This is a genomic window from Scytonema sp. NUACC21, assembly GCF_054684315.1.
In genome coordinates, this window is the sequence record NZ_BAAFZH010000103.1 from 57,672 (window position 1) to 173,014 (window position 115,343).

Annotated in this window: 93 protein-coding genes, 1 rRNA gene, 7 pseudogenes, 1 CRISPR repeat array and 1 other annotated feature (2 of these 103 cut by a window edge); of the genes and pseudogenes, 44 read left to right on the forward strand and 57 right to left on the reverse strand. The window is 40.9% G+C overall.

Features of this window, described 5'->3' with window-relative positions; genetic code table 11:
- A protein-coding gene (locus ACYRY3_RS34665; protein WP_460206210.1) for an AAA family ATPase crosses the window boundary here: on the reverse strand, nt 1-3,411 show its 5' portion. It extends 2,754 nt beyond the left edge of the window; 3,411 of the gene's 6,165 nt are visible here — the first part of the coding sequence; the start codon lies at nt 3,409-3,411; its stop codon lies off the left edge, out of view.
- Nucleotides 3,412-3,562: 151 nt separating this feature from the next.
- Nucleotides 3,563-4,547 (reverse strand): annotated as a pseudogene (locus tag ACYRY3_RS34670) (sigma-70 family RNA polymerase sigma factor).
- A gap of 124 nt (nt 4,548-4,671) precedes the next feature.
- Here ACYRY3_RS34670 and ACYRY3_RS34675 point away from each other — a divergent pair.
- From ACYRY3_RS34675 to ACYRY3_RS34695, 5 genes and pseudogenes are all read left to right on the forward strand, one after another.
- Nucleotides 4,672-5,108 (forward strand): annotated as a pseudogene (locus tag ACYRY3_RS34675) (IS982 family transposase); the annotation flags it as partial.
- 257 nt (nt 5,109-5,365) lie between these two features.
- Nucleotides 5,366-5,611, forward strand: coding sequence for a DUF7219 family protein (locus ACYRY3_RS34680; RefSeq protein WP_460206211.1), 246 nt, complete (start codon nt 5,366-5,368; stop codon nt 5,609-5,611).
- Nucleotides 5,612-5,677: 66 nt separating this feature from the next.
- A complete protein-coding gene (locus tag ACYRY3_RS34685; RefSeq protein WP_460206213.1) occupies nt 5,678-5,944 on the forward strand; it encodes a hypothetical protein in 267 nt (88 codons plus the stop codon).
- Between the two features lie 45 nt (nt 5,945-5,989).
- Nucleotides 5,990-6,196, forward strand: a pseudogene (locus tag ACYRY3_RS34690) (DUF2808 domain-containing protein); the annotation flags it as partial.
- Between the two features lie 57 nt (nt 6,197-6,253).
- The gene (locus ACYRY3_RS34695; protein WP_460206214.1) at nt 6,254-7,798 is read left to right on the forward strand and encodes an ABC transporter permease; all 1,545 of its coding nucleotides are present in this window, start codon (nt 6,254-6,256) and stop codon (nt 7,796-7,798) included.
- A 127-nt stretch (nt 7,799-7,925) separates the two neighbouring features.
- On the opposite strand, the gene ACYRY3_RS34700 is transcribed toward ACYRY3_RS34695, so the two are convergent.
- On the reverse strand, nt 7,926-9,215 hold the full coding sequence (locus ACYRY3_RS34700; RefSeq protein ID WP_460206215.1) for an HhoA/HhoB/HtrA family serine endopeptidase: 1,290 nt from the start codon (nt 9,213-9,215) through the stop codon (nt 7,926-7,928).
- A gap of 107 nt (nt 9,216-9,322) precedes the next feature.
- The gene (locus ACYRY3_RS34705) at nt 9,323-9,580 is read right to left on the reverse strand and encodes a fluoride efflux transporter FluC (RefSeq protein WP_460206216.1); all 258 of its coding nucleotides are present in this window, start codon (nt 9,578-9,580) and stop codon (nt 9,323-9,325) included.
- Nucleotides 9,581-9,628: 48 nt separating this feature from the next.
- Here ACYRY3_RS34705 and ACYRY3_RS34710 point away from each other — a divergent pair, with 48 nt between their 5' ends.
- The 4 genes from ACYRY3_RS34710 to ACYRY3_RS34725 all read left to right on the forward strand — a co-directional run bounded on the left by ACYRY3_RS34710 (nt 9,629) and on the right by ACYRY3_RS34725 (nt 18,056).
- Entirely contained in the window at nt 9,629-9,892 is a 264-nt protein-coding gene (locus tag ACYRY3_RS34710) for a hypothetical protein (protein ID WP_460206217.1), read from the forward strand.
- Between the two features lie 105 nt (nt 9,893-9,997).
- The gene (locus ACYRY3_RS34715; protein WP_460206218.1) at nt 9,998-13,714 is read left to right on the forward strand and encodes a WD40 domain-containing protein; all 3,717 of its coding nucleotides are present in this window, start codon (nt 9,998-10,000) and stop codon (nt 13,712-13,714) included.
- 78 nt (nt 13,715-13,792) lie between these two features.
- Nucleotides 13,793-16,933 carry an ATP-binding protein gene (locus tag ACYRY3_RS34720; RefSeq protein WP_460206219.1) on the forward strand — a complete coding sequence of 1,047 codons (3,141 nt, stop codon included), beginning with the start codon at nt 13,793-13,795 and terminating at the stop codon, nt 16,931-16,933.
- 43 nt (nt 16,934-16,976) lie between these two features.
- Nucleotides 16,977-18,056 carry a hybrid sensor histidine kinase/response regulator gene (locus tag ACYRY3_RS34725; RefSeq protein WP_460206220.1) on the forward strand — a complete coding sequence of 360 codons (1,080 nt, stop codon included), beginning with the start codon at nt 16,977-16,979 and terminating at the stop codon, nt 18,054-18,056.
- A gap of 303 nt (nt 18,057-18,359) precedes the next feature.
- On the opposite strand, the gene ACYRY3_RS34730 is transcribed toward ACYRY3_RS34725, so the two are convergent.
- From ACYRY3_RS34730 to ACYRY3_RS34745, 4 genes are read right to left on the reverse strand one after another with little or no spacing between them, the layout of a single operon-like run.
- Nucleotides 18,360-18,788 carry a hypothetical protein gene (locus ACYRY3_RS34730; protein ID WP_460206221.1) on the reverse strand — a complete coding sequence of 143 codons (429 nt, stop codon included), beginning with the start codon at nt 18,786-18,788 and terminating at the stop codon, nt 18,360-18,362.
- 24 nt (nt 18,789-18,812) lie between these two features.
- Nucleotides 18,813-19,316: a hypothetical protein gene (locus tag ACYRY3_RS34735; RefSeq protein WP_460206222.1), complete on the reverse strand. Its 504-nt coding sequence runs from the start codon at nt 19,314-19,316 to the stop codon at nt 18,813-18,815.
- Nucleotides 19,249-19,689, reverse strand: coding sequence for a hypothetical protein (locus ACYRY3_RS34740; protein WP_460206223.1), 441 nt, complete (start codon nt 19,687-19,689; stop codon nt 19,249-19,251). Before ACYRY3_RS34740 ends, ACYRY3_RS34735 begins: the two co-directional genes overlap by 68 nt.
- A 29-nt stretch (nt 19,690-19,718) precedes the next feature.
- A complete protein-coding gene (locus ACYRY3_RS34745) occupies nt 19,719-20,156 on the reverse strand; it encodes a peptidoglycan-binding domain-containing protein (RefSeq protein WP_460206224.1) in 438 nt (145 codons plus the stop codon).
- Nucleotides 20,157-20,551: 395 nt separating this feature from the next.
- On the opposite strand from ACYRY3_RS34745, the gene ACYRY3_RS34750 reads away from it, so the two are divergent.
- From ACYRY3_RS34750 to ACYRY3_RS34785, 8 genes and pseudogenes are all read left to right on the forward strand, one after another.
- On the forward strand, nt 20,552-20,776 hold the full coding sequence (locus ACYRY3_RS34750; RefSeq protein ID WP_460206225.1) for a hypothetical protein: 225 nt from the start codon (nt 20,552-20,554) through the stop codon (nt 20,774-20,776).
- A gap of 262 nt (nt 20,777-21,038) precedes the next feature.
- On the forward strand, nt 21,039-21,284 hold the full coding sequence (locus ACYRY3_RS34755; RefSeq protein ID WP_460206226.1) for a hypothetical protein: 246 nt from the start codon (nt 21,039-21,041) through the stop codon (nt 21,282-21,284).
- Nucleotides 21,202-21,398 (forward strand): annotated as a pseudogene (locus ACYRY3_RS34760) (IS1 family transposase); the annotation flags it as partial. The gene ACYRY3_RS34755 and the pseudogene ACYRY3_RS34760, both read left to right, overlap by 83 nt.
- A complete protein-coding gene (locus ACYRY3_RS34765; RefSeq protein WP_460206395.1) occupies nt 21,326-21,520 on the forward strand; it encodes a hypothetical protein in 195 nt (64 codons plus the stop codon). The pseudogene ACYRY3_RS34760 and the gene ACYRY3_RS34765, both read left to right, overlap by 73 nt.
- The gene (locus tag ACYRY3_RS34770; protein WP_460206227.1) at nt 21,514-21,642 is read left to right on the forward strand and encodes a hypothetical protein; all 129 of its coding nucleotides are present in this window, start codon (nt 21,514-21,516) and stop codon (nt 21,640-21,642) included. Before ACYRY3_RS34765 ends, ACYRY3_RS34770 begins: the two co-directional genes overlap by 7 nt.
- Before the next feature lie 471 nt (nt 21,643-22,113).
- Nucleotides 22,114-22,290, forward strand: a complete 177-nt coding sequence (locus ACYRY3_RS34775; protein WP_460206228.1) for a hypothetical protein — start codon at nt 22,114-22,116, stop codon at nt 22,288-22,290.
- 123 nt (nt 22,291-22,413) lie between these two features.
- Entirely contained in the window at nt 22,414-22,587 is a 174-nt protein-coding gene (locus ACYRY3_RS34780; protein WP_460206229.1) for a hypothetical protein, read from the forward strand.
- 368 nt (nt 22,588-22,955) lie between these two features.
- Nucleotides 22,956-23,537, forward strand: a complete 582-nt coding sequence (locus tag ACYRY3_RS34785; RefSeq protein ID WP_460206396.1) for a hypothetical protein — start codon at nt 22,956-22,958, stop codon at nt 23,535-23,537.
- Between the two features lie 161 nt (nt 23,538-23,698).
- On the opposite strand, the pseudogene ACYRY3_RS34790 reads toward ACYRY3_RS34785, so the two are convergent.
- Nucleotides 23,699-23,821 (reverse strand): annotated as a pseudogene (locus ACYRY3_RS34790) (lipocalin-like domain-containing protein); the annotation flags it as partial.
- On the opposite strand from ACYRY3_RS34790, the gene ACYRY3_RS34795 reads away from it, so the two are divergent.
- Nucleotides 23,772-24,026 (forward strand): hypothetical protein, encoded by a 255-nt coding sequence (locus ACYRY3_RS34795; protein WP_460206397.1) that lies wholly within the window; start codon nt 23,772-23,774, stop codon nt 24,024-24,026. The pseudogene ACYRY3_RS34790 and the gene ACYRY3_RS34795 sit on opposite strands and share 50 nt — an antisense overlap.
- Before the next feature lie 156 nt (nt 24,027-24,182).
- Nucleotides 24,183-28,865 (forward strand): nSTAND1 domain-containing NTPase, encoded by a 4,683-nt coding sequence (locus ACYRY3_RS34800; RefSeq protein ID WP_460206230.1) that lies wholly within the window; start codon nt 24,183-24,185, stop codon nt 28,863-28,865.
- Between the two features lie 276 nt (nt 28,866-29,141).
- Here the strand turns inward: ACYRY3_RS34800 and ACYRY3_RS34805 are convergent, their stop codons facing one another.
- The 6 genes from ACYRY3_RS34805 to ACYRY3_RS34830 all read right to left on the reverse strand — a co-directional run bounded on the left by ACYRY3_RS34805 (nt 29,142) and on the right by ACYRY3_RS34830 (nt 34,875).
- The gene (locus ACYRY3_RS34805; protein WP_460206231.1) at nt 29,142-29,489 is read right to left on the reverse strand and encodes a hypothetical protein; all 348 of its coding nucleotides are present in this window, start codon (nt 29,487-29,489) and stop codon (nt 29,142-29,144) included.
- 203 nt (nt 29,490-29,692) lie between these two features.
- Entirely contained in the window at nt 29,693-30,772 is a 1,080-nt protein-coding gene (locus tag ACYRY3_RS34810; protein ID WP_460206232.1) for an ABC transporter ATP-binding protein, read from the reverse strand.
- A 53-nt stretch (nt 30,773-30,825) separates the two neighbouring features.
- Entirely contained in the window at nt 30,826-31,710 is an 885-nt protein-coding gene (locus ACYRY3_RS34815; protein WP_460206233.1) for a carbohydrate ABC transporter permease, read from the reverse strand.
- Nucleotides 31,711-31,744: 34 nt separating this feature from the next.
- Entirely contained in the window at nt 31,745-32,650 is a 906-nt protein-coding gene (locus ACYRY3_RS34820; protein WP_460206234.1) for a carbohydrate ABC transporter permease, read from the reverse strand.
- Between the two features lie 40 nt (nt 32,651-32,690).
- The gene (locus tag ACYRY3_RS34825; protein ID WP_460206235.1) at nt 32,691-34,001 is read right to left on the reverse strand and encodes an ABC transporter substrate-binding protein; all 1,311 of its coding nucleotides are present in this window, start codon (nt 33,999-34,001) and stop codon (nt 32,691-32,693) included.
- Between the two features lie 238 nt (nt 34,002-34,239).
- Entirely contained in the window at nt 34,240-34,875 is a 636-nt protein-coding gene (locus ACYRY3_RS34830) for a hypothetical protein (protein WP_460206236.1), read from the reverse strand.
- 103 nt (nt 34,876-34,978) lie between these two features.
- Between ACYRY3_RS34830 and ACYRY3_RS34835 the strand changes: the two genes are divergently transcribed.
- Nucleotides 34,979-35,320, forward strand: coding sequence for a hypothetical protein (locus ACYRY3_RS34835; RefSeq protein WP_460206237.1), 342 nt, complete (start codon nt 34,979-34,981; stop codon nt 35,318-35,320).
- Here ACYRY3_RS34835 and ACYRY3_RS34840 read toward each other — a convergent pair.
- The gene (locus tag ACYRY3_RS34840) at nt 35,299-35,988 is read right to left on the reverse strand and encodes a hypothetical protein (protein ID WP_460206238.1); all 690 of its coding nucleotides are present in this window, start codon (nt 35,986-35,988) and stop codon (nt 35,299-35,301) included. The genes ACYRY3_RS34835 and ACYRY3_RS34840 overlap by 22 nt on opposite strands.
- 639 nt (nt 35,989-36,627) lie before the next feature.
- On the opposite strand from ACYRY3_RS34840, the gene ACYRY3_RS34845 reads away from it, so the two are divergent.
- Nucleotides 36,628-40,308, forward strand: a complete 3,681-nt coding sequence (locus ACYRY3_RS34845) for a WD40 domain-containing protein (RefSeq protein WP_460206239.1) — start codon at nt 36,628-36,630, stop codon at nt 40,306-40,308.
- Between the two features lie 59 nt (nt 40,309-40,367).
- Here the strand turns inward: ACYRY3_RS34845 and ACYRY3_RS34850 are convergent, their stop codons facing one another.
- Together ACYRY3_RS34850 and ACYRY3_RS34855 are read right to left on the reverse strand one after the other, a co-directional pair.
- Nucleotides 40,368-41,468: a 3-oxoacyl-ACP synthase III family protein gene (locus ACYRY3_RS34850; protein ID WP_460206240.1), complete on the reverse strand. Its 1,101-nt coding sequence runs from the start codon at nt 41,466-41,468 to the stop codon at nt 40,368-40,370.
- Between the two features lie 35 nt (nt 41,469-41,503).
- A complete protein-coding gene (locus ACYRY3_RS34855; protein ID WP_460206241.1) occupies nt 41,504-43,369 on the reverse strand; it encodes a ScyA-related TPP-binding enzyme in 1,866 nt (621 codons plus the stop codon).
- A 365-nt stretch (nt 43,370-43,734) separates the two neighbouring features.
- On the opposite strand from ACYRY3_RS34855, the gene ACYRY3_RS34860 reads away from it, so the two are divergent.
- Nucleotides 43,735-43,872, forward strand: a complete 138-nt coding sequence (locus tag ACYRY3_RS34860) for a hypothetical protein (RefSeq protein ID WP_460206242.1) — start codon at nt 43,735-43,737, stop codon at nt 43,870-43,872.
- A gap of 324 nt (nt 43,873-44,196) precedes the next feature.
- Nucleotides 44,197-44,949: a hypothetical protein gene (locus ACYRY3_RS34865; protein WP_460206243.1), complete on the forward strand. Its 753-nt coding sequence runs from the start codon at nt 44,197-44,199 to the stop codon at nt 44,947-44,949.
- A gap of 117 nt (nt 44,950-45,066) precedes the next feature.
- Here ACYRY3_RS34865 and ACYRY3_RS34870 read toward each other — a convergent pair whose 3' ends face one another.
- From ACYRY3_RS34870 to ACYRY3_RS34880, 3 genes are all read right to left on the reverse strand, one after another.
- On the reverse strand, nt 45,067-48,663 hold the full coding sequence (locus ACYRY3_RS34870; protein WP_460206244.1) for an nSTAND1 domain-containing NTPase: 3,597 nt from the start codon (nt 48,661-48,663) through the stop codon (nt 45,067-45,069).
- A gap of 135 nt (nt 48,664-48,798) precedes the next feature.
- Nucleotides 48,799-49,553: a CRISPR direct-repeat array (repeat unit 37 nt; unit sequence GTTACAATTTCACTGAATCCCTATCAGGGATTGAAAC).
- A 172-nt stretch (nt 49,554-49,725) separates the two neighbouring features.
- Nucleotides 49,726-50,082, reverse strand: coding sequence for a helix-turn-helix domain-containing protein (locus tag ACYRY3_RS34875; RefSeq protein WP_460206245.1), 357 nt, complete (start codon nt 50,080-50,082; stop codon nt 49,726-49,728).
- A 192-nt stretch (nt 50,083-50,274) separates the two neighbouring features.
- Entirely contained in the window at nt 50,275-51,582 is a 1,308-nt protein-coding gene (locus ACYRY3_RS34880; protein ID WP_460206388.1) for an RNA-guided endonuclease InsQ/TnpB family protein, read from the reverse strand.
- A gap of 108 nt (nt 51,583-51,690) precedes the next feature.
- Between ACYRY3_RS34880 and ACYRY3_RS34885 the strand changes: the two genes are divergently transcribed.
- Nucleotides 51,691-51,846 carry a hypothetical protein gene (locus ACYRY3_RS34885; protein WP_460206246.1) on the forward strand — a complete coding sequence of 52 codons (156 nt, stop codon included), beginning with the start codon at nt 51,691-51,693 and terminating at the stop codon, nt 51,844-51,846.
- 151 nt (nt 51,847-51,997) lie between these two features.
- On the opposite strand, the gene ACYRY3_RS34890 is transcribed toward ACYRY3_RS34885, so the two are convergent.
- From ACYRY3_RS34890 to ACYRY3_RS34900, 3 genes are all read right to left on the reverse strand, one after another.
- Nucleotides 51,998-55,144 carry an MFS transporter gene (locus tag ACYRY3_RS34890; protein WP_460206247.1) on the reverse strand — a complete coding sequence of 1,049 codons (3,147 nt, stop codon included), beginning with the start codon at nt 55,142-55,144 and terminating at the stop codon, nt 51,998-52,000.
- Between the two features lie 507 nt (nt 55,145-55,651).
- The gene (locus ACYRY3_RS34895; RefSeq protein WP_460206248.1) at nt 55,652-56,179 is read right to left on the reverse strand and encodes a hypothetical protein; all 528 of its coding nucleotides are present in this window, start codon (nt 56,177-56,179) and stop codon (nt 55,652-55,654) included.
- Between the two features lie 367 nt (nt 56,180-56,546).
- A complete protein-coding gene (locus tag ACYRY3_RS34900) occupies nt 56,547-56,804 on the reverse strand; it encodes a GNAT family N-acetyltransferase (protein WP_460206249.1) in 258 nt (85 codons plus the stop codon).
- A gap of 751 nt (nt 56,805-57,555) precedes the next feature.
- On the opposite strand from ACYRY3_RS34900, the gene ACYRY3_RS34905 reads away from it, so the two are divergent.
- The 4 genes from ACYRY3_RS34905 (at nt 57,556) to ACYRY3_RS34920 (ending at nt 63,455) form a co-directional block, all read left to right on the forward strand.
- Nucleotides 57,556-58,851 (forward strand): glycosyltransferase family 61 protein, encoded by a 1,296-nt coding sequence (locus ACYRY3_RS34905; protein WP_460206250.1) that lies wholly within the window; start codon nt 57,556-57,558, stop codon nt 58,849-58,851.
- A 228-nt stretch (nt 58,852-59,079) separates the two neighbouring features.
- Nucleotides 59,080-59,553, forward strand: coding sequence for a GUN4 domain-containing protein (locus ACYRY3_RS34910; protein WP_460206251.1), 474 nt, complete (start codon nt 59,080-59,082; stop codon nt 59,551-59,553).
- Nucleotides 59,554-59,852: 299 nt separating this feature from the next.
- A complete protein-coding gene (locus tag ACYRY3_RS34915) occupies nt 59,853-60,299 on the forward strand; it encodes a hypothetical protein (protein WP_460206252.1) in 447 nt (148 codons plus the stop codon).
- A 654-nt stretch (nt 60,300-60,953) separates the two neighbouring features.
- Entirely contained in the window at nt 60,954-63,455 is a 2,502-nt protein-coding gene (locus ACYRY3_RS34920) for a DOMON domain-containing protein (protein ID WP_460206253.1), read from the forward strand.
- A 32-nt stretch (nt 63,456-63,487) separates the two neighbouring features.
- Here ACYRY3_RS34920 and ACYRY3_RS34925 read toward each other — a convergent pair whose 3' ends face one another.
- Both ACYRY3_RS34925 and ACYRY3_RS34930 read right to left on the reverse strand, forming a co-directional pair.
- Entirely contained in the window at nt 63,488-65,200 is a 1,713-nt protein-coding gene (locus ACYRY3_RS34925; RefSeq protein ID WP_460206254.1) for a diflavin flavoprotein, read from the reverse strand.
- Between the two features lie 127 nt (nt 65,201-65,327).
- Nucleotides 65,328-66,668: pseudogene (locus ACYRY3_RS34930) on the reverse strand (flavin reductase); the annotation flags it as partial.
- Between the two features lie 51 nt (nt 66,669-66,719).
- Between ACYRY3_RS34930 and xisF the strand changes: the two are divergent.
- Nucleotides 66,720-68,309: a fdxN element excision recombinase XisF gene (gene xisF / locus ACYRY3_RS34935; RefSeq protein ID WP_460206255.1), complete on the forward strand. Its 1,590-nt coding sequence runs from the start codon at nt 66,720-66,722 to the stop codon at nt 68,307-68,309.
- A gap of 249 nt (nt 68,310-68,558) precedes the next feature.
- Nucleotides 68,559-68,813: a UPF0175 family protein gene (locus ACYRY3_RS34940; RefSeq protein WP_460206389.1), complete on the forward strand. Its 255-nt coding sequence runs from the start codon at nt 68,559-68,561 to the stop codon at nt 68,811-68,813.
- Between the two features lie 310 nt (nt 68,814-69,123).
- On the opposite strand, the gene ACYRY3_RS34945 is transcribed toward ACYRY3_RS34940, so the two are convergent.
- On the reverse strand, nt 69,124-72,645 hold the full coding sequence (locus ACYRY3_RS34945) for an NB-ARC domain-containing protein (protein ID WP_460206256.1): 3,522 nt from the start codon (nt 72,643-72,645) through the stop codon (nt 69,124-69,126).
- A 184-nt stretch (nt 72,646-72,829) separates the two neighbouring features.
- Between ACYRY3_RS34945 and ACYRY3_RS34950 the strand changes: the two genes are divergently transcribed.
- Complete coding sequence (locus ACYRY3_RS34950; protein WP_460206257.1) at nt 72,830-73,579, forward strand: CHAT domain-containing protein; 750 nt, start codon at nt 72,830-72,832, stop codon at nt 73,577-73,579.
- A gap of 67 nt (nt 73,580-73,646) precedes the next feature.
- On the opposite strand, the gene ACYRY3_RS34955 is transcribed toward ACYRY3_RS34950, so the two are convergent.
- The 4 genes from ACYRY3_RS34955 to ACYRY3_RS34970 form a co-directional block, all read right to left on the reverse strand.
- Complete coding sequence (locus ACYRY3_RS34955) at nt 73,647-73,808, reverse strand: hypothetical protein (protein WP_460206258.1); 162 nt, start codon at nt 73,806-73,808, stop codon at nt 73,647-73,649.
- A gap of 2 nt (nt 73,809-73,810) precedes the next feature.
- Entirely contained in the window at nt 73,811-74,257 is a 447-nt protein-coding gene (locus ACYRY3_RS34960) for a DUF3574 domain-containing protein (RefSeq protein ID WP_460206259.1), read from the reverse strand.
- 267 nt (nt 74,258-74,524) lie between these two features.
- Nucleotides 74,525-74,653, reverse strand: coding sequence for a hypothetical protein (locus ACYRY3_RS34965; RefSeq protein WP_460206260.1), 129 nt, complete (start codon nt 74,651-74,653; stop codon nt 74,525-74,527).
- Between the two features lie 151 nt (nt 74,654-74,804).
- Complete coding sequence (locus ACYRY3_RS34970; protein WP_460206261.1) at nt 74,805-74,975, reverse strand: DUF2813 domain-containing protein; 171 nt, start codon at nt 74,973-74,975, stop codon at nt 74,805-74,807.
- A gap of 240 nt (nt 74,976-75,215) precedes the next feature.
- Here ACYRY3_RS34970 and ACYRY3_RS34975 point away from each other — a divergent pair, with 240 nt between their 5' ends.
- The gene (locus ACYRY3_RS34975) at nt 75,216-75,815 is read left to right on the forward strand and encodes a hypothetical protein (RefSeq protein ID WP_460206262.1); all 600 of its coding nucleotides are present in this window, start codon (nt 75,216-75,218) and stop codon (nt 75,813-75,815) included.
- Nucleotides 75,816-76,009: 194 nt separating this feature from the next.
- Nucleotides 76,010-76,201 (forward strand): hypothetical protein, encoded by a 192-nt coding sequence (locus ACYRY3_RS34980; RefSeq protein ID WP_460206263.1) that lies wholly within the window; start codon nt 76,010-76,012, stop codon nt 76,199-76,201.
- Between the two features lie 99 nt (nt 76,202-76,300).
- On the opposite strand, the gene ACYRY3_RS34985 is transcribed toward ACYRY3_RS34980, so the two are convergent.
- From ACYRY3_RS34985 to ACYRY3_RS35020, 8 genes are all read right to left on the reverse strand, one after another.
- A complete protein-coding gene (locus ACYRY3_RS34985) occupies nt 76,301-76,795 on the reverse strand; it encodes a pentapeptide repeat-containing protein (RefSeq protein ID WP_460206264.1) in 495 nt (164 codons plus the stop codon).
- Between the two features lie 103 nt (nt 76,796-76,898).
- Nucleotides 76,899-77,066, reverse strand: coding sequence for a hypothetical protein (locus tag ACYRY3_RS34990; protein ID WP_460206265.1), 168 nt, complete (start codon nt 77,064-77,066; stop codon nt 76,899-76,901).
- Nucleotides 77,044-80,730, reverse strand: a complete 3,687-nt coding sequence (locus tag ACYRY3_RS34995; protein WP_460206266.1) for an ABC transporter substrate-binding protein — start codon at nt 80,728-80,730, stop codon at nt 77,044-77,046. Before ACYRY3_RS34995 ends, ACYRY3_RS34990 begins: the two co-directional genes overlap by 23 nt.
- A gap of 28 nt (nt 80,731-80,758) precedes the next feature.
- Complete coding sequence (locus tag ACYRY3_RS35000) at nt 80,759-81,907, reverse strand: DUF1822 family protein (RefSeq protein ID WP_460206267.1); 1,149 nt, start codon at nt 81,905-81,907, stop codon at nt 80,759-80,761.
- 12 nt (nt 81,908-81,919) lie between these two features.
- Nucleotides 81,920-82,594 carry a sigma-70 family RNA polymerase sigma factor gene (locus tag ACYRY3_RS35005; RefSeq protein ID WP_460206268.1) on the reverse strand — a complete coding sequence of 225 codons (675 nt, stop codon included), beginning with the start codon at nt 82,592-82,594 and terminating at the stop codon, nt 81,920-81,922.
- A 211-nt stretch (nt 82,595-82,805) separates the two neighbouring features.
- Nucleotides 82,806-84,050: a flotillin family protein gene (locus ACYRY3_RS35010; RefSeq protein ID WP_460206269.1), complete on the reverse strand. Its 1,245-nt coding sequence runs from the start codon at nt 84,048-84,050 to the stop codon at nt 82,806-82,808.
- 1 nt (nt 84,051) lies between these two features.
- On the reverse strand, nt 84,052-85,386 hold the full coding sequence (locus ACYRY3_RS35015; protein ID WP_460206270.1) for a flotillin family protein: 1,335 nt from the start codon (nt 85,384-85,386) through the stop codon (nt 84,052-84,054).
- A 50-nt stretch (nt 85,387-85,436) separates the two neighbouring features.
- Complete coding sequence (locus ACYRY3_RS35020) at nt 85,437-85,757, reverse strand: NfeD family protein (RefSeq protein ID WP_460206271.1); 321 nt, start codon at nt 85,755-85,757, stop codon at nt 85,437-85,439.
- Nucleotides 85,758-86,391: 634 nt separating this feature from the next.
- On the opposite strand from ACYRY3_RS35020, the gene ACYRY3_RS35025 reads away from it, so the two are divergent.
- Both ACYRY3_RS35025 and ACYRY3_RS35030 read left to right on the forward strand, forming a co-directional pair.
- Nucleotides 86,392-88,413, forward strand: coding sequence for a CHAT domain-containing protein (locus tag ACYRY3_RS35025; RefSeq protein WP_460206272.1), 2,022 nt, complete (start codon nt 86,392-86,394; stop codon nt 88,411-88,413).
- Between the two features lie 32 nt (nt 88,414-88,445).
- Nucleotides 88,446-89,531, forward strand: coding sequence for a TRAP transporter substrate-binding protein (locus ACYRY3_RS35030; protein WP_460206273.1), 1,086 nt, complete (start codon nt 88,446-88,448; stop codon nt 89,529-89,531).
- Between the two features lie 218 nt (nt 89,532-89,749).
- On the opposite strand, the gene ACYRY3_RS35035 is transcribed toward ACYRY3_RS35030, so the two are convergent.
- The 11 genes from ACYRY3_RS35035 to ACYRY3_RS35085 form a co-directional block, all read right to left on the reverse strand.
- Entirely contained in the window at nt 89,750-91,363 is a 1,614-nt protein-coding gene (locus ACYRY3_RS35035; RefSeq protein WP_460206274.1) for an AAA family ATPase, read from the reverse strand.
- A 16-nt stretch (nt 91,364-91,379) separates the two neighbouring features.
- Nucleotides 91,380-91,796, reverse strand: coding sequence for a hypothetical protein (locus tag ACYRY3_RS35040; RefSeq protein WP_460206275.1), 417 nt, complete (start codon nt 91,794-91,796; stop codon nt 91,380-91,382).
- Between the two features lie 17 nt (nt 91,797-91,813).
- Nucleotides 91,814-93,151 (reverse strand): vWA domain-containing protein, encoded by a 1,338-nt coding sequence (locus ACYRY3_RS35045; RefSeq protein WP_460206277.1) that lies wholly within the window; start codon nt 93,149-93,151, stop codon nt 91,814-91,816.
- The gene (locus ACYRY3_RS35050) at nt 93,093-94,139 is read right to left on the reverse strand and encodes a hypothetical protein (RefSeq protein WP_460206278.1); all 1,047 of its coding nucleotides are present in this window, start codon (nt 94,137-94,139) and stop codon (nt 93,093-93,095) included. The genes ACYRY3_RS35045 and ACYRY3_RS35050 overlap by 59 nt, the downstream gene beginning before the upstream one ends.
- Before the next feature lie 21 nt (nt 94,140-94,160).
- Nucleotides 94,161-95,909 (reverse strand): hypothetical protein, encoded by a 1,749-nt coding sequence (locus ACYRY3_RS35055; protein WP_460206279.1) that lies wholly within the window; start codon nt 95,907-95,909, stop codon nt 94,161-94,163.
- A 7-nt stretch (nt 95,910-95,916) separates the two neighbouring features.
- Nucleotides 95,917-96,807: a hypothetical protein gene (locus tag ACYRY3_RS35060; protein WP_460206280.1), complete on the reverse strand. Its 891-nt coding sequence runs from the start codon at nt 96,805-96,807 to the stop codon at nt 95,917-95,919.
- Nucleotides 96,791-97,660, reverse strand: coding sequence for a hypothetical protein (locus ACYRY3_RS35065; protein ID WP_460206281.1), 870 nt, complete (start codon nt 97,658-97,660; stop codon nt 96,791-96,793). Before ACYRY3_RS35065 ends, ACYRY3_RS35060 begins: the two co-directional genes overlap by 17 nt.
- Before the next feature lie 208 nt (nt 97,661-97,868).
- Nucleotides 97,869-98,621: a GTPase domain-containing protein gene (locus tag ACYRY3_RS35070; protein ID WP_460206282.1), complete on the reverse strand. Its 753-nt coding sequence runs from the start codon at nt 98,619-98,621 to the stop codon at nt 97,869-97,871.
- Nucleotides 98,618-99,202, reverse strand: a complete 585-nt coding sequence (locus ACYRY3_RS35075; protein ID WP_460206283.1) for a 4Fe-4S single cluster domain-containing protein — start codon at nt 99,200-99,202, stop codon at nt 98,618-98,620. Before ACYRY3_RS35075 ends, ACYRY3_RS35070 begins: the two co-directional genes overlap by 4 nt.
- A 2-nt stretch (nt 99,203-99,204) precedes the next feature.
- The gene (locus ACYRY3_RS35080) at nt 99,205-100,194 is read right to left on the reverse strand and encodes a hypothetical protein (RefSeq protein ID WP_460206284.1); all 990 of its coding nucleotides are present in this window, start codon (nt 100,192-100,194) and stop codon (nt 99,205-99,207) included.
- A 234-nt stretch (nt 100,195-100,428) separates the two neighbouring features.
- The gene (locus tag ACYRY3_RS35085; RefSeq protein ID WP_460206285.1) at nt 100,429-100,641 is read right to left on the reverse strand and encodes a hypothetical protein; all 213 of its coding nucleotides are present in this window, start codon (nt 100,639-100,641) and stop codon (nt 100,429-100,431) included.
- Nucleotides 100,642-100,737: 96 nt separating this feature from the next.
- Between ACYRY3_RS35085 and gcvT the strand changes: the two genes are divergently transcribed.
- The 4 genes and pseudogenes from gcvT to rrf all read left to right on the forward strand — a co-directional run bounded on the left by gcvT (nt 100,738) and on the right by rrf (nt 103,530).
- Nucleotides 100,738-101,883: a glycine cleavage system aminomethyltransferase GcvT gene (gcvT, locus tag ACYRY3_RS35090; RefSeq protein ID WP_460206287.1), complete on the forward strand. Its 1,146-nt coding sequence runs from the start codon at nt 100,738-100,740 to the stop codon at nt 101,881-101,883.
- Between the two features lie 111 nt (nt 101,884-101,994).
- Entirely contained in the window at nt 101,995-102,381 is a 387-nt protein-coding gene (gene gcvH / locus ACYRY3_RS35095; RefSeq protein ID WP_460206289.1) for a glycine cleavage system protein GcvH, read from the forward strand.
- A 212-nt stretch (nt 102,382-102,593) separates the two neighbouring features.
- A pseudogene (locus ACYRY3_RS35100) lies at nt 102,594-103,112 on the forward strand (aminomethyl-transferring glycine dehydrogenase); the annotation flags it as partial.
- A gap of 28 nt (nt 103,113-103,140) precedes the next feature.
- Nucleotides 103,141-103,239 (forward strand) — a sequence feature (23S ribosomal RNA rRNA prediction is too short).
- 173 nt (nt 103,240-103,412) lie between these two features.
- Nucleotides 103,413-103,530 (forward strand): 5S ribosomal RNA (gene rrf / locus ACYRY3_RS35105).
- A gap of 502 nt (nt 103,531-104,032) precedes the next feature.
- Here the strand turns inward: rrf and sfsA are convergent.
- The gene (sfsA, locus tag ACYRY3_RS35110; protein WP_460206291.1) at nt 104,033-104,815 is read right to left on the reverse strand and encodes a DNA/RNA nuclease SfsA; all 783 of its coding nucleotides are present in this window, start codon (nt 104,813-104,815) and stop codon (nt 104,033-104,035) included.
- Nucleotides 104,816-104,933: 118 nt separating this feature from the next.
- Here sfsA and ACYRY3_RS35115 point away from each other — a divergent pair, with 118 nt between their 5' ends.
- Both ACYRY3_RS35115 and ACYRY3_RS35120 read left to right on the forward strand, forming a co-directional pair.
- The gene (locus ACYRY3_RS35115) at nt 104,934-106,205 is read left to right on the forward strand and encodes a tetratricopeptide repeat protein (protein ID WP_460206293.1); all 1,272 of its coding nucleotides are present in this window, start codon (nt 104,934-104,936) and stop codon (nt 106,203-106,205) included.
- Between the two features lie 102 nt (nt 106,206-106,307).
- The gene (locus ACYRY3_RS35120; RefSeq protein WP_460206295.1) at nt 106,308-108,200 is read left to right on the forward strand and encodes a S9 family peptidase; all 1,893 of its coding nucleotides are present in this window, start codon (nt 106,308-106,310) and stop codon (nt 108,198-108,200) included.
- A 163-nt stretch (nt 108,201-108,363) separates the two neighbouring features.
- On the opposite strand, the gene ACYRY3_RS35125 is transcribed toward ACYRY3_RS35120, so the two are convergent.
- Together ACYRY3_RS35125 and ACYRY3_RS35130 are read right to left on the reverse strand one after the other, a co-directional pair.
- Nucleotides 108,364-109,662, reverse strand: a complete 1,299-nt coding sequence (locus ACYRY3_RS35125) for a recombinase family protein (RefSeq protein WP_460206297.1) — start codon at nt 109,660-109,662, stop codon at nt 108,364-108,366.
- A gap of 36 nt (nt 109,663-109,698) precedes the next feature.
- A complete protein-coding gene (locus tag ACYRY3_RS35130) occupies nt 109,699-110,058 on the reverse strand; it encodes a VOC family protein (protein WP_460206299.1) in 360 nt (119 codons plus the stop codon).
- Nucleotides 110,059-110,151: 93 nt separating this feature from the next.
- On the opposite strand from ACYRY3_RS35130, the gene ACYRY3_RS35135 reads away from it, so the two are divergent.
- Both ACYRY3_RS35135 and ACYRY3_RS35140 read left to right on the forward strand, forming a co-directional pair.
- Nucleotides 110,152-111,000, forward strand: a complete 849-nt coding sequence (locus tag ACYRY3_RS35135; RefSeq protein ID WP_460206301.1) for an alpha/beta fold hydrolase — start codon at nt 110,152-110,154, stop codon at nt 110,998-111,000.
- 228 nt (nt 111,001-111,228) lie between these two features.
- The gene (locus ACYRY3_RS35140) at nt 111,229-111,792 is read left to right on the forward strand and encodes a GNAT family N-acetyltransferase (RefSeq protein ID WP_460206303.1); all 564 of its coding nucleotides are present in this window, start codon (nt 111,229-111,231) and stop codon (nt 111,790-111,792) included.
- Nucleotides 111,793-111,823: 31 nt separating this feature from the next.
- On the opposite strand, the gene ACYRY3_RS35145 is transcribed toward ACYRY3_RS35140, so the two are convergent.
- Nucleotides 111,824-112,018, reverse strand: coding sequence for a hypothetical protein (locus tag ACYRY3_RS35145; protein ID WP_460206305.1), 195 nt, complete (start codon nt 112,016-112,018; stop codon nt 111,824-111,826).
- 178 nt (nt 112,019-112,196) lie between these two features.
- Between ACYRY3_RS35145 and ACYRY3_RS35150 the strand changes: the two genes are divergently transcribed.
- Nucleotides 112,197-113,033, forward strand: a complete 837-nt coding sequence (locus ACYRY3_RS35150; protein ID WP_460206307.1) for an Rpn family recombination-promoting nuclease/putative transposase — start codon at nt 112,197-112,199, stop codon at nt 113,031-113,033.
- 141 nt (nt 113,034-113,174) lie between these two features.
- Here ACYRY3_RS35150 and ACYRY3_RS35155 read toward each other — a convergent pair whose 3' ends face one another.
- The 3 genes from ACYRY3_RS35155 to csm5 all read right to left on the reverse strand — a co-directional run.
- On the reverse strand, nt 113,175-113,681 hold the full coding sequence (locus ACYRY3_RS35155; RefSeq protein WP_460206309.1) for a hypothetical protein: 507 nt from the start codon (nt 113,679-113,681) through the stop codon (nt 113,175-113,177).
- A 389-nt stretch (nt 113,682-114,070) separates the two neighbouring features.
- Entirely contained in the window at nt 114,071-114,838 is a 768-nt protein-coding gene (gene cas6 / locus ACYRY3_RS35160) for a CRISPR system precrRNA processing endoribonuclease RAMP protein Cas6 (protein WP_460206311.1), read from the reverse strand.
- Between the two features lie 5 nt (nt 114,839-114,843).
- Nucleotides 114,844-115,343, reverse strand: partial view of a type III-A CRISPR-associated RAMP protein Csm5 gene (csm5, locus tag ACYRY3_RS35165; RefSeq protein WP_460206313.1) — the end only. The gene runs 799 nt beyond the window's last position; the window shows 500 of its 1,299 coding nt (coding positions 800-1,299); its start codon lies off the right edge, out of view; it ends in the stop codon at nt 114,844-114,846.

A 115,343-nucleotide genomic window follows, 5' to 3' on the forward strand; every position in this document is an offset into this window, starting at 1 on the left:
AACGGATTGCCAAAGAATTGCAATCCAATTTAAAGGGCTTTCCCGCCTAACTTGACCGATAACCTGACTGTAAATTGCGATTTCCTGTTCTAGCCCCGCCAGCTCGCAACCGATAAAATAGAGATGTTCTGAAATATGAAAACCACAATAGCCTACATATTCAAAACTTCCTGTTTCCACTGCACTTTGATAACTCTCCAATAAAAGTGGAACTGACTCCTTGAGATGTTCTTTCCAATGCATGACAGAAGCACCAAAGGGAGTGTATATTTTAGCCTTCACTTCCTGAGAATTTAATTGTTTTGTCAAATTTAAAGCTAATTTTCCGAATTTATAACCAGCTTCAATATCCCCAATGATTCCACACAAAACAATACCGTAGACAACATAACCGTGAGGTGACCAAGTTGCATTACCATATTGAATAGATAAATTCACCTCTGATAATGAAACCAACAAAAATAAGTTAGGAGCCGCAATAAATGTTAGGGAAGTTATGCTAGATAAAATTCGCATAGCAGCTAAGGGTTCAGCTTGAGTCATTTTCCTTAAATGAATCAAATCTGTTATTTCCCTGGAAGCTAAAAGTGAAGCAGTTTTTTCCAGTTCTATTTGAATATCCAAAAGACTTGGTTCTTCAGGTAATCTCACCCCCAAGCCTTCAAGCACCATCAGCCCGATTTTAATGGCTTGTTTTAGATTTCCTTGAGATGCAGCTGCTTGAATTTTAATATCATAAACTTTAACTTCATCAAAAACTGTTTTAGCGTTATAGTGAATAATAGAAGACAACTGTTCCATAGCAGTAAAGTTGCCACACAAGTACTCTACCTCTGCTGCAGATTCATATAAAGCTAAAGTTAAGCCATAGTTGGTGTGCCAACCGTCAGCGTCCAAGAGCGCTCGCCCGCTATTAAAATATTTGACAGCAGCATTATAAGCTGTTGCTGTTTTAGCCTTGTGACCTGCCATAAAATTTAATTGGGCAATTGCATCTCGTTCCTTTTGAGATAAATTCTGCGGGAATCCTATCACACCTAAGTTTAAATGGTCTACTATTTTAAAAATTTTATCTAGTAAACTTCCCGGCTGGCTGTTTTGCAATAATAACCGACCAATTTTTAAATGAAAAACTTGTTTTTTAGAATCATCAATTAAACCATATGCCGCTTGTTGCACCCGGTCGTGCAGAAACTTGAAATCTTGAATTAATAGTTCCTCATCGAATTCAGAAGCAGGCAAAATCAATCCCAGATGAACAGCAGCTACCAAATCTTGAAAGATTTCGCTTTTAGGTTTTTCGCCGATAATAGATAAAGTCATCAAGTCAAAATCAGCCCCTACACAAGCCGCCAGACGTAAAACCTGCTGTGTAGGATCGGGCAATTTCTTCAACTTACCAATCATCAACTCGACGACATTATCAGTGATACCCTGAGCTTCAATCTGAGCCAAATCCCAATACCAAAAAGTAGGAATTACAGGCGCAGTCCCTCGAACCCCAGTCAGAGTAGGGAGTGGAGTAGTCGTTAATGCGTTATAATTGAAGATTATCAAATTTTCCAAATACAATGTTTTGAGAAACTCATTCACAAAGAAAGGATTACCACCTGTTTTACGCATAACCAACTCTGCAAAAGGTTTCACCGTACTGATATCACTATGTAAAGTTTCAGCAATCAGTTGAGCAATTGGTTCTAGCGTCAAAGGTGCCAAAGTAATGGAGTTAACCTCCGCTCCTTGTTTTCTCAGTTTCTCTACCGTCATCATCAAAGGATGGAGAGACTCACCATGGCGAGTCTTCACGCCATCACGCGCCTCCGAACCGTATTCCGTCTCTACTTCATTATTCCGATACGCCCCGATGAGAAACAGATGCTGCATTTGTGCATCCGTCATCATCAATTCAATCAAGTTCAAACTTGCCAAGTCCGCCCACTGTAAATCGTCCAAGAAAATCACCAAAGGATGTTCTCTAGAAGCAAAAACTCGAATAAAACTTTGAAAGACGCGATGAAACCGATTTTGCACTTCCGCCGCTCCCACATCCGTAACAGGCGACTGTTTGCCTATAATAAGTTCTACTTCCGGAATGACATCAATAATAACTTGTCCGTTACCACCGAGAGCCGTTAAGAGTTGTTCTCGCCAATGTTGCAGGTGAGACTCGCTTTCTGTCAACAATTGTCGCACCAATCCCACAAAAGCCGCCACCACTGCTGAGTAGGGAATGTTGCGCCTAAATTGGTCAAATTTACCCGAAATAAAATAGCCCCGCTTTTCTGTAATTGGCTTATAAATTTCTTGCACCAGGGCTGACTTACCCATACCAGAGTAACCAGCAACTAACATCATTTCAATTTGGGATTTTGGATTTGGGATTTTGGATTCCCAGTCTTGTAGGGGAGCAATACTTTGCGTCTCTGCTTTCTCCGGATATGCTACGCGCACAAAAGCTGCTAGTAAAGCTTGAATTTCCGCTTCTCGCCCGTAAAGTTTTTGGGGAATTTGAAACTTATCGGAAATATCAAAAACTCCCAATTGAAATTCTTCAATTCGACCTGTGGTTTCCAGTTGCCTTTTACATTCCTCCAAATCTGCTACGATCCCTCTAGAGCTTTGGTAGCGCTCCTCCGCATTCTTTGCCATCAACTTCATAACAATGTCAGAAACAGCTTTTGGACACGCTGCTCTCCCTCGAATCTCATGAGGTGGTAAGGGTTGTTTGGCAATATGACAATGTACCAATTCCAACATATCTGTCGTTGTAAAGGGTAACTGTCCTGTCAGCAATTGATAACAAGTGACTCCCAAGGAGTAGAAGTCAGTGCGGTAATCCAACAAGCGGTTCATCCGTCCCGTTTGTTCTGGCGATATATAAGGAATAGTACCTTCTATGACATTGGGATTCTTAAATGTTGGATTGGAGTAGCTGAAGCCCGTTGCGATGCCAAAGTCTATAATTTTAACAATTCCAGTTTTTGGGTTCAGAACGATGTTGCTTGGGTTAATATCTTTATGAATGATATGAGCCGCATGAATTTCCCCAAGAATCTCCGTTATTTGTATGGCAAGGCGGAGAAATTCCAGTAAAGGCATTGCACAGTACGCACTTGGCAATTCTTTCATCCATTTGTGTAAAGACTCGCCGCCGAAATCTTCAAAAAGAATGACCAAAGTTCTTTGATAGGTTTGTTGGCTGTAAGCTGCGATCGCTCCGGGGATATTTAACGAGCGAGCAATCTCATATTCCTGCTTGTAGCGAGCGATCGCGGAGCGGGTTGGATAGTCTTGCTTGAGAACTTTGAGGATAACTGGTATATTCTCGGGTTGTACAACACCTCGATACACGAGGGAATCGGCGCTTTCGTAAATCTTGGCTTTAACGGTAATGTCATTTAACAACATCATATTTGTACCGCTTTTGAAATAACTGTTCGTAGTAGCACTGAGAGCACGTGCATTGTGACTACAAACTAATAACGATTATTGGCACCGACCTACTGATGATAACGCAAAACCTCACTCAACCAATAGCGACCAACACCAATTGTTAAAAAAATCAACTTGCTGCCCAAAAACCTTGAATATCTGCCTTATATCTGCGGAGGTTCCTAATGGCTGTTTCTTCCAAGCGAGACACGCGATCGCGACTCATATGAGTCGCGATCGCTCACTGCTTTTGGGCTGAGTGATTGTCCATCCTGTAAACCGTAGCGTAAAGTCAAAACCATTTGTTGCTCTTGAGTTAAGCTTGCAATTAACTGCCTAAGAGTATCATGTAAAGAAGACTGGAGAAGCCGTTCTTCTGGCAAATCGCTAGGATCTTGCAAAACATCAGAAAGTTCGGTGTCTCGATCCTCACCTATTTGCTGATTGAGAGAAAGTATTTGACGTTCCCAACTGAGATACTCTTTCAACTGTTGAGGCTTTAATTTCAAGGCATATGCCAGTTCTTTTGCAGTTACAGTTCGTCCTAATTTCTGAGAGAGTTCGCGTTCAAGAGCTTTAAATTTGTTTATCTTCTCATTAATTTGTGCGGGTAAGCGAATACTGCGGCTTTGCTCTGTAACAGCACGGGTAATTGCTTGACGAATCCACAGATAAGCATAAGTTGAGAACCGATAGCCCTTAGTTGGGTCAAATTTTTCGATAGCCCGTTGCAGCCCAATAGTACCTTCCTGAATGAGATCTAACAGTTCAACATTACGTTTAACATACTTCTTGGCAATAGAAACAACCAACCGCAAGTTAGCCTCCATCATTTTACGCTTCGCAGTTTCGCCAGCTGCGATCGCTTGCTGTAGCTTTGCAATAGTTTTGGGATAATCGCTACCAAGAGAAATTTCAACTTGCTCAGCCCACTCTTGATAAGTTGGAAAACGACCTAAGCGATCGAGTAAGCTAGATCTCACTTCATACAATGCGATCGCTAACTGCACTTGTTTGCCATATTCAATTTCAGAATCGCGGGTTAGCAAAGGAATCCGGCTAATTTGTTGCAAATATGCAGTCATGGTGTTTGTGGAAGTCTGAGTCATAGTAATATAGTTTCCTGAAAGATTGTTTTTAAGTCTTGATGTTCTTAGTTTCCACCTATAGCACCACTTTTGGGGGCGAAGAAGGATAAGTTAGAGTAAAGTTAAGAAGATGTTTTAAAAGTAGTAGTTGCGTTTTATAGAATTGAAGAAAAGTACGTTAATACCACTATGCTGGTATCTTCATCTACGCCGTGCTCAAAACACTGGTATTAATTTTAGGGACTTCCACATCCATTGATATCTGTTTGACACAAAGAGCAAAACGTAATCGAGTTTTTAAAGGTTTAGCTAACTGGGGTAAGAATTCTTTGGGTTGGTATTTTGGTTTTAAACTACATTTAATCATTAATGATTTGGTGGAGATTATGTCTTTTATGATTACCCCAGAAGCGCGTGGATGACCGCAAAACCGTACCAAAAATGACTAAAAATATCTTTGGAAAATTATTTGGAGAACGCGGATATATTTCTCAACAATTATTTGAACTTCTTTTTCAGAAAACTCTTCAACTGATTACAACGAATAAAAAAAATATGAAAAATCGTTTAATTCCTTTAATGGTCAAATGAATCGCTTGGCAGTGGGTGATGCGATCGCTCCTTTTTCTCAGTGGTTAGCGCATATATGCAGTTAAATAAATTACTTTTTAACCAAAGAGGCGCAGAGTACGCAGAGGTAAGAGGTGAGAAAGTGGTTGATTACTTAAATTTCTAAGTTGTCCTTAACTTTTTCTATAACTTGCTCATCTTAACCCTATTACGTTGAGATATGAATAAAACTAGAGATAACGAAAAATGACAGCAAACAAGTCAAAGGAGGCGATATGAAACAGCAAGATAAACAAAACCTTCTTTATACTCAATTTCGCTATCATGGTAAATTTACTCCCCAAGCTCTAGCATTTAACGCTAATTTACAAGAATTTACAACAAGAGTTAGTTATATTTCCAATTTAGAAACTGCTGGTAAAATCTCTCCTCAAGAAGCATACCAACAAATTCAATCTCTTTGGAAACAGTTAGATTATAGCTATTTAGCACTGGGAATTGGTACAGATATTGATTCTTAAATTGTGGAAATTTAACTTTCGCTCGCTCATTAATGAGTGAGCTGAAAAATCAAGAGTTTGAAAAAGATGCAGTTAACATATAAAACGCAAAATAGAATTGACAAAATGAATAGCGATCTTAACTTTTTTTTCCTATTTCTCCTGTGCTTGAGTGTTATTTATATTGGGGTTTGGTATAGAAATTACCAACACTCAAGACGACTTCAGCAGGTAACGAACTTAGAACAGATTTGGAAATTGACAGAAGGAGAACAAATACCTGGAGCAACACGCTTTCAGCAAATTCAAGCTTTGGAAAAAATGTGGCAGTTACCAGCTAAACGGGAATCATAGTGTCAGTTATTGACATATATGCGTTAAGTTTTATCTCTCGAAAAAGTCAATTACGATAAACAAACACAAACAATCTCTATTATTTTTGCATCTCCTTTAAATCCTGGTTCAAGTGTAACAATTGGCTTGCAACCTTTGCAAAATTCTTCTGAAAGCGGAACCTATTTATTTGGTATTGAAGCTTTTCCTCAAGGAAGCAAAGTCCACGGACAGTTTTTAGGTTTTGGTCGATTAGAGTTTTTTAGTCGCTAACAAAATCAGTCACTGGTGACCAGCGATCGGGAATCAGTAACAAATGACAAATGACAAATGACACTTCACCAATATTTTATGTTACAAAAAACTTTTCCATCTCCTGAAACGCTACGACGTTTTCCTTTTGGTTTGTCTGATGTTGTTGTTACTCTTGGTACTTTAGTTTTATTGGGTGTTATTGCTTATATTAGTCAAGGAACGTTAGTGCCTTTTGTACCACCCGATACAATACCAAGTATCAGTCTCGATCCACACTACTTGCCTTATTATGCCGGACGTTCAACGTTACGGATGTTTATTGCCTTGTTCTGTTCGACGGTGTTTACTTTAGTCTACGGTTATGTTGCTGCTCGCAACCGTTATGCCGAACGCATCATGGTTCCGTTACTGGATATTTTACAATCTGTGCCAGTACTCGGATTTCTCTCTATTACGGTAACGGGGTTTATTGCTTTGTTTCCCGGTAGTCTTTTAGGTTTGGAGGCTGCATCTATTTTTGCTATCTTCACAAGTCAAGCATGGAACATGACGTTCTCGTTTTATCAGTCTTTGAAGATGGTTCCTCACGAACTCGATGAGGCTGCTACTCTCTATCAATTTACAGGTTGGCAACGGTTTACTCAATTGGAATTGCCAAATGCTACGATCGCTCTGCTTTGGAATGCGATGATGAGTTTTGGTGGAGGCTGGTTCTTTGTTGCTGTTAGCGAAAATATTAGCGTATTGAATCAAAAATATACTCTACCTGGGATTGGCTCTTATGTAGCAGCAGCAGTGGCTGCAAAGGATTTATCTGCTTTGGGTTGGGCGTTCCTGACTATTATCGTGGTCATTGTGTTGGTCGAGCGCTTGTTCTGGCGTCCTCTAAACGCTTGGGCGCAGAAGTTTCGATTGGAACAAAGCGCAGCGACGGCGGCTACTGAGTCTTGGCTGCTGGATCTACTTAAGGCTGCTCGATTGTTGCGTCTGATGTGTCGGTTTTTTACTCCAATTGGAGAAATTTTCAACCGCTTTATGTCTTTTTTGACACCGCCGGAATCGTTTCAAGCGCTTGAGACAACTGGGCAACAGTGGAGCGATCGCATCTACAATTTAATATTACTGCTACTGGTTGGAGCTTTATTAGTTACTGGGGTACATTTTATTCTCGCAACCGTTGGGCTAAGCGAAATCTTTAAGACCTTTTTACTCGGACTCTTAACTCTTGGGCGAGTGTTAATAGTCCTAGTTATGGGAACGTTAATTTGGACACCTGCTGGTGTCGCTATCGGCTTTAACCCCAAATTAGCAAGTTTATTGCAACCAGTCGTCCAGTTTTTGGCATCATTTCCTGCAAATTTTATCTTTCCCTTTGCTACGCTTTTCTTCATTCGTGCCAATATCAGCTTGGATTGGGGAAGTATTTTGTTAATGTCGCTTGGAGCGCAATGGTACATCTTATTTAATGCGATCGCAGGTGCAATGAGTGTCCCAACAGATTTGCGAGAAATATCAAATATTACCATCCTGTTTCTAGTAACGATGCATGCGCTAAAGCGCTACTACAAACCAACTTACTTATTTTATAATTATATATTTCAAATATTTACATTTTCTTGACATTAATTACCTATATTTAAATTAGCCAATGAGATAAGTAAGAATTAGCTTAAAAAAGTTCAAACATAATCTATAACTCATAAAAATTTACTCTTTTTTAAGCTTTTATCATTTTTACGACTCATTGTTATTGGTCACTATCATTTGTTGTTGGTAATACTCCTGGTTGCAAATTCACATTTACCGTTTTTCCTTGGCGCTGAATTTGTAATTGTAAATTTTTACCTACAGAAGTACTATCTACAATCTGTTGCAGCTCATCTGAGTTATCAACAGTTTGGTTATTTGCCTTTTCAATAACATCCCCTGCGTGTAGCCCCCCACGAGCAGCAGGTGAAGAAGGTATTACTTTGACAACCAATACTCCTTGAGAGTCATCAACACTCATTGGAGAGTTGGGATCGCTATTGAGTTCTTGTTTCACCTCTGGTGTAAGCGTCAGCATTTGAATACCTAAATAAGGATGCTCGGCTTTACCAGTAGCTATGATTTGATTGGCAATTGTTTTAGCTACATTAATTGGAATTGCAAAACCCAAACCTTGAGTATCTTTAAGAATTGCAGTATTTATTCCAATGACTTGACCGGAAGTGTTTAATAAGGGTCCGCCAGAATTACCGGGATTAATAGCAGCATCAGTTTGTATGTAGTTGACTCGTTCATCTGGCATTCCTACTTGAGAACTAGAACGACCTGTCGCACTGATAATCCCTTGAGTGACGGTATTATCTAAACCAAGGGGGTTCCCGATCGCAATCACCCATTGTCCGGGTTGAAGTTGATTGGAATCACCTAATGAAACGGCTGGCAAATTATCAGCCGAAATTTTAACCACAGCGACATCTGTTACTGGATCGCTACCCATAACTTTACCTTTAAAAGTACGTCCATCTTTAAGGGTAACTGCTACTATTTTAACCCCTTTCACCACATGAGCATTCGTTAAAATCTCACCATTAGAATTAATAATGAAGCCCGAACCAATTCCATGAACTGTTTCGTTTGATGGTACTTTAGGAAATTCAGAACCAAAAAACTGCCGGAATAGCGGGTCATTAAAAACACTAGCTTGAGGATTTTTTATTGTTTGAGTAGAATCAATTCTGACGACAGCAGATCCGGTCTGATTTACAACTGAGGTGATAGAATTTAAACTGTTAGGTGTAGATGAATTGACAAGCGATCGCGTTGCATTAGCTGGTTGATTGGAAACTGGTGGCTGAGATAACAAAAAATGATTTTGTTGGTAGCCCATAGTAAAAACTGTAATTCCTGCACCAACTAGCACGCATCCTAAATAAGCAATTGGTTTTTTCCATGACTTATAAAATGGCTTGTCAGATTTTAATGTTGAACCTACATTCAATTTATCAATTTGTTGAGATTCTTGTTGGGTATCGTTATTTACATTATTCATAATTTTCAAATTTTTGATGCTTGTAACTTGACTGTAGAAAGAAAAAGTTAAGAACTTGGAAAGATTTTCTTTGAAGGCAAATACTTGTTATTATTGCTTTCACGTCGTTAGAGTAATCTCCTTGCTAAGAAGCTTCCAAGTTCTACACAGACAACACCCAGTACTGCACTACCCATCCAGTAAAATAGCGCTGTTCCGTAATTCCCTGTTTGTAGAAGTGCCATCGTATCCAGAGAATAAGTTGAGAAAGTCGTGTATGAACCTAAAAAACCCACTGCAACCAGTAACCGCAGATCGTGAGAAGCGATCGTTTTTTCCAAAGTCCAAAAGTATAAGCTTGCTGAACAAACAGATCCGTAGAGCACAATTACCCTTGCAGTGACAAATGACAAATAAAAAGGATTGCTAAAACAATGTCAGTAAATAGCAAAGTTCTTTGGCTGAGGTTTACCCGACAAATTTTAAAACCCAAATCTTTGGCAATTGTTCAAGCTTGTCTTATTGATTTTGTATTGGCGCTAGCCGCAGTATTGTTAAAAACAGGGGTGGGAATTTTAGGTGGATGGCGTGTCCATACAACTCACTTTTTACCAGCTTGGTTAGTCCTACCAGTTATGGGTTTGAGTGGCGCAACATTCTATTACAGCAACGATCTTAGGAGGCGGAGCCTCCCTTGAGGTATTCCCAGGTTTTACCTGGGAACGAGAGATTGAAAGGGGAACATAAGAGTGCCAATCTTCTACCGAAAGTAGTATATTGATAATTAATCTCAGAGAGCTAAGATGATGGATTTGCCCGTAGGACAACGCAGTCGAGGTGTTGTACTCAGTCCTAAAGGACAAGCAAAGTTAGAGAACCGGATACGTCAGCTAGAAATTGAGCGCTATCCAGTTCAAGAGTTCGTTCGCCGTTCTCAGCTTGAAGGTCAGGGTTTGCACCCCGCTACAATTCGGAAAATTTTGCGCGGACAGGGAGTTGATAAAGACTCAATTGCCTTAGTGTTTAAGGCAGTGGGATTGCAAATGGAACCGGAAGATTACACTGGTGCAAGACAAAGTTTGAACGTAAGGACCACAACTCAAGAAGTCTCACAAGCAGACAACCCTTCCCCCTCTCCCCCTCTTCCCCACTCCCTTACTGACTGGGGTGAAGCTGTTGACGTGTCCTTCTTCTGCGGTCGCGTGGAAGAACTGGCTGCACTTCAAGAATGGATTCTGAAAGAACATTGTCGGTTGGTAGCATTGCTCGGAAGCGGTGGAATTGGCAAAACGACGCTGGTGACTAAGTTAGCCGAGCAGATCCAAGACCAATTTGAATTTGTAATATGGCGGAGTCTGCGTAATGCACCTCCTTTCACAAATCTGTTAGACGATTTGCTGAAATTTTTATCACCTCAACAAACAGATCGACTACCAGAAACAAAGGGTGGTAAGCTTTCCAAACTGATGGAACTTCTCCGAGAGCATCGCTGCTTGATTGTGTTGGACAATTTAGAAACATTAATGCAAAGTGGGGTTTATGCAGGAACGTTTCAAGCTGATTGTAAAGGTTATGGTGAATTGCTTCGCAACATAGGTGAAGTTCCACACCAAAGTTGTTTATTACTGACTAGCCGAGAAAAACCCAATGCGATCGCAATGCAAGCAGGAGAAGCACTTCCCGTAAGAACCCTGCAACTTGCAGGGCTGAAATTGGAAGCTCAAAAATTACTCAGTGTTAAAGGGCTTTCTGTATCCAAACAAGAAAGCGAACAATTGATTTTACGGTATAGTGGAAATCCCCTAGCCCTCAAAATTGTTGCGACGACCATTCAAGAATTGTTCGGCGGTGATGTCAGTGCTTTTCTAGAAGCAGGTATTTCTAGCTTTAACAGTATTCGTCTATTGTTAGATCGACAATTTGAACGCTTAACACATACAGAAAAAGGTGTAATTTTCTGGTTGGCAATTAATCGTGAAGGAGTTTCACTTGTGGAACTCGAAGATGATATTTACCCTAAATTACTCAAGCATCAACTTCTAGAAGCTTTAGAATCCTTACTGAGACGCTCTCTTATCGAGCAAAGCTTTCAAAAGAAGACAATGCAACCCGCGATTATGGAGTATGTTACCGAACGGTTGGTTGAACAGGTTAGTCAGGAAATTGGAGAATGGGGACAAGGAGACAAAGTAGAATCTACTCCTTACCCCCTATCCCCTACTCCCCTCATTCAAACTCACGCTCTCCTCAAAGCTACCGCAAAAGATTACATCAAAGATGCACAAATTAGGTTAATTATTAATCCCATACTCGCCGAACTGCTACGCAAATTAGGAACTAAAAAAGCCATTGAAATGCAGTTGATTCAAATACTTTCCTCTCAGCGCCGACAAGCAGCGAATGAGTCGGGATATTTAGGTGGAAATGTTTTAAACTTACTGTGTCAACTGAAAACTGATTTGAAAGGCTTTGACTTTTCTGAATTACCAATTTGGCAAGCGAACCTTCAAGGAATCACTTTGCATCAAGTAAATTTTGCTCGCGCTGAACTTAGTAAATCTAATTTTACACAAATTTTTGGGAATGTATTGGCGATCGCATTCAACTCAAACGGAGAAATTCTCGCAACTGGCGATGACAAAGGCGACATTTATTTATGGCAAGCAACAGACGGTCAGTTGATATTAACTTTAAAAGGTCATACAAGTCAAATAACCTCAATTGATTTTCATCCTGAAAACCTCCTTCTCGTCAGTAGAGGTCAAGACCAAATCGTTAAGTTTTGGGATGTGAAGACGGGACAAGTTATCAGAACATTGCAACGCTATACCAGTCAAGTTTTAGGTATCTTTTTGACACATGAATGCCAAATTCTTCTCAGTCAAGCAAGAGATAATACAGCTAGCCTTTGGGATATAGAAACAGGGCAATGCTTGACCAGTTTGCAAGATAATATGAGTCCCATAAATTGCGCTGCTATGAGTTCAAATGGTCATATTTTGGCAACAGCAAGTCATGAAGAACCTATCAGGTTGTGGGATACAAAAACAGGGGAATGTTTTCTCACATTGTACGACCATACTGAAAGAACGCAATGTATGATGTTTTCTCCATCCTCCCAACAGGGAACGGAAGAAATTTTAGTGACTGGCAGTGCAGGCGGTTCTGTAAAATTGTGGGATATCAAAACAGGGCAATGTCTCAAAACATTGCACGGACATAGCAGTCAAGTATTGTGTATTAAATTTAGCCCAGATGCGTTAGTTGTTGCTAGTGGTAGTGCCGATCGCACAATTAGGCTGTGGGATACTGCTACAGGACAGTGTATAGCAGTTTTGCAAGGTCATACCAATTGGGTGCGAACCCTAGAATTTAATCCCGATGGTTCAGTTCTTGCTAGTGGAGGCGACGACCGAACGGTTAAGCTGTGGGATACTGAAACAAACCAGTGTTTGAAAACATTGCAAGGATACACTAACCAGATATCTTCAGTATGTTTTAATGTTTCTTCAAACAAAAGCGAGCAATCGGGGATCGTTCTTGCCAGTGGGAGTAATGACCATTTGGTAAGATTGTGGGATGGCGAAACCGGGCAATGCTTGAAAGTGTTGCAAGGACACGCCAACCAAGTTTCCGCAATCGCATTTCACGAAAATCGAGAGGCAAGGAGAATTTTAGCAACTGGTAGCGCCGACCAAACAATTAAGCTGTGGGATGTAGAAACAGGGCAATGTCTCAGGACTTTAGAGGAACACACAGAAAAAGTTTTCTCAGTCGCTTTTAATCCTCTCAGTAAGGGAAAAGCAGGGGGAATATTAGCCAGTGGCAGTGCAGATTGTACTGTACGACTGTGGGAACTCGAGACAGGGCGATGCTTGAGAGTCTTGCAAGAACACGAAGGACATGTTTTCTCAGTCTGTTTTAGCCCAGATGGTCAAGCGATCGCCAGTAGCAGCGCAGACCAAACCATAAAATTTTGGGCTGTCAATACCGGACAGTGCTTTCAAACCCTACAAGGACATACTTACTGGGTTTTGTGTATTGCGTTTAGTCCAATTCCCTCGGTTCCTACCTTAGTGAGAGCCGTTGGAGGCATTCTTGCGAGTGGGAGTGCAGACCAAACCGTGAGATTGTGGGATGTAGAGACAGGGCAGTGCCTGAAAATTCTACAAGGACATAATAACCATGTTTTATCAGTCAGTTTCAGCCCAGACGGACAAACCCTTGCCAGTGCCAGTGCAGACCAAACTGTAAAACTTTGGGCAGTCAATACCGGACAATGCCTCAAGACTTTAAGAGGACATACAAGCCAAGTGTTATCCATCAACTTCAGCCCCGAAGGTAACATCCTTGCAAGTAGTAGTGCAGATGAAACTATCAAATTATGGGATATTAATACTGGAGACTGCCTTATGACAATCAGAGCCGAAAGACCCTACGAAGGAACTAACATTACAGGTGTAACTGGTTTATCAGAGGCACAACGAGCAACACTCAAAGCATTGGGTGCATTTGAGTAGCCGATATTAAGTTACATTCATACATCCAACTCTCTTCCCTGTCCCCCATTCCCCCATCCTCAAGGATAAACCAAGTAAATGCACCACAACCCCTTGCAAAGCTGGCTTTCTCCTTTAGTAAGAAGCGCACCCCTCAGTCGCGTTCTTGTGGGATCGTTTCTGCTACAAATCTTGCTAGCTGTGGGTTTAACTGCTTGGTTATCTATTCGTAACGGACAGAAAGCAGTCAATGACGTAGCGGGCGAATTGCGTCGTGAAGTCGCCACTCGAGTAGAGCAAAAATTACAAACTTATTTGTTAGCACCAAGTCAAGTCATTCGCATCAATCAAAATACCATTGATTTTGGTCTGCTGAATCTGGAAAATCTCTCTGCTTGGGAGCCATACATGATACAGCAGTTAGAATTATTTGAACCAATGACTATTATTCTAGCTATTGGCAATGAACAGCGCGAGTTCCTGGCACTAGAAAGGGTGAATGAAACAAAGTTTTTGCTGAGAAAAGCAGGAAAATCTACTGGTTACGACCTAGCAACTTATGAAGTTGATTATAAAAATGGAAAACAAGCCCGACTTCTCAATTTATTGAAAAACTATGACGTGCGATCGCGTCCTTTCTATCAAGTTGCTGTTAAAAATAAACAATTCAGTTTCAGTCAGATTTTTGCAGATATCAGCGAACACCAATTAATTGTGAGTGCATCGCAGCCAATATATAACAAGCAAAATCAATTATTGGGAGTAACCAGTTCCTTAATTCCCTTAGACAAAATCGATAAATTCTTAGATTCCATCCGCGTTGGTAAATCGGGGCAGGTTCTAATTCTAGATCGTTCGGGACGTTTAGTAGCAAGTTCTACACCTAATGAGCCATACAGAGTAAAAGGTAATCGTGTCATACAAATTGCTGCAACTGAAAGTGAGAATTCCTTAACTCAAGCAACGGCTCAATATTTGGTAGATAGATTTGGCAACTTTAGCCGAATAAAGAATTTAGAGCAACTCAAATTTCCATTTCAAAACCAACAGCATTTTTTAGACATCAGACCGTTGCAAAGCAACCTTGATGTCGATTGGCTGATTGCGGTAGTTGTTCCAGAAGAAGATTTTATGGAGCAGATCGATCGCAACACTCAGATTACTATTTTACTTTGTCTTGCAGCCTTTGGACTAGCCACAGTGCTGGGAATTCTCACCGCCCGCAGGATAGCTAAACCAATCCACCGCTTAAGTTTTGCTGCTAAGGAGTTAGCCGTTAGAGCGACAGAAGCAGATTTTGCTCGTGAGGAATCGATCCCAACAGTTACAGTACGGGGAATTGATGAGCTCGAGGTGCTGAGCGAATCTTTTAACCAGATGGCGCAGCAATTACGCGCATCTTTTGCCGCCTTAGCAACTGCTAACGAAGAGTTAGAACAGCGAGTAGAACAGCGAACTCAAGAGTTACAGCAAGAAATTCAAGAGCGGATGAAGAACGAGCACCGACTACAACAGCATAGTTTAGTCTTATCAGAACTGGCAAATCATAAGGCGATCGCAGATGGAGATTTAGAAACAGCATTCCAAGTCATTACAGAAAAAGCAGCCAGCGCTTTAGAAGTCGAGAGAGTTAGCGTGTGGCTTTATAATAGCGATCGGACTCAGTTAAAATGTGCCAACCTTTACGAACGCAGCCAGCAGAGACACTCCGCAGGGAGCGAACGCAACGCAGCAGACCATCCGATTTACTTTCAAGCAATCGCAACTGCTCGCACTATCGCCGTGACTGACACTCGCAACGATCTACGGGTACAGGAATTAAGGGATGAACTGCTAGAACCAGAAAACATTATAGCCCTACTTGATGCCCCTATTTTAATTGGAGGAGAAGTTGTGGGAATGGTATTTCACGAACACGTCGGAACTGAACCACGAGAATGGGAACTGACCGAACAAAATTTTGTTGGGTCAATAGCTGACTTTGTAGCGCTGACACTAGAAGTATACGATCGCAAACTTGCAGAAGCCGCTTTGCGCTCTGCAAAAGAAGCGGCTGAAGTTGCCAACCTTGCCAAAAGTAGCTTTTTAGCAAATATGAGCCATGAACTCAGAACTCCCCTCAATGCCATTTTAGGAATTACAGAAGCACTAGCCGATGAAGTATGCGGACCCGTGACAGAAGAACAGCGAAAATCTCTCACCACTTTAGAAAAGAGCGGTAAGCATCTACTAGAACTGATTAACGATATCCTCGACCTTGCCAAAATTGAAGCTGGTAAGATGAAACTGCAACTGGATTTAACATCAATTCGGGGATTGTGTGAGTACAGCCTCAGTTTTGTGAAACAGACAGCATTTAAGAAAAAGATTCAATTGAGTTTGCACTTATCAGAAGGAATAGAACTCATTCAAGTTGATGAGCGACGCATCCGCCAAGCACTTATCAACTTGTTAAGCAATGCTGTCAAATTTACTCCAGATAGTGGCGAAGTTCGGCTCGAAGTTCAAGCAGATTCAACAGCTAAACTGATTTACTTTATCGTAGTAGATACAGGTATTGGGATTGCTCCTGAAAACATCCCCAACTTATTCCAACCTTTTGTTCAGTTAGAAACCTCTTATACCCGTCGCTTTGCTGGAACAGGGTTGGGATTATCGTTAGTTCGGCGAATTGTGGAAATCCACAACGGTACCGTAAGCGTTGAAAGTGTACTGGGAGTTGGTAGTAGATTTACAATTGCACTTCCGTGGGAAGAAGTAGGGGACGGGGGGGATAGGGGGATAGGGGGACACGGAGATAGGGGAGAAAGTTCTACTTTGTCTATCCCATCTCCCACTCCCCCCCACTCCCCATCCCCCTCTCCTCTGTTGCTGCTTGCAGAAGATAATGAAACAAACGTCTTTACCATAAGCCAATATCTAAAAGCGCAGGGTTACCAGATTTTACTGGCTAAGAATGGACGAGAAGCAGTAGAGATAGCAAAAGCACAACGACCTGATTTAATTTTAATGGATGTACAGATGCCAGAAATGGATGGGTTAGAAGCTACACGCCTTCTACGGGCAGATGCTGAAACATCTCTCATTCCTATCATTGCTTTGACCTCATTTGTCATGGCAACAGATCGGGAACAAGTCATGGCATCTGGCGTGAACGATTATATACCAAAACCAGTCAGTTTAAAAGAGCTTGTCGCTGCTATTTCCAAAAATCTTAAATCACTAACAAATGACAAATGACACTTGACCAATAACCAATAACAAATAACAAAAGGTGAAAACAATGGAACGCAAACAATCTGTGTGGGTAGTTGATGATGAGCCAAACGGATTTGAGGTCATTGAGTTGCTGCTGCGGCGTGAAGGATACCACCTGAACTACTTTAGCAGTGGCAAAGAAGCTTTAAACCGTCTGGAAACAACTCTTCCCGATGCTATCTTACTGGATGTCATGATGCCAGAAATAGATGGGATTGAAACTTGTAGTCGTATTAAGGCGAATCCTCAGTGGAAACATATTCCCATTATTATAGTTACAGCACTGAATTCCAAGGAAGATTTAGCACGTGCTTTAGAATCTGGAGCCGATGATTTTCTCACCAAACCTGTTAACGGGTTGGAATTACGCGCTCGTGTCCGTTCCATGTTACGGATTAAGCAACAGTATGATGCACTGCAAGCAACAATAAATTTGCGCCATGATTTATCTAAGTTAGTGGTGGAAGATTTAGGACAACCAATGTCTACTTTGCTACTGGGAAGCTACCTACTACTGCAAAGCAATCTAGAGCCTAAAGACCGGGAACGTGCAGAAATGGTTCATGCAGCTGGACTGGAGATTGATGCGATCGTCAACGGGTTGTTGCGATTGGCGAAGATGGAATCAAACACCTTAGTGCTGAATCGAGTTGAAGTAGATCTCAATGAACTGGTGGAAGTCGTTATAGCGAATTTTCAGGCGATCGCTAACTCCAAGCAAATACAATTAAAAAGCGATCTCCCAAAGCAAGGACGTTGGATTTCCATTGATGCTAATCTATTCCAGCGCTTGTTAGATAATCTCCTCACCAATGCAATTGAGTCCTCTCCTTCTAAAAGTACTATTATATTTCGCGTTAACTATTCAAACACAGCCGAATCTCTTAAACAAGCAGTTATTAGCATTACTGATGAAGGAATTGGTATTGGTAAACACTTACAGCAATCGATTCTCGAACAGTATGAAGTAGGAAGCTTGGTAAGTGGAGCTTCCCAAATTGGGCTAAGACTCGCATTTTGTAAAATGGTCGCTGAAGCTCATGGTGGTGCGATCGCAATTCAAGATAATCATCCCCAAGGTTCAATTGTGACAGTAAATATATAGTTTTGAATAGTCAAGTAAATAGGAGCGATCGCTTCTTTCCAAGCAGCTTTAACAGCAGAACTCAACCGATTTCCCATTTCTGTAACCTAAGAAACAGGCAATCAATAGCCTTCTCACCTCTTACCTCTGCGTCCTCTGCGTCTCGGCGGTTAAATAAATTATTTTTGAACTGTAGAGGCCCACTAGAGCGCAAAGGAGAAAGATGAGGAATTACCGCTTACAAATGGTTCGTAGTTACAATGCAAAGGCATACATACATGACAACTATGAACCAAAACGTTACAAACTCAGGAAAAGCGGTACTTAGTAAATGTATATCGCCCCTGTTTTATTAACACTAAAGCTGCGATCGCCAACACCCACACTCTTTTGCTGAATTTGTACTGTAGCAATATTGTCCTTAACAGAGACATTGTACTTTAATTGTGCCTCAAAAGGATTAGCGGGATAGACCGTAAAGTTTGCGGGAAAAGAGAAGTTGTTTATTTCAGTAATAGTTGCAGCGGGCAACACTTTGTCTCCAGATTGACCCAACACACCATAATCCAAAGGCAACCCAGTCTCATTCTCAAGTTTTACTGCTATAGGAAGTTGAGGGTTAATCCGTGCTACAGGTTGGAAAAAACCAGGGTGATATGTACGTGCAGATAAACTCTGTGCTGCAAAAGCCTGACCGGGAATTAGAGTCATCACTCCAAGGATGGCAGTCGTCGTAAAAGCTTTAAGATTCATAATCGTTATTACCCATTTTGTAAGTTAAAAGTTATAACCAACGCCTACTTGAAAGCCCAGAGCATCCGCAGAACTGTTTTGGTAAGCATTAAAAGCCAAATCGGTAGCGGCATAAGCATTCACATTTTTGCTGATTTTCGTTTCCACACCACCAGTAATTACAGGAGCATTTTTATTTCCCAGTGGGGTATCTCTACCCTTATCTGTAACGAAAGAATAGCCAGCACCACCAAATACATTAGTATTTTTAGCAACGGGCAAATCGTAGGTTACTGTTGGGACAAGATCGGCACTGTGGCGGCTGATAATTGCAGAAGGACGTACTGATAATTGCGTGTTTGGAATAGCGATACGTGCAGTAACATCACCTCCTAAATCTGCCTTATCATCACTATGTCCGCCACCAGTCACACCAGGGTTAATACCAACCCCAATGTAATCACCCGTTAACCCCAGCTTTTTAGCAGCCGGATTTTGTTGCGCCAATTCCCGTATCTTTAGCAACAGGGTTCCTGCTAGTACTGCCATATCCTTCGATTAAATCGGAAGATGCGTTAAGCCCGTAAGTCATATCATCAAAGCTGACTGAATTAGCTACATAGCGCAAACCTCCACGAGCAGGCTCAAACTTTCCTTCAATAATTGCACCAGCAGGAATATAAGTATTACCAAAATATGTACCTCTGGGAACTCGTAAGTGATATTCGTAGCTCCGATTGGCATCTAAATAGACAGGGCGATCGCCAGTACTTACCGCTTTAATAACAACGCCTGTAGGTGCTATGAGGTCATAACCCCCTTCCTCTTGAGCAAATACAGGCTTAACAGCAAACAAAGATGTACTTGCAATACCTGTCATTACCAAACCAGTTAAAAATACACTTTTCAAGATTGCTTTCATAGTTGCTCCTTTTTTTACCTTATAAATGCTCAAATAATTACAGAATCTGCTGTGATATCCTGCATATTATCTTGTAAAGATTCAAAAAGTTCCTCACGGAGTGGAAAACTAGCAAGACCATCAATTGTAATGATGTACCTTCTTTGAAACTGCTGAACTGCATTAATAGTGTGGCGTCCGTAAAATGGTTGATTAAGAGGGATCTTTGTTCCCACGACCTGATTCAACTTGTAGTGGAGAGTGTTAATTTCTTCCTGCATTTTCGCAATTGTTTGTGAACTCACAACACCATCCACCCTGAGATTGCAATCCACTTGAAACTTCATAACTGCTTTTCGTGTCGGCTCATCAGTTAATTCTGACTCATCCTGAGAAATGGGAAAATCGGGATCGTTACTGTGGATCTGGCTTCTGTAACCCAAGCCATTCAGGATGCTGCGGATTTCAGAATTTTTATAATTTATCATGTTTAAACGTCTCAAATTGCAGGCTTGATAATTTGAGTTTCCCCCTTACCAAAGTATTTGTGGGTGAAGATAGATAAGTTAAAGTAAAAGATAAGGAAAAATCTATTCTTAAGTTTTCTCTAACTTAACAGCTAACTTAACCTTCTTCACCCACAACAGACCTTTCCTCAAGCGAATATTCAATTGAGAACGAGAAACCACTCGTTGTCCTAAACCCTTGGAAATACTTTTGCTCTAGCCGTCTATGTTAATTTCAAAATCTGTTCGCAAGCGTGGTGTTATCCTTTCGACTACTGGTTGGGACAAACTTCAAACCGTCAAACGCTCCTGTGAGTTCCACGATAACAATGGTAGCCGGTACACTTATGAAGAACTGAGCGATCGCACAACTCCGCTTGCAAATTGTACCCCCAGTCTCCACAGCCGATTTATTAGAAGCACTAGAGGGATTAAATTGGCGATGGCTCGTAGAGAAACAATCTGGATGCTACACTTTACAACCCATATGGATGGAATATGTCACCGAAAAAATTACCCAGCACATAGATATTGATGCAACTATTCGTCAAGCCTATCAGAAAACACAAAATTCACCCCATACTAACTTAATTGCAGTATGATAACCAGCACTTCTCGTTCCCAGGTTCTGCCTGGGAATGCATACATCGAGGCGGAGCCTCAAAACCCTTCTTTTAGCTTGAACAAAGTAGACGTAAAAGGTTGCGCTGTCTGCACGCAGTACTCCTTAAGGATACTATATTTCTAATTGATGTGCGTGCATCTGCCCTCACGCTAAGGGATAACTTTAACCAGAAGATGGGAGTGTAGCCGAGCGCTGATTAACGTTATCAGAAATTCTCAATAACTTTTTGTAGATATTCAGTGGAAGCAACTTCCGCTTGCGCTCGCACCACCAAAGTCAGAGACTTTAAGGGCGATCGCCGAGATCCGCGCAAAATTCCCGATCGCTATAACAACAAGCCTTTATTGATGGCAACTTCGCGCTTGACCGAAATCAGTTTAAAACAAAAACATTTGCTATCCGATTTATTGGCTAAAACAAATTGGCGAAAAACTCCCCGATGCACCGCCAAGCAACGATATACCAGAAGTTGGAGAATTAGATGAACTAGAAACCTTCGTCGGTTCAAAAAAAACAAAATTTGGCTGTGGACAGCAGTAAATCACTTTCAGGAGGGTATATTAGCTTGGGTAATCGGCGCTCGCAGTGCAAAAACTTTCAATTCTTGTGGGACTCTGCATTGTTAGCAGCGCGGAACAACCAAAACGCTGTCAGGATGAGCGATCTCAATGAAGCGATCGAGCGTGTCATTGCTGGTTTAGAGAGAAACAACACTTGTTGAAAGAAGAAGTTTTAGAAGGCGAGTTACTGTACCAGTTTTTAAAACAAGTTCAACCACCAGCAGGCTTAAATGATTGGTTATATCAAACACAATCTTCTTTAGTTGAGTTACAAATGTATTAGGAATCGTTAGCGAAAAAGTATCGGTAAATATATGAGTTCCTATGTGCTTGGTTTTCAAGACATTGATAAAACAAAAATCATGGTTGTTGGGGGTAAAGGCGCAAACCTGGGGGAACTTTCTAGGATTTACCAGTACAGTCTGCGGTAGCTAACCCCCATACAACCCCCATATAACAGTATCCGCCTCTTGTGAAGCGGTCAGCTTATACCCCAGCTGACCCCCAAGTTGAATCTGAATTATGATGAAGAAACTTTTACCTAGATTGGGAATTGTGAATAACTATAAATTACCAAACTACTGAGCAATCAAAATCTATACGATTATACCATTGCCATCTTATTTAAAGAACTAGCAGAAAACCGTCTAGAAGCAGAACTGTGAATTGTCTGGATGGAAGTATCAGATGAAGATAAATTTAAGTATTTTGTCTCACAGTTTCTACATCCAGTTAGATCGATCCAATTAAATATATGAGTTTGATAGACACATCTTATTTAGTATCAATTCAAACAGGGCTATCTAGAAATTTTGGAATAGAAGGTGCGCCCGATCCAATGGATCGTCCTTGGTCAACCGGATTTTTCAAGGAGCCGATCAACGGTGCGGTATGGGTAGGGAAAATGAATTTAGACGGAGATAACGAATAAGTGAATTTTGAGAACTCATTGGTCCTATATTCCGTTATGCCTAAATCTAACTTCGACTTTCTGACCGAAACCGATCCTGTAATCTTCTAGCGGGAAGGGAGTAGTTTACGCAAGCGCTATACCTTGCTGGTTATTACCCATAACCTGGCGCAAGCAAAGCGCATCGCAGATCGAGTTGCTTTGTTTTGGGTACAGGAGGGTGTTGGGCAGTTGATTAAATCAGGTTCGGTAAAGCAAATTTTTGACTACCCCCAACATCCCCTGACAGCTGCTTATGTGACAGGTGCAAGAGGTTGATTGCAAAGAGCAGTATACACAGTTGTTAGCAAGTTCCGATTTTGTTATTGAATTTGGAACTTTAACTCATATCTTGTATCTTGCACCACCGTTTCCCAAGCGAAAATAATAGGCCCAAAAGCTTATTGTTACGTAGGTAGGGCTAAAGCCCACCACCCCTTTATTGAGAAGGTGCAAGATGTCAGTCAACGATATTTAAGTAATGGGAGAATAAGGGGTTGTTGAAGGCAACTCCTTGTTCTCAGTACCTTTTTCAGCCGCAGGATTCCATTGTGTTACCTCAAATGCTGTATTCCACTCAAATATCGTTTTTATAGACAAGAAACGCAGATTATGTATTTTAAATTACATACAACAGAAAAGTAGTTATGATAAGTCGTAAAACTTTCATCGCATTGATGATTTGTGCTTTGTTAGCATTCATTATACCTAGTGTCCTTTCTTCGCGTGAAGTGAAGGCTCAATCTGTAACGGACGTGAGTCCTGACCAAACGAGTTGCCCTAGCTCAATCGTCGGTACATACATCGCGAAAACTTTTCTTAATGGCAGCTTTACAGGACGTAGGGTGATAACGCTGACAAGAGACGGAAACTTTTTTGCCATTGACTCTAACCAAGGTGGTAATCAGGGGGTACCTCCAGCCGCTCAATCGTTCCCCAACAATCGTTTCACCAATGGACAAGGCGTTTGGATGTGTACCAAAACGGGGGAAGTTACCGCCACGGCACTCAATTTCAATTTCCCAGATCCAGAAAATACAAAGTCCATCACGACTGCTCGCGGCGATTATCGTGCGACATTTGATCCAGACACTCAGACACTGCAAGGGATATTCGAGATTCGGACTTTTAACCTAACCGAAAATCCTTTAGAAGATAATGTTCCGGCGGGCGAAGGTGAGCCTTTCACGTTCACTTTTACAGGGCAGCGCGTCACTATCGGCAAGTAGTAGCTAGGTTGAAGCTGAATAAGACCCGCAAATCGCTCTTGTTTGAAGGCATCGGCTGATGAAACTAAAAGCAGACACTTACTTGTAGAGAAGTGTCCGTAGTTCACAGTAACTCGGTTCCTACTTAAGGTAAAAGTGCGAACCAAATCTTTCCCAACTCGATTGGGGATGGATGCGACTTCAACATGATGAGTGACAGTGTTTTCATTGATGGAATAGGTTCCTACGTAAGCATTGAATGTAGAAAATGCTTGGGTGCGTTCTTCTAATGATACGGAATGCATATTTTCAGCTGCTAACGGTGAGCAGTGCCCACCCTACTTCTTTAGATCGCGATCGCCCAACTTCTTCATTGTGTTCATTATTGCAACCTTCCCAAACCACTACACTTTGTTCGCACCTGGTTTTTCTGCTAGTCCAAAACTGTACTTGAGTTCGGGGACAAAGTACAGGAGATTGTTTTATATTGGTTCTTTACATCAAAGCTAATGTTTATACCCTCAATGTAACAAAGATTATAATTCTCTGAAAAACTGAAAAATGAGAAGGACACAAATCCTTCCGACTAGCCAAGGACAAATCAGACCACTACTAATCCTAAGACAAGAAGGATGGGGTAACTGAACTAATCTAGGGTGATGGTCTATGGAAATCTGGGTAAATTTGGAATTTGGGGATGGTAACTTTGAGTGCGGGTTTAGTAACATCAATCTTAAGGTGACGTTAGCAAATGCACAGAAGTATCTCACACAACTAGAAGTAAAATTACCTCCAGATGGGGACATTCCAGTTTTGTATCAACGTTGGAAAGAGCAATACTACTCGTTACTGAAAAATTCTAGAAGCAAATTTAAAAATAGCCAAGTCACTCATATATCTAAAAGGGATTGCCATCAATCAGTTGAGCATTTACGCCATCAACTTCGGCAGTGGCTTCACAGTATTGAGTTAGAATTAGAGCAAGCACTGCCACAAAATTCTCAGCTAGAAATTCGTCTGGTTGTCAACACTGAGAAAATTGCCTCAGACACAACAAAGGACATCTTACATCGACTCCCTTGGCAGGAATGGGATTTTTTGGCTCAAAAGTTCTCTTATGAGACGGCTGTTTGTTTTCACTCTTGTATTGCCAGCCCTACAATATTTCGGGACTTATCGACTGCTAGTAAAATTAGAAGAGCTAGGATTCTCAGTATTTTTGGAGATAGCACAAATATTGACACTCGTGCAGATAAAGAATTGCTCCAAAAATTACAGAAACGAGCAGCAGAACTCATTGTTCTTACTGAACCAAATCGGTCAGATTTTAACGCCTTGTGGGAAGAACCCTGTGACATTCTGTTTTTTGCCGGTCATAGCGAAACTCAAGATGATGGTCAAACAGGTATCATTAATATTAATCGTAATGATAGTTTAAGTTTAGAAGAAATTAAAAAAACACTCTCGACAGCAATTAAAAAGGGGTTAAAATTAGCCATTTTCAATTCCTGTGATGGGTTGGGTCTAGCAAAGCAATTGGCTTCTTTAAATCTTCCTTACATTATTGTTTGGCGCGAAGTTGTACCAGACAAAATAGCACAAAAGTTTCTTCAATATTTTTTAAGTTCTTTTTCCCAAGGAGAATCTTTATTCAATTCCGTTCGACAAGCTAGAGATAAACTCACTGAACTTGCAGATGATAGAGATATTGCCAAACAGTTACCGGGGGTCAGCTGGTTGCCAATTATCTGTCGAAATACAACTGAAACTCCACCAAGTTGGCAAGATTTGGGAGGGCTTTCTGGGGAACTTCCTGAGTCTCCGTATCAGGGTTTATCTGCATTTCGCCAGGAAAATGCTGATTTCTTTTTTGGTAGGGAGAAGTTTATTGCTTCTTTAGTGCAAGCAGCTAATAGCAACCCGTTAGTAGCTGTCATTGGTGCTTCTGGAAGTGGGAAGTCTTCTGTGGTGTTTGCAGGGTTAATTCCCCGCTTACAAGCTGCTGGTAATGTAGAGATAATCAGTTTTCGTCCGGGAAAAAATCCATTTGATGCTTTGGCAGTAGCGTTTAGCAAATATTACCAGCAAGGACAAGCAGAAGTATTAGGAGAAACTGCTAATTCTATAGCGGAACCAGAATGTGATGTCAAACGGCAACATAATGAGACAGTATTATGCAATCTTATCAAAAATTTTGTAAATTTCTCACAACATCACCATTTGGTGTTAGTAGCAGACCAGTTTGAAGAGCTTTATACCCTCACTCCAGAAGATGAACGTTACAGTTTTTTGGATGCGCTGCTTTTGGCAGTAAGAAACGCTGTTGCATTTACACTCGTGTTGACGCTACGAGCGGATTTTTTAGGAATTGTGCTTGATTATCAACCAATGGGGAAAGCCTTACAACAATACACCCCATTGTTACTAACTCCATTAAATAGAGAGGAATTGCGAGATGCGATCGAAAAACCAGCTTTTAAGATGAAGGTAGAATTGGAGCAGGGGTTAACAAGTAAACTTATTCATGATGTGGGCAATCACCCTGGTCGTTTACCAATGCTGGAGTTTGCCTTAACTCAACTTTGGTCGAAACAGAGAAATTGGTATTTGACTCATAAGGCTTATGAAGAAATTGGCGGTTTAGAAAAAGCTTTAGCACAACACGCTGATGAAGCATTAAAAAACCTAACTGAGCAAGACAAACAACAAGCAGAAAGGGTATTTATTCAGTTAGTACGTCCGGGAGAAGGGACAGAAGACACTAAGTGTGTAGCAACTCGTAACGAGGTGGGGAAGGAGAATTGGGGTTTAGTCAAACGTTTAGCCGATGAACGTTTAGTGGTGACTGGGTGGCATGAAACTGAGGAAATAGAAACAGTAGAAATCGTCCATGAAGCATTGATTCGGGAATGGGGTACTCTACGGAAGTGGGTGAATGCTAATCGACAGTTTCGCACTTGGCAAGAGCGCTTGCGGGGGGCATTGCAACAATGGGAGATGAGTAATGACGAAGGTGCTTTGTTGCGTGGTGCGCCTTTAGCGGAGGCTGAGGGTTGGTTGCAACTGCGATGGTCGGATATTGGTTCATCTGAGCTAGCTTTTATTCAGTTGAGTTTGGAATTGCGGGACAAAACACAGCAAGAAGAGAAAGAACGCACACAGCGAGAGCTAGAGCAGGCAATAAAAGCACGAAAAGCTGCTCAAATGCGGAATAGAGTCGCACTCATCTCTAGTATCACGCTTTCTGGATTGGCTGTCTTTGCCTTTCTTCAGTGGAGTGGCGCACAACAACAGAGCATAGTTGCCCTAAATCAAGCTTCTGAATCGTCCTTACTGTCCAATAAACAGCTTGAGGCTTTGGTTGCTGCTGTTCAAGCAGGCAAACAACTTAAAAATGCAATTTTTGAACCAAATGCTGCTCTCAAGCAGACTGCGATCGTAACGCTACAACAGGCAGTTTACAGAGTTCAAGAGCGCAATCGCCTCATAGGACATGAAAGTTATATTAACATCGCCACTTTTAGCCCAGACGGTGAGATAATTGTTTCTGGTAGTAATGACAACACTATCAAACTTTGGAGTCGAGACGGTAAGTTAGTTAAAACCCTCCGCAACCACACCAATGGTGTCAGTAGCATTAGTTTCAGTAGAGACGGTAATATCTTTGCTTCTGGAAGTTATGACAGTACCATCAAGCTTTGGAGTCGGGATGGTCAGTTGCTTAAGGATTTTCCCAAGGAACATACCGAACGTATCAATACTATCAGTTTCAGCCCGGACGGTCAGATGATTGCCTCTGGAAGTCATGACGATACCATCAAACTCTGGAGTCGGGACGGTCAGCTAATTAAGACTCTCTCCGGGCATGGCAAAAATATTAGGAGTGTCAGTTTCAGTCCAGATGGTCAGATGATTGCCTCTATGAGCGCGGACGAAACTATCAAACTCTGGAGTCGAGAGGGGCAGCTGCTTCGTACCTTCTCAGAATGTAAACATCCAAATAAATGCGAGCTAGCGAGAGATGATATTGGAAGCGTCAGCTTTAGCCCAGATAACAAGACAATTGTCTCTGGTGGTTATGGTGGTACGGTCAAACTCTGGAGTCGAGAAGGTCGCCTACTCAAAACCCTTGATGGACATAGCAGCAGTGTCACTGGTGTCAGTTTTAGCCCAGATGGCAAGACAATTGCCTCTACTAGCCATGACCGTACAATCAAACTCTGGAGTCGGGACGGTCAAGAACTTAAAACCCTTCATGGGCATACTGGTCTTGTAAGTAGTGTCAGTTTCAGCCGAGACGGTAAGACGCTTGCTTCTGCTAGTTGGGATGTCACTATCAGACTCTGGAACCCAGATGGTCAGCCATCTAAAACTCTATCTGAACATCAAAAACCTGTTAGGAGTGTCAGTTTTAGTCCAGATGGCAAGATAATTGCTTCTGCTAGTAATGACAAAACCATCAGACTTTGGAGTCAGGATGGCCAGCCAATTAAAACTCTCTCTGGGCATAGCAAAAATATTAGGAGTGTTAGTTTTAGCCCAGATGGTAAGATAATAGCTTCTGGTAGTAATGACAAGACCATCAAACTCTGGAGTCGAGATGGTCAGCTACTTAAGACTCTTTCGGGGCATCGCGGTAATGTCAGTAGTGTCAGTTTCAGTCCAGATGGCAAAATGATAGCCTCTGGTAGTAAGGACAAAACTATTAAACTGTGGAGTCGGGAGGGTCAGTTGCTTAAAACTCTTTCTGGGCATGAAGATAGTGTCCAGAGCATCAGTTTCAGTCCAGATGGCAAAATGATAGCCTCTGGTAGTAAGGACAAGACTATTAAACTGTGGAGTCGAGAAGGTCAGTTGCTTAAAACTCTTCCCGAAAAGAATTTTCCTGGTGGACACATCAGTGATGTTATGAACGTCAGTTTTAGTCCAGACGGCACGACAATTGCCTCTGCTAGTCAGGACAGCACAGTGAAATTATGGAGTTTGGATAGCCAAAAACCTCAAAAAACTCTCACTGGGCATGGCACTATTGTTAGTAGTGTCAGTTTCAGCCCAGACGGTAAGATACTTGCCTCTGGAAGCGATGACGAAAACATCAAACTCTGGAGTCGGGAGGGTCAAGAACTTAAAACCCTGACCGATCATCGCGATGATGTGAAAAGTGTCAGCTTCAGCCCGGACGGCAAAACACTTGCCTCTGCTAGTAAGGACAACACTGTTATCCTATGGAATTTGAATTTAGATGATTTACTGGTGCGGGGTTGTGATTGGCTGCGTGACTATCTGAAAAACCCTAATGCAAAGCTTAGTGAGAGCGATCGCACTTTATGTAATGGTCTTGGAATTTAAAGGTGAGTTACAGTTCCCTAAATTATCTAATCTCTACAAACTTAGTTAACGCTGCTTGTGCCATACTCTGGGAGCGCTAGGGGCTTACCGTAGCCCGAGAGGCGGTTAATCATCTGAAGTTACCACAAATTCTTCAGCGCTCGCCTCAGCTATTTGCATATAGAGGTTTGTGACACCAGGGGCAAATTATTCCTGAAAGCTACACTGCAAGCCTTTCACCTTTAACGCCCTACCTGACATAGCGTCACTTCAAATGGAGTCACAGCCAGTTTTCGGCTAGAGTCTTCCAGCCCAACCTTCAGTGGGAACGAAACAATCGTGTGATTGACCCTTAGACAGTTTGACAATACCATCCCGTAGAGGAGCTTTATTGGCGTTAGGTGTTGTTGCCATCCATTCGGGAAAGTTACATTGGTTGGTCACTAATAACCGAGTCGTATGATTCGTGGCTGCTAGCTCTTGTGCGATCGCCGAAGAGGAATTGACGAAAAGGAGCAAAAATGCGAGGGATATTACGAAGACTGTGGTTCTCACTAAGATGAGTGCGTTGGTTGTGGCGGCAGCAACCCCAGTCAGGACTGTTGAGAAAAGCGATCGCACAAGAGGTATAGGTGATTGTAACATTGTCGGGCTCTGTTTATTGTTTATAGCTAGGGGAAAGTGGCAGTATCGGAATTCAAAGGTGAGTTACAATTCCCTGAACTAGCTGATTAATTTTGGCGTTCGCCTCTTCTAGTTGTAGAGTAACTCATCCAATAAGATGCGACAAATTAATTCTGAGCTTTCAAAAGAAGCGAGAACAAAGTTGGAAGTAAAGATGACGACATCTAGTGCAACCCAAGAGCATAACCTGATTGAACATCAAACCAATGGATATTTTGAGGTGGCAAAGCTAATGTAATCTCTCCATTATTCCATTTTTGGTCTGGAGGTAACAAAGCACGCACAGTTAAGGATTCTGTTTCAAAGTTTTTAACACGCACACTAACCAAATTGTGCATACCCAAGTTTTCTACTAGATACACGTGCCCTTGAATTTTCTGTTGATCGTATGATTGTGCAATGCGGACGTGTTCTGGACGGATACCTAACACAATTTCCGGTGGTACTGTTGGCATATCTGGTAAAAGTACTTTTGCATCACCTAACATTACATAGTATCCGTTACAGGGTAGCGTTAGGAAATTCATTTGTGGACTACCAACAAATCCAGCAACAAATAAATTAGCTGGCTGGTTGTAGATGCATTCTGGTGAGTCGAGTTGCTGGACAAGACCATCATTGAGTACAGCTACTTTTGTCGAAAGTGTCATTGCTTCTGTTTGGTCATGAGTCACGTAGACCACTGGAGCTTTTTGAGTAGCAAATATTTGCTTGATATCAGCACGGACTCGTTCGCGTAGAAGCGCATCTAGGTTACTCAGCGGTTCATCCAGCAAATACACTTGAGCGCGACGCACCAAAGCCCGACCAAGAGCGACTCTTTGTCTTTGTCCTCCTGATAATTGACCTGGTTTACGTTGCAATAATTCTTCTAATCCTAAAAGCTTTGCCACTTCTGTCAGTCGCTGTTGAATTTCAGCGCGAGGAGTTTTTTTCAGCTTCAGTCCTGACGCTAGGTTTTCGTACACGGACATATGAGGGTAAAGCGCATAACTTTGAAAGACCATTGCCATATTGCGCTCGCCAGGTCGTTTAAATGTAATCTCCTCATCCCCAAGAAATATCCGACCACGAGTCGGTTCCTCTAGCCCTGCAATCATTCGCAGTAGGGTAGATTTACCACAGCCACTTGGACCCAGTAAAGTGAGAAATTCATTGTCATCTACAGTTAAATTAATGTCTTTAACTGGAATAACTTTAGGCGTATAGATCTTGTTTAAGCTTTTCAGTTCTAGTTTCGCCATTTTTCTGGTTTTAATTATTTTTATCTTTTGCCAATTCTTCCCCTTGTCCTTCATCATCCCTTAACAGCACCAGTTGTAAGACCTTGGATAATCTTGCGCTGGAAGAACAAAACGATTAAAACTAACGGCAATGTTCCAACAACCGTTGCTGCAGCAATAGGACCATAGGGAATTTCAAAGACTGTTGCACCGCCTAATTGTGCCGCAGCAACGGAAATTGTTTTCATCTCTTCACGGGTAATAAATGTGAGAGCAAAGATAAACTCATTCCAGGCAAAAATAAATGTGAGAATTCCCGTCGTTACTAAAGCAGGAATTGTCATGGGTAGTAAGATTTGCAATAACATTTGTACAGTGTTGTAGCCATCCACTCTTGCGGAATCTTCCAAATCTTTTGGTAATTGCTGGAAAAAGCTGCGTAATACCAAAATTGTTAATGGTAAATTGATAGCAGTATAAGGAATAAGAAGCGCTAAATAGTTGTTACCTAGATTTAGCCCTTTGATAATTTCTAAAAGACCCAAAAACAATAAAATACCAGGAAATAAAGTGACAATGAGAATACCTGCTATAATAGCTCTGCTACCCCAAGGACGCAACCGTGCTAAAGCATACGCAGCAGGCGCACCTAGTGCTAAAGATAAAACTGTAGAAACAATGGAGACGAAAGCACTATTCAATATATAACGCAAAAATGGACGCCGGGTAAATAATTCGATGTAGTGAGTGAAAGTAATTCGAGAAGGAAAATAAACGGTAGGAATTTTAGCAATATCCTTATTTAACTTAAATGATGTGAGTAGTTGCCACATTGCTGGTGCTAAACAGAAAACCACAACTAAGGCAATTACCACTCTAAGTAAGATATTTTTACCAAAATTTTTTACTCTTGTTTTTGGTTTGAGAATTGTAATCGATTTTTTCTGAGTGACAGTCATAGAAATTATTCATGTGAGATTTTGGAGATGTCTATTAGTAAAAGGTCTCCATAGAAGATTTGTTGAGTAAAAAACTAGCAATAGCTACCGCTGCAATCAATAAAAGAAACGTCACCACAACTAAAGCTGCCCCATACCCAAAATCTAAGTAGCGCATTACGGTAGAGTAGATATACAGTGATACCACTTCTGTTGCACCACCGGGACCTCCTCCAGTCATAACAGCAATCAAGTCAAAAATTCCAAAAGCCTGAGCAAACCGAAACAACATAGCAATGAGAATTTGCGGCATCAACAGAGGTAGAGTAATTTGGTAGAAGCTTTGCCAGGGTGCTGCGCCATCAATTGCATGAGCTTCATACAGGTCGAGTGAAATTGACTGTAAACCAGCCAATAGCAAGATACTGATAAATGGAGTCGTTTTCCACACATCTGCAAATATTACGGCTGTTATTGCTAATGTCGGTTCTCCCAACCAGTTAATTCCAGTTTGAATCAAACCTAGCCGTAGCAGAATGTCGTTGACAACTCCAAACTGGTCATTAAAAATCCAAGCCCAAGCAAGACCGATGAGGGCGGTAGGCAAAGCCCAAGGTAAAATGGCGATCGCACGTACTGCACTCCTGCCAAAAAACTTCTTATTCAAGACTAGGGCAACACCCAATCCCAGCAGTAACTCTAGGAACACTGTTGATAAAGTGAATACTGTTGTTGTCCTAAAACTTTCCCAGAAACGACCATCCCCTGCCATTCGCACGTAATTACTAAAACCAGAAAAGACGGGTTGCAGTTTCGTTCCTAAATTCTGGGTAAAGAAACTTAACCAAAAAGCTCGCACTATTGGATAGCCAAAGACAAATAACAGCAACAGCAAGGCGGGTAGCAAGAGAATCCACGCTGTTCGTTGTTCTCGACTTCTTATTGTTTGTAAATTAGTCATTAGTTATTGTAAAGACCTTGCATACAAAATTTCTTCATCATTACCCTCCTGTCCCCAGTAGTTGCCGGGTTTCATTAGCAGCAGCTTGCATTGCATTTTCAGGAGTTATGCTATTTGTTAGTGCAGCACTGAGATAACGTTGCAAAATATCTGATACTTGAGCGTACTGGGCAATGGGTGGACGTAGAACGGCTCTATCAGCTATTTTATGTAACTGAGAATAATGAGGGTATTTACTGACAATTTCTGGGTCTGTAAATAGTGAGGGTCTGCTTGGGACGAAACCTGCTTTCAAAATAAATTGGCGCTGTGCTTCTTCGCTCGTAAAGTATTGAATTGCTTTCCAAGCTTCTTCAGGATGTTTAGAGAATTTGGCAATTCCCAAACCCCAACCACCTAAACACGCTCCTCCACTGTTATGAGGAGTAGCAACCATCAGTTTAATTCCGATTTTGCCTTTGATGGGAGAATCTTCAGCATTGGCTAGGGGCCAAACATAAGGCCAACTGCGTAAAAATGCTGCTTGACCGCTTTGAAATATACGTCTAGTATCTTCTTCGATATATGTTGTGACTCCAGCCGGAGAAATTTTTTCTTGAATTGTGTCTTTAAGAAAAGCGATCGCTTTTAATGTCTCGGGTTTATCCAGCCCCACTTCTAAAGTATCAGGATTCACCCAAAATCCACGGAAACCTTCCAAAACTTCCACAAACATTGCAGCTAGTCCTTCATACTGGCGACCCTGCCAAAGATAACCCCAATTGACTTTTCCTTGGTCTTTTAAAGACTTAGAAATGTTGACCAAATCTATAAAGGTTTCTGGCGGTTGAAACCCTGCTTGGTTGAGCAAGTCTTTTCGGTAGTAAAGGACTCCCAAATCACTTCGCATAGGAATTTTGTAGAGCTTACCTTCGTAACGCCCCGCTTCTACATCAGTGGGCGAAAATGCGGCTAACTCTTCTTTTGTCAGGCGGTCGCTTAAGTCTAACAACCACCCAGCAGCTGCAAACTTGGGCGTCCAAATAACATCCATATTGACCAAGTCATAGGGAGATTCTCCCAAGATAAATGCTGAAGTATACAAGTCCTCCAGCAAATTTGTAGCATTTGGACCTTCAATTAGATTGATACGAATGCCTGGATTTTTTGCTTCAAAGTCTTTGATGATGCCTTGCTTCCAAGGTTGGGCATCAGGAGAAGTTAACAACAAATTCAGGACTACTGGTTTCTGTGATAAGGCTGGCGGGAGGGAAAGCAAGATGATGCTTAATAAAAAAGCAGCAAATATTCCTGTAGTAAATTTAAATTTTTGTAATATTTTTTGCTGTTTTTTTTTGTTAAAATCAGACATTTTTATCAAACTAATTCTAGTATACAATGGGTTATTGAGAGTTATGTAGTATCTCCCATTTCTTTGTGTTCTTGGGACGGTAGATCGGAAACTTCATTTCTCAACTGCTTCGATTACATAATTTCAAGGCTTGAGCAGATTTTTTATGATGTAGATTTAAGTAGTCGTAATTAACAACTGTAGTGAAAATTTATGAGCTTTCTCTATAGTTGTTAGGGTTACCTAGCTGGACATAATATTACTTCTTATTAGCATGAGGATTAACACAATATAAGGAATAAGGGTCTTTGTAATTGTGATGAGTTGGTTTTTCGAGTTTTATTGCTTTGTTTTTCGATATGCTTTTACAATATGGCTCTAAGTCAATGTCTATATTATAGGTATTTCTTCCTTGAAAACCATACTTCTCTCCTTGTTTTGCGATTTCGTAAGAGCATACCCATCGAAAGACTGGATAAACGTCTTTTTTAGTTTCAAGAAGCACCGGTTGTCCTGGTAAAATACGGTCACCATTATCTTTTTTATAAAATCCTTGTTCTGTGGCATCTTTTTCCATTTGTTGAATAATTTCTTCATGCTGACATACTTGTTGCAAGTCAATCTCTTCTTCAAAACCCTTATTAATTTCATTAGTTAAGTCAGGAAATAAAGGGTTAAGCTCTATAGAAATTTCTTTAGAGCCTAAGTTTTTATCACCTTCTCGTATCTTATATTCACAAGAAAATCTTAGTATGTTTATGTTGCTAGTATTCTTATTGTCTACGAAAGATGTTTCTATGGATACATCTGCATTACCTTCGATTTTTAGCCTCTTTTCTACCAGTCCTTCATAACTTTTACAGACTTTTATTTTATAGTCTTCATCTCGGCTCATATTTTGATCATTTAAGGTGTCTATATACCAATTTTGAATTAACAATGCAAGTGGTGCTAAAAATACTAGCAAACCGACCAGGTAGGGAAGAATCTGTACAAAATTGGCAAGTTTATCATGCGTTATCAGGTCGAGAAATGCTTGGAAGAAGTTCCTTACTATATCAACAAGATTATTGGGTGGGGTAAGAGAATTGCTGGGTGGAGTAGGAGAATTATTGGGTGGGGTAAGAGAATTGCTGGGTGGAGTAGGAGAATTATTGGGTGGGGTAGGAGAATTATTGGGTGGGGTAGGAGAGTTTGACATAAAAGAACTCCAACTAATTAAAAAATTAACTACGTTCAACCTTAAAGATTGTCTTGAAAATGGTCGTGTTGCTCGTCGATTATTCCACTCAATTATTAGCACTCAACCATATTTTCACTATTTGTTAATAGATATATGATGTAAAGCTGTTTGATAATCAGCGTATGATAAAACTGAAGCTTCATCAAAATTATACGTAGATGGATAAGAAAACCCTATTCTTTGAGGTTCAATATAAGTGTCGGTTATGTTCAATGTTGAAAGTCCAATATCTGATGGTTGTAAAGTGTGATTGACATAACGAGGAAAACAAACAACACTACCGAAAGAAAGTAGAATTTCAATCATCGTATCAAATCCTAATTTTGTATCGTGAATAAAGTATCTTCCTCTTCTAGATTTTTCTTGAGATGTGACAATAATAATTGAATCAACAGAATGATAATGTGGTTCAATATTGTATTCACTAAATTTAGCATCTTCGCGTCTGCCGTCAGGGTAATCATGAACTAGTCTTGCTGCAAAGTCATGATTATACAGAAGTGTTGAAGTTGAAAAAACTTGATGTGGCAAATAGAAAGGAACGGTTTGAAAAGAGTTATCTTTCTCTAAAGAATTAAGCAGACAAAGATTGGAATGATAACGTTCATCAACATGGTATAATAATTCCCCCCTCTTCCAACTCCTAGCGACAAAATTTTGAAAGCCCAGCTTGGTTGTATCTCCAATAATCGACTCAACAATGACTTTGATTAACAGTTGAATTTTTTCAGAAAAATTTGTTTTTTTTCGGTACGTGGTATCCATATCAAATTTTATTAATGCTCTAGAGCACTTCTTCTATGTATAGATTTCGTTTTTTTCAACTTATACAGATGCTGTTGGCTGGATATCTCACATCTTGCACCATCGCCTTATTGCAAAAATCACAGCCCAAAAAGTTGATTCTTTCGTAGGTAGGGCTATGCCGCACAGCCCTTATTGAGAAGGTGCAAGATATCAGATATGGCAGTGATTGAAAACCTATCAATAAAAATCCACAGTTTTTTCATGACAACATCATGATTGTCTTTTACTGTTATCAAGAATCGACTGATGAAATCTCTTATGTGTTCAAGCTTGCTTGCTGACGATACGATCGGCATATGTATTTTTTGTAGCTGTTCATTGATTAAAGTTCCTAATTTGCTTGAATAGTTTTGAGGTTCACCCTTCTTTATCCTTATTTCATAGGGCTTTGAGACGAAGTGGTCACCCCCTCAACAATTTCAACCAATCATTATTATTGATTTCTTTGTTTAAGTTTTTCACAAAGCAGTAGTTTTATTGATTTATCATACTTAGTGTAGATGATCGCCATAAATTATCAATACCGTAAAGTTAAGGTGAAGTTACGGTGAAGTTACTTCTATGGTAGAGTTGACATAGAAACTCATACAATAGCCTATGAACTTTGAGGAAGCGTTGGAAGTTGCTGATGAAGCCGCGTTCGTGAACGTAGGAAGAAGGTTGAGTCAAGTAGAAATCGCTATCCTCAAAGGCTCTTGGGAGAATCTGACCTACGAGCAAATTGCTTCTGAAGCGAGATACTCGGTGGCGTATGTAAAGCAACATGTGGGTCCTGAACTGTGGAAACTGCTTACCCAAGCACTGGGTGAAAAAGTCAGCAAAAGCAACTTTCGCTCGGCTCTAGAGCGGTTTTGGCGCAAATCGAAGAACGCAGAGGAAGCGCAGAACACCTCAGAGAATTCAATCCAAAATTCAAACCCCCCTTTTTCCCTCCTTGGTAAGGGGGGATTAAAGGGGGATGCTCCCCTTGCTCAGGACGGATTTCACAGGGGTGCAGACTGGGGAGAACAGATCGATGTCTCTACGTTCTACGGACGCACAGCAGAACTCAATACACTAGAGCAATGGCTGATAAAGGAGCGTTGTCGATTGGTAGCGCTATTAGGAATGGGGGGAATTGGAAAAACCTCTATTGCAGCCAAGCTAGTGCAACAAATTCAAGGGTCGTTTGAGTACGTTATTTGGCGAAGTCTCCACAATTCCCCGCCACTTTTTGAACTCCTTCCTACTTTGATTCAATTTGTCTCCAACTTAGAGGTTTCAGAAAATGACCTACCAAAAAGTGTCAACAGTAGAATCTCGTTACTAATTGAGTATTTACTCAAACACCGCTGTCTTATAGTACTTGATAATACTGAAACCATTTTGCAATCTGGCGATCGCGCAGGCTTCTATCGAGAAGGCTATGAAGATTATGGATTACTTTTTAAACGAGTCGGTCAAGAAATTCATCAAAGTTGCTTGCTATTAACATCTCGCGAAAAACCCAAAGAGGTAGCATCACTTGAAGGAAAAACCCTCCCTGTTCGTTCATTACAACTTGGTGGTCTAGAAGCAGTAGCAGGGCAAAAAATTTTGGAAGTTAAGGGAATCAGTGGTTCGGAGTCAGAATTGACAACATTAGTAGAGCGTTATTCAGGTAACGCCTTAGCCTTGAAAATAGTCTCAACGACAATACTAGATCTTTTTAATGGTCATGTTTCTGAATTTCTCAGACAAAAAACATCTGTCTTTGGTAGCATTCGCGAGCTTTTAGAGCAGCAGTTTTCACGCTTGTCAGATTTAGAAAAGGACATCATGTACTGGCTGGCAATTAATCGCGAGCCAATTTCACTATCAGAGTTACGAGAAGATATCGGATCGCCAATACCAGTACAAAAATTCCTGAATGCTCTAGAGTCTTTAGTACAGCGATCGCTACTTGAGAAGACTACACTTATTAAAAACCCAGTATCGCTCTTCACACTACAACCCGTACTAATGGAGTATGTGACCAATCAATTGGTAGAGCAAGTTTGTCAAGAAATTGCAACACAAAGTATCAAACTTTTTAGAAGCCATGCTTTGATTAAGACGACTGCAAAAGATTATGTACGGCAAACTCAAATTCGCCTCATCCTTCAACCAGTAATTTATGGTCTATTAACAGATTTGAGAAGCAAAAAAGATATTGAAAAAAAACTCACTCAAATTCTAACAAAACTGCGAAAAGAATCTCCATTAGAACCGGGGTATACGGGAGGAAATGTTTTCAATCTACTCAAGCATTTGGAGACCGATCTAAGCGGCTATGATTTCTCGTACCTAAATATTTCACAGGCAGATTTACGAGGTGTAGAATTGCACAATGTAAATTTTGCTCATGCCAATTTAGCTAAATTGGCATTTGTTGAAAGTTTCGGAGCTATTTTATCAGTAACCTTTAGTCCCAATGGTAAGCTTTTGGCAGCAGGAGATACAAATGGTGAAATTCACTTGTACCAAGTAGCAGACGGTCAACAATTGCTCATTTGCAAAGGACATAAAGGTTGGGTTTGGTCAGTCTGCTTCAGCCCAGATGGTCAGACACTTGTAAGTGGAGGTGAAGACCAAACAATTAAGCTATGGGATACCAGCAACGGTTACTGTCTGAGAAATTTAGAAGGTCATAGCGGTACAGTATTTTCAGTGGTATTCAGTCCAGATGGTCATACTCTAGCAAGCGGCAGTGAAGACAACACTGTAAAGTTATGGAACGTAAGTACTGGTCAGGTTTATAAAAATCTCATAAGACATACCAACTGGGTATTCTCTGTCGTCTTTAGCCCGGATGGCTATACTCTGGCAAGTGGTAGTCATGACTCCACTATAAAGTTGTGGGATACACGTACTGGTGAACTCCTCAACACTCTCCACAGTCACACAAAGCGAGTACAGTCAGTTGCTTACTCTCCGAAAAACAGTCACATCCTAGCAAGCGCCAGTGATGACCATACTGTAAAGTTGTGGGATACAAGTACTGGTGAATGCCTCAAAACTTTACAGGGACATAGTAGTGGGCTTTGGTCAATTGCCTTTAGTCCGGATGGTCTGGTCTTAGCGAGTAGCAGTAATGACCAAACAGTCAGGCTTTGGGATTGTTTTACTGACCAATGCTTCCGGATATTGGCAGACCATAGTAATCGGGTATTGTCAGTCGCTTTTAGTCCTCAAGGTACCATACTTGCTAGCGGCACTTTCGACCAAGAAATAAAAATTTGGGAGGTAAATAGCGGTCACTGTCTCAAGACCATACAAGGTCATGCGAATTGGGTATTTTCAGTAGGATTCAGTCCTCAAGGTACTACACTTGCTAGCGGTACTAATGATGGCAAGGTGAGGTTATGGAACAGCAGTACAGGTGAATGTCTTAAAACCTTGAAGGGGCATAGTAATAAGGTATGGTCAATAACTTTCAGTCCAGATGATAACCTCCTTGCAAGTAGTGGTGATGACCAAACAGTGAGGCTGTGGAATATTAGAACAGGTCAATGTCTCAAGACTTTGCAAGGTCACATTGGAGGAGTCTTATCAGTTGCTTTTAGCCCTACGAGTCCGGTTCTTGCCAGTGGCGGTGAAGACCAAGCAGTCAAATTATGGGATATCAGAACTGGTAAATCCTTCTTATCTCTACAAGGGCATTCTAACCGCATATTTACTCTGGCTTTCAGTGTCAATGCTCCCATTCTCGCAAGTGGTAGTGATGACCATACAGTAAAACTGTGGGATATCCACACAGGTCAATGCCTTAAAACTTTACAAGGGCATAGCAATCGAATATATTCAGTTGCATTTAGTCCCAATGGTTTCATTTTGGCAAGTGCCAGTGAAGATAAGACATTGAAGCTATGGGATATCCGCACAGGTGAGTGCTTGAAAACTTTGCAAGGACACAGGGGCTGGGTTCGGTCAGTGACTTTCAGTCCTGATTCTCAGTTATTAGCAAGTAGCAGTGATGACCATACAGTAAGGCTGTGGCATCTGAGTACCGGTGAATGTCTCAAAACTTTGCAAGGACACGCGGATTGGGTTTGGTCAGTTACCTTCAGTCCAAAAGGTGATACGATCGCTAGTGCTAGCCATGACGGTAGCATTAAACTTTGGGACGTCTTGACGGGTGATTGCGTCCAAACTCTCAGAGACAAAAGACCTTACGAAGGTATGAACATCACTGGCATTACAGGTATAAATGAGGCAACTCTTGAAACCCTGAAAGCTTTAGGAGCCGTGGAATGTTATCCGAGTATAGGGAGCGCTTAAATGAGACTACCATTGTAAATCGTTGTAACGCTCATAGTTTCATCCTTAATCCTTAATCCTTAATCCTTGAGGGGAGGGCAAGGATAAGGACCCAATCCAACATCGCCCCAACGCATAACAGTGGCACCAGCATTGGATACCGAACCGATGGTATAGACAAGCACTAAGTCGTTCTCTTGAATTTTGCCCGATTTTGCAGCGTGGTATAGATTAGTAAGAGGAAGTACTGGTCCAATGTTTCCATACTGAGGATAAAGGTTAATTGTACGTTCCATCTCAATGCCTAATGCTCGGGCACAAAGGCTTGCATACCAAGCTGTAGGTGTATTGAAAGCAAAAAAGTTTATTCGATCTAAAGTCACACCCGCAGCAGCAACAGCACCTTCACAGCATGTCCGTATAGAAGGTACAGCCATATTGCTGAGTACTTTGTTGGCGTTCTTCCCTGTCCTTAGGAAAATTCGCTCCTGACCACATGCATCTTTTGTCAGTTCGCTAAAAAAGGCTCCACAAGTCTCGGCGGTATGAACAATTTTAGTGCCGAGAATTCCCTGGTTTGGTTTAAGGGCACTGATGACTAAAGCTCCAGCACCATCGCCAGTAAACCAGGAGAGGGTATCAGTTTCTTCAATAAAGCGAGAATAGGTGCATGAGAGAACCACCAACACATTACGGTACTCTCCCGCCCGCACTAATGCACCGGCAGTTTGGATTGCAACTATGGCATTTGAGCACATCGAATCCAGATTCCATGCAGCACCAGTCAGACCTAATTGAGCAGCAAGTGAGGCTGCATTACCAGGTACGACTTGCTCGGCAATTAGCGAAGCAACAATCATCAGGTCAATTTCTTGGGGAGAAAGCTGAGCGGCTTCAATGGCATCTTTTGCCGCCTTATACTCTAGTGTTAGAGAAGATTCGTCTGGACCAAGTACTCTTCGTTCAATAGTGCCACGAAAAGGGTCTTTCAGATAGGGCATCATTTCTTGGTCAAATTCGTTGCTGGGGGCTGAGTTAGCAAGGGAAAAGAGTCGAGCTAAACTTTTTTGCTCGGCAGTAGCAATCAAATCGGGGTATTTTTCTCTGTAGTAATCGTTTGTACGCTTGATGCAAGGCATGCTTAATGCAAGGGAGCGAATACCCACTGACTTGTGTAACATGATAAATCTCCTTATGGGAATTGGTTAGAAATTTGTTAGGAATTTGTAGCGCCTTGGGAAATCAAACTTTGAATGCGATCCCCAATGGGTGCTAGTTGAGTTGGATCGATAATTACGTCAACAACAACCGGACCCGTCGAGTTCATTGCTGTCTCCAATGCTGCAAGTATCTCAGACTCTTTTTCGACACGAATACCGATAGCTCCCAAACCAGAAGCAATCCTGACAAAATCCGCCTGGGCAATTGCTGTATCCATACCTTCGTAACCCTGCATATTCAAGCCCTGATGGCACATGTTGTAACGTCCGTCATTCAGTACAATCCAAACAGCAGGAATTTGGTAACTGACAGCCGTACTGACCTCATTGTTCATGAGCATTGCACCATCTCCAACAATCGTCACGGCTTTACCATGATGGGCGATCGCAGCACCAACAACCCCTGTGGTAGTATGACCCATAGATGAGAACCCTGTGCTGACTCGAAAACGACCCGGTTGAGTAAATCGCAGTAGGTGAATTGCCCAAGCAAATGAGTTTCCGCCTTCAGCCATGACCACTGCATCGCTTTCCTCGACAATAATCCGTTGGATCTCATTCATAAGTACTTCCGGTCGCACCCCATCCTGTGAGCGTGGATTGATAACATGGCGCTTGGGTTGCCATCGCGATATAATCTTTGACTGATTTTGCTGCTTGGGTAAGTACTTCAGCAACGCCTGAACAAACAATCTCACATCAGACTGAACTGCAAAAGTCTCGGCAAATGGATACGCACTTCCAGGAACCTCTGGGTCGATGTCAACATGCACAATCCCTTGCGAAGGTATCATTGCGGGATTCCAAAAAGAGGTAAATTCACCAAGACGTGTTCCCAGTACCAGCGTTCGTATAGGGCGAGACTCTCGCATATATTCTAAAACCGACTCATGCCCAGCGAAGCCTGTCACACCCACAAATTGAGGATGATTCTCAGGGAAAATACCCTTGCCTCGTGGCGAACACATCACCATAGCTTTCGTTCTCTCAGCAAGTTGGCGAATTTCTGCTGCGGCAAAGCGGGCACCAAAGCCAACCCAAATGGCAAATGGGTCTTGGGATAACAAGTTTGCACATTTTGAGATGGTTTCTTCAGTGGCGATCGCAGAAGCACAAGACAAACTAACCTGTGGTAGGGATGGATTGATTAAGCTGGTTTGGATATTGGTAGGGATACTTAAGTGGGCGACAAAGCCACCTAATTGGGCTAAGCCTCTCGCTAGCCGTTGACAGATTTGTGGAAGTTCATCACCGGATTCAACAGTAATTGCGTAATGAAATAATGGTTCCTTTGTAAAAATCCCCGTGCTAGGCATCGTGTAGGTGCTGGTTTCTTGAAGAGACCATCGACCGCGCTGCGATGTTGAGGTAGAAGCAGAGACAAAAATCACCTTCGCCCCTTCCCAACGTGCAGCAAATAACCCAGTTAACGCATTCGCGATCCCCGGACCAGTGGTGGTGAAGACGACAACAGGGCGATTGCTAGCAAAATATGCCTCAGCTGCTGCAAAAGCGGCTCCTACTTCATGACGAAAGTGAAAAACCTGAATTGAACTCTGTTGCAGAGCATGCCACACCGGTACAATTGCCCCCCCCGAGACACCAAATGCATATTGCACTCCCATGTTTTCCAGCATCTTGACTATTGCAGAGGCGACTGAGACAGATACAACGTCCGATTGTGAATTTGACTGGTTATTCGTAACAGGCGAGGGGGTTAAAGATGACTGAGTTGGAGCAAGAATGCCAGAACCGGATTCATGATTTAGAGGACTGTTGCGATCTGATGTTAACTTCCTTGGAGTATGAATTTTTCCTTTTTTTGCCTTACTTTTGTTGGTAGGGAAAGATTTAGTGTTCATAAATTAAAACAAGTAAATAAGTGTTCCAGCAGTACCCACTCTAATCATTGGGTATTACAAAGATGTACCAATAAAACCCTCCGAACACCGACCATTTTTCATCACTGTTCTGAAGAGTTACATTCATGTATAGATTCAGTTTTTTTCAACTTATACACTCCCGGTTTGCTCATTTTTTAATGAGTGAAGAAAAATAGAAATAATACCAATTCTCTACGAGGATATTTGAAATTCTTCAACCTGCTGCTGGGAATTGCTCTACACTTTAAGGACGTGGAGCTTTGGGCGATGATTTTCATCGATAATGTACAATGCCTGTAAGCCAAAATTCAAGACGTGCAGGCATCTAAAGTTAAGTTGAGATAATGTCGTCTCAAAAAGTGCTACCTCAAGCTACTGAGTCTCAATCCCATCACACAAACGGCGATCGCTCAAGTTGGCAAGTTACTCCCCTTCCGTCAGAAGAGTACCGATCGCCTAGGTTGAATGCAAAATGTGACTAAATTGCCATTTGGGACACACAACTGTATAAGTTGATTGGATTTGGATCTATATAAAAGTAGAACCAGGAAAAAACAAGCAATTAGCTTGGTTTCCTCTTTCTGCTCAAAAAATCATCACACCATCAAAACACATTCCTATGAATATCAAGTCTGATTTGTGACAAAGTTTCATGACTCAATTGCTGAAAACAACATCATTCACACGGAGAATTAGCAGGTTTTCTACTATCTCGCTCTTATTGCGTTGTGCCAACCTCTGCCAACTGCCGTTTCGGTTACATCTCTCTGGCTACTTTAAATCAACCAATTGTTGTTAAAAAAACGATGACCAAAAGTACCTTTGCAAGTAAAACAATCTGGAGGACAGTTTTAGCAGGAGTAGTATCTTTAGCTCCACTTACTGTACTCGAATTTGGAATGATGCAAGTCATTCCTTCTATATTCAATCCGCTCCCTGCTCAAGCAAGTAATAGAAGTTACACGGATATGCTGAATGCATTGGGCAGGAGGGAAACAGGACAACAAAATCCACGATATGATAGGGAGGAGGAGAGAGGGTTGCGTTTTATTGGCAAGTATCAATTTGGAGAAGCGCTGCTGATTGACCTTGGCTACTACCAAGCTAGGTGCGGTTCTTACTACGTTAAAGGTCAACCGGGTCCTACTCGAAATGAATGGAACGGCACATGGACAGGAAAGCGCAATGTTTGGAGTCTAGAAGATTTAAAGAACTCCCGCAATGCCAATAATGTTCATGTTCAAGAATATATAATTCGTGAAGCTTTTTACATGAACTATGATATTATCAATCAGGAGCTTGGAAAGCAAGGAAAGTCTATAAGAAGTTACATCGGACAATCAATAAGTGGTAGTCAGCCAATTACTCTTTCTGGTCTTCTGGCAGGCGCACACTTAGTGGGAGCTTGGGGAGTCAAAGATTTTCTGCTCAAAGGTACAATCCACAAAGATGAAAATTTCACTACTGTTGTCCAGTACATTGATGAGTTTCGCGGTTACGACGTAACGGAACAAGACGTAAAGAGTTTCCCATACACACGCAAATTTTGCACCCCGTAAACACTTGTAAAATTTATTTGACAAAATGAATTGCCTGCACTGCTAAACTAGAAATCGAGCCGTGCAGGCGGTCAAGATTGAGTTAAGAAAATATCTTTCAAAAAGCGTTACCTCAAGCTACTGAGTCTCAATGCCATCACACAAACGGCGATCGCTCTGAGTAACACGGGGATTGTTTTTCAGATAGTCGCTTACCCAATTGCAACCATCAACTAGTAGCTGATTTGACTCCAAGTCCAAATTCCACAGAATTAATTTTCCGGTGTTGTCGGCTGAAGCAAGGTGAGTACCATCTGGGCTAAAATTTAAACTCCAGACTGAATCATCGTGACCAAGATAGGTTTTCAGTTGCTTTCCGTCAAGATGCCAGAGTTTAACAGTCCTATCTAAACTAGCAGTAGCAATTGTTTTGCCATCAGGGCTAAATCTGACACGAAAGACTGCAGCATTATGCCCTTTGATGTTTCCATTGAATTGACCTTGAATTGTCCAAAGTTTGACAGTTCTATCCTCACTAGCAGTAGCAATTGTTTTGCCATCAGGACTGAAACTGACACTATGAACTCCATCAAGATGCCCTTTAAGAGTTTTGATTGGCTTTCCTGGAATTGTCCAAAGTTTGACAGTTTTGTCCCAACCCGCAGTGGCGATAGTTTTACCATCAGGGCTAAAACTGACGCTATTGACCCCTTCCCCATCTTCATCTTCATCTTTTGTGTGTGCTTCAATGGTTTGGAGTTGGTTGCCATTTAAGTTCCAGAGTTTGACAAGACCGTCATGACCTGCCGTAGCAAAAGTCTTGCCATCAGGGCTAAAACTCACTTGCCAAATCCATTTTTGATTGTGCGCTTTGAAAGCTTTGATTTTTTCTCCCAGACGATTCCAAAGTATCACATTACCATCAGCAGTAGCAGTAGCAATAATTTGTCCATCAGGGCTAAAATTAACGTGAGTAAACCATGTGTCCTTGCTGGTGTCATCTAATTTCAGAGTTTTGATAAATTCACCATCGCGCCGCCAAAGTTTGACGGTTTTGTCTTTACTAGCAGTGGCATATTGGGAGCCATCAGGGCTAAAACTGAGGCTATAAATCGCACCATTATGCACCTGTTGAAGTTGATGTTTCTTCCCTTTTAATTGCCAAAGTTTGGCAGTGCCATCCTTGCTTGCAGTGGCGATCGTTTTTCCGTCGGGGCTGAAACTGACGCTCCAAATCCAATCTTTATGTCCTTTCAGAGTTTGGAGTTGGGAACCTGACTCGCTCCAAATTTTGATGGTTTGGTCACTACCAACGGTAGCAATTTTTTGACCATCAGGAGTGAAGCTAACGCTAGTTGCTTCTTTATGAGCATTTAAGGTTCTGATTTCCTGTCCCTCCATGCTCCAGAGTTTTACAGTTTCATCCCGACTAGCAGTAGCAATTTTCCGACCATCAGGGCTGAAACTCACACTCCAAACCCAATCCTTATGTCCAACAAAGGTTCGCAATTCTTTCCCGTCCCGGTTCCAAAGTTTGACTGTCTTATCCTGGCTGGCAGTAGCAACAGTATGACCATCAGGACTAAAACTCAGATTCAAAATCGACTTTTCATGTCCCTTAAAGGTTTTGATTAATTTACCATCAATTCCCCAGAGCTTGATATATCCCTTGGCGTCTGCGCTAGCAATTGTCTTTCCGTCAGGACTAAAACTCACACTATTCACTTTTGTATTATGGTCTTTGAGGGTAGTCATTAATTGACCTTCAGTTGTCCAAAGTTTGACAGTTCCATCCCAACTTGCCGTGGCAATTATCTTGCCTTTTGGGCTAAATCTGACGCTTTGTACTAAATCTTGATGTCCTTGGAGGGTTTGTATTTGAGCCCCATCCAAACTCCAGAGTTTAACGGTTTTGTCTTTGCTAGCAGTAGCGATCGTATTACCAAGCGGGCTGAAACTCACGTCTGTGACTTCATCTGTATGTCTTTCCAAGCGATTGCGTTCTGTTACTTTGTAAAGTGCCTCTTGTAATAAAATGTTAATTTGCTGTTGAAGAATTGCTTTTTCCTTAGGTAGATAAAATGCGGGAAACCAAGGTGTTTTATTCAGTTTTTTAAATGCCTTCAAACTTTCTATTAGTGCATCAAAATCTTGAGATGATATTAAAAGTGCTTGACTTGATAGACCGATCGCTTTGATTTCATTCAAACGTGCATTTTGCCATTGCCACCATGCTAAAAGCGTGAGGATCAAGGTGACTACCAAACCACCACCAAGCCCTAACACAATAAGTTGCTGTCTGCGTTTGTTTTGGCGTAGTTCCTGTTGTTGACGCGTGATGCTAGCGGTAATAAAATTCTGCTCGGATTGTGTAAGTTGTTCTCTGCGTTGCTCGTACCATTCTTGTGCTACTGCCAGACGCGTGCCTTGCAATAATGCTTCTGGTTGGTGGTTCTTATTCAACTCCTGCCATTCTTGCACGTCTGGTTTTAATCTTTCTTGCCAAATGCGAAACTCACGGTTAGCTTTGATCCACTCCCGCAAGGTTCCCCATTCCCGAATCAATGCTTCATGGACAATTTCTACTGTTTCTATTTTCTCAATTTCATCCCACCCAGTTACTACTAAACGTGCATCCGCCAAGCGTTTGACTAAATCCCAATTTTCTTCCCCCACCTCAGTGCGAGTCGCCACGCGTCTGGTGTCTTCCGTCCCTTCCCCCGGACGCACTAACTGAATAAACACCCTTTGTGCTTTTTCTTTATCCGGGACGGATAGCGGGTTCAATACATCATCTGCATAGTTAGCCAAAGCTTTCTCTAAACCACCAATTTCTTCATAAGCCTCATGAGTCAGATACCAATTTTTCTGTTTAGACCATAACTGTGTCAGAGCAAATTCAAGCATTGGTAAACGACCCAGTTGATTCCCAAGGTCATTAATTAATCTACTAGTTAAGCCCGACTCTAACTCTACCTTCATTTTTGCTGCAGGTTCTTCGATCGCATCTCGTAATTCTTCGGAGTTCATTGGGGTCAGTAATAATGGTGCATACCGCTGCAAAGCCTCACCAAAAGGTTGATAATCAAGCGCATTTCTGAGAAAATCTGCTCTGAGCGTTAGCACCAACGTAAACTTTCTTCCAAATTGGACAGCATACAACAACGCATCTAAAAAAGGTTGGCTCTCTGCTTGTGTTGCTAGAGTGTAAAGTTCTTCAAACTGGTCAGCTACCAACACTAAATGCTGATATCCTGAATATCTTACAATATTTTTAACGTAATGGTATAAGCTTGTTTTATCTAACTCTAGGTCTTTCTTTAAATTAATTTCCATCGAAGAGCGAGCATTTTCTCTTACATCTCCTTGCTGCTGTCGTACCAAGGACTGACAAAGAGGATTTAACGCCGCAGCCAAAGCATCAAAAGGATTCTTCCCCGGACGAAAACTGACTATTCCTACATCAAGAGTAGCTTGTAAATGCGGAATTAACCCTGCAAACACCAAAGACGACTTCCCACTGCCGGAAGCGCCAATAACAGGTACGAGGGGGTTGCTGTTGACTGCTTCCACAAGAGAAGCAATAAACTTCTTCCTACCAAAAAAGAAATCTGCATTTTCCTGATGAAATGCAGATAAACCCTGATAGGGACAATCAGGAAGTTCCCCGGACAGTCCTCCCAAATCTTCCCAACTTGGTGGAGGCTCTGTTGTATTTTGACAGATAATTGGCAACCAACTGACTCCCGGTAGGTGCTTTGCAATATCTCGATCGTCTGCAAGTTCTTGTAACTTATCTCTTGCTTGTCGAACTGAACTAAATAAAGATTCACCTTGGGAAAAAGAATTTAAAAAATAGTGTAGGGGGCTGTTACAATTTCACTGAATCCCTATCAGGGATTGAAACTTTAAAGCTTCCTTCGCCAACTTCCGAGCGTGGTTACAATTTCACTGAATCCCTATCAGGGATTGAAACCTCTTGAAAATTTGCGATCGCAACTTGCTTTAATGAGTTACAATTTCACTGAATCCCTATCAGGGATTGAAACGTGATGCTGAGTATAATCGAGCATTGAACTATCCGTTACAATTTCACTGAATCCCTATCAGGGATTGAAACCTCTGCAAGTGGATGAGCGATCGCTTGTAATAGTGTTACAATTTCACTGAATCCCTATCAGGGATTGAAACTTCAATAACCCAAAGGGGAATTCTCGGATCTACGGTTACAATTTCACTGAATCCCTATCAGGGATTGAAACAAGTATCAACCTATCGATAAGTTGAAAGTGATGGGTTACAATTTCACTGAATCCCTATCAGGGATTGAAACTACACGTTATCCGAGGTGCGATCGCACTCCTTGGTTACAATTTCACTGAATCCCTATCAGGGATTGAAACCAGGGTAATATTTCTCCCACTGGCGATAATCCCACGGTTACAATTTCACTGAATCCCTATCAGGGATTGAAACCCCACATCTTCAGCTAGCGGTAACTACATGAAGATTAAAGTTACAATTTCACTGAATCCCTATCAGGGATTGAAACTATTCATACATATCTTAATTCCCGGCATGGTGGTACGTTACAATTTCACTGAATCCCTATCAGGGATTGAAACCATAATTCTCCTAATTTAATTCAAAATTGGAAGCATAAGTAAGTCGGGGGAAATTTTTACAACTATGTAACAGAAGGTTAAGCAGAAGAATGAGAGCTAAATTTTACACGTTTTTTTTTCTTTATTGCTGGGTTGTCAGCAGAAGGTTAAGCAGAAGAATGAGAGCTAAATTTTACACGTTGTGTACTAATTTTTGCGCTAGTTGAACACCGTTGTATGTGCGTGGTTCTTTTTCTAAACAATCCTCTAAAAACATTATGTCAGCTTCAGTCCATCTGGGTTTTCGTCCACGCCCTGGTTTATACCAAAGACCTTCCATACCTAGCTTTTGCCACCTATGCAAAACTTCTCTTACTGTTTGTTCAGTCCAGTTAAAGTGCGCCGCTATCTTCTCCACATACCAACCATGTGCGCTCAATCTAAGTACTTGTGCTCGGTCTTTCACTTTTTGCGGTACATCTGCCGTTCTTAGGTTGAAAAGAGCTTTATCTTGTTGCGGAGTTAGAAATATCCTTAAACGGCTGCCCATATCTTTTTTTACCGTGCTAGATACATTATACGTATTTACTTATCTTTACATAGTTTGGTTTTTTTAAGTCGTTCTACTTATATTTAATTGTAAGTGTGAATACAAAAGCTTTAGGGTGTGGTAATATTTGAGTTCAACGAGCAAGCTGGTTAACTCATTTGGCATTATCTACATTAATGTGTGTATCGTTGACTAACTCCCCGGCGTAAACGCACGGGGATTCTTCAGAGTTGTATTAGATTTGGTTGCCCACAACCTAACACGCATCGCGGTGGTCAAACACCGCCTACCCAGTCTGCTTAGGTCAATGCCTAAGTTTCCGGCTACTTTGCATAAGATATTTGCGCTGCCGTTAAGGTCAGCGTTGATTAAACTACGATCTTTGGAGCGATACAAGCCACGAAGAATTCTCCTACCAGATGCTTTCCACCCAATCGGTTTTTCTCCATGCTTGGGTAGGGAGTCTCCATCTAAATATGAGGCACAAGAAGTGTTGGCTTCTTCTGTTTCAACGTAGCGAATACCGTAGACTTCACACAGTTGTTTAATTCGTTCTTTTAATTTGGCTAAAGGCATTTGTACAAATTGCTGATTGGATTTGCGTCCCATATCAGCGCCGTCTTTAATGCCTTCATTCCAACCAATTACGATTGTTCCGATCCCATGAGTGAGACAATGGTTAATTGCAATTCTCGCTGCTTTGTTCACCATGTCACGCATTTGGTAATTGCGTTTGCGAGTCAATTTGTCTAAGAAACCATCCCAATATGCTTGCGGTTTACCTTCTTTATGGTTAGCTACTCGCTTATTGTAAAGTTGATTCATCGACTTGGCGTGTCTAGAATCAACTAAAAACGAATTACCCAAAGTATCAACACAAGCCATTAAGTTAGCAGAAGTCCCCAAGTCAATTGACAATGCCTGGTTGACATTTAACTTAATGTTTACTGGCTCCACTTCATAGCTACACTCTAAGTAAAACTCTCCGTTTTTTGGAAGAATTGTGAATTCCTTAATTTTTTTGAAATCAAGGTTGATTGGAAGTGGAAGGAAAAATTCTTTAATGCCAAACCAACGCTTAATTTGCAATCCTAATGGGAAACGAATCAACCCGTTGTCCGTTAAAGTTGGTCTACCCGCACCAATGTTAGGGTACGCAACCTTAAACAAACCACCAGAAGTTCTGTAATCTGGTGGTTTTGGCTTTTGGTTTAACTCTCCCTTGAAAAATAGTTCTCTCAAACCTTTAAAAGATTTAAATGCTTCAGACACGCTCAACAAAGTTTGCTGTGCTGGCACAGATGGCATTGCTTGGGCATGAATGTTATTGCCAACTTCGTAAACTGGATCGAACTTAGAAATTATTCTTCCGGTTTTAAAGAATATTTGTCTTGCCCAGTAAATTCCACAGTTATACAAACTGTTTGACTGTTCGCACAGAAAAATCAAAATAGCTTTAGTATCAGCATCACAGTAAATTACGTTTTGCTGAATTCCCATTAAGGGTTTTGGTTTTTTATCTTTCTTGTTTTTAGCCAGTGGTATCACCTCCTTGATTTAATTAGCTGAACCTATGCTAACATAAATACAACGCCAGTGTATGACAAAATGAAAAACAAACGATTAAACTTTAGGTTGACTGAACGCCGATACAATAAGATTGTCTTATTATCTGCTCAACTCGATAGAACTATTTCTAGCATGATTGATGAGTGGATAGACTCCTTGCCAGAACCGAACAAACAAAATGGCACTGCACCCTAAAGGGTGTTCACGGCTTTCATCCCTTGCCTTAAGGACGGCGGAAACACTCCGCCACGCTCCGTGCTTCAACCTCAAGGGTTTTCAGCCTTTTTACTTATAAAAAAGCCTCTCAATAGAGAGGCTAAATTTTCAAACGGAAATTGCAAAATTTTTAACCAACAAATAAGTTAAGACCATTAACTGCTAAAGCACCAGCTATTGCTGAAGCAACTAGAGAAACACTAGCCGTGTTAAATAGCCACCAAGCAGCGCGTGCAACAGCTTTTTTAGTTTCTATTGCTTGCTTTTTAGTTTGCTCTTTGATGTCAGCAAGGCGTTTGTTAACTTCCTGCTGAATGCGTTCGGCTTGGTGCAACACCTTATCTCTTGCCGCTTCAATGCGGTTGATAATTTGATTGGCATCTTCCTGGGAAATATCTTCACGGGAACTGAGAATGGCGACTAGAGTATCACGATCAAACTGACTGAGGCGATCGCGCAACGCTTCAAATCCTGCTTGCGGATCGTCAAACAATTTAGCAAAGTCTTGTTGGATAGCTTCATAGTTGAGTTCGGGTCGATTGAGAGAGTTAAGATAGGTGCGAATTCTTGCAAAACTCCTGTCAATCGCTGCTTGTACCCTTTGCTGGAGCCTCTGATATTGTTCGGCAATGGAGTGACGTACAGATTCGATTTGATCTACAATCCGATTGGCTTCTTCTTCTGAAATATCCTCACGCTGAGACAGCAACGATACAATTGTAGAACGGTCGAATTTGGTGAGGCGATCGCCTAAAGTGCCAATTCCGGCGCGTGGGTCTTGCAGCAAGAGTTGCAAATCCCGTTTGATCCCTTCTGGGTTAAGTTCTTCTTTGTGAGTGTTCCGCAGATAGTTTTCCAGATTGGCTTCAAAGTCCCGAGCTTGTGTAATAGCACGGCTGATTAAGCGTCGCGGTGCTCTCACAATACTACCAATCGCTTGTTGTACCTGGTCGATAATGCGATTGACTTCTTCTTCGCTTAAGTCTCCTCGTTGAGTCAGCAGTTTCACCAAAGTTTCTCGATCTACCTGTGAAAGGCGATCTCTCAGTGCTAAAGTACCCTCTTTCGGATTTTCCAGTAATTTTTCTAAATCTCGCTGGATACTTTCTGGGTTGAGTTCCTCAAGATGAGTACTGCGAAGATACTCTGCAATAGCTTTGACAGTTTGCGAGTATTGTTCTTTTGCTCTATCAGCCAGTTCTTGCGGTGTTTGCAGGATGTTATCTCGTACTGCTGTAATAGAGTCAAGAACTTGGTTAATTTGCTCCTCACTCAAATCTTGACGCTGACTCAATAATTTAACTAACGTATCGCGATCGAACTGAGAGAGCCTTGCTCGTAAAGCATAGATTCCCGCTTGAGGGTCATCTAGCAGCATTCTCAAATCGCGCTTAATACCTTCAGGATTTAGTTCCTCCTGACGAGTATTCCGTAGATAGTCTTCGACTCTTTGCCGCAGTTCATCAGCTTTGGCTGTTGCTTGTTCTTGCAATTCTCCGGCACGATTCAAGATATTATCGCGGATGTGTTCAAGTTGACTAACAATATTATTAGCCTCCTCTTCACTGATATCTTGGCGTTGCTTCAGCAACTGCACCAAGGTATTGCGGTCAAATTGAGAAAAGCGCTGACTTAATTCTTCAAAACCCGCTTCTGGATCTTCTAATAACTTTGTCAACTCCCGTTCAATACCTTCAGGATTCAGTTCTTCTTTACCAGTAGAACGCAAATAATTTTCAATGCGCGTGCGGAAGTCTTGCGATTTTTCACGTGTTTCCGCCTGCTGCACAATTTCTAAAACCTCCTGGCGAATACTTTCAAGTTGTGCGGCAATTTCCTTGACTCTTGCTTCACTGATATCATTCCGCCTTGTCAGCAAGTTAGCAAAAGACTCTTGATTAAGTTGTTCTAACTCACGTCTGACTGTTCTGGGATCTGCATTTGGATCGTAGATGACTTCAAAGAATTCATCTTTAATAGTTATGCGGTTGAAGTGCCAAGGAAAAGAATTCAGTATATAATGTTCTACATCTGACTGAATTGTATTATGGGGTAATCCTGGCAATCTTTCAGCTATTTGTTCAGTAGCCTTATCTCGAAGATGTTTCAATTGTGAAGTAATTTTTTCAACATCTACATCCTGAACTTTATCTTTCAACCCTTGTAGTTGATGGCTGATTTTATCCACATCAATTGCAGAGAGGTTTACCCTGTTTAAGGCTGCTGGCATAGCAGCAGTTAAACCATATTGAAGGACTTGCTTTATCACACCGTTACTTTGCGTGCCATTACCTCCTCCGACTGCAACCAATTCCTGAAGCCGTTCACCTAAATTTTCTGATTTAAGTTCTTCGGGAGTGGCTTTTTGCAGCAAATTCATAACTTGCTGTGTTGGATTTTTGCGATTCACAACTTGATTCCAGGCTGCTTCAAGTTGGTCGGCAATTTGATTGATATCTGCTTGAGAAAAATCTGTACGACTGCTGACTAAATCGACAAAACTTTGGCGGTTAATATTTTGTAGCAAGTCGCTATCAGCAATAGAACGCAAATCAGTTTCGCGTAGAAGATTGTCAAATTGAGAACGAATCTCTTGGAGATCGAGCTTGGGTAATTGTAAAGAATTTAAAGAACTTTGGAGTGTATTTCGGATACTGTCAGGCTCAAAACCTGATGTTAATTCCCGACGGACTGCGGCTGTAATTTCTTCAGCAGTAGAAATCATTTGTCTTTTTGCAGCATTAGAACCAATGGCGGTACCTGTTGCACTCATCAATCCTTGAAAACCAGAAGTAGCAATGCTGACAACAGAACCAAGCAAGGAACCGACTGCATTTGAACCCAGCCACATTAATATTGAGAAGTAAGTAGACCAGATAACTACACCAATAATTGCCCCAAGAAGCCCACTTTCGATGAAGCTAAGTTTCACTGCTAGAAAACAAGCACTAAACAATGCAATAGTTGCAGTTACTACCGCCCAGAGACCAACTTTGGTTTCTACTTTACGAATAGTACTCCCCAAATTTTCTGATTCATCACCAAAATCTAAATCAGTTCCTAAAGATGAAATTCCTACAGCTACAGAAAAGTTTGTTAATAGTAATTGGAAGGCAAACGCCATGACCACACCTGCTAGGAATGCCACCAAAAACTTTGGTCCCGAAAAAGCCAGAGATGCTTCTTCTGAAATGACAACGGCTTGAGCCACATTCATAGGTGCTAATCCAAATAGAAAGGAGCACCAGTTGCAACCCAAGTCTGCAATGGAAAACATAGTATTTACCTCATTCTAGCTCAATTTCACATTTACATTTGTTTTGTAAATGCCTGACTGAGTTCACCCTAACTAATAGATGTTGGAACTGTTACTGCCTTAGGTGTAAAATGCTTTTACCATAAGTCAGACATTAGGAAAATTATTAATTTTTTTGAAAATTTAGATTTAAGTCTATATGACTTAGAAGCGCAAAAAGCAGGACGCATCAGAGTCATAGTGCAAGATAACGGCCCAATACATAGATGTAAGGAAGTGCAGAAATTATGCTAAAGATAGGGTAACGCTGTAGCCTTTCCCAATCAAGTGAGGTACGTTGGTAGGGGTGAACGGCTGTTCACCCTTACAGTTAGGTGTACCTCACGCACATGAAAAACGCTATAATTTTTTGAGAAAATGTTAGCGATCGCTTTGAGACTAATAAACACAGTGCTTTATTGAACGACTATCAATTCAAAGATAATCGAAGGAAAGAAATCACAGCTAGCTATTGCATTACCCTTGTTGTTAAAAATTAATACTCCTAGCTGTTCCTTTAAGGGACAACGTTTTATAAGTCTCCAGTTGTCCTTCAAGGATAGGAGGACCACCACGCACAGGAGTGCGCTTTGTGGTTAGAATTGCCTGTGTTTGAATGGGGTTCTCTAGACTAGATGGCAGATTAATAGTTGGTAGTAGCAGAGCCAACCAGACTTCCTTACCTGTATCAGCGTCTGGTTCAACCAGTACTGTAACCAGTTTGCCGATGTTAGTCTCTAGGGTATTGATTTCCTCGCCAGTGAATTGGCGGTTAGTGTTCTGGGTTTGATAATTTAAGCGCGGCTCTCCGGTGAAACTAGTAGTCGAGTAGTTAATCCTTGTATCTTTGCCCTGGAGTTCAAAATCATTCGGCTCTATAGGTGAAGCCACTCCCACAGAACCTGCTGGTTGTGCTGGTGCTGCTTGAGCAAACAAAGCCGCTGTACCAGTTCCCAATAGTAAAGTCAAAGTCAATCCGAGCAAAACGACGAAACGACGCAAGTTATTCATGTACATGTTTGATACCTTTATTGTGTGATTAAACAACATAGTTTTATCAGTTGGTAAAACTAGATTGTTGACTGGAGTGTTCCACGTTGTTAAACACATGGGGCACTTAAATGCTGATATTAGCTGATTGTTGATAGTGATAATAAAATCAGCTTATGCAGTACATGGGCAATTTGTAAATTTATTTTACAAAATTATTAAAATCTTTATATCTAATGCTAAGCCCAATAAGGGGTTTCCAACTTTGAAGCAGCGCTGGCTGAAACTCGGCTTTCTTGGTTTCTTTGCATTGGAGCATCCCATAAATGTATCAAAATACGCTCGCGTGTAGGGTCTGATGGAGTATCTGAGGAAATTGATGTGACAGTTTTTCTCAAAGCACAGGTTTGATACCTTGCTTGGACTTTGCATAATACACAACCTCAATACCGCGACGATCTGTACCCATCTTTTCAAAATGCATCTTAAGCTTTTCCATAACGCGAATGGAAGGTAGATTCGGAGGTTGTGCGATCGCGACAATTCTTGGCAAATTTAAATTTTCAAAACCATACAGCATCACAGCCCCATGAATTACCCCTTTGAAGATAGAAAATTCATGGCTTAGACCCCTTATATTGACACTCTGCATTCACACAACTCCTTCAAGCCGTGATTTGCTTATATCAAAGTTTTGCACAGCCCAGTCTTTCTCGAAGTCATCTTCACACATTCTTAGTGCGATCGCTACTATTTTTAAACCAACTTTATCAAAGATTTAATAAGCTACAATATTTACCATCTGTTCGATTAATTTCAGGCATATCTTAGTCTTGTACCACCGTCTTATTGAGGAAATCATACGCGATACGTAGCAAAAGTTGTCACAAATTTGTCACTTGATTTACACATCTTTGTAAAAGTATAAGTGTAATTTGATATATAGGAAGCCACAAGTTTATAAAACACCAATAGCAAAGCTCATTAACAACTTAGAAAGTTTCAAGAGAAGTTCAGTAATCATGGTGCAAGGTGTGTAAAGCGGTGGTTTTGGTGCATCAAAGTGAAAATTTCCGATTTCTAAATAAGAAGTATTGAGGCATAGTTTTTGAGCCTTATCTTTGTAATTATCATTAGTTACTGTTTAGAGATAGCGAAAAAGATTTTTTTATTGAAAACACAGGTATTGGGTGGTTGCGCTACTTAACTATAAGCATTTACCCCAGAAGAACGAGCAGTCTGTGTAGGCGATCGTAACTCATATCACATTAATTGTGGGAGGGCTGGTGGCAGTGCCCAGCCTACGAAAGAATAAGCTCTTTGGGTTGTGATTTTTGCAATAAGGTGATGGTGCAAGATGTGAGGCAAGCAACTAATTAAAGGAATTTTTCAGGAGATTAAAAATGTCGTTTTTAGTTCGCAATTTTAAAAAAATAAAATTTCTACACACTTTATATCTCATCCTTAATCGTAGTAAAAGCAAATATAGTTTTTTACTGCGACGACCAATTCTTAAAATTGCAAAAAAGATACTAAAATTTACTATATTAACGAGACATGAGTTAATTAACAATACAGAGCAATATCATACAATCCAGTTTAAATCCGAGGAATTCATTCCATGTATGAAGCCTTACAATTTAAATGCTAATGGCTATTCAGCGACATTTATTGATGAAACTCCAGACAAAACCAGAGAAGATGAATTTTTTTTATGTGAAGTAGATAATGCTGAACTTGCTGGTCCTACCGCCCTAGGATTTGACCAAAATGGAAATATTATTTTGGAAACATCTGTCCCGATATCTACAATATTTGGTACATCATTATCTAAAACATCCTCCTTAAAAGAGGATTTACCAATAGAGGAATGCATACCTTTAAAAGCTTTAGCCTTAAGATTCTTATCCAAAGAGAACCCTCCTCAATTAGACATAGCCTGTTCATTAATCAATGGTTGGAGCAGAAATTACTATCACTGGATAGTAGATTGCTTAGCACGGCTGGAGAGCCTGGAGTTTTACCAAGAGAAGACCGGTATCAAGCCGACTTTAATTATTGAATCAAAGCCTGCTGCATGGCAAATAGAGTCTCTCAAACTTTTAGGATATGAGTCAAAGGACTGTATTCCTTGGAATGGGTCAAGGATGAAAGTAAACCGTTTGTTAATCCCGTCTTTTCGGCGTTCTCCTGAACTTCATGTATCTCCTAGGGCTTGTTCTTGGCTTCGCGAGCGCATGATTAGTAATCTGACTCCGATAGAAAGTGACAAACTGAATTTTTCACCTTATATCTTGATTTCACGACGTAAGACAGTAGGTCGTCGAATAATTAATGAAAACGAAGTCATAGATGCTTTAAAGCCATTTGGGTTTGTTGCATATGTACTAGAAGACTTAAGCTTTTCAGACGAGGTAAGGCTATTTTCACAAGCCAAAATAGTTGTTGCACCTCAGGGTGCTGGTCTCACAAACATGATTTTCGCAGAAAAGTTGACTGTCATTGAATTATTTAGCTCATTCTTTGTGGATGATACTTTTCTTTACCTAGCAAAAGAACTGGGCTTTCAGTATGGGTTCCTTAAGTGTCAGTCTCCCAGCATGGATTTTCGTCGCCGAGACACAGACATAATAGTAAACCTTGATGCTTTGCAAACACTTGTAGCCAGTGCAGAAAGAAGTGAAGCACTGTTTGCATAAAATTTTATCAAACATGGGAAGATAGTACTACCCCCACTATAACCTTCGGGTTAAGTGGGGGCTTTCATATCTTAGCCACAGTGTTGGGGGCAATCTTGCCTTGAACTCTGACAAGAGGTGCCATCCATTTCGGTGACAATGGCTGGAATTTGCCAACATAAATTGCCAAATTTGGTTCAAGTGGGTTCAAAATAAAGACAACTAACAGTCGTCGATCAACATTCCCAAATGCCAGAACCAGATGAATTCACTTCAGATACAGAGTCAGACTACACCAAGTTGCGTGACTTACTAGTTGCAGGGCAGTGGCAAGAAGCTGACGAGGAAACTGGGGTGGTGATGCTAAAAATAACCCATCGTGTTTCATCTGGCTGGATAACAGAGGAAGACATTGTAGAATTTCCCTCTAAGGATTTGAAAATTATCGATTCATTGTGGGTAAGGCACAGCAAAAGCCGCTTTGGATTTTCCGTACAAAGCCTTATCTGGGAAAGAGTAGGAGAAGATTATCTCAGGTTCAGCGATGCCGTTGGTTGGCGAGTCGATTACAAATGGCAACATTATTCTCAACTTGTATTCGGCCTAGAAGCGGCTATCGGACATTTACCCGCTGCACCCTTTTTTACATCTAATGGGGCTGCTATTGGTTGGGCGGCTTCTCTACCCCTGAAACTAGAGGATTGCTATGCAGATGATTTTTGAATTAGCAAAAATGTCGCAAATCCCCACAGAATATGTACAGTGAGACTACAATTGTTAATTCTCCACAAGTTCTTCATTTTTATCCCCTACTGTATATATATAAAGGATTAAGGATTAAGGATTAAGGATTAAGGATGAACATAGGTTCAGGGATGGATACAAGCCGTGCAATGTATTGATGGAGTTTCCAACCTACTTCATAGTTGATACTTGATACTTCATCCTTCAGTCTTCCCTTCGCTGCAGAGTGCAGAATCGCAACAAAACTACTTTTCAATCTATAGCCAAAGGAAAAAACTATGTTTACAAGAGGTGCAGGAGACGCTTTCCACACTGTACAAATAGAATTACACGTAGAGGCAAGTAGAATTGCAGCTTTGGTTTTCCCAAATACTCTGTTTCAGTTGTTCTCTCAGAAAATTGGAAGCGCTTCTGCTGCTTGTGTTCTGCCAAAAACTCAATTTGAGTTGTTATCTCCAAAAATTGGACGTGATAATTTATCTCTTACTTTCAAAGGGAGACATATTTCCGAGAATTTTAGAGTGATGTTTTTTCCAAAAATTCAAACTTTAATTCTCTCAGGATACTCCCAACAAGGAATGGTTCACCTAATTTATATGCCTGGGTATAATGACAATTGGTTAAATGGCATGGGGTATACGATCGCTCCTCCTGATAGTATTCGAGCCAAGTTTGAGTTTCTGGCAAGTAAGTTTTACCCATTTTTATTAGAATTTGCTTTTTAGTAAGTCGAAAGCAGATTTTACACAATCAACCTACTTTACAAGCCGGGATGAGAAAGAATAAATCATCCAAGTCGAAACTCATCCCCAACCCCCAATATGATGGGAGACAAAGCAATCTTTAAAGTTTAATTTTTTTAAGGCGTAACAAAAATATCTGGTGTTGCTGTAGAATGGTAAAAACTCCCCTAAAGAGTAGACGGCTCTCTAGGGGAAAGTAACTCAAATAAATCTTTAGTTCTTTATTAAGACAAATATTTTTATATGGGTATTGCTGCCCATCCTACTACACCTTACTAAGATACCTTGAAGTAAAGATTAATACAAATTATCTTCGGATGTTTGTGTACCCCACCACATCAAGAAGATAAGATAATTTTTTGATGAAATTATGTTGCCTGTGCGATCGCTCCAACTTCAAAGCAGTAATATTTGAGATGTGTTTGCCCTGGGTGCTAACTATATTGTTGCTTTCTTTTGAATTTAAGCTAAAATACTCGCGGTAGCTGAGGGGATAGCACGAATAGTATTTTTCTACCACAAAATTCTTTTGTAAAAGTTTATTTTCAACTTAATTAAGTAGGTGGGCAGAAATAGAAGCAGTCATGTTAAGGAATGTAAAAAATAGCTAGAACCCCGACCAATGACCAATGACCAATGACCAATGACAACCTTAACCTAATTCCAATGCAACAAATATTCAAATTGAAATTTCGCTTTAGGCAGTTAAGTCAAAATTTATTTGTCCTGTTGTTATGCTTCTTATTAAGTGCAACTGGTTCTGCACAAATCCCTTCAAAATCTAACTCTGCACAATTACCTCCAAGATACACGGGATTAGCTCCCAATTCACCTTTTGGTTTAGACTTTGGTTATAGCGATCCAAAGATTGTAGGACCAGTATCTCAAGACCTTGGAGTCAAATGGGTTCGCGGTATAGAAGTAGAGTTCGACCCTTGGAATGGCGACCCTAAGATTCTGAGAGACAGAATAAATACCTTAAAGAGTTATGGCGTATCGTCCTTACAAACACCTTTCTACCCAGTAGATTGGAAAGAAGGTGACAAATTAGGCCCACCAAAAAATGTAGATGCATATGTAGAAAAATTCTATAAATGGGTAGCAGCCACCCACGATATCATGCCTTATTACGAGCATTGGAATGAACCCTGGGTTGACGAATGGGCATGGAACGGAGGTACTGCTGAAGAATACAGAGACCTCATTAAACGAATTTGGAACAAAGTAAAAGCTGATTATCCAAATGTTAATTTAATTGGCGGGGGTTCTTTAGCCTATAACAGAGATGTCATGTATGCAAAAGGAAAAGACATAGGATATGCAGATGGGTCTGTCAACCATGCCTATGCTTTTCCCAGCCTGAATACTTTCCACAGTGCATTAATGCAATTGACATTAGATAAGAAATTTTCTAAAACTCAAGGTCGAGCAGGAGCTTGGCAAACAGAGTTTGGCACATTTCGTGATATGTTTTCGGCAAATCAGGATATATGGGTAGCCCGTACAATACCTTCTAGCTTCCTGCTACATATGTTAGCCGGTCATTATGCTCAAAGACCTGTTAGAGCTTTTTGGTTTAACTGGAAAGGTCATGGAATGCACGATATAGAAAACAATGATGCGGCAAAGGATGCATATAGAACTATGACTCGGGTTTTGGAAGGAACCAAAATCGTAGATGATGTCTTTCCTAATTCTAAATCCATGTGGGGAATTGTTTTTCAAAACGATTATTCGGAAGATAATCGTTCTAGAGCAGCAATATTTGTCAATGGTCCATTTTATGGTGATATAGGCAATCCTTGGAATCCCAATGGGGGAAGTCAGGCTAAAGGTAATATTCCTTCTGATGAGTATTCCGGGACTATGTCTATCAGTGGTTCAAAGATACAGGTCTACGATTATAGGGGAAACAGAATTAACAATTTGAGTAATATTCCTCTGAATCCAGTAGAAGTTGTATACGTACTAGCTGATATGCCCGCTTCCCAATTAAAGCAAATATTGCAAAATGCAGATTTTCGATTAAAAACGGAAGTAAAAGTAACGGCATTGTCTTTATCTGGTTCTGTTGTCAAAGGTCGGACAATTGATATAAAAGTAGAGAATGTAGTTAATAAACCTCGTAGTGGAACGTTAACCGTCACACCTCCTAAAGGATGGGTTTTAGCTACAAACAACATAGTATTTGAAAATTTACAACCAGGCGAACAGAGAATTATCAGCTTTCCTATCAATTCTTTCTCTATTAATAGTAATAATAATTACGAAATTAGCTATTCATTAGCAATCAAAGAGAAACCATCACCCCAAACTAGTGCTTGGAAGATACAATCAGCCTATGCTCCTAAGAAAACGATAAATGTAGATGGCAATTTAAATGACTGGGCTGATGTTATAGCTACAAATATGGGGAATAATGCATATCAGTTTAAAGTTGCCTGGGATGCAAATAATTTATATTTTGCTGCAGAAGTAACTGATGATAAGCACGAGCCTTTTCCTCCATATAATCCCAGCTTTGAATGGTTTAGGGAAAATAGAGTTGATGGTGCGAAAGGTGATGATAATACAGATGGATTATTTATTAATATTGATTGCACAAAAAATAATCCTGATGATTTGCTGAAAGGTCACTCCCATTATGAAAAGGCTTTGGCAGCAGATGTCGATTACGAGTTTTTTGCTACTTATAGTAAGGGCGATAAGAGCGAGCTATGGAGATATCGCGCTCCCGGTACAAATCATCAGGGATATTATCCCACTAATGCAACTCTGAATCCGCCTCTGATGGTAATGAATGCTAGCCCATCAGGTGGTTCGGAAGGGAAAATACAATTTACTCGTTCTGGTAATAAAACAATTTATGAGGGGGCAATTTCTTTAAATGCAATCCCTGAATTAAAGTCAGAATTAAACCGTTTGCCATCGGGTGATTATTATTTCCCTAACCTAGCATGGCGTGTGAATGGAGGAAATCAAGGGAAAAAATTCTGGACTATTGAGTCAGGTCAATGGGAAGAAGGGGGCTATGGCTTTGTACCTCAATGGTTATCGGGGGGTTTGGCAAATGGAGGACGAGTTATTAGTCGTTGGGCTTTTGTGAATGGTGATGGGCGTACATTGCCTAACGATTAGTAAAGACGCGCTATGGCGCGTCTCTACTTATATTAATAATGACTGCCTGTCCTGCGGTGGTGAATGGCAGTTAGGGCGTCGGGTTTGAGCACTTTGCCACGATCGACAGTCGCATAGATGACCCAATGATCTCCACATTCCATGCGTTTGCTTACGGAACATTCAAGGTAAGCTGAGGCGTCTGTGAGGATAGTGCAGCCACTCTCTGCTATTTCTGTCGAAAAACTTGCAAATCTATCTTCTCCTGGTGTAAAGGATTTGCGGAAGTGTTTCATATATTCCTGATGATTGCCTTCAGGCATGATATTCAGGACAAACTTACCACCAGGATACATGAGGGATTCTACCGCCCTTTCTTTGGCGATCGCTACAGTAATACCGGGTGGGCTAAAAGTCGCTTGGGAAACCCATGTCCCTAACATTCCAGTCGAAACGTCTCCAAGTTTAGCTGTGACAACACAAACTGAACCAACTATCCGACCTACAGCTTGTTCAACAAGAGTAGCTGCTGGTTGTGGCATACGCAGTTTCTTATCTTTTTTAAGAGCTTGAGCAAAATCTGTACCGGTTTCTTCGCACTGCTTGAGAATATTATCTGCTGGTTTGAATTTCACTCTCAAAGTCTCAAACCCAAATCGGTATCCGGCATCACGGAGTTTACCTTCAATAACGTCGAAGGCTTCACCACTCCAACCAAAAGAACCAAAAACCCCAGCAAGTTTGGTGTTATTTCCAATTGCCAGCACAATTCCCAAAGCAGTTTGAATGGGGGTTGGTACGTTACCACCAATGGTTGGAGAACCAATAATAAAGCCATCAGCTTTTTCTACAGCTGCTTTAATTTCTTCTGGTTGAGCAAATTCACAGTTGATGGATTCTACAGCTACCCCTCCTTTGGTCAAACCAAGAGCCATCGCTTGGGCCAAAGTTGCTGTATTTCCATAAGCGGAAGCATAAAGCAAGGCAACAGAGATTTCGCGAGTGGTTTGAGAATGGCTCCATGTCTCGTACTCTTGAGTCAGTTCCAACAAACCGTAGCGTACTAAAGGCCCGTGAAGGGTGCCCACCATTCTCACTTGCAGTTCGGATATTTTCTCCAAAGCTGCTTGTAGGTGAGCTGCATGGGGTGCCATCAAACAGTCAAAGTAGTAGCGCTGGTCTGGCTTTAAAACATCCCAATCTTCATCAAAGACTTCATCCCCGCAAACATGAGCGCCAAACAACTTGTTTGAATACAGGATTTGCGTTTGCTGGTCGTAAGTACATAGCCCCGCAGGCCATCGGGGGCTGGGGATGGGGAGACAGCGCAAGACATGTCCTTTGCCTAAATCCAGCGTTTCTTTCCCCCGCATCACCATGATTTTTAACTCGTGATTGGGAAAAGTTGCCCGCAAATTTGCAGCGCCAGGAAGAGAACAAACAAAAGTCAACTGCGGAGCAACTTCTAAAAGGGCTTTGAGGGTTGGGACTCGGTTCGGGTTAAAGTGACCGAGAATGACATAATCCAACCGTTTTAAATCCAAAGATTGTTGTAATGATTCTAAAAAAATTTGGGTGAAGGTTTCTGGAGGTGGGTCAATAATTGCAGTCTTTTCACCTTCGATTAAATAGCAATTAGAAGTGGTGCCTTTAAAGAGTGCGTATTCAATTTCAAACCGCAAACGCGTCCAACTGCGTGCTCTAAATACTGTTGTGTTTGTAGCGATTGGTAAAACTTGTATATCACGAGGATTGGAATTGGTCATAGTCGAGTGAAGGGATGAGGGGGTGGGGGAGTGGGGGAGTGAGGGGGTGAGGGGGTGAGGGAGTGAGGGAGTGGGGGAGTGAGAGAAAATTGTTCTTATTTCCCTTTCTCCCTATCTCCCCTTACTCTTAGTAGTAGTTGCCTACTTTACGATGGCGAACTGCGGTGATGCCATCGGGTTTGGAGACTCGACCATCTTGAACGGTGCAGTATACAATCCAGTGGTCACTGCATTCCATGCTGCTTGTGACTTCGCATTCCATGTAAGCGAGAGCGTCTGTCAGAATAGGACAACCGTTTCGCGCTGTTTGGGTTTTGACTCCAGCAAAGCGGTCGGTACCGGGAAGCAAGCGCTTGAGGAAGTGCTTCTTCAATTCTTGATAATTTCCTTCTTCCAAAACGTTTAGGACGAACCTATCGCCTACTTGCATTAAGGAGTCAATAGCACGGTCTTTGGCAACAGCAACTGTAAATCCTAAGGGTTGCAAGCTAGCTTGAACCACCCAAGTTGCAAGCATTGCTCCTTGCACATCACCCTTTTTGCTGGTGATGATGTATAATCCGTTGCTAATCCGACCTAGAGCTTTTTCTAAGTTGGCGTCAATGGACTTCACTTGCTTGATGTTGCGATCGCGCACAAGCCGTTGTCCTAAGGTTGTCCCTGCTTCTTCACACTGTTGGTATACGGCATCGGAAGGTGTTTCTTTAATCCGAATTGCTGGGAATCCTTCTTTCACGCCAAGATTGACAAATCTTCTCAGCAGTGGGTCGATGGGTTCATCATCGGAACCGTAGCACTCAAATAGCCCAATAAGTTGCTTTTCTTTTGCTACAGCTAGTAGGGAACTAATAGCTGCTTGAGCCGCAAGGTTTCCGCTGGGAGGCATACCAATAATGATGCCAGCTGCCCTTCCTGCCAATTCTTGAATTTCTTGAATCTCAGCTGAGGTCAGATCCATCATTTCGACGCCAACCCCAGTTTTTTGGACTCCGTGAGCAATTGCCTGGGCAAGACGTTCGCTATGTGCGTAATCCGAGACGTAGAACAAAGCGGCTATTGTTTCTGCTTTGACTTGTCTTTGGCTCCAGCTTTGATAGCACTCTCTCAAAATTTCCAGATTGTGATATAATAGCGGACCATGTCCGTTGGCAATGATTCTAATCTTGCCAAGTTCGCTCATTTTTTTCATTGCGTTTAGCAACGAACGGGAATTGGGTCCCATGAGACAGTCGTAGTAGAATCGGAAGTCCGGTTCAATTGCCTCTAAATTGACGTCAAAGGTGTCATCACTGCAATAGTGCATCCCAAAGGCGTCGCAGGTGAAGAGGATTTGGTTTTTACGGTCGTAGCTGAATATTGTATCGGGCCAGTGCAGGTTGGGGGCACTCACAAATTCTATTTCGTGTCCCTGTCCCAAGTCTACGCGATCGCCACTTTTCACAATTCGCTTAGAAAACGGATCGTGAATTACATTTATAGTATAAAGTAAGTTTTGTAATCGCTATATGGCTTATTCTCTATGGATTCTAACGATTTTGAGTCTTGGGGCTATGCGCGGGTATCAACCGACGAGCAAGCACAGGACAAAGACGCGCTTCTCAAGCAAATGCAGAGGTTGAGAGATGCGGGTGTTGGAAAAATCTTTTTCGATATAGACAAACGCACCAAGCACGATCGCAAGGGTTTGCTGAACTTAATTAAAGCAGTTCAAGAACTCCCAGTAAACCACAATATCAAATTTTTAAAATTTACTCGATTAGATAGAGTTGCGGCATCACAAATCATCTTTTACCAACTTATAAGTGAACTTCAAAAGAAAAAAATTAAATCAGTTGCTCTTGACGATCCATTTGATTTGGATTCTGTAGGGGGAGAACTAACGGTTGATATTCGGTTAGATGTAGCCAAACATGAGGTAAAAATGCTGGGCTTGCGAATTCGTAAGGAGCGAGAACTCCGACGCAAGGAGAAGAAAAGCCATTTTTTTGCACCTTTTGGTTACAAAGTTGAAAATGACAAATATGTTTTTAATAATGACCCCTGTATTTGTTTGATTGATAGCAAGCAAGAGTTATCAGTGGTTGAAGTTGCAAAATTGATATTAAAAACCTTTTATCAGGTTGGTAGCTGCACGCAAACAGCAAAGAAGTTAAATGAGTTCTTTGGTATCGGTTCAAAATGTTCTGAAAAATATGTTACAAAATCGGGGAATTATTCAATTGAGGAAGATGATACGCTCACCCAAAAAACATTAAACAAAAAAGTAGATGAAAAGTCTAATGTAGGGTTACGTTACCCATACTCAGGACTGAGATGGACAACGACTGGTATTCGAGATTGGTTAACCAATCCAGTGCTGGCTGGTGGAACTCCTTATGGTACAGTTAAGGAAAATGGCAATAAAAAGTCTTTTGATGAGATTAATGTTTTTTGGAACACCCACGACGACCAAGCATTAATTACATTTCAACAGCATCAAGAAATTAAATCAATTATCCGTAGTAACCGCAAGAATGCATGGGCATCACAGGGCGATCGCGATCCACAAAAACTGAATATCTTCCAAGGTTTGGTAGTATGTGCAAAATGCAATGCTAAATTCGTCAAAGTTGCATCTTACCAAGGTAAAAAAGATAGCAGATATAAATCATATTACCAATGCACCTATTACCTAAAAAATGGTATGTGCCAGCATAAAACTGCAATTACCAACTTTGAACTCGAAGACCAAATTATTGAGTTTCTCGTTAAGGAAGCAGAACGCCTTTCTGTACTTGGGGAGCAAAATAGTACACCTGTGGTAGAAAGTAAAGAATTACAGGAATTGCGATCGCAACTCCAAGCCCTCGAAGCTATCCCTGGTAACAACCCCGCCATTGAGACAGCCAAACAAGGATTGCGCTTGCAGATTGCAGAAATGCTTGATAGTGGAGAAAGAAGCAACCAGGCGCAGCTCATCAGCCGAGAAAGGATTATAGCCGCATTCAGCAACCAGGATTTTTGGAAAGGTATACAAAACCCTGTGGACAAAAAACGTCTGCTGCGCGAGTGCATTATGTGTGCGGTTGTGGATGAAGGGAAAGTGGTAGAGGTAAAGTTGCGGATTTAGTTGGGTTTCGTTCCTCAACCCATACTACATAATGCGATGTTACTACCGAGACTGACTGCGCTCGTGCTTTATCAGACTTTACGACCTATAATCTTTCAAAGCGATTGCTTCTGACTCTCCTCGTTATTATAGAATGAATGATTGCACTGTTCTCAAGACCTTAAGGCTACCTAACGAACTGCTAGAATATCTCTTATGAGGTAGGCTTTGCAGTTGGGTGAATTTTTAGATGAATTAGATGACAAAAATATGTCCTTACAACTCAGAATCGATTATCCAGAAACTTTACCTGATGCCTTACAACAGACGAGAGAACAGTTTGAGCAAGAAGCAAAAATGGCAATGGCAGTTAAGCTGTTTGAAATGAAACGCATTTCTTCTGGTGTCGCAGCACAATTAGCTGGTATGGATAGAGTTTCTTTTTTACTCAATTTACACCGTTATGGAGTTCCAATGATTGATTTAACAGAAGAGGAGCTTTTATCTGATTTAGAAAATGCCTAATACTGATAAAATAGTTATTAATACAGCACCACTTATTTCCTTAGGCGTTGCATAAAATGGGAATGAAGAATGAACCGCCATAGCGTTCGCGGAGCGTGCGCTTAGCGCTTAGCGTGCGCGTTATCGCATAGACGCCAAGAGCGCCAAAAATTAAATTTTCGACTTACGCGGTTATTCTCCTGCTTTGGCTTGGTTTACTCACATCTTGCACCATCGTCTTACTGCAAAAATCACAGCCCAAAAAGCTTATTCTTTCGTAGGTAGGGCTATGCCGCACAGCCCTTATTAGAATTTGTTTAATTCTTTATCCTTAACGCCACCATCGCCCTACATCTTGGATGGCGGAAGCTACTTCTGCGATCGCTTCTTTGCCACCTAAATTAAAGATTACCGATACAAGTTTCTGTATCTGTTCTTGAACATCTTGACGATTCTGTCTAGAAAGGCTTTTAATTTTTGCTAACCATAAAGGAAAAGAAACAGAATCATCTTTTGTCTCAGTATGAAAATCTTCTTGTTTCATACCTTCTGCCAATTCCCTCACAATTAGGTCGCGAAGATTTGCATCTTGCATTTGATTGACAGCTACTAAAGCTTGAGCATATATTTCTTTATCTTGTATTTTTTGAGCAAGCTTACCTAATGTTTGTGCTCGAAAACGTTCATCTTCTATTTGACGAGATAATTTTAAGGCTTCATTATAAATATTCTTGTCCTCTAAATATTCAGCTAATTCTATTAATCTTATAATTTGGTATTCTTTATTGGGGATTTTATGAATGAGAGGCAACAACTCATCAATGAAATTTTTATTTTGTAATTTTTTAGCCACAAATTTCATTACATTAAATATAGAGATATTATATGAGATGTACGGAAGCTGACGTGCAATTTCCAAGATTACACTATATAAATTCTCATTTTGTATGATTACACTATATAAATTTTTATATTGTAATTTTTCAGCTAATACTGAAATAACTTTGGCACGAGAATCTGAAGTCTGAATTTGACATACTGTGTTTAATGCTTCGATGTATAAATTCTCATCTTGTAATTTTTCAGCTAATACTAAAAGAATTTCGGCACGAGAATCTTCATTCTGAATTCGACGTGCTGCGTTTAAGACTTCGATATACAAATTCTCATCTTGTAGTTTTTCAGCTAATACTGAAAGAATTTGGACACGAGAATATTCATCCTGAATTTGATGTGCTGCGTTTAATGCTTCGGTGTACAAATCACTATCTTGTAGTTTTTCAGCTAATACTGAAAGAATTTGGACACGAGAATATCCATCCTGCATTTGACGTGCTGCGTTTAAGACTTCGATGTACAAACTCTCATCTTGTGATTTTTCAACTAATAGCGAAAGAATTTGGGCGCGAGAACGTCCATGCTGAATTTGGCAGACAGCGTTTAAGACTTCGATGTACAAACTCTCATCTTGTGATTTTTCAACTAATAGCGAAAGAATTTGGGCGCGAGAATATTCATCCTGCATTTGACGTGCTGCGTTTAAGACTTCGATGTACAAATTCTCATCTTGTAGTTTTTCAGCTAATACTAAAAGAATTTGGGCACGAGAATATCCATCCTGCATTTGACGTGCTGCGTTTAAGACTTCGATGTACAAATTCTCATCTTGTGATTTTTCAACTAATAGCGAAAGAATTCGGGCACGAGAATATCCATGCTGCATTTGACGTGCTGCGTTTAAGACTTCGATGTACAAATTCTCATCTTGTAATTTTTCAGCTAATACTAAAAGAATTTCGGCGCGAGAATCTGGATTCGGAATCTGACGTGCTGCGTTTAATGCTTCGATGTACAAATTTTCACCTTGTAATTTTTCAGCTAATACTAAAAGAATTTGGGCACGAGAATCTGGATTCGGAATCTGACGTGCTGCGTTTAATGCTTCGATGTACAAATTCTCATCTTGTAACTTTTTAGTGAATACCGAAATAATTTGGGCACGAGAATATTGATTCTGAATTTGATGTGCTCCTATTTCAATTGCTTTTTGTAAAGCTTGCTGTTTTAAACTTTCTGGTAAATACTTGATTAATGTAATAAGTGTATTAATTTTAGATAAAGAATCTCGCTTTTGCAAAGCATAAGCCAATCCCTGCTGCGGATACCAATATTGTTTTTCAACCAATAATACTAGCAGTCTTTCTGGTAAGTTATCTGCTAAACTGCTTAGTGAAGAAATAATCAAAGCATAGCGACACTGCAAACCCAGAACTAGCGAAAGATTTTTCCTCTCCCAATCAGTTTCCGCTAATTCCCAAGCCCGTGCAACATCAGTTAAAAAACCTGCCGTTTGTCCAAATCTTTCCCGCACTTCATACCAACCATTATTCCCACTAGCAGACTCTTCCCGCAAGATCTGGTGGATTTCCTCTATCCTACCTGCTTTTTCTAAATGCCAAACTAAATACTGATGAATATAACCGTCATCAGGTAAAGTATGCCAGAGATTATTTTCTGTCTGTTGCTGATATTTATCCAACAATCGACTATGAACATCTTCCCACTTCATTCCCAACCCAACCAAATCACCTTGACGCTTGGGTTTTTGCGGTGCAGTTAATAAATTCCGTGCTAAATCGTGGAATAGATCGTGCAACCTATAGGTTGCTGTCTCATCAGCCAGAAGAACACCGGATAATAACAACGCTTGACTTCGCAAATATTGCAAAGTTTCCCTCGCGTCTCGTTCATCCATATCCCAAAGTGTTGCTGTCATCTTCGGGGTAATATTTGCATCTTCCGGTAACACCCCCAACCAAGTAAAACACTCCCGATCGTTTTCTGATAACCGCTTCACGCTCAAATTTAATGATGCTTGTAAACTAAGTTTTTTAAATTTCTCATCATCACTAATATGCCTAATTCCTGGATCTTTAAATGATTTTAACCGGGCAATTTCTTGTTGAATATCCTCAATCAAAATCTTCCAAGATGTGCCACTTGCAACTTGAGATGCAGCTAACTCTAATGCCAACGGCAAATAACCAACAGCCTTGGCTAAAGCTTTTGCAGGCTTAATTTCATCCTCTTGTAACCGCTTCCCTTGGGTCTCAACTTTCTGAGTCAATAGTTCTAGAGCCTGTGTTTCTGTCATCACATCCAAGGGATAAGTTTTAGCACCGAGAAAATTTGCTATGGATGCATCCCGCGTCGTTACCAACATCCGACAGCGATCGCCACCAACTTTAAACCCTTGTACGTGTTCCCACCCCTTATTTTTATCTATCCAAGCATCATCAACTACCAACAACACCGCTTTATCAAAAAGTAGGGTGTTTAAATGAGCCGAAGTTGCTTCTATACTCGTAGCACGATAGTTATAATCCCCCAAACCCTGCACCCAACCACCTAAAAGCGACAGAACATCCGGTTCCTGACCTAAAGTAGCCCAAAGCACACCATCGCAGAAATGCTTTTGGATATCTGCGTCATGTGCCAAAGCTGCTGCTAAGGTTGACTTACCTACCGAACCCAAGCCATGAATCGCACTAATAACCAAAGTCCCACCATCAGACAGCAAACGCTGTTTCAAATCCTGGCTCACCTCCGGACGGTCTACGTAATATTCCGGTAGAGGCGGTGCTTGAAATACCTTTAACCTGACTGAGTTTGCGCTTGGGGAGTTATTGATAGTAATGTTTTGGGTGATGTTTCCTATATTTTGGTCACGACCTACCTGAGTATCATCAATGATACTTTGATTTACTTGCTCGGGTTTTTGGCTGTTTTCATCAGGTCGCACGTTCTCACCGCTTTTTAGCTTATTTATAGAAATATTAGCAACACTTTTCATTCGGCGACATGTAGTTAAGGGATTTTGTGCCAATTAACACTTTCTCAATACCCAAGCAGGGAATTTAAAATTATCTATGCAAATAATTAAGCAAAAATAAAAGTCATATAAAATACCTCAATCTGCCTTGAAAATCGTTATATATTTTATGCCAATATAACAGGAACTTTAAGTTGAGAATTTTATGATTTTAGATCTTCAGCAATTCATTATACTAAATGCCACACAAGATAATCGTCCCAATCATCAACAAAGTATCTTTGGTGGCAATATACAAGTTGGCGGTAATATAACTACAGGTAAAATTACGCAAATCTATAATTCCGACACCGCAAACAAACCCACAGTACCATCCGAAAAGCTACCCCGAAAACGCACAATCTTAATCCTCGCCTCCAACCCGATAGATACAGCGAGATTGCGTTTAGACAAAGAAGCGAGAGAAATTGATGAGGGTTTGCGAAGAGCACAAAACCAAGAACAATTTACCTTAGAGCAAAAATGGGCCGTTCGTCCCGATGATTTGCGTCGCGCACTTGTAGATTTTCATCCCCAAATAGTTCACTTCTGCGGACATGGTGCTGGAGAAAAGGGACTTTGGTTAGAAAATGATGCGGGAGAAGCACAGTTAGTTTCTACCAATGCCTTGGTAAACTTGTTTAAATTATTTGCTGAGCGCGGTACAGAATGTGTTGTGCTAAATGCCTGTTATGCCAAAGTCCAAGCAGAGGCAATTTCCCAGCATATTAATTATGTAGTGGGAATGAGTGATGAGATGAGCGATCGCGCTGCGATTAAATTTGCTGTCGGCTTTTACGATGCGTTGGGTGCTGGTTGGTCGTATGAAGATGCTTATGGGATGGGTTGTGTTGCAATCTCATTAGAAGGTATTCCAGAGCAGTTAACCCCAGTCTTAAGAAAGAAGACCAATTAACGTTCCATAGGAAACATACTTAGACTTTCAACGCCATTAAATCAAGTTAGGTTTCCAACTACTGTTTTCACACTACACCTAGATGCGACGAGCGCTTACGGCGTGATGAAAGCCCCTGCTCATCACCTTCCACATTTTTTGGTGGATGCAAATTTGCACTCCTTAATAAACGGCGTAGATTGACAACACCAGAGCGATTTAAACGCAACGCCTCAACCGTTGTTGGCAACTTCAGAAAGATACTTTGACAGTGCTAGTGATTCTCAGAACTGATTCCTGTTGAAATGTTTGTTTATAGCTTGAGATAATTTCTTCAATCAGGGAATTTTTAGTTGGGTTGTTTTCGTAAATCAAAATGATGAGTTTAGTCTTTTCCTTAGTGAGTTTGCCTGAACTATTAAGATATTGCCCGTAGGCATCCATGACAGTTAATCCTTCGGGGACACGCGGTGTAATCACACGTCTCAAAAATAGCTGCCACTCAGCTTCAGATACCATCTTTCCGTCCGGCTTGGATAAACCAAAGTACAATTCATCTTTAGTAAGAATTTTTTCATTTGAGTTTTGAGTGAGTGTTTGGGGTAATTGGGCACGAGCAAAAGTATTTGTGGAAGCAGGAACGATAATAAGTAAACCTGTAAGAATTAGGTTATTCAAGCTTTTTTGTATAATTGTCATAGAAGCTAGGCTCTAAATTGTTAAGTTTACATTTATAAGTTAATATGGTTAGTGATAAGACCAAAATCCTTATAAAGAACACAATGTAGAGACGAGCCATGACACGTCTCTACACACGTGATTTTATACACATCAACTTTAACTGAACCGTATTAATCTATAAGTTACTCAACAATTATTACTAGATAATTTCCGGAATTATTGATACAATAGCTATTTTTTTAGAGTTAAACAAACTTTTTGAAGTTTTGTGACTTGCTCTATAAATCATAGAATCATGTTTTCAAGACGCAGCAACCATTGATTAAAATGCTGGCATTGCTGACGTATTGAATCCAACCCAATATCGATCGCAACTCGATAAACTCCTTGTTTTGCAGTGAGGGACGCAGGCAAAAGTCTCCAAAAAACGGGGCAACAAGCCGGATGGTTTTGACAATTTTTTGATAGGATGCCGAATAGCGATCGCGCAACAGATAGAGGAAGGATGCAAGGTTACGTGCATCAGTCCGCAGGTAAGCATTGTCATTGATACCATGTGGCTGCTTTACATAGGCACTATCACTAGTGTCATGAAAATGATAAACTTAGATTTTCCCGCCCCGTTAGCTCCAATTAAAACGTTGATGCTAGAGAGTTCAAGGTCGCACCTCGCAATAGATTTGAAACCTCTTAAAACAATTCTCGACAGTTGTTTATCTTTATTCGTCCCCGTCATGGAAAAATCTCCCGATATCCAGGCTTTTAAGGTGCTGACTTTATTATAAGGTTAGTAATAAGTACCTCAAACAAATTAAGCGTAAGATGCTTTTAGGCTTGTAATTGCGATGCATGCGCTAAAGCGCAACTACAAACATTTTCTATTTTTTAGGTTGCAGGAATTATACTTTTGATTTTGGTTATAATAATTATCTATAAAATCTAAAAAAATCATGGTAAAACAATTTGGAAAGTTACGATGCCATACAGTGATTTTAAAACTCTTGATAAAGCAATTAACGACTTGAAACTAACTCTTGAGGAAAGCCATAACCTATTTGCTCACATTACTCCAGTTAAAGCATCTCAACGATTAAAAGAAACTTTAGAAGAAACCCTAGAACTAGCTACTAATATTAGTACTGAAAAGGCAAGGTCTGAATTAATTATCACTCCGATTCTTCTAGAAGTAAGAAGAATGTTTCCTGGCAAAATTGGTTATTTCTCAGGAAGTTCGTTTAACGTAGATGAAAGTAGAGGACTCAATGGTGTTTGTGATTTTATTTTGACCGCTTCAGATAACCAGTTGTTAATTACTGCCCCAGTCATTACAGTGGTTGAAGCCAAAGACAATGACATCAAGTTGGGTTTAGGACAATGTGTAGCTGAAATGGTGGCATCTCAAATATTTAACGATCGCAAAGGACAATCAACAACAATATATGGAGCAGTATCAACTGGTACGTTATGGAAGTTTTTAACACTCGAATCACAAATCATAAAAATTGACAGAGCTGAATACTTTATTGCACAACTTGAAGAAATTCTCGGAATTTTATCTGAACCATTTAGGAAATAAGTAATATCATGTTCGACTCATTACTTACGATACACAAATTCTACCCCACCCGCCTAACGGCACCCTCCCCTTATTAAGGGAATTTTCAGCCATCCGACCGTTTTGCACTCAATCATGACTGTTATGCTTCGCAAGCATTGGGCTCAAGCTTATTTTTCAATAAAATTAGCACGTTAAGTATGCAAGAACCGTCAATGAACGACAAAAACAAACTTACTTTGGTGCCTGAAGAGTATACAATGGTTAATGATTTGCGTACATTAGCTCATGCTAAATATAAGTTGGCGCATAAAATGATGATGCAAGAACCAATTATTAACAAATTTAAGGATTTAGAAACTGAAGAAGATATTTCAGAGATGGCTATAAAACTTACGTCTAAGTAAAGAATGTCTATTGATTTTGATTTGAATTATTAATGTCACATCAGACGCTGATAAATTCCCCTCTCTGCAAACAGAAAGGGGATAGGAAAGAGCAGTTCTTCAGCTACAACCTAAAGACTCACGAGTCGAAACACCCGTTTTAGAATTCACCCCACTGGCGGTAGCGCAAAGTTTCTTTACTTCCACACGGTCTAAAACTGCGTCACTAAAATCAGCCCCTGTAACATCAACATTATCAAACGTTGAACGCAACATCATTGCGTTTGTAAAAATAGCGTCACTCAAATCAGCCTCTTTAAAAGCTGACAGATAAGCTATACCATCAGTGAAATCCACACCGTGCAGATTTGTTCCCTGCAATAATGACCCGTTAAAAACAGCACCACGGAGATCGGCATTGCTAAAATTAGCGTTCTCCAGCTTGAGATTAGTATACTCTTCCCCAATCAAGCTTTGACCGGAAAAATCTTTGCCGCTCAACTGATTGTTTGCGGAACGACTGATACTGGAAGAACTTGCTGCATGTGCCGATAGGGGAGACAAAAAAAGAACTACAGCCAAGACGAACCCAGCTAGTGCTTGCCAATACCTCATAGTGTCAACTTAATAAAACTCAATATTTCCACCATTCTTTATTAAACTATATTAAGAAACCTGGTTTTTGAGAAAAACCGGGTTTCTTTGTAAATAACTCTGTTTAAATCTCAAATCCAATAAACACCGGGCTTGTCCAGACCTTAAAATCATCCACCTGGCGACCTGAAATGTAGACTGGTAAGAAACCGTGGGGGCTGGGCTGAGGTTCCAGTGTAAAGCTGCCGGTGATATCTGTTGGCATAGGACTACTGGATCGACGAAAACTCATAGCTAGTTGGCGATGTTTTGCTAGATTGAATTTGAACTAAGAAGGCTTCGTTTACGTAACGTTCCCCTGATTGTAAAAATTGAATTTTTCCGGTTGCGCCACGTGTGGAAAAGTTAGGGTTTCGCAACACTTGTTGTAATCCGTCACGGGAGTTGCTTTGCTGCAAACCTTGAATAATAGCTACTGTAGCATCGTAACTTGTAGCAGAACGCCAAGTCACAAAGCTTCCCCAATATTTCTTAGCATTTTTGCCAAAGTCATTATTGAAATTTAATTTTGGATGCCAAGGGACTGCTAGCACCAAACCATTGACGTCGGACTGCCCCTGTTGTAATGTTTGATATGTATAAAGGGTAGGGCTCGCATACAGTCTCAACCTGCCTCTATTTGCTGTGGCTAAATCTAAAGCTTTGTTAATTCTATCTACGTGAGGAGCTAAGACTAAGCCATCTACATTGCTACTAATCGCATCTTCAAGGATTTTATTTGCATTAAAATCTGGTGCAGATAAGTCACAATTAATATTGACAATATTGCCCCCGTAGCTGGCGATCGCATAACTTAATTCATTGCGAAACGATTGATTATCTAAAGCTTTTTCATCTGCACAAATAGCCAATTTGTTAGTACGGGCAATCTTCACAGCGTATTGGGATAAAGCATGAGCAATAGAACGAATGTTAGGAGCAGTGCGAAATATGTAAGAGCCGCATCCTGGTAATTTAAGTAGAGAAAAGCTAGTGGAAGAAATATTTACTAACTTCCCCTGCTGATAAATGGGACAAGCTGCAGCAGAAGCATCAGAGGCATTATGACCAATGACTGCTAAAACCTGCTTGTCTGCTACTAAGAAATGAGCAAGTTTTTTAGCAATTTCCGGGCTATTATCATCGGAAGCAATTTTGACTTGTAAGAAATGTCCTTGAATACCCCCATTCTCATTTACTTCTTCTTGAGCTAAAGCCACACCTTGAAGTATTTCTTTCGCCACATTGAGGTTGCTATCAATTGGGATACTGACAGCAATTTTGTAACTTTTCCCCCTTAAAGCAGCGCGAGCATTTTGCAAGTATATCCGAGCTTCGGAGTCGTTGACCATGTCTTTTAGAGATGCTTCAAAAGCAGCGATCGCCTGCTGGTAATTCTTTGTAGCAAAAGCTTGTACTCCCAATTGTTTTTTTTCACTGGGATTATCATGAACTAAAATTTTTTCTCCCAAACTGACACGGTTTTGGATAGAGTTTATTGGTACAAAACGGTAGCCAGTAGGGGCTTTGGAATCGGGTTGTACTTGCACTAAAACAGCATTGCCAACGCGATCGCCCGAAGGTAAAAACTTAATTGTACCTGTCGCTCCTGGCAAGGAAAAATTCTCCGACAAAGCTTGTTGTACTCCATCTCTAGAACTATCCTTTTGCTTGAGCGCTGCTGCAATGGTTTTCGTAGCATCAAAGGCAGTCGCTGTACGCCAGGTGACTGAATCTGCATCCCCCCAACGTTTATAGGCACTTTGCACAAAGTCTTTGTTAGACTCTACAGGATGCCAGGGAACTGCCATCACCATACCATTAACTGCTTTGCCAGCATCAAGGGTTGTTTTGGTTTGTAAACTGGGGTTTCCTAACAACATAATGCTGCTTGAATTTGCTTTGGCGACTTCAAGAGCTTTAGACATTTTGTCTACTTGAGGATTCAGAAGTATAGCCTCTACACCTTTGTCTTTAGCAGTTTTAATTATAATTTCTGGCTGTAAATTCTCTGCCGCTAAATTACAATTTATGTCTATTAATTGACCACCTCTTTGGACAATTGCCTCTTGAAAATCTATTCCAAAAGACTGGTCTTTTGCTGTGGGGTCATAACAGATACCAATCTTAGATTTACCAGCAGTTTTGGCATATCCCGCAAGATTATTTGCCAGTATATTAAAATTAATAACTGACCTATATATATATTTCTTATCATCACCCACGTTATCTTCAGTTAATACTCTTGCAGTGCTTGTAGGTGAAATCATAACTAGCTTTCCTGCCTGATATATCTTTGAGGCTGGAACACTTGCATCGCTGCTGTTATGCCCTACGACTGCCAAGATATCTTTTTTTTGTACAAATCGGTGGGCAACTTGTTGAGCAATTTGGGGATCGTTATCATCATTGGCAATTTCAATTTTCAAAAATTTGCCGTTAATACCACCCTGATTGTTTATTTCTTCTTGAGATTGTGCTACTCCCCGAAGAATTTCTAGGGCAACAATTCTGTTCAATCCAATAGGAACGGCAACACCAATTGTCAATGCTGGGCGAGCGCCAATTCTTGAATTATTTAGATAAATTGCTGTTTCTGGATCGTCACGATTATAACGTAAAGAACTTTCAAATTTGCTAATTGCTCGGCCATAATTCCTCTCTGAATATGCTTTCACTCCTTCTTGCTTGTCTAAAGTCATGACTTGATTGTCTAAAGTCCTATCACCCGAACTAAAACGATATCCAAACTTAATTTCATTAATACCATGCCATAAAATAGCACTAAGACATCCGACACCAAGTGTAGCAAGAGCTATTTTCGCTGCTTTCTTTTTCCAACTACTGACTTTAGGATATTTCAGTTCTACTGCTGCTGGATTTTGAAAAATGACAGGTAGCCAAGAAGCACAAGGATATTCCTTTTCTAATTCTTCATGCAATCTTACGCGGGCTTGTTGTACGGAAGCATATAGAGATTCACCTGCAGCAAATGCCGTGAGAAAATATTTTAAAAAAGATTGTGCGACTACATCGGGAATCGGCTCTCGCATTACAATTGTATGGGGAATTCGCACATCGGCTAGATCCCTAGCTAGCCCCAGCCCATCACAAGAATTAAAAATGGCTAGCTTTAATCCTTTTTTAACGGCATGGGTAAGACAGGGACGCAGCTCGTTTAGGGATAATTTCTGATTGGCATTAATGTGGATCTCTCCCGAACTTCCATCCGGTTGACTGCCACTATGTCCGGCAAAAAATAAAATATCCCAAGACTGAGTCCATAATTGTTCTCTTAAATCTTGGGATGATGGTTCGCTCAAAGGTACAATTTTTGCCCCAGGTAATTTCTTTTCCAAGTTCTTCAAATCTTCTTGAATATCAATACCTTGACTGTAGCCAAGAACTGCAAGAATTTTGACAGGAAATTCTAGTTGAGATTTGCTTGGTATATATTCTGAACTGACTACAATTTCTGGGCAGGGATAACTTGTATGGAAAATCTCCCACAAATGCCAGGGAAGCTTTTGCAACAGAACATCCTGGGTTTTTAGAACAAAGCGTACATTTTGCCACTCACCAACCTTTTGTAATAACTTGTGCTCTAATTTTCGCACTAAAGGTTGATTTAACCATTCTTTTAAACTATTTTCAAACTTTTTTGTAGCATACTGACAAGCTTCTATAGTAGAATAGTTTGTGATTTGATGGTCGGGAATGGTGATTAACCAATTATTTGGTAAGTTCAGATAAATAGTCTGCCATTCCTGATAGCTTTGAGAAATTGCAAGTGCAGGTGGTAATCTGCCAGGAATTTCCACAGGATGAGATTTCCCTTCCTCCCAAACTTTTACTTTGACAGGAAATCCCTTTTGATAACTACCTTCTTCAATCTCGAAGATAACCAGCTTACCCACTGTTTTGACCTTGTGATAATTTGTCTAGTTAAACGACAAAGTGTTCTGTAATACTTGTATTATTTACAATAACCCGAACTCCAAATTTTTCGCCAAATTCTGCACCAAATTTTAATTGTATATAATTATCCATTTCTCGCGATTGGACTTCTAAAAATGGTTCTCCGTTTTCATAAAGCCCTGCTAATTTCAATCCAGGTTGGAGACAGGGTTGACTTCCCAAAGGATAAACTCTTAACAAGACAGCAACCGAACGGTCTAATTTGGGTAAAATTGCGACCATTAAAGCCACAGGGTGACCAGCTAGCTGCATCCCCAGATCCATAACGCGTCTAGCAGCGATCGCCGGATGATTGGGTTCTAGGGTCCACAAAATTTCTTCTAACTTCCAGCGCTTTTCCTCGTCTTGAGTTGTTTTTAAAAGATGAACGAGAACATCATTAAAAACAGCAGAGTTCAAGCTAGGGGATGTTTCTAAATTTCCAATCTCAGCAATTTCTCCTAAAACTTCTGAAGGAAGGTAGTTCTGCCAACTGCGATTGGGGTATAATTGCTCGATTATTTGCCAAACTTTTTTTGGAGTATCTAACTCAAATTCCCTAACCCATCTAAAACGAAAAGCGACTTGGGGGCTTCTTTGACGGGATAATTCTTCTATGCTTTGCCATTGGAATGAGTAAATACCTTCCAGCCATTGTCGTAACTGCACTATATGGGAATATTCTATTAATTCTGCTAATGGTTGTAATTGTTCGACATCAATTTCTACTGCTGTAATGTTAGGTAAAAATCCCTTGATTTTTCCTTCCGTACAAGTTTTATTGATTTCGACAACGATGTAACCAATACGACGATCGCACACCTCAGAGGGAACATGGCAAAAGCGATCGCCCGTCCTGATGGCTCGACATTCTAGATATCCAACCTCAAGCAAAAGTAAATCTGCTACATCCTCAATCAATCTCCTGTATGGGTTCCAACTATGGCTAGCTTCCAATTGAGTGGGAATATCAAGCATTTCCAAGTAACTATTGACAACTAGTACAGCTAGAGTATTTAGATAGACTTGCTTGGCTTTTTGTTGAGTTGGTTGTTCTTGGGCAAATTCCAAAGCTGTCTCTCGAAATTTTGCGGGAATGGGGATGGAGATGATTTGCTGTTGTGTGGAGTTATTCATAATATCGTGCATTCAAAACTTATACTTTGAGCGGTTAGCGTCATCAAAATATCCTTGGGATTGACCAAAATCTAGGAGACGGGGAAAGCATTTTTGTTTATAAAAACGCTTCAGTGTGGCTTCGGATACGTTAAACTCTTGAGATAAATCTTTCCAAGAAGTTTCCGGTGGTAAACGACGTTCAATTAATACCAGACAGTGGATATCTAAGCGGTTTTGTACGTGGATACGGCGCAAATTATGGGCTTCTTTTTGTAACCATTCTTGAATTTCCTTTAGAATGGGTGGTGGTTCTGATGGCGCTGGGATTAAATCTACAGGGTCGAGTTCTTCGCCATTTTCACCTTGTACGGGATACACTCTGTTTATCTTATCGTCAGCGATCTCTTTCACGTTATCTCGTAACCTATACTTCAAGTACCCATTCAGCCAACGGATTACACAACCTGCTTCTGGATTGTAAGGTTCGGTAGTAGTAGTTGCTTCACAGAGGTTGCGGCAAAAATACAGCCAGGTTTTCTGTAGTGCATCTTCAGCATCAGTTACACCCATCGGCCGTAACAGTTGACCTGTTTGTTGAATCAGTAAAACAATTTGATGCAGTCCTTTTTGGCGTTCAATACTACCTCTCGGGTGCTGACATGTTTCTTTGACAAGTTGGAGAATTTGCGCTTTTAATTCATCCATACTGATTGTTTAGAGTTATCTGGTAATAGTCTTTGCATCATTTACCACTACAAGTCCTATGGTCGTTTATCCAGAGGTGGTATGGTTCCGCACTTAAGTAAGTCGGCTTGAACAAACAGACAGGAGTTACAAAATGTAAATGCATCTGAAACCCCTACTAATGACAAATGACAAAGGACGACCCTTACAAGAAACGTTTTTTCTTACCGACCTACTTAGTATTTTTGCCGTCAGACTTAAGTTGAGTGAGTATCTGGGTAACATCGACACCTGTTGTCTGCCGCAACTGCTGAACAAAAGACGCCATTTTGGGAACAGCGCTGCCATTTTTGGCATCAATAACAGTCAAATTTTCTACTTTTACCTCCGGTACTCCCGCCGCCATCATTTGTAACAGGGGTTCTAATTTTTGCAGGAGGAATATTTCCCCTGCGGCTGCACCAGCATTTTGCCAGGATTGAGCCAGACGCTCGGTTCCGGCTGCTTGGGCTTTCCCTGCTTCCACAATGCGGGCTGCATCTCCCTTGGCTTTGGCAATCGCCTGTTGGCATTCTGCTTCTGCTGGTGCAACGACATCAGCTTGTAACTGGTTTTCTACCTGTATGATGCGTTCTGTTTGCACGGCGACTTCTGCTTGCACCTTTGCTACCTGGGCATTTACGACTGCTTCTACTTCTGCGATCGCAGCTGCTCGCTTTGTTAGGGCGTCTCTCACTCTGCGTTCCGCGTCCGCTTTAGCTATTTCCAAATCCCGTTCAATTTGTCTGAGTTTGGTCATGCGGTTGTTTTCTGAGGATTTAATTATCGCTTCAGCTTTTGCTTGGGCTTCTGCTATCCGCGCATCTCGCAGTAATTCTGCCTGCTGCTTGCGACCAATAGAATTGAGGTAGCGGACTTCATCAAAGATATTCTTAATTTGCAGGTTGTCTAATACCAATCCCAACTTTTCCAAATCATCTTCAGCTTCTTCAAGCAGGGTTTTGGCGAAGGCTATTTTATCTTCATTCACCTGTTCCGGGGTCAGATTTGCCAATACCCCGCGAAGATTTCCCTCCAATGTTTCCTTTGCCAACTGTTCGATATCTTTGCGACTTTTACCCAACAGCCGCTCGATTGCATTGTGAATTGTCGGTTCTTCCCCGGCAATTTTGATATTTGCTACCCCTTCTACTGTCAGGGGAATTCCACCTTTAGAGTATGCATTGGATACCCGCAATTCAATAATCATGTTGGTTAAATCCATGCGGAAAGTTTTCTCTAACAGTGGCATTTGAAGACTGCTACCCCCCTTAACCAAGCGGTATCCAACCGAACGCTTATCATCAAGAGGAGTGCGGTTGCCCGCAAATATAAGCACTTCGCTGGGCTGACAAATGTAGTACAAGTTACGAATAACCCACCAACTTGCAGCAGTTCCAGTACCAAAAATTCCTAGTAGTAAAGCGATAATTTCCATATTATTTCTCCTCTTTCATGAGAGTTCCCATGACATCAATGCCAAGGGTGCGATTGACGTTTTCTAAAAACTGGAGCACAATTTCGGGATAAACATTGACCAAACTAGCGACAGATTTACCATCGCCGTTATCAATGACGTGTACTTTCTCTAGTTGAATGCGCTTGGGAATTTGCACTGCTTGAGTGAGGACAGTTTCAATTTGTTGGATTAAGAACAACTTGGAAGCCTCTGTTCCGGTTTGCTGCCAAACTTGAGAAAGAATATCGTTGACTAAAGCCGCTGCTTTGGCATTTTCTTCTAAAATCGCGGCTTGTCCTCGGGCGCGGAGTTCTTGGGCTTGGCGTTGTGCTTCTGCTGGAAGGATTTCATCTGCTTGCAAGCGCAGGCGTTCTAATTCTGCTCTGAGTGCTTGCAAGATTTGTTCGGCTTTTGCCTTTTTTTCTTGAGCTGCTGCTATGGTAATTTCTTCTTCCGAACGGGCTTTTTGTTCTAGCTTTGCCTTAACTTTGCGGAGTTCGTTTTCTTTTTCCAGGACAAGAATACGGTCTTGAGTTTTAGCAACTTGGGCTTGTTCTTCACATTGGGCTTCTACTTGTTCTGCTTGTGCTAGAGCATTCGATTCCGCAATTTCCGCATCTCTAATCACGAGAGCAATCTGCTTGCGTCCCCAAGATTTGAGATAGTCTACGTCATCGGAAACGCTTTGGATTTTCAGGGTATCTAGTTGCAATCCCAGTTTTGTCAGGTCGCGACTGACATCAGAAGCAATACGATGGGCAAAACTCAAGCGATCTTCATTGAGTTCTTCAGGTGTGAGGGTGGCGACGACACCCCGCAAATAGCCTTCGAGAGTTTCGCGGGAAACACGGGCTAGTTCGGAGCGATCGTTATCCAAAAAACGTTCAATTGCGTTACCCACTACAAGTGGATCTGTTGAAATTTTGACGTTAGCAATGGCTTGGATATTTAAAGGTGTTCCTCCCTTAGCGTAAGCATTCCGCACCTCTACCCGTACCGGCATAGTCGTGACATCCATGCGCTTGACACTTTCCACAATAGGAATGCGGATAGCGCGTCCACCCAATAGCACTCGATAACCCACTTCTTGTCCGTCTTTAGTACGCCATTTACGTCCTGAAAGAATCAAGATTTCGTTGGGCTTACAGATACACAAAAAGGACTTAATAAACCATATAAATAGGACGGCGCTAAAGATAGAAACTGCAATGGGGATGCTAGTTAGAAGTAGCCCTTCAATACTGTTGTTTTCTTTATTTTTTAATGGGTTGACATCAATTTGTGCTATTGGCACAGTCACTTTGTAGTGTTTCATTGTTAGGGGTTAAGGGTTAGTGGTTAGTTGTTAGGGGTGGTATCCTCTTCTTAGATGGTTACTACGCATACCTTATTGCCCTTGATAGCAACAACAACAACGCGATCGCCTTGATTAAATTGTTGATTTTCATCTGTGAGGGCAACAAAATCTACAAGGGAACCTTTAATATTGATACGTACTTTTCCAGGACTGTTGTGGTTGAAAGGAACTTCCACCGTTCCAAAAGAACCAACAACATTATCAAGACGTACTAAGCTATCTACTATTTGGCGTCGTCGTTGGAGGTAAATTAATCCAACGATGAGGACACCACTACAAATTCCTAAGACAACTACAATACCAGCAATTATGATAATGATGTTCTTCATTTCCTCCCATCCAAATTATCAATAATTCGTCTACATATCTTTATTTCATCGGGAATGTGTTTGTATAACTCTGCTGGTTTAATTTGCATAGAATCTTTTTGTTTCCCACTCTTAACCAACTGTCAAACTTATAAGTAAAACAGAGGATATAGCAGAAGTAAGCTATATCTCTGCTATTATGGAACGCAGCTAAAGCTAAAAATAAGTATCACTGGCTGTGACATTTAGGTTAGCCTGCTATATGTTCTTCTGCTGCAATGAAGCAAAGTTCTTTAGACTGTTACAAAAATTTACATTTGAGCTAATTAGATGAATGAAGCGTCATTGTGGAGAAAAATCAGTGTCATTTTTGTTTTATATGATACAAGTACTACAACAAGCTTTGTCATGAAATCTGAATGATGGGAAAACTAGTATGGACAAGTTGGTCGTATTTAACTTTGTGGGGGGGAGTTTTAAAGATGGATTTAATGTCCATGTCTCAGTTCGGAAGAATCAAAATGGTCGTTATTTCCAAGAACTCACTGAATTTAATACCAAGTTACCAGCAGACGGTGAAATACCGGAACTCTATCACAAATGGCAATCTGTCTACTACTTTTTAGATAAAACTCGGAACGTGATACCCGAAAAGATGCGGATAAAGTTTTCCGAGGAACAAACAACCAATGTTTCTACGGTGGAAGATTGCAAAAAAATTTCCAATGAACTGAAAGATAAATTAAACAGTTGGTTAAAAAATTTGCCTGCAGATGATAGTAAAAAAATATGGCTAAATATCAATAAGTCAGACTCTGTCCGCTTTCTTCTGAAAATCCAGGACATAGAATTGCAAAGGCTTCCTTGGCATTTATGTAGTTTATTTCAAGATTCTAAGGCAGAAGTGGCTTTAGGAGTTGAAACTTCTCAACATTATACAAAAAATATTGGTAGAACAGCCAGAATTTTGGCAATTTTTGGGAATGACGATCGCATTAATCTCAGTAAAGATAATTATATTCTGAAACAACTCGAAGAACAAAAAATAGCAATAATAAAATGCTTAGAACAACCTCGCAGAGAGGATCTGAATGAGCAATTGTGGAAGCAGCCGTGGGATTTCCTCTTTTTTGCGGGTCATAGTTCGAGCCAGAGCCCAGGTGGACGCATTACAATCAATGCTAATGACAGTTTATCTCCTAATGAGTTAAAGCACGGTCTACAAATAGCTGTAGACAATGGCTTGAAACTAGCTATCTTTAACTCTTGTGATGGCTTAGGATTGTTAGGCGGTCTGGCTGGCGTTGGAATTCCTTATACCATTGTGATGCGGGAACCAATACCAGATGAGGTGGCTCATTTATTTTTAGGGTATTTTCTCAAAGATTTTGCCCAAGGCAAATCTTTGCACGAGTCTGTGCGAAGAGCTAGCGACAGATTGCAGGGAATAGAAGATAAAATTCCTTGCGCTACTTGGTTACCTGTCATTTGCCACCATCCTAATAGTGCGACATTGACTTGGGTTCCCAATAGAAAATTGATAGCTATCAAGCGACTTGCATCGCAGTCAGTAAATGTTTTACACAGTAGAAAAAGCCATTGGTTACTTGTGATAGGTACGATGGCTGTTATGTCTTTGGCAATAGTCCTTGTATTTCCAAAAATCAAAGAATTCATATTTTCCACTCAACCTAACAGCAACCTGCTGTCAAGTCCTTCGACGAAACCAACATCAGTTCCGATTTTTTCACAAAAACCAGTGATTTTATATGGAAAATCTCAAGGTAATATACCAAGTGATATTTCAACAATTGCAATCAGTTATGACAAAAAAATTCTGGCTAGCAAAAGTGAAAATGGTAACATTGATGTATGGAGGTTGGAAAATATGTGGAATTCAGGAAGCAAACAACCATTTTTGTCTATAAAAGATACAAGTAAAGGTGGTAGTTTGGCTATTAGCCCCGATTTAAAAAATCTTGCTAGTGGAGGATTTGGTAATAGTAATATTAACTTTTTTAAAATTGCTGAGGGAAATAAGATTTTAGAATTGCCAGGAGCATCATATGGTGTTAACGATATGGTGTTTAATCCAAAGAGAAATCAATTAATTATTGGAGATTCCAGCCAAACTATTAAGATTTTTAACATAGCTGCTCCGAAAGAGCAAAAAGAAATTACGAGAAATTCAATAGGAAGGGTATATTTTTTAGCTGTCAGCAAAAATGGAGAGAAACTTTTTATAGTTAGCCAGGAAGGCATTATTGAAGTCTGGAATCTAGTTTCTGGAACATTTATCAATTCTTTCAAAATAACTACAGGTCAATTGACTTCTCTTTCATTAAATCCAGATGATAAAAAAATGGTTGTAGGTGTTTCTGATGGAAGTATCCAAATTTGGGATGTAGAGAACGGAAGACAAGAGAAAACTCATAAATTTACTAACCAACCTATTACATCGGTTATTTTCACTCAAGATGGTTTAAAAGTGATTTGTGCTAGTAGAGAAGGATATATTTATGACTGGAATTTAACTAGTAAACCTAAAGTTTATAAATTGTCTAATTATATTGACGAAAAAATCGCTCGTTTATATAAGTTATATTCAGATGTATTTGCAATTGGTTTTGACAGCAATTATATTAAAATCTGGAAATTACCTAATAACAACTTATAAATCTTGCGAAGGTATTTCTTAATAACTAGGCTATGAAGCGTAAGGAATTTATTTACTCTACGATTGGAGCAGCTAATTTAACAGCTCTGAGTGCTTGTGCAATAATTCCAGAAAAACCGATTGAATGGCAGATGGCTTCGACTTGGTCGGGCGATCTGGATATACGATACAAATTTGGAGTTAAAGGGTTTTGCGAACTTGTCAGTGAACTAACCAACGGACGATTGAAGATTACACCTTATCCGGCTGGTGCTAATGAACGGGTGACAGATCCATTGAAAGTTTTTGAAGCAGTTGAACAAGGAAAAGCGGAATGCGGGCATACATCAAGCTATTACAATAATGATGATAGAAATTCTCCTCTTTGGTTTGCTACAGCAGTGCCTTTTGGTTTGAATGCTCAGCAACAAAATGCTTGGCTATACGAAGGCGGTGGTCTAGAAGAACTAAACAAAATTTGTGAAGCTCGTGGGGTAAAAATTTTTCCTGCTGGAAATACTGGAGCACAAATGGGGGGCTGGTTTCAGAATCCAGTAGAAAGATTAGACGATCTCAAAGGTTTGCCTATGCGTATTCCCGGATTAGGTGGTAGGGTGATGAAAGAGATGGGAGTCATACCGGTAGATGTTGCTCCAAATGAAATCTATCAAGCATTCCAAAATAAAAAGATTCGAGCAGCAGAGTTTGTTGGTCCTTATGATGACAAGCAACTACGTTTACACGAAGTAGCTTCTTTCTATTACTATCCTGGTTGGTGGGAGCCTAGCTCTACATTGCTTGTGGTAGTGAATTTAAAAGCATGGAATAAATTGCCAAGAGAATATCAAAAAATTTTCCAAGCTGCAGCATTTGAATATAACACAAGGGTATTAGCTAGATACGATGTGTTCAATCGAAAGGCACTGAAGGAACTAAAAGATGATTACAATATTAGATTAATGCCCTACAGCAAAGAGATTTTGAACAAAGCCAGAAGTATCGCTTTTGATATATACGATCGGTTAAAAGATAATTCAGAATTTCAACAAATTTATGAATCGTGGAATAATTTTCGCGTTCAAGTCTCTAACTGGCATCGAATCAATGAGTATTCTCTTATCAAAATTGAGGAAGAGTGACAGCCAATACAGTTCGGTTCACAGTAGGCGAACACAGAAAGCAGGTTTCTGTAGGACGTGCTTATCCGAATTTTTGACTACTGTATCCATGCTTTTAGTAGGTAGGTGAAAATAAAAATATAAATAGGCTGGAAACTCTTACCAATGACTAATGACTAATGACTAATAACTAAGGACTAAGGACAACCTCTCCAGTTACGCTTTTTCGTATCCACGCTCTAGCTTCTAGAAACAATCAAACTTTCCAAAAAACCTGCTTCAATTTTAGAGGCGGGTTTACCACCTCCGGTTTCAAGGAGATGCAAATACTTTTGTAATAAAGTTTGCATTTTAGGAGTCATATATTGCGGGTAAACTTGAGATAAAGCTTGCTCCCAGTGGGATGCTATGAGGGCTTGACTCCATCCAGCAAAATAAATTGCTTCTTTGACTACCTTGTCCAATTCTGCACCTGAAAATCCTTTAGTTTTTTCCACCAAAAATTCCAAAGTAGACGGTTCTATTTCTGGTATTTTGTAAGCATTGATGCGTTTGATGAGAATTTCATAACGCTCTTTAGTATTAGGTGGCATAACAATAAAAGTTTCATCAAATCTACCAGCACGGAAGAGTTCTGGTGGTAAAGCGGTGCGATCGTTAGAAGTTGCAATAAAAAAGATGGGATATTCATGGTCATTGAGCCATGAAAGAAATGTTCCAAATTGGCGCGTACTGACTCCCGAACTATCACCACCTATCCCAGCAAAGGCTTTTTCTATTTCATCCATAAAAAGGATATTGGGAGCAGAGGCTTCAATCGCCCGTAATGCTTGAAATGTATTACTTTCTGACTCTCCAATCCATTTTGATTGCAAGCGGGAGATTTCAAAATTAATCTGTGGTACACGCCATTCTTGCGCGATCGCTCTAGCAACAAATGTCTTACCACATCCAGGAAAACCTTCTAGCAAAATTGCACGGGGACGCATTTCGGAAACAGTGTCTTGCTCAAACCACGGCTGGCGTTTTTGAATCCAATCTTTAACAATTTCTAGCCCGCCAACTTCCCTTAAACCTTGACCTTGAGGGGCAAAATATTCTAAAACTCCCGTTTTCCGAATTTCTTGCTTTTTAATTTCTAGCAGCAATTGTCCTGCACTTTGTGGAGAAGACCACAGCTTTCTTGCGGTCATTAATCTCGCTGTTTGTATCGCTGCTTGTAATGGCATTCCTTGTGCTTGTTCTGAGAGACGTCTTGCTTCTAAGTCACTCAAACCATATTTGCTAATAGCAAGACTGAAGACATCTTGATGCAATTCTATACCAATGGGTAGGGGTAAATCTAAAATATGTACGCTCTGACGGAGAATCGTAGGAATTGACCAGTCTTTTCCTACAATAATTAAAGTCATGCGCGGACGGGGTAATTTGTCCTCAATTGCCAGAATTAATTCTTTAAGTTTGCGGAATGTAATGTGACAATTAGGCTCAATAATTGTTGACCAATCGGGTAAGATATATAAGTATTGGCAACTAGAATTTTTCCCTGCTTGTTCTTGCAGGCGTTTTTGTAAGAAGTTTAACGCCGATAAAACGGGATCGGCATTGGGTTCTGGTGCAGAGCCTGTTCCTTGCCAAGTGTCTTCAGAGATGAGTTTCTGAAAACCTTCTATACTGCTCCAACGTGCTAGTTCACCATTTTGAACTGGTGGCTGGGAAATCAGGGATTGGTAGGTAGAAATGATACAATTAATAGCTCGGCTTTCTTCTGGCGATCGCAGAAAAATGAGCGGATATTGTGCCTGTAATAAATCTTGAAGTTCCTGTTGGCATTTTTCATAGGGAAGTTCCATATTGGGTACCTAATAACTAAAAGTCACGCTGATTTTTTGTAGAACGTTGTTCAATTGTGGGATTAGGTAAATCTTTCTTGGGTTGTTTTGGCTGGGGTGGTACAACTTTGGAACGAATAATATTTGGTTCTTCTCCTTGAGGCTTTGAATTCTCAACAAAAATTTCTTTTGAAGTCAGTTCTAGACGAATTGTGCTACGGTGAAGCCCTTGTTTAATATCCTCCATCCAGGTATTAATAACTTGGTGTAATTGCGTATCGCTAACTTGTCTTGCTGTTTTTGTTTCTAGAGTGTTTCGTAAATGCGCTCTATGTTCTGTGACTTGAAAATAATCTTCTGGATAATCTTCATAAGTCCCTGTCAAATCGAGAGAATAGGATATTTCTTTATTTCCCGAGTTCATTATGATAACTACAACCGTATATTCAGCCATCTGAGTTGAGTTAGATGTTACAAATAGCGTTCTGCTTGCTGTTTTAAGTGCTGACTCCATAGCATAAAAGTCAGGATTCCAACCAAAGTCAGGAAGATGATTAATCCCATAATGCGTAGGCGTTCTGGTAAAGATAAGGGTCTGTAAATAAAATTACTCATGCGAACATCTATTGGTTGAGAACTGATATTTTGCAACCCGGAGAATGGAGAAAGCACTTTTACTGATGTACGATGACGTGTGGCTCGATTAGCATCTGGTTGTAAGTAGACAATTTCGTATTCCCGCAAGGTTGTTAGGAAGTCAGTTAAGCTTTTGGCAACTTCACCTGCATTTGCGGAAAGTTTGTAGATACCCCCTGTAGATGCAGCAATGCTTTTAAGACGAGGCTCATCAATGATAAATTCTCGGATATCCGCATTAAGTAAACGACAGAATTTACTCACCGTTTCAGGTGAAAGATAGTCATTGGGAATAAATTCAGAACAGATTGCGCGATCGCGCAGTTGATATAAAGTTTCTCCATATCCTAAGGTATGAACCGTGACTTGAGGAGATTGTTTAAGTAGAGGTTTCAGACTTTGAAATTGCTCCTCTTTGGTAGCATCATAACCATCAGAAAGCAAAATCACAGCCAGTCGTGGTTTTGGTATATTTTCGTCTACATTGCTGACAACTTGAGTATATTGATTGCGTAAATGTTGTATCGCTGCTTCTAGTGGTTGATATAAATTTGTAGAAGCACAAACTGGAATACCAGATAATTGCTGTAGTTGATTTTTGAGCCTCTCATCATTCACTTTGAAAAAAGGAGAATTATTAGCTATCGTATTTTTGTCAACCTCATACAAATATTGACAGGAGTTACTACCTCTATATCCAAAGGGAACTAGAGCAACTTGCAGGGGAAGCTTCTGATTTTTTGCTGTATTGATAAACTTCTCAATAGCAGTTACAGCACCATTTAATTTTTTGTTCTTAGCTGCATCTTCTCGCTGCATACTACCGCTCATATCTAACAAAATTGCTACATAAACTGGCTCGGGTTGTGATTGTCTTTCCGGTGGTAGTAGGTCAAATTTGATGTTTTTAGAATTTACCAATTTTCCTTGCTGATTTGTAGTTTGAATTTGAAAATTATGGCGTGTTAACCCTTGAATGGGTACGTTTTCACTATCTAGAACTTTGATTTTGAGAGTCACGCGATTACCGCGAACCCTGTACTGAGAAATAGTTACGGTATTAGCTATTACAGGTAGTGGTAGCAAGCTCAATACGCCTACAAGTAAAGCTAATTTAAGATTCTGGATCGAGAAAGCGATCGTAGAAGACAAAGCGGTAATATTTTTCATCATTGGATGCATGATAAAAAGTTAAAATTTGGTTGTGTCTCAAAGGTATAGCCCGACCAACTACATTTATCAGCTTCGATTGAATTTGTACGCTTTGACTGGTAAGGCAAGTAAGCATAACCTTACGTTTTGCAATTGTTAAAACTGCAGCTAGGTTAGGTATATCTGGAATAAAAATATCTGCCTCTTCGGAAGAACCAATCTTAATTGAGTCCGTCGTTTTTGCTGGTAATTGAATAGATAAACCTTCTTCAATCACATTGTCATCATCTTGCGTAACAAAACGGAGATTGTGGTTCAGCAGTCGGGGAAGAATACGTTCCTTATCTACATACTTGGGGTCAACAGCCTCGAATCCTTCACCTGCACGTAAAGCAACCTGGTACGTTGGGGAAGTGGCTTTGCTGAGGAAAAGACCAAGTATCAACCCTAAAATGACAAATCCCAAGGGGTCTTCGTATCCTTGTAATTCTAAAACGCTGCGAAGTATTTCTACCAAAACTGCTGCAAGGAAACCAGCCAGGAAACCAAACAACAGGACTTTCCAAATCCGTTGAGTCGCTTTGCGGGTTCGTGCTTCAATACTTCTCAACTGCCAACTCGTTCCCTCACCCAAACCTGTAAATAAACCAATAACACTCCAAGCAATAACTCTGACACTCCAAGCAGGTATACCTGTTCGATACAACACCCATGTCAATGCCGAAGCCACTAGTCCGGCAACAGTACCTGTTAACAATGCAGTATATAAGTATGGCGGTAATACGCGCCGATTTGATTTATAGCGAGTTGGGTTACTCAAAAAGATTTCTGTCATAACCATCGCTACCGCTAAACAAGCTGCAACGATTGGCAGTAAAATAATATCTGGGTTGACAGCCAAAATTTTATGAGGGATGAATTGGCTAAGATCTAATAAAAATATTTGACTTAAACTCCAGCCTATTAATGAAGAGATAATACCAGAGATAGCGTAGAAATAAAATCTCATCGTGTATTATTTGTGATGGCGTTATTTAAGGTTTTCTAACTCGGTTGGTCTGATAGGGCTAATGTATTCGCTAATGACTATCCACGCGATCGCACCAGAACTCAATGCTATCAAAATTACCATCAATCCGATAATCAAGGTAGCTTTGTTTTCAATGATAGTGAATTGATTCCTAGGCTTTTGCTTCAAAGTTAATGGAATGATATCTACATCCACATTTTCATAAACTTCTTGGGGGACACTGCCAGAGCTTAACTGATAAAATAAAGCTGCTAAGGTGTTGTTTCCCACCTTCCTAGTTAGCAAAGCGGGGCTTTTATAGATTGGATAGAGCTTTACCCTTTGTTGTTGCTGATATTTTTTCTCATTTAAATCTACTAAAATCTTTTGATAGAATTCACCACCATTTGAGATTCCTTCATTTTTCATGAGTTGATCAACTAAAGCTTTAGTATATGCTTTAAAGTTTTGGCTCCAGACACTATTACTCTTTTTAAAAAATAACCATTGAATATTTTGATATTCTGGTGTTTCTTTTGTTACTTTTAAAGCTTGAGTTAATAACTGAGAAATCCCTTGAAAGATTTTATTCTTTAATTGTATATTTGCTTGTTTATAATCAGATTTCTTACTTAGTTCAAAGACTGCCCACTGAATATTCAAGGCAAAATCGATATCGCTCTTATGGTCTAATTTTTTTAGCCAATGTATCCATTCATAAATTTTCTCAAAACCAAGCAATGCTAGTAATGAGCGATATACGTTGGTAAAGTTACTCTTTGTATTTAAATCTCTTTGTGACTCGATTAAATCTTCTTTTTTTAAATCAATAATTGAATGATTTTGTAAAAAAGACAATAAATTCAGAAATTCAGTTTTTGTGACTTTTTCTCCTAAAGATGCAATATTATCGAGCAAGCTTTTTAAATATTTTACATCTTCTAAATTACATAATTTCATAGCTTGCTTTTGAGAAGCTTCCACATTTTTTTTAGATAAATTTACATTTTTCAATTGATATCTTGAAGAAGATGTCTGAGTAGCATACAATGGTTTTTGATATTTTTCTAAACTCTTGACAAGAAATCGGTCGGCTTGATATCCAGCAATAATGATAAATGTTTCTGGCTTTTCTGGAAAACTTACATTCCAAGCCCATGCTAAAGGAAGATCGTATTTTTGATGAAGGAAGAAAGAGATATAATGAAGTTTTTCTGCAGATATCAATTCATCTATTGAATTTGTAACAATATAAGGATAATGCTTTATTTGAGTCAAAATATTCGCTACGTTTTTATCATTTTCTAAATGAAGTACCTGAAATATAACATCTTTGGAATCGCAATTAATGCTATTCTCAAATATGGTTATATCTTCATCAGGTTGAAACTCATATTTTGGTTGACCCGATTGCAACCACCAAAAAAGCAAAGCCCCAATACCATCAATCTTTAAATTTTCTTGTGGTTTTTCTAACCAAAAATATCGGTAAGCAACCAAAGGGCGATTCTTATCATCAACTTCACCCGTTGCAACTGCCAAAACACAGTATTCATCTATTTCCTTTGCTATCAACGCGCATTCTTCAGGTTTTGGAGGATAACTATCATTCAAACGAAAAGCACCACAGTTCACAGCATCTTTTATCTTCTCTGGAACTGGATGATTAGACCTTCCAACCTCTGCACCAAAACCACCAGAAACCCATCTTCCATTTTTACACGAAATCTCAATCAATTCTCTAGAAAACTCGTATATTGGCAACATCATGACTAAATTACTCCTCTATATTTCGTAAGCGTTGGTCATCTTTACCTGTATACAACCAATAAATAGGCGCAACTAAGCCAAAAGGTTGCCAAACAGAAGGATTGGCAATAATGCCGTAAGTACCGCTGCTATCTCGCGTTTCGACTTTGACATTTGGTTGGGGAGGATAGCCTTTCATCCCAAAGGCAGAACAAAAGAAGTAGTTAACTCCACATTTCCAAGTTTTTGACCATTTTTCCAAAACCATTTGCATTTGTGGAAAGTGTAAGCTAACAAACTGTTTGACATTTTGGCGGTGTAGCCAAACCTGTGATTGTTCGGCTTTAGAGAAGACGACTGCAAGACGAAAACTTCTCAGTCTTTGATTTCTAGCAATCCGTATTTCGTTCAGTTCAGTTTGCAATCGAGTCAATGCTTGGGCATATAAATTATCTTCACGAGAAGTTCCATCGATTAACAGCAATATGCTAGAGGAAGCACAATCATCTAAGTAAGCTCTCAAATTATCTCTGAAGGAAATATTAAGCAAATCTTTGAAAATTTCACCAGAGTATTCCCGGCATGAAACTTGAAAACGTAAATTCTTTTGATTGATAAAACTGAGTTTGGGTTTGATAGCAATCAAAAAAGTGTATGTTGGTAAATAATTGATATTCTCTTCTCTGCGTGTGGGAGCAAGTGCCAAGCCATTTTCTAAAATGTCTTGTGCCATTGAAATTAATCTGCCTGCATTCTCATCAAATGGGTGGACGGACTCTATGGGGCTATTGGATTTGACATTAGGAAACCGAGCTAATGCTGCTAAAAATGTACTTTTTCCCGCGCTGCGAGGACCAATAATCCGAATTTCTGGATGACCGACTACATCACGCGGTATTCTTCTAAAGTCGTAGGTCATTTAAGGTTTTTCCTGTAGTTAACCAGTAAATGGGAGAAATTAAACCGAATGGTTGCCATTGTTCGGGGTCGCGTAAAAAGGCGTTATATTCAGCAGAACTCCCATCATCGGGGATATAACGATTGGGACGCGGATCGAAGCTAACGGGGTAAGTGCTAAGAACTCCAAAAGAAGAGCAAGCAAAGAATTTTAGTCGGTTAGTGTACTGGGGGAATTTATATCGCAGAAAATCATAGGTTTCTGGTAATCGAACTTTGAATAAATCTTCTTCCGGTTCCAAACGACCAGACCAAATTTCGCCTCTTTCACATTTTGAAAGTACGATTGCTATACGTAATTTTTTCACTATACTATTGACTTGCTCGTATTCGGAAATTTGTTGGCATAGTTTCTCAAATGCTGGTTTATAAAGGTGCTTATCTTGGGATGGTTGCCAATCTGTCAGCATAATCATCCAACTTAAAGTATTGAAGAGAGACGTTAGATAAGGTTCAACATGAATAAATTCATGTTCTAGAGGAATGTCTTCAAATATTTCGCCCGCGATATCACGAAAAACTATTTCAATCTCTTTGATTTGCCCTGGAATTCTCATGAGAAAAGGGTAAAACGGTATAGAATCAACAACTCCTCGTCTTGTACCTGCAAGTTTGGCTCCTTTTTTGATAATATCTTCAGCTTGACGCGCTAACTTTTCAGTAGTTGAGTTCTTTGGATAAGTCACTGCTAAGTTAGCAAATTTGGTTTTAAGATGTTTGCTGTGTGGAAAATAGGCAAGGGTCGCAAGATAAGTTGTCTTGCCTGATGCACGCGGTCCAATTAAGTGAATAGATGTGGTTTTGGAAGTCGCCATAGTATATCCAGCAGAATGACTTCTGAAGAAAAATCGCTCCTGGTGTAGAAGAAAAGGAAAATTGAAATCTTCAATAGTTATGGTGAGTAGGTGGGTGCAAATAATCCCATCCGTGTAAAGAAATGTTGAAATGCCCTCCAGCCCACTAACCACTAACCACTATCAGCCCTAACGTCAAGTTATGTTTATTCACACCAAGAATTTGAAATTAAGAATTTGCTAAGAATGCTCCTAAGTAAATCCAAGGCAGTTCTAACAAGTAAGGATTGTCTGTTGTAGTGATGAAAAATTGTAGATTTGTGCGAAGGATGGAGTGATAAGTCCGAATTATCTTTTCTGCAGGTGTAAAATAGGTTTTACGAACGTGGGTGTTGTATTCGTAGAATAAAGATGTTTTTGATTTTTCGTATCGCCATTTCTTTCCTTCACTTTGAATATTGCAAAAAGTATCAGCACGATGAATGCAAATGACAAGATGTTCGACTTGCGAGCAGTTTTCTTGAAAAAAAAGCAACCAATTTTCTAATCTATTAACCCACGCTTTAGTTGTTGGTAATTCATCAACCATCGTCCGTGTATCGGTGTTTTGTAGTACCACCATGTCACGGTGTGGAGGTAAAAGTAAAACGATCGCTTTACTTTCATTAATTTGTTGTTGAATGTCTTGCCATGCGGTTGGATATTTTGTCTTCCAGTCACGATTGGAAAATGCTTCACCTGGTGTATCTACCCATAACACTTGAACTTGTCTGGTACCTGACGATAAATGAATATTAAGGAGCAGGGTTTCTAGCGTCATCTGCGCTGTACCTGCAATGCGGTTCTCTGCAACGTTAAAGCGTCTAGTTACCAAGTTTTCAGCATCACTCACAATTTGGACGTGATTGGTTTGTGATTTTGCTAAGGCTACAACCATGCTGGTTTTACCAGCGCCTCGATCGCCAAGGACTGCTATGCTCATTGTAAAAATAGCGTATGTGGCATGGGGTATTCTGTGGGAAAACCTGTATAAATGAATTTTTCAGGTGTTACCATCCATTCCTGACGGGGGATATTGACTAAATCCGTAGGTGTAATTTTTTCAGATAAAAAATGCAGCCTTTGGTTTTGCGAACCCCGCAATTCTAAATTTGCTGCTTGTTGCTGTATGAATAGCCCATCAATCAGCAAATCAACGTGTTTCAGTAATGCGATCGCTCCTTGTACTTTCCCTTGTTGTAATTGTTCCAAACGATACCCACTCCAACAAACTACTGTCTTACCTGTAGCTTGCACCCGCTTTGCCAGTTCTGAGAGGGCGACGGCTTGCGCGAAAGGTTCTCCTCCAGAGAAGGAAATACCAGACAAATCGGGTATCTGCTGAAACACTTCCCAAGCACGGTCAACGGATATAATTTGATTTGGGCGAAATTCCAAGAAATCGGGGTTTTGACAACCAGGACAGCGAAATGGGCATCCCTGTACCCATAACACCATGCGTGTTCCCGGTCCGTTAGCGCGGGAACGGGGTAACCATGAGGCAATATTCAGTAGTAACTTCACGTTCAGTATTCTTGGGCTTGCATGCGGCGCGATACAGATTGAGTTTGTGGAGCTGTGGAATACAAATGTCGTAGCTCTTGTGGTACTTCTTGACCATCCCAACTCGTCCATTCGAGTTGATAACCCTGTTGTTGGAACAGACGCAAGGCTTCCAAGGTTCTAGCCCTACAAGATTCCGTTTCTTCTGGAGGTCCTAGCAAATCAATTTGTTGACCGGAGAATTGTACTCGCATCTGAGTATTTTCACCTTCATGTGTTGCAATTTCAATGACCGCATCCCCATCATCTACACCCAAGACACGGGCATTGTAACCAGCTTCCAACCAGCAATTAACCAACTTATCTGCTGCTTCCCGAACTTCCTCAATTTGTGCCTCCAAATTATTCAGGTCAGTGTGAGTTTGTTGCAACTGGGTGTCTGTAAAGTGCTGCCAGTTAGTTTGGAAGTTAGCGAGACGAGCTTCCATCTCTTGGACGATCGCTTGGGGAAGACGTGATGGCGCGGAAGCACCTGCTAAAGGCGATCGCAATTCCTCAAACCGCGCCTGCAAGTATTGAATTTGTGCTTTCCGTTCGGCTTGCAACACCTGCATTGCTTGACAGCGAGCATCATCTAATGCTTGTAAGTGTGTTTGGGCTACCGTCAATTGATTGTTATTCAAAGCTTGTGCAGTCAACTCAAGTGCTTGTCGGACAGTTTGAGCATCAACAATTTGTTTGGCAACCAGCGCTTGATACTCGCTTTCAATTTGGGGAAGCTTGGATTTTAAAGCTTCTACTTGCGTTTGGGCATCCCTTGCTAATGAATCGTTTACCTGTGTTGGCAATGATGGTAACTGGACAACAACCTTTGTTCGTCGTTGTCCCGCCCGAATTTGAGCAATTCGCTCCTGAATTGCTGTTTCCCGTTTGATTGCCTTCTCCTCTTCCTTCTCCTCTTTCCGTTGTTGTTGTTCTTGACGTGTGACCGCAAATGTCTTCGCTCCACTCATGTTGTTGCTCCAGATGCAGACATAAAATTCCGATGCAGTTGCGTTAACATGAAGTTACGCAACTTGCAGTCTTCTTGATACTGCTTTCACCTAGATGGTGCAAGTTAAAAGTACATCAGCTTATCCGCTCTATATGTCTATCGGAAAAACAGGCGGCAATCTATCTCAATCTTTACAAAACTTCATAAAAGTAGGAGGACTCTTGTAAAGAGGTTGTTTCACGAAAGGTGTTTTCTAATTTTTCTGATTGAAAACTTTTGATACCACCGATGCTCGGGGTTTATCTGCTGTTCGCAGCAACTCCTGTCCAATAAGGGTTAGCACAGCTAAAGCAATCCCAGCAACCACTGCGGGCATAGCAAAGGGTAGATCTACCAAGCCATCTGCTAAACGTTTGCCAGGAAATTCATAACTTACCAAAATCCAAGCAAGAATAAACCCAAACAAGTTATCGATTATACTCCTACAAAAGAGATATAAGTTTTTATTAAAGCGTGGCAATTAAGATATATATGATGTTGACCTACAACACCGAGACAACCTGTGGCTAATAAAGAAGAAATTGCCCTATCCCTAGCGCGAACACCTTTGTTTGTCATTGCCCAAGAACTCAAAGCACGGCTAACTAGCTTTGGTGGTTGGGAAATGCCGGTACAATTTGCTGGTATTAGTAAGGAACACGAAGCGGTCAGAATTGCAGCAGGAATGTTTGATATTTCCCACATGGGTAAGTTTATCCTGCAAGGCAAAGACCTCATAACTCAACTCCAGGGTTTGGTTCCTTCAGACTTAAGTCGTTTGCAACCCGGTCAAGCACAATATACTGTCTTGTTAAACCCTCAAGGTGGTATTATCGACGACATTATTGTTTACTACCAAGGTGAAGATGCAACTGGGGGGCAACGGGGAGTCATCATTGTTAATGCTGCCACTACCAGCAAAGATAAGGCATGGTTATTGCAACACCTCAACTCAGATGAGGTAATTTTCCACGACCTTTCATCCCAAAAAGTCTTAATTGCCGTACAAGGTCCGCAAGCTGTGAGTCTGCTTCAATCATTTGTGGACAAAGATATTACCCAAGTTAAGGCATTTGGACACCTAGAGGCGACAATCTTTGGTAAGACCGCATTCCTTGCCCGCACGGGTTATACTGGGGAAGATGGATTTGAAGTCATGGTAGATCCAGATGCCGGGGTAGAATTATGGCGCAAACTGATTGATGCTGGAGTGATTCCTTGTGGATTGGGTGCGAGAGACACGCTTCGCCTCGAGGCTGCAATGGCACTTTACGGGCAAGATATTGATGACAGCACTACCCCCTTAGAAGCGGGTTTGGGTTGGCTGGTTCACCTTGATACCAAAGGAGATTTTATTGGTCGGTCAGTCTTGGAACGACAAAAATCCGCCGGAGTTCAACGTCGATTGGTTGGTTTGCAAATGCAAGGACGTAACATTGCCCGTCACGGTTATCAAGTGCTATCTCAAGGCGTAGTTGTTGGGGAAGTGACAAGTGGTACATTATCACCTACCCTGGGTTATCCTATTGCCCTCGCCTATGTTCCCACTGAACTAGCAACAGTTGGTCAGCAACTTGAAGTAGACATTCGCGGCAAAGCTTATCCTGGGGTAGTGGTTAAGAAACCTTTTTATCGTTCAAAAACTCGCTTAACAAATGCTAATGCTTAATTGCTAATTGCTAATTGCTAAGTGTCAATTGTGTCTTTACTATTAGCTATTAGCGATCGAGCGATCGAGCTATTGGCCGTGTTAATTTTTTGATGTGGATGAGGAAGTGATATGGCTTTGGAATATCCCGAAAATTTAAGATACCTGGATAGTCATGAGTATGTACGTTTAGATGGCGGAATTGCCACCATTGGCATTACCTCATTTGCTGTAGAGCAATTGGGTGACGTTGTGTTTTTGGAACTGCCAGAGATTGGGGATGTTGTGACAAAAGGAGAACGCTTTGGCTCAATTGAATCGGTAAAAGCCGTTGAAGAACTGAATTCACCAGTCACTGGAACAGTCGTAGAACGCAATGAAGCTTTGATTGAATCTCCCGAACAAGTGGCAGACGATCCTTATGGGGATGGGTGGTTGTTAAAAGTACGCGCCGATGACCCTGATGAAGTTGAGGAGGCATTGACTGCAGAGGAGTATAGTGCCCAGGTAGGGGGGTAGTAGGGAGGGGACAGGGGCAGTAGTTTGGTATTTACCAAATTTTTTGTACAAATAGTTTATTCTCTTACCTCTTGTCCCCCTCTGTTTCCCTCCATCCTTCAGAAATTGTCCGGATAAATTTCGTAACAATTAGAAATTTTTTAACACATATAGCCGACACGTCAAATATACTTGTTGCAAAATATGAAGTAGTCGTGTCTGGAGAGTAATTTGTGGTAAAGTCCGAGCCTCGTGCTAAGTCAACCCTTCAGCAACCGTTGGAGGATAGAGGTCAGAAATTAACTTCTTTTCAAGAAAGGCACATTGGGCCATCATCCAATGATATCCAGAAAATACTTGAGGTGTTGGGCTACTCCACCCTTGATGACCTGATTGACAAAGCAGTTCCACCAGGAATCCGCTTATCTGGTTCGTTAAAGTTGCCAGAGTCACAAACTGAGTATGCAGCACTTGCTCAGTTAAAAGATATAGCTTCAAAAAATCAAGTTTTCCGCTCGTTTATTGGCATGGGGTACAGTAACTGTATTACACCTGCCGTGATTCAGCGGAATATCTTAGAAAATCCCGGTTGGTATACAGCCTATACTCCCTATCAGCCAGAAATTGCTCAAGGACGACTCGAAGCTCTACTGAATTTCCAAACAATGATTATCGATCTGACGGGTTTGGAAATTGCTAATGCTTCATTACTAGATGAAGCAACAGCAGCAGCAGAAGCAATGAGTATGAGTGGGAAGCCCACCTCAAGATGAGTGCTCTCACTAGTACAACTAGGTAAGGTCACAGGTAGAACACCTGTTCATAGGCAGTCGGTGTAATTGCAGTAATGCATTCAGCCAAGCTGTCCTAACAGACCGAGGGCTTGACCTCTTTCAAGTAGCATATTTATCGCTTTACTGTGCAGTCTTCAGGGTTTTGTGAAGAGAATCAAGGAAAAAAAGAGTCACGGAGTCATACAGCCAGAGGCACAGGGATGTGATAACTTTCCCTCCCCCTGTTTCCCCCTCTCCTCCTCTTCCCCCGACAGCTTTCCTGGTGCCTATGGCGCTGTGGAACCACTCTGACTCCATCCCGAACTCAGGTGTGAAACACGGCTGCGGCGACGATAGTTGGTGGGTAGCTGCCTGCTAAAATAGCTCGGTGCCAGGTTTATAATTTTACCAAAACCCTCTTCCGCGAACGAGAAAGAGGGTTTTGTGGTTTTTGCCCAAACTTTGGGTCTCTACTGTTTTTTTGTGAATAGTGCAAGATGTGTAGGGTGGGCAAAAACCACCATATCAAGGTCTGCTTTTTTTGATAATGGTGCAAGATGTTAAGCTAGCTAATTTCAATAAGCAACAATACTTGTTTAAGCAGTATTTTTTTTATAAATTTTATTTTTATTTTTGTCAGCATACTTTTTTTTTGCAATCTTCAGTAAAAAGAAATTTGTTATTGGTGTAATGTTAATATGAAGTTACGACTTAAATATTAAATGACTGGTAAATCTAGTTAGCTTGTCGTAAAAACCTAATTACATGAAAATTAAAAGAAATCTTCTTTGGTTTTTCATGTTTTTACTTGGTCGATTTAGAACTGTTCGTTCTCTTGTCACCTGTTTATATAAACGCTATGGATTGAAGAATTACGTTCTCAGTTCATCTCATTTTTTTTAGAACTTGCATTCTGCCAAACCTAGATAGCGAACTCCTTCTGGAGTTGTTTCAAAGCGACAAGGTAAGACTTCTAAGCCAAGGTTAATAGCAGTTCGTAATAACTTTCCATAGATGGGATCTGCAGTATCACCAGGAGCAAATTCCGTGCAATCACCCCTATTGATAAAATAAAGCATAACTGCACGGCTTTGAGGTAGGAGTGCCATGAGTTCCCGCAGGTGTTTTTGTCCTCGTGTTGTCTCTGTATCCGGAAACAAGACTAATTTGCCTTGCGCCCAAGTTGTATTTTTTACTTCAAGATAAATTGGTTGCGCGTTTTCAGCGAATAGCAATTCCTGCTTTCTTTTTAAGGAATTGCTAGATAAAATGGTGCTTTCAATATGGTGACACAAGCAGAAATCTACGCGGCTCTTTTTATCCTGCCCGTAGGTAACTTCGGTAAGAATTTGGTTATAATCTCTTAGTTCTGGAAAAAGGTATTTTTCTAAAGCTAATTTAGTAATTCTGTTGGGCAAAGCCGTATTGATTCCTACCCAAGTCGGTTCATTATCATGCACTTGAATCATTTCCCAAGTGTAGGACAATTTACGGTTAGGACGATCGCTGTATGAAAGCTGCACCAAACTCCCAGGGGTACAAACACCGGTCATTGGTCCGGTATTGGGACAGTGTGCTGTGACCACTTCCCCAGAAGCCAGTTCAACATCGGCGAAAAACCGTTTGTAGCGTTTGAGTAAAATACCGGGGTACAGGGGTGGGTAGCGATAAAGGTAGTCCATAGTGGCAAGTTGATTTTATTTCAAGGAAAATGAGAAATGAGTCTACTGAAGGTAGAAGTATAAAGTATAAAGTATTTCTCCTACTCAGCCTTAATCCTTGATACTTTTAACGAATCCTATGAATGACGAATCTTATAATAAAGGACTAGAAAAAGCCAAGCAAAAAGACTATGCTGGGGCGATTGAAGAATTTACCCGTGCTTTGCAGCTAGCACCCTACCTTGCCGAAGCATACTATCAACGGGGTTTAGCTTACTATGACTCAGGGGAAATACACAAGGCGGTTTTTGACTTTACCGAAGCACTAAAGCTGAATCCTCAAAATGTTGAAGCTTACTATTGTCGCGCACTAGCACGGGTGTCGTTAAAAAATTTACCAGGAGCGCTTGCAGACGTGGAGCAAGCTTTACATCATAATATCAACTATGCTCCGGCGTATAATTTGCGGGGAACAGTGCTTCGCAAACAGGGGTCTATTCAAGGTGCGATCGCTAACTTTAAAAAGGCAGCGGAATTGTACCTAGCTCAAAAAGACACCGACAACTGTCGCCAATGCCTTGAGAAAATCCGACAGTTGCAACCAAAAGAACAACCTGCCGTTGTGCAGCCACCAACCCCCACAATCACACCCTTAAAATCTGACAACTCATATTTCATTCAACTACTAGATAAAGCAGAGAAAGGAAACACCCGAGAGGCAATAGAAGATTTAAACTGGGTGTTGCAAGCTGATGCAAAAGATGCATATGCTTACTGTTGCCGGGGGGTCGTGCGTTGCAAACAAGGTAACTATCAAGATGCGATCGCTGACTTTAACCAAGCCTTGAGACTTAATTTCCAAGATGCCGTTGTCTATCGTAACAGGGGAAAAGCACGCTTTCATTTGGGGGATCATCAAGGAGCGATCGCAGATTTGAACCAAGCACTTCAGATGCAACCAAATGACGCAATGCTCTACGTTGCCAGAGGGAATGTCCACCGGGAAATGGGAAACCATCTTGGAGCAATCAAAGACTACACCCAAGCACTGGAAATGAATCCCGATGATGCAACAGCTTACTACAATCGCGGTATTGCCTATACTTGCATAGAAGAAATGCAGCATGGGATTGAAGATTACCAGCGTGCAGCGAGTCTGTTTTGTGAAAAAGAGGACTGGGGGAATTACCAAAAAGTCTTAGATAGCTTAAAAAAAATTCACTCATCAAATTCTGAATCTAAAAAAGCGACAAACAATTTACTGCGCCAGCGACTATTGAGACTAGTGGGCGGGCATTGGGAAATTGCCCAAAGATTAATTAACCAAGTGAAGTATGACTACCCCGGTATGCCAGAAAACTGGTACATAGAAAAGGTGATTCACGATTTTGAGCAAGATTGGAACAGGTAGAGCAAACGATATCCGGGAGAGAGAAAGAAATTGATGAGGTGGAAAAATTACAATCTTATCCTAGGGATAATATTATTTATAATCATACTGCTACAAGTTTTTATGTCTGTAGCTCAAACCCCTGCGATCGCACCGGGCGAAAACCTGGTTCTACAAGGAATTCCATCAATTCCCACCACACTCGTTGAAACAGTTCAAAAATATATAAACTTTCGTGCTGCCAGTTTAACCAGTTGGCACCCCCTGCGTCGCGAAATACTCATTTCCACACGTTTTGGTGACACACCGCAAGTCCATTTGGTGAAATTTCCTTTGGGTAGCCGCAAGCAATTGACATTTTTCCCAGAACGTGTGGGAGGAGCTACTTTTCAACCAACAAAAGGTGAATATTTTATCTTTAGCAAAGATATTGGTGGGAATGAGTTTAATCAGAATTATCGCTATGACATAACCACAGGTGAAGTTGTATTGCTAACGGACGGCAAATCAAAAAATAGCCAGGGTGTGTGGTCGCATCAAGGCAATCGCATAGTCTATACCTCCACCCGTCGTACAGGTAAAGATAGAGATTTTTACATTGTCGAGCCAGAAAATATCAAAAGCGATAGATTGTTGACAACTGTTGAAGGTGGGGGTTGGGATGCCTTAGATTGGTCACCGGATGATACAAAAGTGTTAGCACAGGAAATCATTTCCGCGAATGAAAGTTACCTGTGGGTGATAGATGTCCGGACAGGAACCAAGCAGCTAGTGACACCTAAAAGCAGTCAAGAGAAAGTCGCTTATTATAAGGGTATCTTTAGTAAAGATGGGAAAGGTCTGTATGTGATTAGCGATCGCGACTTTGAATTTTCGCGGTTAGTATATCTTGAACTCGCGACATTAAAACATACATATCTAACCACCCAGATTCAGTGGGATGTAGAGGATTTTGAACTTTCAGAAGATGGCAAGTATATTGCCTTTGTCACTAATGAAGATGGCGCAAGCGTACTACATTTATTAGAAACCGCAACAGGTAAAGAAAAACCCTTACCAAAGTTGCCACTGGGACAGATAGTTGGTATCGAGTGGCATCGCAACAGCCAGGACTTAGGATTTACTCTGATTTCTGCACGAACAACAGCAGACGTTTATTCTTTAAATATCCTGACTAACAAAGTCGAACGTTGGACAGAAAGCGAAACTGGTGGCTTAAATACAGAGAATTTTTCAGAAGCCCAGCTAGTGCAGTGGAAAAGCTTTGATGGTAGAAATATTTCCGGATTTCTGTACCGTCCTCCAGCGAAATTCAAAGGCAAACGACCAGTCATCATTAATATTCATGGTGGACCCGAAGCGCAGTTTCGTCCTACCTTTTTAGGTCAGAATAATTATTATCTAAACGAATTAGGTGTTGCTCTACTATTCCCCAACGTCAGAGGTTCAACAGGTTATGGCAAAACCTTCCTCCAGTTAGACAATGGATACAAACGGGAAGACTCAGTAAAAGACATTGGGGCATTGTTAGATTGGATTGCCACTCAACCGGATTTAGATAAAGACCGGATTTTAGTAACAGGGGGAAGTTACGGTGGTTATATGTCTTTAGCAGTGGCAACTAAGTACAGCAACCGCATCCGTGCGGCTATTGATATTGTTGGTATCTCCAACTTCGTGACCTTCTTAGAAAAAACAGAAAGCTATCGGCGAGATTTGCGACGAGCAGAATACGGAGACGAACGGGACCCGAAAATGCGGGAGTTTTTGCTCAAAATTTCACCATTAAATAATGCCAAACAAATCCAGAAGCCTCTATTTGTTATCCATGGTAAAAACGATCCCAGGGTACCGTTAAATGAGGCGGAACAGATAGTAGCAACAGCCCGCAAAAACAATATTCCTGTTTGGTACCTGATGGCAAAGGATGAGGGACACGGGTTTAGTAAGAAGAGAAATGTTGACTTCCAGTTTTATGCCACGGTGATGTTTGTGAAAGAGTTTTTGTTGAATTAGATGTAGAGACGCTTCAAACAGCGCGTCTCTAAGTTATCAATGTGTATCATGATTTTGGTAAGATGTATTACGTTTAATTTATTTGAGCTACTTAATTGTAGATGTTGGGTTTCGTTCCTCAACCCAACCTACGGTTTGCATTGTTGTATCACGAATATTTGTGCTAAAATATGAAAATAATTCGTAATTCCCATTGGTTATCTTGACGGACGATTTCAATTTCTCGAATAAATTCACGGAAGTAAAATCGTCGCTCTGCTTCAGACAAATCTAACCAAAATTGTGGAATGGAAACTGCTTGAGCCACAGAACGTAGGTTCACTGGTGGTAAAGTGGCTAATTTGGCTTGAAGTGCTGATATTTCTGTACGGAGTTTGTAGGCTCTTAATTGAGAAGTTTCTGCATCCAAAATGCCATTTTCTACTAAAGAGGGTAGCTGTTTGAGGATTTCTTGTTGGTGAGAAATCGCTTCATTTAAACTATTTTTAATTGTGTCTAATTGAGGAAAATTCATTCCTGCAACTGCACGAGGTAAGTCTTGGCAAACAACTTTAATTGTATTTTCTAGTACTTCTTGATAGGGTATGGCGCGACATTTGGGATTTTTGGGACAGCTAATAGGACGTAAATAAAGGTACTCTTTTTTTTGTTTGCGTATGGTCACACGGGTAATTGTCATGTGTGACTGGCATTCGTTACAGGTAACCAAACCAGCCAGAGAACGGGGCGCACTAGCACTGCGAGATGGTAAACGGCTGTTGCGGCGCAGGAGTCTGTCAACTTGAGCTGCTTCTTCTCTACTAATAATGGGAATATGAGTGTCGGAAATAATTTCTCCGTTTAGATAAGCTGTATCACCCCGGTAGACGGGATTGGTTAACCAACGGCGTCCTGTGGTGACGGAGATTCTCTTGCTGTATTTTTTTGCGAGGTAACGAACGGCTCCCCGTAGGGAACCATAGAGTAGGAAGTTGTCAAAGAAATCTTTGACGACTGGAGAGGTACTGCGGTCTATAATGTATTTTCCTTTACCTCTGCGGTAACCGTAGGGGGCTTTACCGGGTGGGGGTGCAGCTTCTAAACGATTGCGGGCGTGTGCTTGTCGGATGCGGCGGCTTTGTTGCTGACGCTGTATTTCGTTGAGCAATTTCAGTAAGTCAGTGCGGGGGTTGGGAGCATCTTGTGAGGAGTTATAGTCTTGTTCTATGGCAATGAGGGTGACTCCCATTGCTTCGAGTTCTGCAAGACGGGAAGTCACTTGTTCTAAGGTGTCTCCTAGTTCTTCCAATCGCCGGATGAGGAGGCGATGGGGTGGTTCGGTTTTGCAGTCGTCTAATAATTTTTGTAATTCTGACCGTTTGCCTAGGTCTTGATAGATACGTTCTATTTCCCATCCCCAAGTTTTGGGGTCGGGTGTTGGTTCTAGTATGGGATTGCTGTAGGTGTAGGCGAAGGTTTTCATCTAGGAACTGCTAAGACGCGAAGGTCGCCTGAGGTTTTACTGCTGGCTGAGTTCAATAATGTTACCATCTGGATCTTTGGTAAAGACGGCGGGGCGTCCGGAGGCGCTGGGTTGTATTGGGCAGTTGTTATCCTGAAGTTGCTGTTTGGCTGCATCTAAGTCAGCTACGGAGAAGGCTAGGTGCGGGTTGCGTCCCCATTTTTCATTTTGGCGATCGCAGGGGACAGATGGGGCGACGATGAGGTGAATTTGATAATGACCCACTTGATACCATGCGCCAGCAAACTTTAGGGAACGTTCCACTTTGGGTAATCCTAGCACCTGCCCGTAGAAATGTTCGGCTTTATCTAAGTTAGTGACGAGAATGGCTGTATGGAGACACTGGGTAATTTCCATTGTTCTTCAGATGCAACTGGGTTTATTTTGATTTTGACTCAGTTTTAGTTGTTAAGTTGTAAGGGATTTTGAAAAGATATAGCAGGTAAGAATATGTCTTTAACGGGTCATGTGTATTCTAGCGGTTTTAAGCTTCAGTATATTGTTGAGGGGAAAAGAGCTCCTGCGATCGTAGTTGGAAGTGCGCTGTATTACTCAAGAATCTTTTCTAACAATCTTCGTAACAGTTTAAAGTTGGTCTTTATGGATCATCGAGGGTTCTCACCTCCTTACGATTGTCAGGACACTTCCCAGTACGAGTTAGACTTATTGGTTGATGATATTGAACTCGTTAGGAAAGAGTTAGGGCTTGAAAAGGTTATTGTTATTGGTCATTCAGGGCATGCATTTATGGCACTGGAGTACGCTAAGAAATATTCTGCCAATGTGTCTCATGTGGTAATGATGTGTGCAGCCCCCAGTTACTCCCATGAAGGGCTTACGGCTGCGGAACGATATCTGAATGATTCGGTTTGTCCTGAACGTAAAGCAGCGCTTGCTGAAAACCTGGCTAGGTTACCTCAAGGGATAGAAGCCGCACCTGAGAAAGCTTTTATTACGTATTGCCTTCTAATGGGACCCAAAAGTTGGTTTGACTACAACTATGACGCGACAAAACTTTGGGAAGGTGTGGAAGTCAATATGGTGATGTTTGATTATGTCTGGGGAGAGATTTTTCGGGACATAGATATCACTGAGAATTTAGATAAGTTACAAGCGCCAGTGCTCCTTGCCCTTGGTCGCTTTGATTACCTCGTTCCACCAGCGTATCTGTGGGAATGTGTACGAGACAAATTCAAGAATCTGACTATCGGCATATTTGAGAGGAGCAGTCATGCGCCTCAGTTTGAAGAACCAGAGCTATTCGATAAAGAGTTGCTTGATTGGCTTTACAAGAACTAACGGTGCTATGTAAAGAAATATTAAGATGTTCTCTAGGCTACTAACTACTGTACGGGAGCAAGGCATTGCGCCCCTACTCACCACTATCAGCCCTAACACCAAATTGTGTTTGTTCACCCCGACTGACTATATGAAGTGTTACCAAATGTGATAGAGATCGATGTTATGGAAAATTCTGCGCTATAAGTAATGTTCCTTAATCCTCACGTTTAACTCGTAACCTTAGTAATGAGCATCAATCTTCCGCTAGAAACACCACGTCTTATACTTCGTGATTTTGTAGAATCAGACTGGGAAGGGATGCATAGCTACGCTTCCGACCCAGAAGTAGTTCGTTACTTGCCCTTTGGTCCTAACAGCGAAGAAGACACTAAGAATTATTTACAAGCAGAGATTAAAACACAACGGAAAAGACACCGCCAGCATTTTGCCTTAGCAGTGACTTTAAAGGATGACAAGCAATTTATTGGTGCTTGTCGCATTTCTACAACAGATCCAGATAAGCCAGAAGCTTCTATAGGGTTCTGTTTAGCCAAACAATTTTGGGGACAGGGATACGCAACGGAATCTGCGGGAAGAATCCTAGAGTTTGGTTTCCAGCAATTGAGGTTGCATCGGATTTTTGCAATTTGTGACGTGCAAAATAATTACTCAATGCGAGTTTTGGTGAAAATCGGCATGAGACAGGAGGGCTATTTGCGGGAATATGAATGTATGAGAGGAGAATGGCGCGATACTTTGCTCTACGCCATTTTAGAGAAGGATTGGATACAGATGCAGAGTCGGAATTGACAAAGGAATATGGAAACCGCGCTAGCATTACTTATTTAAATGAACCGCGAAGACGCGAAGGGCACGAAGAAAGAGGAAAAGCAAAAAAATCTTCCCAAGCTTCTATACCGTGTTGTGTAACGAATTGTTTCTCAACTTCCTTAAATCGTTCCCAATTGCGATCGCTGATGGCTGTCAGCATAGGAATCAATTCACTAACTGGTATCTGGGTAGTTGTTTCAGTCATCTGGGTAGCCCTCAAAAATACAAATTATTGGCAAAGGTTCGCAAGTTACGAATTGAGGTGACAATAACGGGTGAGTACACAGCCCGTCAAGCGTACTCAATGAAGTGCGTCGGTCTCCAGTATAGTATAATTAATCACAGTACAAATTTCTTACATAATTCCGGAGGGCGCGAGAACATTGACATACGACAACACCTGTAAATACCTTGCCGAAAACTATCCTACTGAATTTGCCAGATGGTTACTCTCATCGGATGCATTATTAGATATCAGGGTACTCAAAACCGAACTCAGTAGCGAACCAATTCGCGCTGATTCGGTGACGTTCTTACAAGTTCCAAACCAAATCTTACACATAGAGTTTCAAACTGAAGCAAAATCGACTCCCCCATTGGATTTCCGGATGCTCGATTACTATACTCGCTTAAAACGAAAATATTGGTGTAATATCCAGCAAGTAGTGATTTTCTTGCAACCAACTGCCTCAGATATCGTTTTTCAAACTGAGTATGTAGATGAGAACACCAGACATAGATATCGCGTCATTCGGATGTGGGAAGAAAATCCTGCACCACTGCTAGCAAATCCTGCGCTCTTACCACTAGCACCCTTGGCGAAAAGCGATACACCTAAGGCTTTACTAGAGCAAGTTGCTATTGCTGTAGATATGATTGAAGAAAGCACAACGCGAAATAATATTTCGGCTTGTACGCAGGTTTTAGCTGGTTTGCGGTTTGAGAAAGATGTGATTCAACAATTGTTCAGGGAGGAAGTTATGCAAGAGTCTGTGATTTATCAAGATATTCTACAGAAGGGAGAGCAAAAAGGAAGACAAAAAGAAGCGCTAGAATTGGTTATACGCTTGCTGAAACGCCGCCTTAATGTCATTGAACCAGAGATACAGCAAGCGATTGGTCAACTATCTGTCACCCAACTAGAGGAGTTGGGCGAAGCGCTGTTGGATTTTGCTAGTGTAAGTGATTTAAGCAACTGGTTGGAAACTCATTCGGCTTGAGTAGATTGATAAAACACGAGATTAGTATGTGGCACCGAGTTTGAGGCTTGAAGTACGGCGTAAAGTCTCAAACTTACTCATAACTGGTAGCAACCTTCGTCTGTTTAGGGTCAGTGACACTTTAGCCACTTCAAGCAAAACCTAGCTTCTAAAATTGGTATCTACTTTTTGCGTGATTTCTCCCCGTTTGACTGGTAGTAAGTTTTCTCTGGTGTTAGCAATGGTGATGTATAACGGAATTTGACAATCAAAGGTAGCTAAAACTAAAGCCGCAGACATGGTTTTTGTACCGCCTGTGTAGTCGGCTATGATTTCATCTTCAGGGTTTTGCTGTTGGAGATGGCGAATGCAGGCGGCGGCGTGATGGTAGCATTCTGATAGGTTATCGGGATTTTGAATCAGGATGAGGTCGCGATCGCGCTGAAAGTTTTCTCCCAATCCGACTTGTGTGGGGATATTTGGTAATTTTTCGATAACTTCGGTTCCGCGCCGGACTTCACAAGGGGTTCCCTCGCCGATGACTTGGGACTTGCTACCATTGTCACCGTCAGAACAAAGGAAGATGACGCGATTTGGTTGCAAGCTGCGAATTGCGGTGACGATGGGTTGGAAAGAACCGCCAACGGTGACTAGGAGAATTTTGGACATAGTAAATTTGCTGTACAAAAGGATAGCAATTGTTAGAGTTTGCTTATTAATACCAATTTGAAAAAAGATGCAACACATTGATAATACCCCTCCCTAACCCTCCCCTTATAAAGGGGAGGGAATTAGATCTGCTGACTTCCCCCCTTGATAAGGAGGGAATTAGATCTGCTGACTTCCCCCCTTGATAAGGAGGGAATTAGATCTGCTGACTTCCCCCCTTGATAAGGGGGGATTAAGGGGGGTAATTCAACTTGTACACCACTAAGTGAGTAAGTGAAGGGTGGTCAATAGGGCGGGGTTATCTGTCGCAAACATTTTCTGAATCCGTATCTGGATTAGAAAGGAGTGAAGTCCCCACAGTCATGATAATTGTTTGCATAGTGAATTTTCTAACTTTCTGAATTGCTTTGTGTTTGTCCCATACTTAAACGGGTTTTCATTCCCGTACCTGCAAATTGAGCATAATGAACCAATAAATTGGCGACATTTGCCAGCAAGGGGTCTGCACGGTTGAAAACTTGTAATGTCACTTTGCCGATAAAGCCATTGACATGACCTTTTTGTAGGTGCAAAGTTCGTGTTTCTAGTTTATGGTTCTTGAGTAGAATGGCATTGGAAAGATAGGCAATTAATTCATCACTTCCTAAGTAGACGGGAGCAAAATGATTCCAGCGTTCTACCCAACTGCGGAACATGAGTGCGGGTACGGGTAGGGGTAAGTTTGTTTTACCTTGAGCAAAGGCTGTGGGGGTGAGAAATTTCAGGTCAAATTGCCTGACTGGTTCTGGCTCGTTTGCTACTAAAGTTGTGTAGAGTTCTTCGTAGCTGGTGATTGTGTCTTCGCGATCGCAAACGTTAAATGTTGCTCCTAAAAACTCTAGAGTTTGTGAGAGTTGGAGGGAGGAAATAGCTTTTGCTGTGCCTTCTTGCAATCCACACAAGGATAATTTGTAAAACTCCTCTGGATGGAAGGTTAAGAAGTCTTTAGAGGTTGAGTAGGAACCGAGGATTCCTGAGAAAGAAGTTGAGGGAATCTCCTCGCTTCCGGTTTCTATCCCTAACTTTTGATGTAACAGCTTCATAAGTTCCAATCTGTAGGAACGGGGTAAAGCTGTGGGTTGGGATACGCTTAATGTCCAAGTAGAACGAATTAGCATGAAATTTATAAACTTTTTTCTAAATTTTTAAATTTTACCCATCCTGGAACAAATTTGATTTCGCCATTCGGATTCATGACAGTTCGTCTGGACTTTGGGGCTTTAAATCCGGTGGCTTTTAAACCACAGATATCGCGTATTTGTTCTCTCAATTTTTCATCATCAAGGCACAAACCAATTGTGGTTCCATTCATTCCACTTCCCCAACCAAGCCTTAGAGTATAAGGACATTTTTCTGGTTCGTAGAATTCGCGAATGTAATTGAAATCTAAATTTCTTCCTGATGCTCTAGAATTGTTTTTAATTACTTGCCAGTAGTCATGCTCGTAGTCCCACTGTTCTTGAGTGAACTCCTGACAGATTTGCAAAAGTTCATTGAGGGTCGAGAATGGTAGCTTCATTCCCTGTTTGTGCTGGAACCATGAAAGCATTTCTTTGTCTAAGCTGAGAGTAAATTCTGTTTGGACGTTGCGAACCATTTCAGCATAGATAGAAGCTCTGTACT

Bases quoted from the DNA above. Each gene is read 5' to 3' on its own strand.
- ACYRY3_RS34680 (WP_460206211.1), top strand. From the start codon at position 5,366: ATGAAACAGCAAGATAAACAAAACCTTCTTTATACTCAATTTCGCTAT.
- ACYRY3_RS34685 (WP_460206213.1), top strand. From the start codon at position 5,678: ATGCAGTTAACATATAAAACGCAAAATAGAATTGACAAAATGAATAGC.
- ACYRY3_RS34695 (WP_460206214.1), top strand. From the start codon at position 6,254: ATGACACTTCACCAATATTTTATGTTACAAAAAACTTTTCCATCTCCT.
- ACYRY3_RS34700 (WP_460206215.1), bottom strand. From the start codon at position 9,215: ATGAATAATGTAAATAACGATACCCAACAAGAATCTCAACAAATTGAT.
- ACYRY3_RS34710 (WP_460206217.1), top strand. From the start codon at position 9,629: ATGTCAGTAAATAGCAAAGTTCTTTGGCTGAGGTTTACCCGACAAATT.
- ACYRY3_RS34715 (WP_460206218.1), top strand. From the start codon at position 9,998: ATGATGGATTTGCCCGTAGGACAACGCAGTCGAGGTGTTGTACTCAGT.
- ACYRY3_RS34720 (WP_460206219.1), top strand. From the start codon at position 13,793: ATGCACCACAACCCCTTGCAAAGCTGGCTTTCTCCTTTAGTAAGAAGC.
- ACYRY3_RS34725 (WP_460206220.1), top strand. From the start codon at position 16,977: ATGGAACGCAAACAATCTGTGTGGGTAGTTGATGATGAGCCAAACGGA.
- ACYRY3_RS34730 (WP_460206221.1), bottom strand. From the start codon at position 18,788: ATGAATCTTAAAGCTTTTACGACGACTGCCATCCTTGGAGTGATGACT.
- ACYRY3_RS34735 (WP_460206222.1), bottom strand. From the start codon at position 19,316: ATGGCAGTACTAGCAGGAACCCTGTTGCTAAAGATACGGGAATTGGCG.
- ACYRY3_RS34740 (WP_460206223.1), bottom strand. From the start codon at position 19,689: ATGAAAGCAATCTTGAAAAGTGTATTTTTAACTGGTTTGGTAATGACA.
- ACYRY3_RS34745 (WP_460206224.1), bottom strand. From the start codon at position 20,156: ATGATAAATTATAAAAATTCTGAAATCCGCAGCATCCTGAATGGCTTG.
- ACYRY3_RS34775 (WP_460206228.1), top strand. From the start codon at position 22,114: ATGAGTTTGATAGACACATCTTATTTAGTATCAATTCAAACAGGGCTA.
- ACYRY3_RS34785 (WP_460206396.1), top strand. From the start codon at position 22,956: ATGATAAGTCGTAAAACTTTCATCGCATTGATGATTTGTGCTTTGTTA.
- ACYRY3_RS34800 (WP_460206230.1), top strand. From the start codon at position 24,183: ATGGAAATCTGGGTAAATTTGGAATTTGGGGATGGTAACTTTGAGTGC.
- ACYRY3_RS34805 (WP_460206231.1), bottom strand. From the start codon at position 29,489: ATGTTACAATCACCTATACCTCTTGTGCGATCGCTTTTCTCAACAGTC.
- ACYRY3_RS34810 (WP_460206232.1), bottom strand. From the start codon at position 30,772: ATGGCGAAACTAGAACTGAAAAGCTTAAACAAGATCTATACGCCTAAA.
- ACYRY3_RS34815 (WP_460206233.1), bottom strand. From the start codon at position 31,710: ATGACTGTCACTCAGAAAAAATCGATTACAATTCTCAAACCAAAAACA.
- ACYRY3_RS34820 (WP_460206234.1), bottom strand. From the start codon at position 32,650: ATGACTAATTTACAAACAATAAGAAGTCGAGAACAACGAACAGCGTGG.
- ACYRY3_RS34825 (WP_460206235.1), bottom strand. From the start codon at position 34,001: ATGTCTGATTTTAACAAAAAAAAACAGCAAAAAATATTACAAAAATTT.
- ACYRY3_RS34830 (WP_460206236.1), bottom strand. From the start codon at position 34,875: ATGAGCCGAGATGAAGACTATAAAATAAAAGTCTGTAAAAGTTATGAA.
- ACYRY3_RS34840 (WP_460206238.1), bottom strand. From the start codon at position 35,988: ATGGATACCACGTACCGAAAAAAAACAAATTTTTCTGAAAAAATTCAA.
- ACYRY3_RS34845 (WP_460206239.1), top strand. From the start codon at position 36,628: ATGAACTTTGAGGAAGCGTTGGAAGTTGCTGATGAAGCCGCGTTCGTG.
- ACYRY3_RS34850 (WP_460206240.1), bottom strand. From the start codon at position 41,468: ATGTTACACAAGTCAGTGGGTATTCGCTCCCTTGCATTAAGCATGCCT.
- ACYRY3_RS34855 (WP_460206241.1), bottom strand. From the start codon at position 43,369: ATGAACACTAAATCTTTCCCTACCAACAAAAGTAAGGCAAAAAAAGGA.
- ACYRY3_RS34860 (WP_460206242.1), top strand. From the start codon at position 43,735: ATGTCGTCTCAAAAAGTGCTACCTCAAGCTACTGAGTCTCAATCCCAT.
- ACYRY3_RS34865 (WP_460206243.1), top strand. From the start codon at position 44,197: ATGACCAAAAGTACCTTTGCAAGTAAAACAATCTGGAGGACAGTTTTA.
- ACYRY3_RS34875 (WP_460206245.1), bottom strand. From the start codon at position 50,082: ATGGGCAGCCGTTTAAGGATATTTCTAACTCCGCAACAAGATAAAGCT.
- ACYRY3_RS34880 (WP_460206388.1), bottom strand. From the start codon at position 51,582: ATGGGAATTCAGCAAAACGTAATTTACTGTGATGCTGATACTAAAGCT.
- ACYRY3_RS34885 (WP_460206246.1), top strand. From the start codon at position 51,691: ATGAAAAACAAACGATTAAACTTTAGGTTGACTGAACGCCGATACAAT.
- ACYRY3_RS34890 (WP_460206247.1), bottom strand. From the start codon at position 55,144: ATGTTTTCCATTGCAGACTTGGGTTGCAACTGGTGCTCCTTTCTATTT.
- ACYRY3_RS34895 (WP_460206248.1), bottom strand. From the start codon at position 56,179: ATGTACATGAATAACTTGCGTCGTTTCGTCGTTTTGCTCGGATTGACT.
- ACYRY3_RS34900 (WP_460206249.1), bottom strand. From the start codon at position 56,804: ATGCAGAGTGTCAATATAAGGGGTCTAAGCCATGAATTTTCTATCTTC.
- ACYRY3_RS34905 (WP_460206250.1), top strand. From the start codon at position 57,556: ATGTCGTTTTTAGTTCGCAATTTTAAAAAAATAAAATTTCTACACACT.
- ACYRY3_RS34910 (WP_460206251.1), top strand. From the start codon at position 59,080: ATGCCAGAACCAGATGAATTCACTTCAGATACAGAGTCAGACTACACC.
- ACYRY3_RS34915 (WP_460206252.1), top strand. From the start codon at position 59,853: ATGTTTACAAGAGGTGCAGGAGACGCTTTCCACACTGTACAAATAGAA.
- ACYRY3_RS34920 (WP_460206253.1), top strand. From the start codon at position 60,954: ATGACCAATGACAACCTTAACCTAATTCCAATGCAACAAATATTCAAA.
- ACYRY3_RS34925 (WP_460206254.1), bottom strand. From the start codon at position 65,200: ATGACCAATTCCAATCCTCGTGATATACAAGTTTTACCAATCGCTACA.
- xisF (WP_460206255.1), top strand. From the start codon at position 66,720: ATGGATTCTAACGATTTTGAGTCTTGGGGCTATGCGCGGGTATCAACC.
- ACYRY3_RS34940 (WP_460206389.1), top strand. From the start codon at position 68,559: ATGTCCTTACAACTCAGAATCGATTATCCAGAAACTTTACCTGATGCC.
- ACYRY3_RS34945 (WP_460206256.1), bottom strand. From the start codon at position 72,645: ATGAAAAGTGTTGCTAATATTTCTATAAATAAGCTAAAAAGCGGTGAG.
- ACYRY3_RS34950 (WP_460206257.1), top strand. From the start codon at position 72,830: ATGATTTTAGATCTTCAGCAATTCATTATACTAAATGCCACACAAGAT.
- ACYRY3_RS34960 (WP_460206259.1), bottom strand. From the start codon at position 74,257: ATGACAATTATACAAAAAAGCTTGAATAACCTAATTCTTACAGGTTTA.
- ACYRY3_RS34970 (WP_460206261.1), bottom strand. From the start codon at position 74,975: ATGACGGGGACGAATAAAGATAAACAACTGTCGAGAATTGTTTTAAGA.
- ACYRY3_RS34975 (WP_460206262.1), top strand. From the start codon at position 75,216: ATGCCATACAGTGATTTTAAAACTCTTGATAAAGCAATTAACGACTTG.
- ACYRY3_RS34980 (WP_460206263.1), top strand. From the start codon at position 76,010: ATGAACGACAAAAACAAACTTACTTTGGTGCCTGAAGAGTATACAATG.
- ACYRY3_RS34985 (WP_460206264.1), bottom strand. From the start codon at position 76,795: ATGAGGTATTGGCAAGCACTAGCTGGGTTCGTCTTGGCTGTAGTTCTT.
- ACYRY3_RS34990 (WP_460206265.1), bottom strand. From the start codon at position 77,066: ATGAGTTTTCGTCGATCCAGTAGTCCTATGCCAACAGATATCACCGGC.
- ACYRY3_RS35000 (WP_460206267.1), bottom strand. From the start codon at position 81,907: ATGAATAACTCCACACAACAGCAAATCATCTCCATCCCCATTCCCGCA.
- ACYRY3_RS35005 (WP_460206268.1), bottom strand. From the start codon at position 82,594: ATGGATGAATTAAAAGCGCAAATTCTCCAACTTGTCAAAGAAACATGT.
- ACYRY3_RS35010 (WP_460206269.1), bottom strand. From the start codon at position 84,050: ATGGAAATTATCGCTTTACTACTAGGAATTTTTGGTACTGGAACTGCT.
- ACYRY3_RS35015 (WP_460206270.1), bottom strand. From the start codon at position 85,386: ATGAAACACTACAAAGTGACTGTGCCAATAGCACAAATTGATGTCAAC.
- ACYRY3_RS35020 (WP_460206271.1), bottom strand. From the start codon at position 85,757: ATGAAGAACATCATTATCATAATTGCTGGTATTGTAGTTGTCTTAGGA.
- ACYRY3_RS35025 (WP_460206272.1), top strand. From the start codon at position 86,392: ATGCGGATAAAGTTTTCCGAGGAACAAACAACCAATGTTTCTACGGTG.
- ACYRY3_RS35030 (WP_460206273.1), top strand. From the start codon at position 88,446: ATGAAGCGTAAGGAATTTATTTACTCTACGATTGGAGCAGCTAATTTA.
- ACYRY3_RS35035 (WP_460206274.1), bottom strand. From the start codon at position 91,363: ATGGAACTTCCCTATGAAAAATGCCAACAGGAACTTCAAGATTTATTA.
- ACYRY3_RS35040 (WP_460206275.1), bottom strand. From the start codon at position 91,796: ATGGCTGAATATACGGTTGTAGTTATCATAATGAACTCGGGAAATAAA.
- ACYRY3_RS35045 (WP_460206277.1), bottom strand. From the start codon at position 93,151: ATGATGAAAAATATTACCGCTTTGTCTTCTACGATCGCTTTCTCGATC.
- ACYRY3_RS35050 (WP_460206278.1), bottom strand. From the start codon at position 94,139: ATGAGATTTTATTTCTACGCTATCTCTGGTATTATCTCTTCATTAATA.
- ACYRY3_RS35055 (WP_460206279.1), bottom strand. From the start codon at position 95,909: ATGATGTTGCCAATATACGAGTTTTCTAGAGAATTGATTGAGATTTCG.
- ACYRY3_RS35060 (WP_460206280.1), bottom strand. From the start codon at position 96,807: ATGACCTACGACTTTAGAAGAATACCGCGTGATGTAGTCGGTCATCCA.
- ACYRY3_RS35065 (WP_460206281.1), bottom strand. From the start codon at position 97,660: ATGGCGACTTCCAAAACCACATCTATTCACTTAATTGGACCGCGTGCA.
- ACYRY3_RS35070 (WP_460206282.1), bottom strand. From the start codon at position 98,621: ATGAGCATAGCAGTCCTTGGCGATCGAGGCGCTGGTAAAACCAGCATG.
- ACYRY3_RS35080 (WP_460206284.1), bottom strand. From the start codon at position 100,194: ATGAGTGGAGCGAAGACATTTGCGGTCACACGTCAAGAACAACAACAA.
- gcvH (WP_460206289.1), top strand. From the start codon at position 101,995: ATGGCTTTGGAATATCCCGAAAATTTAAGATACCTGGATAGTCATGAG.
- sfsA (WP_460206291.1), bottom strand. From the start codon at position 104,815: ATGGACTACCTTTATCGCTACCCACCCCTGTACCCCGGTATTTTACTC.
- ACYRY3_RS35115 (WP_460206293.1), top strand. From the start codon at position 104,934: ATGAATGACGAATCTTATAATAAAGGACTAGAAAAAGCCAAGCAAAAA.
- ACYRY3_RS35120 (WP_460206295.1), top strand. From the start codon at position 106,308: ATGTCTGTAGCTCAAACCCCTGCGATCGCACCGGGCGAAAACCTGGTT.
- ACYRY3_RS35125 (WP_460206297.1), bottom strand. From the start codon at position 109,662: ATGAAAACCTTCGCCTACACCTACAGCAATCCCATACTAGAACCAACA.
- ACYRY3_RS35130 (WP_460206299.1), bottom strand. From the start codon at position 110,058: ATGGAAATTACCCAGTGTCTCCATACAGCCATTCTCGTCACTAACTTA.
- ACYRY3_RS35135 (WP_460206301.1), top strand. From the start codon at position 110,152: ATGTCTTTAACGGGTCATGTGTATTCTAGCGGTTTTAAGCTTCAGTAT.
- ACYRY3_RS35140 (WP_460206303.1), top strand. From the start codon at position 111,229: ATGAGCATCAATCTTCCGCTAGAAACACCACGTCTTATACTTCGTGAT.
- ACYRY3_RS35145 (WP_460206305.1), bottom strand. From the start codon at position 112,018: ATGACTGAAACAACTACCCAGATACCAGTTAGTGAATTGATTCCTATG.
- ACYRY3_RS35155 (WP_460206309.1), bottom strand. From the start codon at position 113,681: ATGTCCAAAATTCTCCTAGTCACCGTTGGCGGTTCTTTCCAACCCATC.
- cas6 (WP_460206311.1), bottom strand. From the start codon at position 114,838: ATGCTAATTCGTTCTACTTGGACATTAAGCGTATCCCAACCCACAGCT.